This is a genomic window from Thalassotalea sp. PP2-459, assembly GCF_001913705.1.
Taxonomy (GTDB): domain Bacteria; phylum Pseudomonadota; class Gammaproteobacteria; order Enterobacterales; family Alteromonadaceae; genus Thalassotalea_C; species Thalassotalea_C hakodatensis.
The window spans coordinates 1-115,343 of record NZ_MKQD01000045.1; the positions used below are offsets into that span (position 1 = coordinate 1).

Annotated in this window: 109 protein-coding genes and 1 pseudogene (1 of these 110 running past the window's edge); 35 read left to right on the forward strand and 75 right to left on the reverse strand. The window is 38.1% G+C overall.

Annotation, left to right across the window (positions count from 1 at the left end; all coding sequences use genetic code 11):
* Window positions 1–95: 95 nt before the first annotated feature.
* The 6 genes and pseudogenes from BI291_RS18580 to BI291_RS10995 all read left to right on the forward strand — a co-directional run.
* Window positions 96–260: pseudogene (locus BI291_RS18580) on the forward strand (IS30 family transposase); the annotation flags it as partial.
* Between the two features lie 629 nt (window positions 261–889).
* Entirely contained in the window at window positions 890–1,303 is a 414-nt protein-coding gene (locus tag BI291_RS10975; RefSeq protein ID WP_074498812.1) for a LexA family transcriptional regulator, read from the forward strand.
* Window positions 1,291–2,547, forward strand: a complete 1,257-nt coding sequence (locus tag BI291_RS10980; protein WP_074498813.1) for a Y-family DNA polymerase — start codon at window positions 1,291–1,293, stop codon at window positions 2,545–2,547. The genes BI291_RS10975 and BI291_RS10980 overlap by 13 nt, the downstream gene beginning before the upstream one ends.
* Window positions 2,548–2,586: 39 nt before the next feature.
* Window positions 2,587–3,300, forward strand: coding sequence for an SOS response-associated peptidase family protein (locus BI291_RS10985; protein WP_074498814.1), 714 nt, complete (start codon window positions 2,587–2,589; stop codon window positions 3,298–3,300).
* A 119-nt stretch (window positions 3,301–3,419) separates the two neighbouring features.
* The gene (locus BI291_RS10990) at window positions 3,420–4,349 is read left to right on the forward strand and encodes a glutaminase (protein ID WP_074498815.1); all 930 of its coding nucleotides are present in this window, start codon (window positions 3,420–3,422) and stop codon (window positions 4,347–4,349) included.
* Window positions 4,350–4,892: 543 nt separating this feature from the next.
* Window positions 4,893–5,345: a hypothetical protein gene (locus tag BI291_RS10995; protein ID WP_074498816.1), complete on the forward strand. Its 453-nt coding sequence runs from the start codon at window positions 4,893–4,895 to the stop codon at window positions 5,343–5,345.
* Between the two features lie 143 nt (window positions 5,346–5,488).
* Here BI291_RS10995 and BI291_RS11000 read toward each other — a convergent pair whose 3' ends face one another.
* Together BI291_RS11000 and BI291_RS11005 are read right to left on the reverse strand one after the other, a co-directional pair.
* Entirely contained in the window at window positions 5,489–9,064 is a 3,576-nt protein-coding gene (locus tag BI291_RS11000) for a M1 family aminopeptidase (RefSeq protein ID WP_074498817.1), read from the reverse strand.
* A gap of 10 nt (window positions 9,065–9,074) precedes the next feature.
* The gene (locus BI291_RS11005; protein ID WP_074498818.1) at window positions 9,075–9,950 is read right to left on the reverse strand and encodes an ABC transporter ATP-binding protein; all 876 of its coding nucleotides are present in this window, start codon (window positions 9,948–9,950) and stop codon (window positions 9,075–9,077) included.
* A 510-nt stretch (window positions 9,951–10,460) separates the two neighbouring features.
* On the opposite strand from BI291_RS11005, the gene BI291_RS11010 reads away from it, so the two are divergent.
* The 6 genes from BI291_RS11010 (at window position 10,461) to BI291_RS11030 (ending at window position 14,519) form a co-directional block, all read left to right on the forward strand.
* Window positions 10,461–10,742 carry an autorepressor SdpR family transcription factor gene (locus BI291_RS11010; protein WP_074498819.1) on the forward strand — a complete coding sequence of 94 codons (282 nt, stop codon included), beginning with the start codon at window positions 10,461–10,463 and terminating at the stop codon, window positions 10,740–10,742.
* 2 nt (window positions 10,743–10,744) lie between these two features.
* The gene (locus BI291_RS11015) at window positions 10,745–11,398 is read left to right on the forward strand and encodes an SdpI family protein (RefSeq protein ID WP_074498820.1); all 654 of its coding nucleotides are present in this window, start codon (window positions 10,745–10,747) and stop codon (window positions 11,396–11,398) included.
* A 346-nt stretch (window positions 11,399–11,744) separates the two neighbouring features.
* The gene (locus BI291_RS11020; RefSeq protein WP_074498911.1) at window positions 11,745–12,623 is read left to right on the forward strand and encodes a LysR substrate-binding domain-containing protein; all 879 of its coding nucleotides are present in this window, start codon (window positions 11,745–11,747) and stop codon (window positions 12,621–12,623) included.
* A 162-nt stretch (window positions 12,624–12,785) separates the two neighbouring features.
* Window positions 12,786–13,304, forward strand: coding sequence for a hypothetical protein (locus tag BI291_RS11025; RefSeq protein WP_139302605.1), 519 nt, complete (start codon window positions 12,786–12,788; stop codon window positions 13,302–13,304).
* A gap of 13 nt (window positions 13,305–13,317) precedes the next feature.
* A complete protein-coding gene (locus tag BI291_RS18425; RefSeq protein ID WP_175573111.1) occupies window positions 13,318–13,470 on the forward strand; it encodes a hypothetical protein in 153 nt (50 codons plus the stop codon).
* A gap of 317 nt (window positions 13,471–13,787) precedes the next feature.
* Entirely contained in the window at window positions 13,788–14,519 is a 732-nt protein-coding gene (locus BI291_RS11030) for a YebC/PmpR family DNA-binding transcriptional regulator (protein WP_074498822.1), read from the forward strand.
* 78 nt (window positions 14,520–14,597) lie between these two features.
* On the opposite strand, the gene BI291_RS11035 is transcribed toward BI291_RS11030, so the two are convergent.
* The 4 genes from BI291_RS11035 to relA are packed head-to-tail and all read right to left on the reverse strand — an operon-like array spanning window position 14,598 to window position 19,619.
* The gene (locus tag BI291_RS11035; RefSeq protein ID WP_074498823.1) at window positions 14,598–15,806 is read right to left on the reverse strand and encodes an iron-containing alcohol dehydrogenase; all 1,209 of its coding nucleotides are present in this window, start codon (window positions 15,804–15,806) and stop codon (window positions 14,598–14,600) included.
* Complete coding sequence (locus BI291_RS11040; RefSeq protein ID WP_074498824.1) at window positions 15,803–16,606, reverse strand: enoyl-CoA hydratase-related protein; 804 nt, start codon at window positions 16,604–16,606, stop codon at window positions 15,803–15,805. Before BI291_RS11040 ends, BI291_RS11035 begins: the two co-directional genes overlap by 4 nt.
* Window positions 16,607–16,608: 2 nt before the next feature.
* On the reverse strand, window positions 16,609–17,421 hold the full coding sequence (mazG, locus tag BI291_RS11045) for a nucleoside triphosphate pyrophosphohydrolase (RefSeq protein WP_074498825.1): 813 nt from the start codon (window positions 17,419–17,421) through the stop codon (window positions 16,609–16,611).
* A 2-nt stretch (window positions 17,422–17,423) separates the two neighbouring features.
* Window positions 17,424–19,619, reverse strand: a complete 2,196-nt coding sequence (relA, locus tag BI291_RS11050; RefSeq protein WP_074498826.1) for a GTP diphosphokinase — start codon at window positions 19,617–19,619, stop codon at window positions 17,424–17,426.
* Between the two features lie 236 nt (window positions 19,620–19,855).
* On the opposite strand from relA, the gene barA reads away from it, so the two are divergent.
* On the forward strand, window positions 19,856–22,723 hold the full coding sequence (gene barA / locus BI291_RS11055) for a two-component sensor histidine kinase BarA (RefSeq protein ID WP_074498827.1): 2,868 nt from the start codon (window positions 19,856–19,858) through the stop codon (window positions 22,721–22,723).
* Window positions 22,724–22,735: 12 nt separating this feature from the next.
* Here barA and BI291_RS11060 read toward each other — a convergent pair whose 3' ends face one another.
* The 12 genes from BI291_RS11060 to rpoE all read right to left on the reverse strand — a co-directional run bounded on the left by BI291_RS11060 (window position 22,736) and on the right by rpoE (window position 32,344).
* Window positions 22,736–22,984 (reverse strand): hypothetical protein, encoded by a 249-nt coding sequence (locus BI291_RS11060; RefSeq protein ID WP_074498828.1) that lies wholly within the window; start codon window positions 22,982–22,984, stop codon window positions 22,736–22,738.
* A gap of 430 nt (window positions 22,985–23,414) precedes the next feature.
* Window positions 23,415–23,795, reverse strand: coding sequence for a holo-ACP synthase (acpS, locus tag BI291_RS11070; protein ID WP_074498829.1), 381 nt, complete (start codon window positions 23,793–23,795; stop codon window positions 23,415–23,417).
* 4 nt (window positions 23,796–23,799) lie between these two features.
* A complete protein-coding gene (gene pdxJ / locus BI291_RS11075) occupies window positions 23,800–24,531 on the reverse strand; it encodes a pyridoxine 5'-phosphate synthase (RefSeq protein ID WP_074498830.1) in 732 nt (243 codons plus the stop codon).
* Window positions 24,532–24,533: 2 nt separating this feature from the next.
* Window positions 24,534–25,220: a DNA repair protein RecO gene (recO, locus tag BI291_RS11080; RefSeq protein ID WP_074498831.1), complete on the reverse strand. Its 687-nt coding sequence runs from the start codon at window positions 25,218–25,220 to the stop codon at window positions 24,534–24,536.
* A 12-nt stretch (window positions 25,221–25,232) separates the two neighbouring features.
* The gene (gene era / locus BI291_RS11085) at window positions 25,233–26,138 is read right to left on the reverse strand and encodes a GTPase Era (protein ID WP_074498832.1); all 906 of its coding nucleotides are present in this window, start codon (window positions 26,136–26,138) and stop codon (window positions 25,233–25,235) included.
* A gap of 1 nt (window position 26,139) precedes the next feature.
* Window positions 26,140–26,856 (reverse strand): ribonuclease III, encoded by a 717-nt coding sequence (gene rnc, locus BI291_RS11090; RefSeq protein WP_074498833.1) that lies wholly within the window; start codon window positions 26,854–26,856, stop codon window positions 26,140–26,142.
* Window positions 26,856–27,776: a signal peptidase I gene (gene lepB / locus BI291_RS11095; RefSeq protein ID WP_074498834.1), complete on the reverse strand. Its 921-nt coding sequence runs from the start codon at window positions 27,774–27,776 to the stop codon at window positions 26,856–26,858. The genes rnc and lepB overlap by 1 nt, the downstream gene beginning before the upstream one ends.
* Window positions 27,777–27,785: 9 nt before the next feature.
* On the reverse strand, window positions 27,786–29,576 hold the full coding sequence (gene lepA, locus BI291_RS11100) for a translation elongation factor 4 (RefSeq protein WP_074498835.1): 1,791 nt from the start codon (window positions 29,574–29,576) through the stop codon (window positions 27,786–27,788).
* A 118-nt stretch (window positions 29,577–29,694) separates the two neighbouring features.
* Entirely contained in the window at window positions 29,695–30,177 is a 483-nt protein-coding gene (locus tag BI291_RS11105; protein ID WP_074498836.1) for a SoxR reducing system RseC family protein, read from the reverse strand.
* Complete coding sequence (locus BI291_RS11110; RefSeq protein ID WP_074498837.1) at window positions 30,174–31,145, reverse strand: MucB/RseB C-terminal domain-containing protein; 972 nt, start codon at window positions 31,143–31,145, stop codon at window positions 30,174–30,176. Before BI291_RS11110 ends, BI291_RS11105 begins: the two co-directional genes overlap by 4 nt.
* A 29-nt stretch (window positions 31,146–31,174) precedes the next feature.
* Window positions 31,175–31,741, reverse strand: a complete 567-nt coding sequence (locus tag BI291_RS11115; protein ID WP_074498838.1) for a sigma-E factor negative regulatory protein — start codon at window positions 31,739–31,741, stop codon at window positions 31,175–31,177.
* A gap of 24 nt (window positions 31,742–31,765) precedes the next feature.
* Complete coding sequence (rpoE, locus tag BI291_RS11120) at window positions 31,766–32,344, reverse strand: RNA polymerase sigma factor RpoE (RefSeq protein WP_074498839.1); 579 nt, start codon at window positions 32,342–32,344, stop codon at window positions 31,766–31,768.
* Window positions 32,345–32,552: 208 nt separating this feature from the next.
* On the opposite strand from rpoE, the gene nadB reads away from it, so the two are divergent.
* On the forward strand, window positions 32,553–34,160 hold the full coding sequence (gene nadB, locus BI291_RS11125) for an L-aspartate oxidase (protein ID WP_074498840.1): 1,608 nt from the start codon (window positions 32,553–32,555) through the stop codon (window positions 34,158–34,160).
* On the opposite strand, the gene BI291_RS18320 is transcribed toward nadB, so the two are convergent.
* Window positions 34,120–34,422: a hypothetical protein gene (locus BI291_RS18320; RefSeq protein WP_139302606.1), complete on the reverse strand. Its 303-nt coding sequence runs from the start codon at window positions 34,420–34,422 to the stop codon at window positions 34,120–34,122. The two genes, nadB and BI291_RS18320, sit on opposite strands and share 41 nt — an antisense overlap.
* A gap of 124 nt (window positions 34,423–34,546) precedes the next feature.
* Window positions 34,547–34,798: a succinate dehydrogenase assembly factor 2 gene (locus tag BI291_RS11130; RefSeq protein WP_074498841.1), complete on the reverse strand. Its 252-nt coding sequence runs from the start codon at window positions 34,796–34,798 to the stop codon at window positions 34,547–34,549.
* Between the two features lie 214 nt (window positions 34,799–35,012).
* On the opposite strand from BI291_RS11130, the gene ygfZ reads away from it, so the two are divergent.
* Window positions 35,013–36,014: a tRNA-modifying protein YgfZ gene (gene ygfZ / locus BI291_RS11135; protein ID WP_175573112.1), complete on the forward strand. Its 1,002-nt coding sequence runs from the start codon at window positions 35,013–35,015 to the stop codon at window positions 36,012–36,014.
* 20 nt (window positions 36,015–36,034) lie between these two features.
* The gene (locus BI291_RS11140) at window positions 36,035–36,523 is read left to right on the forward strand and encodes a peptidylprolyl isomerase (protein ID WP_074498842.1); all 489 of its coding nucleotides are present in this window, start codon (window positions 36,035–36,037) and stop codon (window positions 36,521–36,523) included.
* A 91-nt stretch (window positions 36,524–36,614) separates the two neighbouring features.
* Here BI291_RS11140 and BI291_RS11145 read toward each other — a convergent pair whose 3' ends face one another.
* From BI291_RS11145 to guaB, 17 genes are all read right to left on the reverse strand, one after another.
* The gene (locus BI291_RS11145) at window positions 36,615–36,815 is read right to left on the reverse strand and encodes a DUF4177 domain-containing protein (protein ID WP_074498843.1); all 201 of its coding nucleotides are present in this window, start codon (window positions 36,813–36,815) and stop codon (window positions 36,615–36,617) included.
* A 10-nt stretch (window positions 36,816–36,825) separates the two neighbouring features.
* A complete protein-coding gene (locus BI291_RS11150; protein ID WP_074498913.1) occupies window positions 36,826–37,176 on the reverse strand; it encodes a RidA family protein in 351 nt (116 codons plus the stop codon).
* A gap of 288 nt (window positions 37,177–37,464) precedes the next feature.
* Window positions 37,465–37,638 carry a hypothetical protein gene (locus tag BI291_RS18430; RefSeq protein ID WP_175573113.1) on the reverse strand — a complete coding sequence of 58 codons (174 nt, stop codon included), beginning with the start codon at window positions 37,636–37,638 and terminating at the stop codon, window positions 37,465–37,467.
* Between the two features lie 130 nt (window positions 37,639–37,768).
* Window positions 37,769–38,272, reverse strand: coding sequence for a GNAT family N-acetyltransferase (locus BI291_RS11155; protein ID WP_074498844.1), 504 nt, complete (start codon window positions 38,270–38,272; stop codon window positions 37,769–37,771).
* 14 nt (window positions 38,273–38,286) lie between these two features.
* Window positions 38,287–39,006, reverse strand: coding sequence for an SIMPL domain-containing protein (locus tag BI291_RS11160; RefSeq protein WP_074498914.1), 720 nt, complete (start codon window positions 39,004–39,006; stop codon window positions 38,287–38,289).
* 19 nt (window positions 39,007–39,025) lie between these two features.
* Window positions 39,026–39,316 (reverse strand): hypothetical protein, encoded by a 291-nt coding sequence (locus BI291_RS11165; RefSeq protein WP_074498845.1) that lies wholly within the window; start codon window positions 39,314–39,316, stop codon window positions 39,026–39,028.
* A gap of 13 nt (window positions 39,317–39,329) precedes the next feature.
* The gene (locus BI291_RS11170) at window positions 39,330–39,794 is read right to left on the reverse strand and encodes an OsmC family protein (protein WP_074498846.1); all 465 of its coding nucleotides are present in this window, start codon (window positions 39,792–39,794) and stop codon (window positions 39,330–39,332) included.
* A 57-nt stretch (window positions 39,795–39,851) separates the two neighbouring features.
* Window positions 39,852–40,718, reverse strand: a complete 867-nt coding sequence (locus BI291_RS11175) for a tetratricopeptide repeat protein (protein WP_074498847.1) — start codon at window positions 40,716–40,718, stop codon at window positions 39,852–39,854.
* A gap of 151 nt (window positions 40,719–40,869) precedes the next feature.
* Window positions 40,870–41,463 (reverse strand): glutathione S-transferase family protein, encoded by a 594-nt coding sequence (locus tag BI291_RS11180; RefSeq protein WP_074498848.1) that lies wholly within the window; start codon window positions 41,461–41,463, stop codon window positions 40,870–40,872.
* 29 nt (window positions 41,464–41,492) lie between these two features.
* Window positions 41,493–43,001, reverse strand: a complete 1,509-nt coding sequence (locus tag BI291_RS11185; protein ID WP_083602010.1) for a serine hydrolase — start codon at window positions 42,999–43,001, stop codon at window positions 41,493–41,495.
* 242 nt (window positions 43,002–43,243) lie between these two features.
* Window positions 43,244–43,678 carry a hypothetical protein gene (locus BI291_RS11190; RefSeq protein WP_074498849.1) on the reverse strand — a complete coding sequence of 145 codons (435 nt, stop codon included), beginning with the start codon at window positions 43,676–43,678 and terminating at the stop codon, window positions 43,244–43,246.
* A 248-nt stretch (window positions 43,679–43,926) separates the two neighbouring features.
* Window positions 43,927–44,433, reverse strand: coding sequence for a prepilin-type N-terminal cleavage/methylation domain-containing protein (locus tag BI291_RS18690; RefSeq protein WP_286269807.1), 507 nt, complete (start codon window positions 44,431–44,433; stop codon window positions 43,927–43,929).
* Window positions 44,434–44,821: 388 nt separating this feature from the next.
* On the reverse strand, window positions 44,822–46,873 hold the full coding sequence (locus BI291_RS11200; RefSeq protein ID WP_074498850.1) for a TonB-dependent receptor: 2,052 nt from the start codon (window positions 46,871–46,873) through the stop codon (window positions 44,822–44,824).
* 127 nt (window positions 46,874–47,000) lie between these two features.
* Complete coding sequence (locus tag BI291_RS11205; RefSeq protein ID WP_074498851.1) at window positions 47,001–47,507, reverse strand: arsinothricin resistance N-acetyltransferase ArsN1 family B; 507 nt, start codon at window positions 47,505–47,507, stop codon at window positions 47,001–47,003.
* Window positions 47,508–47,534: 27 nt separating this feature from the next.
* Complete coding sequence (locus tag BI291_RS11210) at window positions 47,535–47,921, reverse strand: energy transducer TonB (protein ID WP_074498852.1); 387 nt, start codon at window positions 47,919–47,921, stop codon at window positions 47,535–47,537.
* 112 nt (window positions 47,922–48,033) lie between these two features.
* The gene (gene guaA / locus BI291_RS11215) at window positions 48,034–49,611 is read right to left on the reverse strand and encodes a glutamine-hydrolyzing GMP synthase (protein WP_074498917.1); all 1,578 of its coding nucleotides are present in this window, start codon (window positions 49,609–49,611) and stop codon (window positions 48,034–48,036) included.
* Window positions 49,612–49,734: 123 nt separating this feature from the next.
* A complete protein-coding gene (guaB, locus tag BI291_RS11220; RefSeq protein WP_074498853.1) occupies window positions 49,735–51,207 on the reverse strand; it encodes an IMP dehydrogenase in 1,473 nt (490 codons plus the stop codon).
* Between the two features lie 152 nt (window positions 51,208–51,359).
* Here guaB and xseA point away from each other — a divergent pair, with 152 nt between their 5' ends.
* Window positions 51,360–52,694 carry an exodeoxyribonuclease VII large subunit gene (gene xseA / locus BI291_RS11225; RefSeq protein WP_074498854.1) on the forward strand — a complete coding sequence of 445 codons (1,335 nt, stop codon included), beginning with the start codon at window positions 51,360–51,362 and terminating at the stop codon, window positions 52,692–52,694.
* Here xseA and BI291_RS11230 read toward each other — a convergent pair.
* From BI291_RS11230 to iscX, 12 genes are all read right to left on the reverse strand, one after another.
* Window positions 52,691–53,374, reverse strand: a complete 684-nt coding sequence (locus tag BI291_RS11230; RefSeq protein ID WP_074498855.1) for a PilZ domain-containing protein — start codon at window positions 53,372–53,374, stop codon at window positions 52,691–52,693. The genes xseA and BI291_RS11230 overlap by 4 nt on opposite strands.
* 104 nt (window positions 53,375–53,478) lie before the next feature.
* Complete coding sequence (gene der / locus BI291_RS11235; protein WP_074498856.1) at window positions 53,479–54,921, reverse strand: ribosome biogenesis GTPase Der; 1,443 nt, start codon at window positions 54,919–54,921, stop codon at window positions 53,479–53,481.
* A gap of 86 nt (window positions 54,922–55,007) precedes the next feature.
* Complete coding sequence (bamB, locus tag BI291_RS11240; RefSeq protein WP_074498857.1) at window positions 55,008–56,210, reverse strand: outer membrane protein assembly factor BamB; 1,203 nt, start codon at window positions 56,208–56,210, stop codon at window positions 55,008–55,010.
* Between the two features lie 39 nt (window positions 56,211–56,249).
* Complete coding sequence (locus BI291_RS11245) at window positions 56,250–56,888, reverse strand: tetratricopeptide repeat protein (RefSeq protein WP_074498858.1); 639 nt, start codon at window positions 56,886–56,888, stop codon at window positions 56,250–56,252.
* Between the two features lie 10 nt (window positions 56,889–56,898).
* A complete protein-coding gene (hisS, locus tag BI291_RS11250; RefSeq protein WP_074498859.1) occupies window positions 56,899–58,173 on the reverse strand; it encodes a histidine--tRNA ligase in 1,275 nt (424 codons plus the stop codon).
* 84 nt (window positions 58,174–58,257) lie between these two features.
* Window positions 58,258–59,379 carry a flavodoxin-dependent (E)-4-hydroxy-3-methylbut-2-enyl-diphosphate synthase gene (ispG, locus tag BI291_RS11255; protein ID WP_074498860.1) on the reverse strand — a complete coding sequence of 374 codons (1,122 nt, stop codon included), beginning with the start codon at window positions 59,377–59,379 and terminating at the stop codon, window positions 58,258–58,260.
* An 11-nt stretch (window positions 59,380–59,390) separates the two neighbouring features.
* Window positions 59,391–60,431 carry a cytoskeleton protein RodZ gene (rodZ, locus tag BI291_RS11260; RefSeq protein ID WP_175573114.1) on the reverse strand — a complete coding sequence of 347 codons (1,041 nt, stop codon included), beginning with the start codon at window positions 60,429–60,431 and terminating at the stop codon, window positions 59,391–59,393.
* Window positions 60,432–60,450: 19 nt separating this feature from the next.
* Complete coding sequence (gene pilW / locus BI291_RS11265) at window positions 60,451–61,677, reverse strand: type IV pilus biogenesis/stability protein PilW (RefSeq protein ID WP_139302608.1); 1,227 nt, start codon at window positions 61,675–61,677, stop codon at window positions 60,451–60,453.
* A gap of 26 nt (window positions 61,678–61,703) precedes the next feature.
* Window positions 61,704–62,873 carry a bifunctional tRNA (adenosine(37)-C2)-methyltransferase TrmG/ribosomal RNA large subunit methyltransferase RlmN gene (locus tag BI291_RS11270; RefSeq protein ID WP_303046031.1) on the reverse strand — a complete coding sequence of 390 codons (1,170 nt, stop codon included), beginning with the start codon at window positions 62,871–62,873 and terminating at the stop codon, window positions 61,704–61,706.
* 289 nt (window positions 62,874–63,162) lie between these two features.
* Entirely contained in the window at window positions 63,163–63,594 is a 432-nt protein-coding gene (gene ndk, locus BI291_RS11275) for a nucleoside-diphosphate kinase (RefSeq protein WP_074498863.1), read from the reverse strand.
* Between the two features lie 269 nt (window positions 63,595–63,863).
* Window positions 63,864–65,555 carry an NAD-dependent malic enzyme gene (locus BI291_RS11280; RefSeq protein WP_074498864.1) on the reverse strand — a complete coding sequence of 564 codons (1,692 nt, stop codon included), beginning with the start codon at window positions 65,553–65,555 and terminating at the stop codon, window positions 63,864–63,866.
* A gap of 233 nt (window positions 65,556–65,788) precedes the next feature.
* Window positions 65,789–65,986, reverse strand: coding sequence for a Fe-S cluster assembly protein IscX (gene iscX / locus BI291_RS11285; protein WP_074498865.1), 198 nt, complete (start codon window positions 65,984–65,986; stop codon window positions 65,789–65,791).
* A gap of 304 nt (window positions 65,987–66,290) precedes the next feature.
* Between iscX and BI291_RS11290 the strand changes: the two genes are divergently transcribed.
* From BI291_RS11290 to BI291_RS11300, 3 genes are all read left to right on the forward strand, one after another.
* On the forward strand, window positions 66,291–66,536 hold the full coding sequence (locus BI291_RS11290; RefSeq protein WP_074498866.1) for a DUF2164 domain-containing protein: 246 nt from the start codon (window positions 66,291–66,293) through the stop codon (window positions 66,534–66,536).
* An 86-nt stretch (window positions 66,537–66,622) separates the two neighbouring features.
* Window positions 66,623–67,828 carry an NnrS family protein gene (locus BI291_RS11295; protein WP_083602013.1) on the forward strand — a complete coding sequence of 402 codons (1,206 nt, stop codon included), beginning with the start codon at window positions 66,623–66,625 and terminating at the stop codon, window positions 67,826–67,828.
* Between the two features lie 5 nt (window positions 67,829–67,833).
* Window positions 67,834–68,790, forward strand: coding sequence for a D-2-hydroxyacid dehydrogenase (locus BI291_RS11300; RefSeq protein ID WP_074498867.1), 957 nt, complete (start codon window positions 67,834–67,836; stop codon window positions 68,788–68,790).
* Window positions 68,791–68,810: 20 nt separating this feature from the next.
* Here the strand turns inward: BI291_RS11300 and BI291_RS11305 are convergent, their stop codons facing one another.
* On the reverse strand, window positions 68,811–70,148 hold the full coding sequence (locus BI291_RS11305; RefSeq protein WP_074498868.1) for an FAD-binding oxidoreductase: 1,338 nt from the start codon (window positions 70,146–70,148) through the stop codon (window positions 68,811–68,813).
* A gap of 81 nt (window positions 70,149–70,229) precedes the next feature.
* On the opposite strand from BI291_RS11305, the gene BI291_RS11310 reads away from it, so the two are divergent.
* Window positions 70,230–70,808 carry a GNAT family N-acetyltransferase gene (locus tag BI291_RS11310; protein WP_074498869.1) on the forward strand — a complete coding sequence of 193 codons (579 nt, stop codon included), beginning with the start codon at window positions 70,230–70,232 and terminating at the stop codon, window positions 70,806–70,808.
* Here BI291_RS11310 and BI291_RS11315 read toward each other — a convergent pair.
* From BI291_RS11315 to BI291_RS11355, 9 genes are all read right to left on the reverse strand, one after another.
* Window positions 70,796–72,319, reverse strand: coding sequence for an aminotransferase class V-fold PLP-dependent enzyme (locus tag BI291_RS11315; protein WP_074498870.1), 1,524 nt, complete (start codon window positions 72,317–72,319; stop codon window positions 70,796–70,798). The two genes, BI291_RS11310 and BI291_RS11315, sit on opposite strands and share 13 nt — an antisense overlap.
* Before the next feature lie 259 nt (window positions 72,320–72,578).
* Window positions 72,579–73,871 (reverse strand): threonine synthase, encoded by a 1,293-nt coding sequence (gene thrC, locus BI291_RS11320; protein ID WP_074498871.1) that lies wholly within the window; start codon window positions 73,869–73,871, stop codon window positions 72,579–72,581.
* Between the two features lie 38 nt (window positions 73,872–73,909).
* The gene (gene thrB, locus BI291_RS11325) at window positions 73,910–74,884 is read right to left on the reverse strand and encodes a homoserine kinase (protein WP_074498872.1); all 975 of its coding nucleotides are present in this window, start codon (window positions 74,882–74,884) and stop codon (window positions 73,910–73,912) included.
* Window positions 74,884–77,340 carry a bifunctional aspartate kinase/homoserine dehydrogenase I gene (gene thrA / locus BI291_RS11330; RefSeq protein ID WP_074498873.1) on the reverse strand — a complete coding sequence of 819 codons (2,457 nt, stop codon included), beginning with the start codon at window positions 77,338–77,340 and terminating at the stop codon, window positions 74,884–74,886. Before thrA ends, thrB begins: the two co-directional genes overlap by 1 nt.
* Before the next feature lie 263 nt (window positions 77,341–77,603).
* On the reverse strand, window positions 77,604–78,560 hold the full coding sequence (locus BI291_RS11335) for a diguanylate cyclase (protein WP_074498874.1): 957 nt from the start codon (window positions 78,558–78,560) through the stop codon (window positions 77,604–77,606).
* Window positions 78,560–79,168 carry a chemotaxis protein gene (locus tag BI291_RS11340; protein ID WP_074498875.1) on the reverse strand — a complete coding sequence of 203 codons (609 nt, stop codon included), beginning with the start codon at window positions 79,166–79,168 and terminating at the stop codon, window positions 78,560–78,562. Before BI291_RS11340 ends, BI291_RS11335 begins: the two co-directional genes overlap by 1 nt.
* Window positions 79,165–79,530: a response regulator gene (locus tag BI291_RS11345; RefSeq protein WP_074498876.1), complete on the reverse strand. Its 366-nt coding sequence runs from the start codon at window positions 79,528–79,530 to the stop codon at window positions 79,165–79,167. The genes BI291_RS11340 and BI291_RS11345 overlap by 4 nt, the downstream gene beginning before the upstream one ends.
* Before the next feature lie 682 nt (window positions 79,531–80,212).
* Window positions 80,213–80,926 (reverse strand): M48 family metallopeptidase, encoded by a 714-nt coding sequence (locus BI291_RS11350; RefSeq protein ID WP_074498877.1) that lies wholly within the window; start codon window positions 80,924–80,926, stop codon window positions 80,213–80,215.
* Between the two features lie 44 nt (window positions 80,927–80,970).
* The gene (locus tag BI291_RS11355) at window positions 80,971–81,297 is read right to left on the reverse strand and encodes a YebG family protein (RefSeq protein ID WP_074498878.1); all 327 of its coding nucleotides are present in this window, start codon (window positions 81,295–81,297) and stop codon (window positions 80,971–80,973) included.
* A 502-nt stretch (window positions 81,298–81,799) separates the two neighbouring features.
* On the opposite strand from BI291_RS11355, the gene BI291_RS11360 reads away from it, so the two are divergent.
* Complete coding sequence (locus tag BI291_RS11360; RefSeq protein ID WP_074498879.1) at window positions 81,800–82,072, forward strand: DUF3718 domain-containing protein; 273 nt, start codon at window positions 81,800–81,802, stop codon at window positions 82,070–82,072.
* Between the two features lie 82 nt (window positions 82,073–82,154).
* Here BI291_RS11360 and BI291_RS11365 read toward each other — a convergent pair whose 3' ends face one another.
* Window positions 82,155–83,756: an isocitrate lyase gene (locus BI291_RS11365; RefSeq protein WP_074498880.1), complete on the reverse strand. Its 1,602-nt coding sequence runs from the start codon at window positions 83,754–83,756 to the stop codon at window positions 82,155–82,157.
* Between the two features lie 323 nt (window positions 83,757–84,079).
* Here BI291_RS11365 and BI291_RS11370 point away from each other — a divergent pair, with 323 nt between their 5' ends.
* From BI291_RS11370 to BI291_RS11395, 6 genes are all read left to right on the forward strand, one after another.
* Window positions 84,080–85,027: a LysR family transcriptional regulator gene (locus tag BI291_RS11370; RefSeq protein WP_074498881.1), complete on the forward strand. Its 948-nt coding sequence runs from the start codon at window positions 84,080–84,082 to the stop codon at window positions 85,025–85,027.
* Between the two features lie 5 nt (window positions 85,028–85,032).
* Entirely contained in the window at window positions 85,033–85,383 is a 351-nt protein-coding gene (locus BI291_RS11375) for a CidA/LrgA family protein (protein ID WP_074498882.1), read from the forward strand.
* A gap of 1 nt (window position 85,384) precedes the next feature.
* Complete coding sequence (locus BI291_RS11380) at window positions 85,385–86,086, forward strand: LrgB family protein (RefSeq protein ID WP_074498883.1); 702 nt, start codon at window positions 85,385–85,387, stop codon at window positions 86,084–86,086.
* Between the two features lie 352 nt (window positions 86,087–86,438).
* Window positions 86,439–88,640: a malate synthase G gene (locus BI291_RS11385; RefSeq protein ID WP_074498884.1), complete on the forward strand. Its 2,202-nt coding sequence runs from the start codon at window positions 86,439–86,441 to the stop codon at window positions 88,638–88,640.
* 169 nt (window positions 88,641–88,809) lie between these two features.
* Window positions 88,810–89,205 (forward strand): hypothetical protein, encoded by a 396-nt coding sequence (locus tag BI291_RS11390; protein ID WP_074498885.1) that lies wholly within the window; start codon window positions 88,810–88,812, stop codon window positions 89,203–89,205.
* A 350-nt stretch (window positions 89,206–89,555) separates the two neighbouring features.
* On the forward strand, window positions 89,556–90,650 hold the full coding sequence (locus BI291_RS11395) for a serine hydrolase (protein WP_074498886.1): 1,095 nt from the start codon (window positions 89,556–89,558) through the stop codon (window positions 90,648–90,650).
* A 46-nt stretch (window positions 90,651–90,696) separates the two neighbouring features.
* On the opposite strand, the gene BI291_RS11400 is transcribed toward BI291_RS11395, so the two are convergent.
* From BI291_RS11400 to BI291_RS11410, 3 genes are read right to left on the reverse strand one after another with little or no spacing between them, the layout of a single operon-like run.
* Entirely contained in the window at window positions 90,697–91,644 is a 948-nt protein-coding gene (locus BI291_RS11400) for a hypothetical protein (RefSeq protein WP_074498887.1), read from the reverse strand.
* A 3-nt stretch (window positions 91,645–91,647) separates the two neighbouring features.
* Window positions 91,648–92,358 carry a hypothetical protein gene (locus BI291_RS11405; RefSeq protein WP_074498888.1) on the reverse strand — a complete coding sequence of 237 codons (711 nt, stop codon included), beginning with the start codon at window positions 92,356–92,358 and terminating at the stop codon, window positions 91,648–91,650.
* Window positions 92,351–92,899 (reverse strand): RNA polymerase sigma factor, encoded by a 549-nt coding sequence (locus BI291_RS11410; protein WP_074498889.1) that lies wholly within the window; start codon window positions 92,897–92,899, stop codon window positions 92,351–92,353. The genes BI291_RS11405 and BI291_RS11410 overlap by 8 nt, the downstream gene beginning before the upstream one ends.
* Before the next feature lie 265 nt (window positions 92,900–93,164).
* Here BI291_RS11410 and BI291_RS11415 point away from each other — a divergent pair, with 265 nt between their 5' ends.
* Entirely contained in the window at window positions 93,165–93,449 is a 285-nt protein-coding gene (locus BI291_RS11415) for a peptidylprolyl isomerase (RefSeq protein WP_074498890.1), read from the forward strand.
* A 63-nt stretch (window positions 93,450–93,512) separates the two neighbouring features.
* On the opposite strand, the gene BI291_RS11420 is transcribed toward BI291_RS11415, so the two are convergent.
* The 6 genes from BI291_RS11420 to BI291_RS11445 form a co-directional block, all read right to left on the reverse strand.
* Window positions 93,513–94,808 carry an inorganic phosphate transporter gene (locus BI291_RS11420; RefSeq protein WP_074498891.1) on the reverse strand — a complete coding sequence of 432 codons (1,296 nt, stop codon included), beginning with the start codon at window positions 94,806–94,808 and terminating at the stop codon, window positions 93,513–93,515.
* A gap of 8 nt (window positions 94,809–94,816) precedes the next feature.
* On the reverse strand, window positions 94,817–95,497 hold the full coding sequence (locus tag BI291_RS11425) for a TIGR00153 family protein (protein ID WP_074498892.1): 681 nt from the start codon (window positions 95,495–95,497) through the stop codon (window positions 94,817–94,819).
* A 220-nt stretch (window positions 95,498–95,717) separates the two neighbouring features.
* Window positions 95,718–96,419, reverse strand: a complete 702-nt coding sequence (gene phoU / locus BI291_RS11430; protein ID WP_074498893.1) for a phosphate signaling complex protein PhoU — start codon at window positions 96,417–96,419, stop codon at window positions 95,718–95,720.
* A 26-nt stretch (window positions 96,420–96,445) separates the two neighbouring features.
* Window positions 96,446–97,270 carry a phosphate ABC transporter ATP-binding protein PstB gene (gene pstB, locus BI291_RS11435; RefSeq protein WP_074498894.1) on the reverse strand — a complete coding sequence of 275 codons (825 nt, stop codon included), beginning with the start codon at window positions 97,268–97,270 and terminating at the stop codon, window positions 96,446–96,448.
* A 73-nt stretch (window positions 97,271–97,343) separates the two neighbouring features.
* Complete coding sequence (pstA, locus tag BI291_RS11440) at window positions 97,344–98,978, reverse strand: phosphate ABC transporter permease PstA (RefSeq protein WP_074498895.1); 1,635 nt, start codon at window positions 98,976–98,978, stop codon at window positions 97,344–97,346.
* 14 nt (window positions 98,979–98,992) lie between these two features.
* Window positions 98,993–101,227: an ABC transporter permease subunit gene (locus BI291_RS11445; protein WP_083602015.1), complete on the reverse strand. Its 2,235-nt coding sequence runs from the start codon at window positions 101,225–101,227 to the stop codon at window positions 98,993–98,995.
* 192 nt (window positions 101,228–101,419) lie between these two features.
* On the opposite strand from BI291_RS11445, the gene BI291_RS11450 reads away from it, so the two are divergent.
* Entirely contained in the window at window positions 101,420–101,860 is a 441-nt protein-coding gene (locus BI291_RS11450) for a CBS domain-containing protein (protein ID WP_074498921.1), read from the forward strand.
* Between the two features lie 9 nt (window positions 101,861–101,869).
* Here the strand turns inward: BI291_RS11450 and BI291_RS11455 are convergent, their stop codons facing one another.
* Together BI291_RS11455 and BI291_RS11460 are read right to left on the reverse strand one after the other, a co-directional pair.
* The gene (locus BI291_RS11455) at window positions 101,870–103,432 is read right to left on the reverse strand and encodes a YdiU family protein (RefSeq protein ID WP_074498896.1); all 1,563 of its coding nucleotides are present in this window, start codon (window positions 103,430–103,432) and stop codon (window positions 101,870–101,872) included.
* A gap of 83 nt (window positions 103,433–103,515) precedes the next feature.
* A complete protein-coding gene (locus BI291_RS11460; protein ID WP_083602017.1) occupies window positions 103,516–104,607 on the reverse strand; it encodes a GGDEF domain-containing protein in 1,092 nt (363 codons plus the stop codon).
* A 184-nt stretch (window positions 104,608–104,791) separates the two neighbouring features.
* Between BI291_RS11460 and ettA the strand changes: the two genes are divergently transcribed.
* From ettA to BI291_RS11485, 5 genes are all read left to right on the forward strand, one after another.
* Window positions 104,792–106,474, forward strand: a complete 1,683-nt coding sequence (gene ettA, locus BI291_RS11465) for an energy-dependent translational throttle protein EttA (RefSeq protein ID WP_074498897.1) — start codon at window positions 104,792–104,794, stop codon at window positions 106,472–106,474.
* Window positions 106,475–106,551: 77 nt separating this feature from the next.
* Complete coding sequence (locus BI291_RS11470) at window positions 106,552–106,944, forward strand: PilZ domain-containing protein (protein ID WP_254849569.1); 393 nt, start codon at window positions 106,552–106,554, stop codon at window positions 106,942–106,944.
* Between the two features lie 26 nt (window positions 106,945–106,970).
* The gene (locus BI291_RS11475) at window positions 106,971–107,468 is read left to right on the forward strand and encodes a glycine cleavage system protein R (protein ID WP_254849570.1); all 498 of its coding nucleotides are present in this window, start codon (window positions 106,971–106,973) and stop codon (window positions 107,466–107,468) included.
* 133 nt (window positions 107,469–107,601) lie between these two features.
* Window positions 107,602–109,734 carry a polyphosphate kinase 1 gene (ppk1, locus tag BI291_RS11480; protein ID WP_074498899.1) on the forward strand — a complete coding sequence of 711 codons (2,133 nt, stop codon included), beginning with the start codon at window positions 107,602–107,604 and terminating at the stop codon, window positions 109,732–109,734.
* A 7-nt stretch (window positions 109,735–109,741) separates the two neighbouring features.
* The gene (locus BI291_RS11485; protein ID WP_074498900.1) at window positions 109,742–111,259 is read left to right on the forward strand and encodes a Ppx/GppA phosphatase family protein; all 1,518 of its coding nucleotides are present in this window, start codon (window positions 109,742–109,744) and stop codon (window positions 111,257–111,259) included.
* A gap of 178 nt (window positions 111,260–111,437) precedes the next feature.
* On the opposite strand, the gene BI291_RS11490 is transcribed toward BI291_RS11485, so the two are convergent.
* The 4 genes from BI291_RS11490 to BI291_RS11505 form a co-directional block, all read right to left on the reverse strand.
* On the reverse strand, window positions 111,438–112,400 hold the full coding sequence (locus BI291_RS11490; protein ID WP_074498901.1) for a PstS family phosphate ABC transporter substrate-binding protein: 963 nt from the start codon (window positions 112,398–112,400) through the stop codon (window positions 111,438–111,440).
* 203 nt (window positions 112,401–112,603) lie between these two features.
* Window positions 112,604–113,908 carry a phosphate regulon sensor histidine kinase PhoR gene (gene phoR, locus BI291_RS11495; RefSeq protein WP_074498902.1) on the reverse strand — a complete coding sequence of 435 codons (1,305 nt, stop codon included), beginning with the start codon at window positions 113,906–113,908 and terminating at the stop codon, window positions 112,604–112,606.
* A gap of 9 nt (window positions 113,909–113,917) precedes the next feature.
* Window positions 113,918–114,619, reverse strand: coding sequence for a phosphate regulon transcriptional regulator PhoB (gene phoB / locus BI291_RS11500; RefSeq protein WP_074498903.1), 702 nt, complete (start codon window positions 114,617–114,619; stop codon window positions 113,918–113,920).
* A 273-nt stretch (window positions 114,620–114,892) separates the two neighbouring features.
* Window positions 114,893–115,343: the 3' end of a porin gene (locus BI291_RS11505; protein ID WP_074498904.1), read on the reverse strand. 476 nt of this gene lie beyond the right edge of the window; 451 of the gene's 927 nt are visible here — the last part of the coding sequence; its start codon lies beyond the right edge, outside the window; the stop codon is at window positions 114,893–114,895.

Here is a 115,343-nt window from a genome sequence, read left to right on the forward strand (position 1 = left end):
CACATGAGAGTCTGGGTAAGCTGCCGCCGGCAGCTTACCGAGAAAAACTGGAAAATTCTAATTTAGAACTGTGTCATTAATGGGGAAGTGGACATAACAGCCTAATACGCCAATACTTTCCACGAAAAACAGACTTGTCACCTCACTCACAAGGCAAGCTTAATATAGTTGCAACACAATTAAATGAACGCCCAAGGAAAACATTGAAATTTAAGACGCCATCACACATGATTGAAAAGGGTGTTGCGATGATCACTTGAATCTACAAGGGCTATTTTTATATTTCTCTATATTGAACATGTAGTTATAGCGCATAGACAGTGACTTTAGCTTTCTAGCGTCAGTACCTTGTAATCAGTAGGTCGCCAGTTCGACTCCGGCAGTCGGCACCATTTATAAGAAAAGCTTCAACTTCGGTTGAGGCTTTTTTTTCGTCTGCAAATTATTGAACTGGCCTACTGATGAATCAGCAGCTAAGCAGGGTTGGCAGTTCAACTCCGGCAGTCGGCACCATTTATAAGAAAAGCTTCAACTTCGGTTGAGGCTTTTTTTCGTCTGCAAATTATGGAACTGACCTACTGATGAATCAGCAGCTAAGCAGGGTTGGCAGTTCAACCCCGGCAGTCGGCACTATTGATAAGAAAAGCTTCTACTTCGGTTAGGATTTTTTGATCTTTTATCATTAGGCACTTGGTTGAGTTCTTCAATCAATTTTACTGTCTCCGCAATATTAATAAACTTGTAGTCATTACCGGCACTACTAAGCAAGGCTTTATATACAGAATCAGTAAAGGTTCAAATGCCGCTAAAAACAATTCGCTCATAATGTCTTTATTTATGATAACTAAAAAACTATACTGTATATAATTACAGTTATTTTTTGGTTTGTATGAAAGTTATTCCTATCTATATTGAAGCGGGTATTTCAGGATTTGAATCGCCGGCGGCAGAATACAAGGAGTTAGGCTTATCGCTTGATCAACTATTGATACGACACCCTAATGCAACATTTATTGGTCAAGCATCCGGCGAATCTATGCAAGGTGTTGGTATATTTGACGGTGATTTACTGATTGTTGATCGCTCACTAACGGCACGCAATGGCGACGTTATTGTTGCCAATTATAATGGTTGCTTCGTTTGTAAACTCATTGATAAAGCACAAGCGCGATTAATATCTGCATCAAAGCATCATCAACCTGTCGCTATTTCAGCGCAAGATGAATTTCAAGTTGAAGGTGTGGTCACTCGTTCTATTCGACTACATCATAAAGCGCCTGAGTTAATGGCATGTATTGCTTAGTTGATGCTACTTCTTTTTATGCGTCTGCAGAAAAAGTATTTGATCCAAGTATTCGTAATAAGCCTGTCGTTGTTTTAACGAATAATGATGGCTGTATTTGTGCGGCTTGCCCCATAGCCAAACAGTTAGGTATTCCGAAATTTACACCCTTTTTTCAAATTAAAGATTTGCTTTATAAACATAAGGTGGTGATCCGCTCATCCAACTATGAACTATATGCTGATTTATCTGAACGAATGATGACAGTGATAGCTAGATATTGTGATAACCAACACATATACTCGATTGATGAAGCATTTTTGCATTTTGATCATTTTCATCGAGCCATTAAAAATTGGTATCAGTACGGCCATCAAATAAAACAAGCGGTATGGCAAGAAACACGTTTGCCTGTTGGGGTAGGTTTTGGCTCAACGGCTACGCTAGCAAAAGCTGCCAATCATGCAGCAAAAAAGCTCTCTGGATTTGATGGTGTTGCTGTTATTAATAATACCTACGATGCCATACCCATTTTAGCAAAAATGAAAACCAGTGATGTATGGGGTATTGGTAGCCGTATTACTAAAAAGCTTAACTTACAAGGCATTACAACGGCTCATCACTTAGCAAAGCAAGATCCAAAAATGATAAGAAAGCAATTCAGTGTAGTAACAGAGCGTACGGTTAATGAATTAAACGGTATTTCATGTTTGTCATGGGATGAAGTAAAAGAACCTAAAAAAGAAGTATTTTCTACCCGTAGTTTTGGACAACGTATAACTGACTACCACACATTAAAAGCAGCACTTTCTAGTCACGCTACAATTGTCGCGAGAAAACTTAGGAAGCAATCATCTAAAACCCATAAACTCATGGTATTTGCTTCTAGCTCTCCACATGATGACTACTACTACAAACAAGCCCTTGTTTATCCTTTTGCCATACCAACTGACAACACGAGCCAACTAGCCAGCGCAGTATCGTTAGTATTACCCAATATTTACCAATCAGGTGTAAACTTTTATCGCTGCGGCGTTGGTGCTATTGAGTTAACAAGCAATACGTTTTATCAAGCTGATTTATTTACATTAGATAATACTAATCCCAAGCTAATGCAGTGCTTTGATAAGATTAATAAACGCTATGGTTCTGGTAGTATTAACGTTGCCAGTGCAGGTCAAACGCAAAAGTGGAATATGAAACGACAGTTTCTTAGCCCACAATACACTTCGAATTGGCAACATATACCTAAGATAAGATGCTAAACTCTATAAAAATTATTTACTAAAAAATACATTCCAGTTATGTGCGGCAGATTCAACGCGACATTTGATAGCGGTGTAAAAAAGCTTTATACCAGTTTAAAGATTAACAAAGTAATTGATAAACCCATTGATAAACGCTTTGTTAAAGCGGCTGACACTGTTTCTATTGTAAGAGAAAAGAATAATAGCCGCGTTGTAGAAAATGCTATCTGGTGGTTATTGCTAGATAACACTGAAAATGGTTTTAAACCATCAAAATACACATCATTTAATACCCGATTTGATAAATTAAATACGCCAAGAAGTGCGGGTTATCATGCATATCGTCATTCACGTTGTGTTATTGCGGTAAAAGGTTTTGGTGAAACTGAATTTAACGATAAAAAACCTGTACATTATTTTGATATGGCAGCAGACAGTGGTGGAATATTATTGGGTGGTTTAGCAAGAGATTGGGTTAATAAACAAACAGGAGAAGTTACCACTTCATGCTCAGTAATTACCCTACCACCACACGAAAAACTAAAACATATTCACAGTAAAGCCATGCCGCTAATACTACCACAGAATGAAAGCCTCATTAATCGTTGGCTTAATACAACATTCATCAATACTGAACATTTTAAGCCACTTTTGCATCCGCATATCCCACAAAGATTAATCGCTCAGCAAATAGATAAACCAAAAACACACAACGCAATTAACCCTCCAGAATTAATCACACCTGACAACAGCTATTTGATAGAACATTAAAAGTAAAAGGCCATGAACACTGGCGACCAAAAAATCAAAGTGTTTTTTTACTAGGGTATCTATCAATACTCATTTATGTAAAATAGCCCCTTCTGTAAAGTTCAACGAAAGCTCACTGAATGAATAAAGATTTATCGAATTTACGTGAAAAATTACAAGCTCTTCTATTAGCACAACATGATAGTAGTCCTCGTGGTAATGTCGCTGATTATATCCCTGCTTTAGCAGAGGTAGATCCGAACTTAATGGGTGCAGCTATTGCGACAATTGATGGCGATTTTGTCGGTGTAGGTGATTACCAACATGCCTTTTCAATTCAAAGCATTTCAAAGGTGTTTGGTTTAGTCATGGCGATGAACCGCGTAGGCGATTCATTATGGCAACGTGTAAATATGGAGCCTTCTGGGCAACCGTTTAATTCGATTATTCAACTTGAATGGGAAAAAGGCATACCTCGAAATCCGGTTATTAATGCTGGCGCTATTTTAATTTCAGATGTTTTAGTGAGCCATTATTCAGCAAGTAAACTCGCTTTTGTCAGTTTTTTACGCACCATAGCCAACGACGAAGATATTCATATTGATCATGATGTGTTTCAATCAGAGCTCACTCACGGTAATCGCAATGCGGCGTTAGCATATTTGATGAAAAGTTTTAATAATATTGAAGCTGAAGTGCCTGATGTATTAGAACATTATTTTACACAATGTTCAGTTACAATGAATTGCCAACAATTAGCACAAAGCTTATTATTTTTAGCCAATAAAGGTATAAACCCATTAACCAATACTCCTGTATGCACACGAAAAGAAGCGCATAGAGTTAATGCTATTTTATCAACGAGTGGAATGTACGATCAATCTGGTGAATTTGCTTTTTCAGTTGGTTTACCGGCGAAAAGCGGCGTAGGAGGTGGAATTGTCGCAATTGTGCCTAATTTCGGTGTTATTTGTGCATGGAGCCCACCATTAAATAGTTTTGGCAATTCCGTTGTCGGTATGAATTTTATCGCAGGGCTTGCAGAAGAATTAGGGCTCTCTATTTATTGACGTAAATAGCAGAAATAAGTTCAGGTATATTTATCGCGTGGGCTATTACCTAGTTCATGCGTTTTGCCTAATTTTATAGGAATGTTAGTTGTATATTACTTATTCATGCTTTATACTGCGCCAGCAGATTAGTATTCCCTCTCACATATAATCTGACTATTCCTATTGTAATGTCTTTCCTAGCTCCAGATAGCCATCTTTAGAAAACTAAGTAATTGCTTATCGAATTTTTCGATTGATTTCACGCTATTGTTTCGATGCAGCAATATTTTATATATTGGCAATATTGCCTTCTATTTTCGAGATTTTATATGTCTTATAATTATAACGGACAACAGATCCGGATAATGCAACCTGTGCATTCAATTTCTGTTAACAAAAACCGAGCAGTGGTAAACCACAAGAGTGGCTCAAGTGTCATTAGCTTTGCAAACTCTATTGATTTTAAAGCTTTTCTTATTTGGCTTGCTCAATAGTAATTTTCGAAAGCTAAATTTTCCATTCTCGCTCAACTTAACACTAAACCTATATTGAGATTTTATCATGTACACCCTCAACGATCTTGAACGCATTAAGCAAGTGCTTGTTCCGCTAAAAGAAACAGCAGACAGAGAGCGTCAAGCTATTTGGGGGTTAACCGGCTATATCGATACGCCACACATAGACGCCTACAATAAAGTTTGTGTTGAAAAAGCACGAATACTAAAAACATTAAAAGAACAAAACTTATTGCCTTATTCAAATGTTGAAGTGATCAGTAAGGTGCTAATGGTTAAATTTAAAACAGCCAAAAGTGCTCAAGTATGTGAATATAACGATGAACAATATCAGTGCCGTTTTGCCCCATTAAAACTAAGTAAGTCAGGAAAAATAGTACGAAAGTGGGCAAAATACTGGTTGAAACTATTACCCAACGGCAGTGTTGATGTGCCATGGCAAAATGAAGTCAAAGAAATTTGGCCTGAATATTTCATTATTAGGACTGTAGAGGGTTAAAACCAAGCCTATCCGCTCACGAAGACGAATCAAGCCCGAACTAATATTCACATCTATTATGATATGAAATAGCGCCTTGTTATGATCAACATAACGAAAAAAAACCACCGCATTAGCGGTGGTTTTTCCAATACTAACCCGTTTTATAGTCGATAAATGTTATCTGCACTATCACGATCAATTAACCGTACAAAGGGGTCTACCCCTACATATTTAGGCTTTTCATCAACGATGATTTCAATCTTGTTTTCACCTGATTTAATTTCATGTTTTTCTAAATATTGCACAAGATTTTCTGCAGAAAGATCTTCAGGATCAGCGCTAAACAAACCGATATCAATCATGTCAGTAAAGTCTTTTTCTGTCTCTGCGCCTTGACCATCAGCGGTAAGCATTGCAGCATCAATTGTCACGATAACTGTAAATTTACCATCTTCTCGCTCAGTCACATCAACATTGGTTGTTTTAAGATCATATAGCGTTATATGTTCAAACAAACTAGTAACAAACGTTTTTTCCTGTTCGTTAGCATCTTGTTTAATATACGCCATTAAATCTAACGTTGTTGGATAAGGTGTGCTTTGATATTTAAACTCAGCTAGAAAATCAGCTAATGCTTTATTTAATTGCTGCTCGCCTAATCTATTTTTAAGTGCCATCATCACCACAGAGCCTTTACGGTAATGAATATACTGTTGATTTTCACTACGGAACAATGGCATTTCTTCAATGATTTCAACACTACGACCTCTTAAGTAGCGATCAAGTTCGTACTTTAAAAACTTGCGAATTTTTTCAGGACCATACTTTTTCTCCATCACCATTAAAGCAGAGTATTGCGATAATGATTCAGAAATAATTGCACTACCTTGTACGTTAGCTGCCCCTACTTGATGTCCCCACCATTGATGAGCAACTTCATGAGCCGTAACGTAATAAACAGGGTCAATATCTTCAGGGTCGCGTAAATCAGTAATAAAACCTATTTGCTCTGAATAAGGTACTGTATTGGCAAAGCTCTGCGCAAAACTTCTATAACCAGGAAATTCAATAATACGCATTTGTTTATGCTGGTAAGGACCAAACTCTTGCGTAAAGTAATCAATAGAGTCACGTACTGATTCAATCATACGATCTACATTCATATGGTGATCTTTATGATAATAAATCTCAATATCAATGCCTTTATATTGCTCTTTCTTCGCTTCTAGTTTAGCCGACATTATCGAATAAAAGTTCACCATTGGTGCATTCATTTTATAATGATACGTACGTCGGCCATTTTCAACAGTTTCACTTTGCACATAACCAGGCGCAATGGCAAATTGATCTTCACTGGTTGAAATTGTTGCTTCAAAATCAATAAAGCCAACACCTTTACCAAAGAAGCTTTCATTGTAGTAACGATTGTCTTCTAATTTATTCGCGCGTTGAATTGGTTTTAGGTCACGTTTTCTACGTTCGTGTCGATCAACTATCTGCCAATCAGAACGGTAACCAAAGGCTGGGAACAAATCATAGTTGTTAATGAAAGTACCGTTTTCAATAAGGGAAAAATCATTACTACCATCAGTAAAACCTTGATGTGTTCGATGGGCAATTAATTGTCCTGTTGTTGTTTCTCCTGGCGCTAATGGTTGGTCAAAAACGAACCATGCTGAATTAAACTTGTCATCAAATTCAGTAAGCTTTCCGCCTGCTAAAACCACGTCCCACTTTTCGGTAAAACGCGGTTTGGACACTAAGAAACGTTCAATCGCTGTGTCGCTGGTATTTTTAACGGTAATTTCCGCAACCGCGTCAATACGACGTTCAGACGGGTAAATATCAACTTTTGCATGCGTTTTAGTGATCGTTGGTATTTCATCATCTTTATGCGCAACGTATTTTTTTTCATATTCCGCTTGTAGATCTTGTGCATCTTCTTGAATGACATATTCATTTAACACGCGCGTGTTGTAATGAATATAACTACCTGTTGCAATAAATATTGCTAGACCAAGTGCAATAGCAGCTTTACCTTTATTTCCTAGGTAGTAACCCACTTTGTTAAACCTTGATTTTAATGGTTGAGCTGGGCCTCTATGCCATAACGCATAAGTAAGAGCGGCCAAAATTATTGACGCGCCTAGCCAATACAACATATACCAAGAATGTGCTGTTAAAAAGTGGCCATAGGTATTAATGTCAGAATAAAAAACGATAGGGGCGCCAGAAAATTGGAACATATTATGGCTAAAGCCGAAGCTACTTATCACTAACGTTGAAATGATATATAGCACGAACAATAGCATGCCAATATATTTATTCGGGCTAAGCACTTGTAAGAAGAATGCAAGTACAGCTGTCATGATTAACGGTACTAGGTTTACATAGCCTAAGCGAATAAAATATTGTGAGAATTCAAAATTATCATACCCTCTGATAATTTGGTTTAGTACAGTGACTGACATACCAAATACGTATAACAGTGCAAGTACTAAGCTAATAGCAATAATTTTTGATAACCAAAAAGTGATGTTATTGACAGGCATTGAATCAACTATATCACCCATACCAGAATTACGTTCACGCCACACAATTTCAGCACTGTAGTACGTTAATACAATCAGCATTAATAACCCTGTTGAGCCTGCAATTAATTGAATCATTGATTGCGTGATCGGCCAATTTGGAGTGCCAAACATAGCTCTAGGGTCAATTAGGGGAGCAACTAAAGCAAAGATAGTAAAAGCACCAAGCACTAAAAATGGTGCACTAAATATCACTTGTTTTACTTCAAATTTAATACGCAACCATAAATGCGCACTTGTAGTGATACCGTGACTTTTATAGTCAACACGATTGGCTAGCGCTGAATCAGAACTTTCTTCAACTTTTTGTTTTTCTTTTTTATTAGCTTTCGGCTGTGTTAATGATATTTTACGAGTAAAACCACCGAATAATGCCATAATAATAATACTAGCAATTAACCAGATCACCCGGTTTTCAAGTAATACACCGGTTAATTCAACAGCAGTGTTATTTTTGTCGTGCATGGTCCAGTAACGAGTTACTTCACCAAAGGTATTAACACCAAAAGGGTCTGCAAGTGCAACAATTGTACGATATTCAGGATCTGAGAAAAGCTGCCCAGCAACGGTATATGCAATAAAAAACCCGACTGCAATCAAGTAAACAGCCATCATGCTACGAAAACGAATAGCAACCGCGTAAAACATACACGATAAGACCAGTAATGTTGGTAAGGCTAAATAAAAATACGCCGTGAAATAATAGCTAAGATTAGTTGCTCCTAACCGCTCTGCATCTACCCAGCCAGCTAAACCACCAAGAACCGTTCCTAAAAAGATCCCAAAAGGCACGAAAGCAAACACGGTTGCTACCATCGCGAAAGCACCAAAGAAACGCCCAAGCTGATAACTTATTGGGTTAATTGGTTTGCTATAAAGGATCTCAGCCATTTTGGTTGTATCATTTCTTGTTGCAGTACTGGCAACATAGTTAACCACCAAAAACATGGAGAAAATCCCCATGATTACTAAGGTTTGAGCAATAGAGTAAGGACCATTGTATAAGACATTGCCCCCACCACCTATTTGTACGTTATCACTGACTGTTGCAAAGAAAGTCAAAAAGAAAAAAATCGCACTCGTGACAATGAAAGATGGCTGACGGGTATAATACCGCCACTCAAATAAAAACATTTTTGCAAACATAACTTACCCCTTAAGCCGCATTACGATGAGAATGTAATGTAGAAAAATAGACATCTTCTAAGTTTGCGGGGGCTGCTTCAAAGCCTTCAGGTGCTTGTTCAGCCATCACATGAATAATAGTTTTACCGGCAAATAATCGTTTTGAAATAACAGGCATGTTCTGCTCTATTTCTACGGCTTCTTGTTGTGTCACTGTTTTACGCCAGATTTGGCCACCGAGTTTATCGGTCAATAAAATGGGGTTACCTTCAAGTAATATTTGGCCTGAAGCTAGCACTGCCATGTTAGGGCAAAGTTCAGATACATCTTCAACAATGTGTGTTGATAAAATAATAACTTTTTCTTCGCCTAAACTAACCAATAGATTATGAAAGCGATTTCGTTCTTCAGGATCTAAACCAGCGGTTGGTTCATCCACCACTAATAAATCAGGATCTCCTAATAACGCTTGTGCAATACCAAAACGCTGACGCATACCGCCCGAAAAGCCACTAACGGCTTTTTTACGATGCTGAAATAAGTTCGTTTGTGCAAGCAAACCCTCAACGGCTTCTTTGCGTTCTGCTTTATTACGAATACCTTTTAAAATGGCCATATGATCTAATAAGTCATAGGCACTAATTCTTGGATAAACACCAAAGTCTTGTGGCAAATATCCTAATCGTTGACGTAACGCCTGCGGATCTGTAAATACATCAATACCATCAAAAGTGATTGACCCTTCATCTGCATCCTGCAACGTAGAAATTGTACGCATTAACGATGATTTACCAGCACCATTTGGTCCAAGTAGACCAAACATTCCTTTTGGAATGGTCAAATTGACATTATTAAGTGCATGAACACCATTGTCATAAGTCTTAGACAAACCCTTGATTTCTAGCATCTTTTATTTCCTATATTTGTTTTTATCTTTTAACATTTATTTTATGTAACGAGTGCTTAGTCTGCTCGTTAACAATTTTATTACACATGAATTAATAAAATAAAAATTTCTTTAATTATTAGGAGGGTCCATTGAGCTTTCGCGTGGTATTTTTCAGCAGTTTATTGGTATTTAGACAAGGCATTGCGATTAATATGTGGTTATACCACAGGAAAAAGCAATAACGACGTATAAATGACAAAAAACGCTACCCTTTGGGTTCAACTAAACGCCTCCTGCTCTTTGTTACTTGAATTAACCATAGAATGACTATGCAATAATCCAAGTGCCGCAATCAGAAGGCGTTTAATTTGAATAAAACTTAAACAGCAAAGATCAACACGCTCTAGTAACATTATAGAATTAGAAACTTCTATTTATTCACCATTATTTCGCTATATAACGAAATAATGATTGCACCTAATTCGCTATTTCGCTAAATTACAAAATAGATACCGATACGGAGCACCTATGTCAGACGCTTTTCAAGCATTATCAAGCCCAGTTAGAAGAAAAATACTATCTTTGTTAAAAGAGAAAAACCTAACAGCTGGTGAAATTGCACAAGAAATAGACGTTGCTAAGTCAACTCTTTCTGGACACTTTAATGTTTTAAAGGCCGCTGATTTAGTAACAACACATCGACATGGAACAACCATTTATTACTCGCTCAATACTAGTGTTGTTGAAGATCTTATGGCGGGAATGTTTGCCATATTTGGGAAAGATACTTTTAAAGAGCAGGAGAAGTAAGCATGAACATTTTTAAAATTAACCTCTTAATTACCACTATCACTATGCTAGTAGCATTATTTATGATTACACAGGTCCCTACAGATATGATGTTACCCATTCACTGGAATAGTGCAGGTGAAATAGATAGATATGCAGACGCTGCCACAGCACTTTTGTTTCCGCCTGGAGTAATGGTAGGCTTAATACTGTTATTAAGCATCTTACGCTATTTAGAACCGAGAAAAGAAAATTTAGTACAATCAAAAAAAGCAACTCATGCAATTGCATTCGCCATAATATTATTACTGGCTGTATTGGAAGGTGGTTATGTTGCTTTAATTTATGGTTTCACACTCAAAATGCATTTACTCGTGGTCTTTATGGTTGGTATTTGTTTAATGATTGTGGGCAATTATTTAAGTAAAACACGAAGTAATTACTTTATTGGTATTCGTACTCCATGGACACTTCAAAATGACGAAAATTGGCGCAAAACACATCGATTAGCGGGTCGCCTGTTTATGGTTTCAGGGTTAGCCGTCAGTGTGACTTGTTGGCTAATTCACGATGACTATTTAACTTACTTAATCATTGGCCTCGTTTTACCATCGGCAATTACACCACAAATTTATTCGTGGTGGCTATGGAAACGAGAAGAGAACAATGCTCAATAATTAAGAACAAATGAATTAAATTCACCCGTCATGATAATTTATTTCAATTGTCATAGCATGCTCATCTCGATATGCTGCACTTGCTTTTGAAGTCTCCCCAGATTTCTTGCATTTGACGCTTTATGTTTAAGTCCTAGCGCTGCATTTGCAGCGCTTTTTTTTACGAAAAACGCATCATCAAGAATATCTTTACTACAGCTATGCACCACCTTAGTGCAACCCATGTCACAATGCGAAGCAGGAATTTAATAGAAATTTAATTTATCCTTATAAATCAGTCAACTAATTTATGGTTTAACACTTGCACTGCATCGTTTAGATTAATAAAGACAAGGTATATATGGCTATTCAAACCCCTATTCGCGGCTTAAGATCATTTTGTATCGCCGCTAAATGTTTAAGCTTCAAACATGCTGCTTCACAACTATTTTTAACGCCATCAGCAGTGAGCCATCAAATAAAACAGCTTGAAGAACAATTAGGTTTTGAGCTATTTCAACGACAAACGCGTGCTATCGCATTAACAAGTGCGGGAAAACAATTTTATAGTGCAGTACAACCGCTTATTTCTGAGCTTGAAAACACTATTTCAAGTTTCACTCATAATCAACAAAATCAAACTATTACTATCTCAATGCCCGAGTTTTTTGCCAGTGAATTGTTTGTTCCTAAATTAAGTGACTGGACGGAGAAATACCCAAATATCAATTTACAACTCGAAACCGTTAAAGCAAGCTCTCCTTCATCTAATAATGCTGATTTATCCATTGTATTAGCTAACGGCGTACCAAACGCCAGCATCGTACAAGAGTTATTCCCAATACGTTATGCACCAGCTTGTAATAAAAAACTTTATAAACAGTGGGTAAATCATGGAATTGATGCCCTTAAACATGTACCGCTGATTTTACATCAGTCAAGACCATGGTCTTGGCATCAATGGGCTGAAAAAATGAATATTGATGACTTTGATCCAAAACAAATTATCCAATTTGATAGCATGTTTGGCGTTGCAAGAGCAGCTCAGCAAGGCATGGGAATTGCGTTAGTACCTTTGCCAATGAGCAAAACATGGTTTAGTGAAAAACTACTGATTAAACTGTTCGATCAAGAATTAGTCACAAAAGATAAATATTACTTGATTCAGCATGAAAACATTGAAGTTGGCAGCGCAATGGATACCTTCGCTAAGTGGGTAGAAAGAAACTTCAATGCTGATCATTAATTATCAGCCTTCCTAATTTACCACATCACTGACAGATGAATAAAATTCACCTAACGACTGTATTTTTATCGTTTGTCAGTAAAGTCGGTTCCTCTTATTGTGTACCCATCAATTGCATTTAACTTGTAATTGACAAAACACATGAATCAAACAAGAGGATAAATGATGAAATTAACACACCCAACACTACTATCGCTTTCAATGGCAAGTATGCTTGCAATTGCCAGCCCAAGCGAAACAACCTTAGAAAAATTTAAAATTGCTGTCATTAAAGACACCACTGGCTCATCTGAGTTAATGCAAGGTGATTACACATCAGGCATGCATAAACTAACTTCGGCTAAAGAGTCATCTACCGGTTTCGATATCGATATGGGGTTATGTGCTGCAAACTTAAAACACCTTAAATTTGAGCAAGCAGAAGAAGCTTGTTCTGACGCAATAGAAGGAATTGACGCTCATGCAGCAAGAAGCCGTGAAGGTAAATTTATTAAAGCATTAGCGTTAAGTAACCGCGGTATTGTTCGCTATTTACAAGACGATAGCTATGGTGCTCTTGAAGACTTTAGCAGTGCACTTTTACTTTCTGATAGCAAAGTGATTAAAGATAACTTAGCGTATCTAAAAGTAAGCATGAGCAAAAGAACCTTAGGTACAGACACTGTTGAATTAACAGAATAATAAGGAGCACATAATGAAACGCAATATGCTAACAGACTACTTATTAAAACAATCGCTATTGTTGCATCAATTAGCGCATTTAAACCTCGCACAATGGGACATTAATGTATTACAGCAAGCACAAATAATTAATCAACGACAGAGTGATATAAACGAATGCAACTAATAACCTAATTCGGCGAGAATGAAGCTAAGTTCTCGCCTCTTCTTAATGAATTACACACTACCGTATAGATAGGAGCCGTCGGTTAACAAGCGGAAATTATCAGTTTTTATTTGAATGCCTACCACAGAACGTTGATGCTTCTTTATACTAATTTATGTAACCTATAACGAATTATTCATAGTAAACCTAATAATTATTTCACTTAATTTGTGATTTTAACAAGTATTGCTTACCTCCAGTTCAGTTTAGCTACTAGAAAGCATTAGCATAGCTTGCTAGAATCTACGCATTTTAAAATCTTAAGAGAACGATACAAGATGGGTAGAGCGTTTCAAAACCGTAAAGAATCTATGGCGAAAACCGCCGGACAAAAAACCAAAGTGTATTCTAAATATGGTAAAGCCATTTACGCTACAGCTAAAAGTGGTGGCAGCGACCCAGACGGAAATTTAGCCTTACGCAGCTTGATAGAAAAGGCCAAAAAAGATCAAGTGCCTACACATGTTATTGAGAAAGCAATTGATAAAGCAAGTGGCGCGGGTGGTGAAGATTATTCAGAAGCACGATACGAAGGTTTCGGCCCAGGTAACTGTATGGTGATCATTGATTGTTTAACTGATAATGGCAACCGCACTATTAAAGATGTGCGTCAATGCTTTACAAAAACACATTCAAAAATTGGCTCTACCGGAACTGTGTCTCACATGTTTGATCACCAAGCCGTTTTTGCTTTTAAAGGTGAAGATGACGAAGTGGTGTTAGAAAACTTAATGATGGCTGACATTGACGTTACAGACGTTGAGCTAGAAGACGGTGTGATCACTGTTTATGCTCCACACACTGAGTTTTATAAAATTAAAACCGCGTTTGCTGACACAATGCCAGAATTTACGTTAGAAGTAGAAGAAATTTCGTGGGTACCACAAACCTACGTTGATATTACTGAAGAAGAAGATATCACCAATTTTCAGAAATTTATGGCAATGTTAGAAGATTGTGATGATGTTCAGCAGGTATATCACAATGCAGACTTACCTAACGATGCATAAAAAGTAGCATTCAAGCAAAGAAGCGCCATATTTGGCGCTTTTTCTTTTTTATAGTCCTAAATAAGTGTGCTCACTTATTTATACGGGGTGGCTATTACAAAGCTTATGCAATATAGCTTGGCACTCCATTACACTCATTAATTTTGGCACCGGGTAATCGCAATAAGCTTCTTTTATTGCTCGGTTTGCTAATAAGGGAATGTCTTTTGTCTGTAGCTGTTCAAAGTAAATAGGAATATTTAAATGCCTAATAAGTGAATTTACTCGCGTTAAAAAGGCTTGTACTTGAAGCTTTTTGTCTTCGCTTTTATCACAAAACCCTAAACTAACCGCAAGTTCAGCATATTTTTCAACAGACTTGTGCTTTGAAAATTCAAGTACATGCGACAACAAGACTGCATTCGCCCTGCCATGGGGAATGTGGTACACCACTCCTAGCTGATGTGCAATAGCATGTACATAACCAATAGAAGCCCGCGTAAAAGCGGCCCCCGCATAATAACTGGCTAGCAGCATTTCATGTCGTGCCTTTTCATTACTCCCATCATCATAAGCAAGTGGTAAAGAAGTAAAAATACCTTTCATTGCCTGTAAACTATATTGTTTAGTTAACCTCGTAGCATGCTTACTTAGATATGATTCAATGGCATGCGTAAGTGCATCGATACCTGTTTCCGCGGTAATTTGTTTGGGTAAGCCAATCGTCAGAACAGGATCCAATAGCGCAACGGCAGGCACCAAGCATGGATCAATTACAGTAAATTTTTGCTGTTTAGTAACATCCGTTATCACCGCAACCAGTGTTGTTTCTGAGCCCGTTCCTGCCGTAGTTGGAATAGCAATAAAATAAGGTAACTTTTTACGAACTCGAAATAAACCGCTAAGAGCTGCAATAGATTTATTCTTAACAACGCTTGCCGCAACACCTTTTGCACAGTCGATGACAGAGCCACCACCAAAGGCAATAATGGCGTCACATTGATGCTCGATAAAACATTTTTTCCCCAGCTCTACTAACTCAATGGTCGGATCTGGCGTGATCTGGTCAAAAAGATGATAATTGATACCTTTATCTTCTAACAGGGTCAACAATGGTTTGATCAACCCTAACTGCATTAAACCATTGTCGGTGGCAATAAAAACGCATGATTTCCCCTGTCGTTGTAATAATTCAGGAACATCATCTAAGTGATTTGACCCTGTCACTAAAGTTGGTAAAGGGATGCGTATCAGTTTATTCGCATATTTTCGAATATAGATAATAAAATGGTGTAACCAAGGGTTCACGATGACTTGGCCAATTTATTCATTAATCCTTTAACAGCCTCGATATGCTCAGGGTTGTTATGACAAATCCCTTGAAAGGCCGCGCATATACCTAAAAAGTCATCCAGTTCAGTTCTCTGCGCCATCTGCATTAATCGTTTACTCATACGAAGCGCATGGGTCGGTTTATCAGCCATTTCTTTTGCTAATTTTTGTGCTTCGTTTTGTAATGCATTATCAGGCACTACAGACAAAACAATACCCAGCTCTTTAGCTTCTTCGGCATTAATAACTTTCCCAGTAAAGGTTAAGTGTGCAGCTTGTTGATAGCCAATAAGTCGTTGCATAAACCAAGCTCCACCATCCCCTGGGATAATACCTAAATTAATAAAGGTTTCGCCAAATTTAGCTTTTTCACTGGCGATCCGAATATCACACATATTAGCGACATCAAATCCCGCACCTATTGCAGGACCATTAACGGCGGCTATCACTGGCACTTCACAACGATAAAGCGCCTTAGGAATACGTTGAATTCCTTGACGATATCGTTGTTCAAGTGTTTCAACATCGCCGGCAAAATCACCCGCGCGATCAGCCATATCTTTAATATTGCCTCCCGCAGAAAAGGCAGAACCTTCTCCTGTGAGAATCAATACCGCAATACTTGATTGACAGTTAACCCAATTGACCACTGCAACAATATCATCAGCTATAGCAGTACCTGTGAGTGCATTACGCACATCATGTCGGGCAAACATTAAGGTCGCAATGTTATCTGCTACCATTAATTGACAATCGACAAGTTCTGGTTGTTGCATGGCTATTCCTTATTTTGTACTTTTTCTTGAGCTTTTGCGTGTTGCCAATATTGCTCAAGCATCGCTAGATCATGCTCCGAAAATGATTTATTAGCATCACTCACTTGCTTTTCTACATGCTGAAATCGTCGAGTGAACTTAGCGTTTGCTTGTCGAAGTAACGCTTCGGGATCTTGCTTAGCATGTCGGCACACATTCACCACAGCAAACAGTAAGTCGCCAAGCTCCTCAGCAAGCCCTGCTTTGTTAACCGCAAGTTCATCTTTGACTTCTTGAATTTCTTCTTCAACTTTTTCAATTACTTGGTTTATATCTGACCAATCGAAACCCACATGCGAACAACGCTTCTGAATTTTAGCTGCTTGAGACAAAGCAGGTAATGCGTTTGGAATATCAGCAAGAATGCTCAAATTATTTGACTTGTTTTTTTCAGCTCGTTCTTTGGCTTTTTCTTGTTCCCAGTTTCGTTTAATTTCATCATCTGATGTTAGGTCAGAATCTGAAAAGACATGAGGATGGCGCCTTATCAATTTCTCACATACTGCTGCGAGCACTGAATCAAAATCAAATCGTTTTTCTTCTTCACCAAGTTGTGCGTAAAAAACCACTTGAAACAATAAATCGCCAAGCTCTTTTTCAAGCTCCGTATAATCATGTTGTGCTATGGCATCTGCTACTTCATAAGCTTCTTCAATGGTATGAGGTACGACAGAAGCGTAAGTTTGTTTGATATCCCACGGGCAGCCTGTATCTGGGTCACGCAACTCTGCCATGATCCAACGTAACTTTTCAATCGACGGTTTTTCATTAAGCATGATTATTTTCTTTTAACCTCTATTACATCATCTAGTTGCGAGAATTTTGCGATAAGCTTTTGTAACCTTTCTTGATGAGAAACTTCTAATTGTATTGTCATCGTAGTGGTATGTTCGTTTCTATCAGATTTTGATTCAAAACCAATAATTAATAATCGTTCATTTGCCACAATGGTTGAAATATCTCTAAGTAAACCTTGTCTATCATAAGCCGTAACTAATAAAGAAACCTGATAAGATGTTGAGCCCTGCTCTCCCCATTGAACTTCTACTTCACGTTCAGGGTGCTGTGTTAATAAATGACTAAATTGCTCGCAATCGCTTCTATGTATAGAAATACCTCGACCTTGAGTGATAAACCCTACGATGTCATCACCAGGAACTGGTTGGCAACATTTTGCCATATGAGTCAATAAGTTACCAACGCCTGATACCGTAATACCATTCTTATCAGTGTTAAGTTGTTGTTGAGTAGGGCTATGCTTTACCAGCGATTGTGGATCAATTTCAGATACAGGCTTATGTTTTTCTTCTTGAGCGACGATAAAATTAACCACTTGCTGTAGTCTAGCATTTCCTGAGCCTATTGAAGCGTAAAGATCTTCATTATTATTTACATTAAACCGTTGACAAACTGCTGATAAATCAGCTTTTTCACAATTAAATTTTATTAATTCAACTTCAAGTTGCTCTTTACCTAAGCTGATATGTTTATCTCTATCTTGCAGCTTAAAAAAATGTTGCACTTTTGCACGAGCTCTAGGCGTATGTAGATAATTAAGCGAAGGGTTTAACCAGTCTCTGCTCGGATTTGGGGTTTTACTGGTGAGTATTTCTACTTGGTCGCCAGTATGTAACTGATGGGTAAAGGGCACAATCCTGCCAAATACCTTAGCACCAATACAACAATGCCCAACGTTTGAATGAATATAGTAAGCAAAATCTAACGGGGTAGCGCCTGTAGGTAAATCAATAACATCGCCATTAGGTGTAAACACATAAATTCTATCTTCAAACACTTGGCTACGTAATTCGTCAAGAAGTTCGCCGCTTTCGGTAACATCTTCTTGCCATTGTAAAATTTTTCTTAACCAACTAACCTTTTCGTCAAAGCCTGTAGATTTACCTGACGCCGTACCTTCTTTATAACGCCAATGCGCAGCAACGCCAAGTTCGGCGTCATCATGCATTTGTTTGGTACGTATCTGAATTTCGACCGTTTTGCCTTCTGGGCCATAAACAACAGTGTGAATAGATTGGTAACCATTGGTTTTTGGTGTGGCGACATAGTCATCAAATTCGTTAGGTAAATGTTTCCAGTTTGTATGTACGATACCAAGAGCGCCATAACAATCTTGCAGCTTGTCCACAACAACCCTTACAGCTCTTACATCGAAAAGTTGATCAAAGTCTAACGACTTTTTCTGCATTTTCTTCCAAATACTATAAATGTGTTTAGGTCTCCCATAGACTTCGCCCACAATGCCAGTTTCCGCTATTTTATGAGTTAAGCTTGCAACAAAATCCATCATGTATTGCTCGCGATCTAAACGTTTTTCATCAAGTAATTTAGCAATTTTCATGTAGGTATTAGGATGCAAATAACGGAAAGAAATATCTTCCAGCTCCCACTTTAATTGTCCAATACCTAAGCGATTTGCTAACGGTGCATAAATATTGGCAGTTTCTTTAGCAGCAAGTACTCGGTTTTCTTCATCAGCATTTTTAACCAAACGTAAATGCACTAAACGTTCGGCAAGTTTAATAACAACTGCTCGTACATCTTCAACCATGGCAAGTAGCATGCGGCGAATATTATCCACTTGATTAACAGAGACATTACTCGATTGCGTTTGCTGCAACGTTTTAATAGCATCCATTTGAGACACCCCTTTGCAAAGTAGGTAAATGTCTTTGCTATACGTTTCTTGCACTGTTGATAATGTAATCAATTGATATTCGATTAACGGGATAATAATAGCGGCACAAAGTGAGTCTTTATCTAAATTAAGACTTGCTAAAATTTCAACCATTTCAAGCGCTTTAGTTTCACATTCATTATGCTGTGAAAATAACGTAAAGTGCTGTTGCCACAATAACGCTAGCGCATTTTTTTTCTCAAATGATAACGACAATGTATCTAACCATTGCGTAAAGCTCGTGAGCGTCATTTGATGTGATTTACGTACCGAAACCATGTTACTTCCATACCTTTAGGTGTTTTATCATGTACATAAGAGCTAAGGACAATTGATTTAGCTAATGAAATTGTTTGTTGACTATGCCATGATACAAAAAATCACACGGAATGTGTGAAAGATTACAGACAAATTATTAGGGTGTGTTGATCAGAATCTTTTGAATGTGAATAAATATCATACAACAAAATATAACACCCCCTACCTTAGCTAATCGATTAAACCGTGAATAACTTATGCAGAAATTAAGTCTAAAAGACTGGGTTATCTTACTCACCATCGTGCCAACAACCTTAATAGGGCTGTTTATTGCAAGTTATTTTTCGTATTCTAGTTACACAAACCTCAATGAATATTTAGAAAATCGTTCACGCAGCATTATTGAGCCTATTGCAATATCGGCAACTAAAAGCTTACAGGAGAAAGAACGCAGTAGTCTAAGAGAATTAGTAAACTTTGCCCATCGTAGCCAGTCATCATTGGTAAAAAGCATTACAATTTTCACTAAAGATAACCAAGTCTTTGTGACTAGTGCTTATCATGGTGATACTGAACTAATGCGCATTTCAGTTGGTGAACAAATTCCCTTAAATACACAATTTATTCATTACGATGATCATCTCATTTTACGTACCCCGATTATCGATGAGAAAAGTAATACACAAGTAATTGCTAACAATAACTTACAACAAGTTACTGTGGGTTACGTTGCCATGCAAATAGATAAGAACAGTGTTCAATTTGCACAACAAAATCAATTTTTAATTGCTTTTTCTATTGCTTTGGTCGGGGCATTTCTTAGTGCTCTTTTATCCATCACGTTAATTAAAAATGTAACACGCCCTATTACTTCTATGGTGCAAGCAGTTGATAGAATAAGAGAAGGTAAATTAGAAAGCCGAGTTACCGGTCAGTTAATTGGCGAATTAAATTTCCTTAAAAATGGTGTTAATGCCATGGCGCAATCACTTGGTGATTATCAAGATGAAATGCAACGAAGCATTGACCAAGCCACGCTTGATTTGCGAGAAAGTTTAGAGCAATTTGAAATTCAAAACGTTGAATTAGACATAGCTAAACGAAAAGCACAAGAAGCCAATAAAGTTAAATCAGAATTTTTGGCAAATATGAGCCATGAATTAAGAACACCATTAAATGGTGTTATCGGCTTCACCCGCCAAGTATTAAAAACACCACTGTCAGATACACAACGTGATTATTTACAAACGATAGAACGTTCAGCAGCCAATTTATTAGCCATTATTAATGACATTTTAGATTTTTCTAAGCTAGATGCCGGTAAAATGGTCATTGAAAAAATTCCTTTTTCAATGCGTGAAACTGTTGAAGAATCTACGATATTATTAGCGCCTAGCGCACACAGTAAAAATATTGAGCTGTCGTTACGTGTTGTGCCTAACGTACCTGACTCGTTAATTGGCGATGCTATGCGCATTAAACAAGTACTGATAAACCTAGCTAATAATGCAATAAAATTCACAGACAAAGGCTCTGTGAATATTGATATTGACTGTGAACGCCAAAGCGAGAATATTGCACAACTTAAAATCACTGTACACGATACAGGCATTGGTATTAATACCGCGCAACAAGCTTCAATTTTTGAGGCTTTTGGCCAAGGCGATCAAAGCGTTACGAGACTATATGGCGGCACCGGGTTAGGTCTCGTGATTTCACAACGTTTAGTGAAAGAAATGAACGGTGATATTGGTTTTATCAGTAATGAGAAAAATGGGTCAACCTTTTGGTTTACCTTTCAATGTGAAATCAACCCGATTCCAGACGATGCACTATTAAGTCCACCAGCATTAAGCAACAAACGTATTTTATACCTAGAGTCACACACGCACAGTAGAATTGCGAACAGTGAAATTCTAGAAAGTTGGCAGATGCATGTCACACCAGTTGAAAATTTAGAGCAAGTTACGGCAGCATTAACCAGTAAGAAACAATTCGATTATGCGCTTATTGGTCATGAAGTGACGCCAACAGCAATTAATGAACTAAAGCAACTCATCGTTTCTTTAAAAGTGCATATCCCTTCAATTCATCTTGCAATCAATAGTAACTCGCCTAACTTACAAGAAGCATTACTCGTATTAGGTGCAAAAAGTTGCTTAAGTAAACCATTAACTCCCGAAAAGCTATGTAAGTCTCTTGTGCCACAACACTTTGATTTTGCCAACTCCTTAACAGAAGTGCTCGAACATAAAGTACCTATAAAAGTATTAGCCGTAGACGATAACGACGCCAACTTAAAGTTAATCAATGCGTTATTGATGGAGCAAGTCAGCGAAGTACTAACTGCTGTTAATGGTCAAGAAGCGGTAGATATTTGTAAAAATGAAAAATTCGCACTGATATTTATGGATATTCAAATGCCGATAATGGATGGTATCAGTGCGCTTAACCATATAAAAACAAACTCACTAAATGAACAAACACCAATTATCGCGGTTACAGCCCATGCATTAAGTAGTGAAAAAGACAAATTACTAAAAGAGGGGTTTGACTCATACATGACCAAACCTATTGATGAAACTATGTTACGGCACACTATCTATGAGTATTGTGATTTAGATTTACTCGGTACCCAAGCATCACGAGCGAAAATACTCAATGCTGATTTTTCTGCCACCGAACAAGAAGAATATCAAACTGATAAGCTTTTAGAAAATACAGGCGACAACGGTACATTATCTATTGCTACATCATCAGTAATCAATTGGCCACTAGCGTTAAAACGTGCAGGACGAAAACAAAAGCTTGCACAAGATATGTTAACAGGGTTAATTGAAAGCCTACCTGAGGTGAAGCAAGACGTTACCGAGTCACTCGCTTCACAGGATCTAGAACGATTAAAAATATTAATCCATAAGCTAAATGGAGCTTGTTGTTATTCGGGGGTACCTGATCTTGGAAAAATGGTTCACCAGATTGAAACAGAGCTAAAAAGAGGGGCTGGAATAGACGAATTAGAACCAGAATTTTATGAATTTTTTGAACACGTAGATAGAATAATAGCTTACTCTACTCAAGCTTTAGCAGAAATAGAAACTATCTCCAATCAACAAGAGGACTGATTGATAGATTATTTAGTCACGTAATTGAATATCTGGAGACGTATTGATATCACCTTCTTCGTTAACGACTGCCAACCCACCATTGCAGGTTAAGACGGCAAGACTATGACCATTTTCATTACGAATAAAAGCAAGCTCATAACCGAACTTTCCAAGGCTACTAGCAGAAAATTTTTGCGCTAATGATAACTTAGTCCACCACACTGACTTTTCAGGGGGTTCTCGTCGCCTGTCTACCATGGGTTGTTTTAGTGACTGCATAACACACCTACTGAGCAAATTTTAAACACAACTATTAACAAGTATAGACTAAAAAAGAGCTGCTTGGCCACTTTATCTACGTGATCATTTAAACATAAACGGTAATACCAATTCGCATAAATATTCGGTCATTCAGCGAGAATTAAACGCTTTAGAGGCACGGCGTTGATTGCAGAGAATGGTTATTAAGGAGAACGTGCTCCTGCGTTCTCTAATAAGCTACATCCTTGTAGCGTCCTTTTCAAAATCAACAACACAGACTATGAAGCGTTTAAACTCGCCCTTTGGGAGCGTGTTAGAGACGCGATAATTGCGCAAAACGTGTTTGATGTAGAACAACTCTACCTGCACACGCTTCGCTTATTCTCCCACCTCTGACATCGCTCTGAATTGACTTAATCTTTATGCGAATTGGTATAACATGTTCATATCAACGCGATAAAACAACAAATGCTGTTGCATAATGGGTTTCATCAGATAAAGAAATATGCCAAGACTTAGCAGTCAATTCTTTTGCTTTCATTAATGCTATGTCTGTTAATTTTAAGCTAGGCTGTCCACTTGCTAACGTGATAATTTCCATCTGTTGAAAGGATACTCCTGCGGCAATCCCTGTACCTAATGCTTTGGCAGCAGCTTCTTTCCCTGCCCAACGTTTAGCTAAAAAAGGCAAAGGAAACTTAAGTGAATTATATTTATTCAACTCAGTTGGTGTTAATACTCTATGTGCAAGCTTTTCTAACACTTTGTCTGACATTGCAACAAGTCGATCAATCTCTACAATGTCAGTACCAATACCAATCACTGACATATAATTAAACTCTTGCTTCTAACATTAACCTTTTCATATCTCGTACTGCCTTATCTAGGCCATCTATCGCTGCTCGAGCAATGATCGCATGACCAATATTTAACTCAATAATTTCAGGGATTGCAGCAATGGGTTTTACGTTAAAATAAGTTAAACCGTGACCTGCATTCACTTTTAATCCACCTTGATGAGCGTATTGAATACCGTCAATTAACCGTTCAAGTTCAATCGCTTGCTCTGCTTCATTGCTAGCATCAGCATACTGACCAGTATGAATCTCAATATATGGCGCTTTACTGGCAATCGCAGCATCAATTTGCGCTTTATCTGCATCAATAAATAGACTGGTTTGGATCCCTTGATCAGCTAGTCGAGCAACAGCCCCTGTCATTTTATCTAATTGACCAGCAACATCTAAGCCGCCCTCAGTGGTTAGCTCTTCACGCTTTTCAGGCACTAAACAAACAAACGTAGGTTTAACTTCGCAAGCAATCGTTAACATTTCTTCTGTTACGGCCATTTCTAAATTCATTCGCGTATGAAGTGTTTGCTTCATTAGTCTTACATCGCGATCGAGGATATGACGGCGGTCTTCGCGCAAGTGAATGGTAATACCGTCCGCTCCCGCATGTTCAGCAACAGAGGCTGCATGCACAGGATCAGGATAATTTGTGCCACGTGCTTGTCGTAACGTCGCAATATGGTCCACATTCACGCCAAGTAAAATATCTTTCATTTTCAATCTCTTTTAATAAATAGTTTTCTACTGTTCAGTGGTTTACCATCAAGTAAATGATGGAATACTTCTCGCATTAATCTTTTGTAAGTCTGCATCACTTGTTTGTCAGCTAATTCATTTTGTGCGATCGCTTGTAAATGCTCAACAGGATATCGTGGCAATTGTGTATTTAATTGTTCAACAACTAACCCTTGCTCTGGCACATAATGACAATTAGGTGTTGAACACGCAAATGCTAATGAAAAGTCTATACTATAACCGAGTTCATCTAATAGATGTCGTTCAAAATTGCGTAATACTGGCTCTATAGGTTGCTGTTCAGCCAACTGCGTTAATGATTGCTGATATTGCTGAAAAATGTTGGGCATTGGCAATAACTCATCAAGCAATTTATTTTGCAATTCATTTAGATAAAACCCACTAAATAAGTAATTTCCGGTCAAATTCCAAGATTTAGCTGTGGCTTCTAACAACGTGATAGTTTTAAGATTTCGTTGGCCTTTAAAAGCCACTTTTAATGGGATGAAAGGCTGTAACAATGCTTTTTTACTCGATTTTACAGAATTTCCCGAATAGGTAATTGCTGATACTTTCCCGTGTTGCTCTGTGATAAATTCAGCGATTATTTGATGCTCTTTGTAAGGCCTAGCATGCAACAAAAAAGCATTTTGTTCTAACTCTTGCATGCGGTTGTACCCTTAACCCGAGTAATCATCACCATAACCTAAACTACGTAGAGCACGCTCATCATCAGCCCATCCTGACTTTACTTTTACCCATGACTCAAGAAATATTTGACGTTCAAATAACGCTTCCATGTCAATGCGCGCCTCTCTACCAATGGTTTTAAGGCGTTCACCCTTATTACCAATAACCATTCTCTTTTGACTGTTACGCTCTACTAAGATCAATGCATTAATATGTAGTACGCCTTTATCGTCCATTTTAAACTGCTCAATTTCAACCGTGGTTGAATATGGCAGTTCATCACCAGTAAAGCGCATTAATTTTTCACGAATAATTTCTGACGCCATAAAACGGCTTGAACGATCAGTGATATAATCTTCAGGAAACCAAAATTCGCCAGCCGGTAACGAAGATAAACACAATTGTTTAATTTTCTCTACGTTATCGCCTTTAGTTGCAGATATTGGCATGATCTCTTGAAACGTATGCAGCTGCCCTAACTTTTGCAAATGCGGTAATAACAATTCTTTGTCTTGAACATTATCCACTTTATTTATCACTAAAACACAAGGTACTTTGGCATTTTTTACTTTGTTTAATACCAGTTCATCGTCAGAGGTCCAATGCGTGCCTTCAACAAGAAAAAGTACTAATTCTACCTCAGCAATAGAACTGCTTGCTGCACGATTCATAAAGCGGTTTATTGCACGTTTTTCATCCGCATGCAAACCTGGTGTGTCCACTAAAACTGCTTGTTTATCTTCGTCAGTAAGAATACCTAAAATACGATGCCTTGTCGTTTGAGGTTTACGTGACGTAATACTTACCTTTTGCCCTAGTAATGCATTAAGTAAGGTAGATTTTCCTACATTTGGTCTACCAACAATAGCAACTAAGCCACAATGCTGTTCAGTCATCTTATTTCCTCGATTGCTTAGAATTTTCTTTGGCAGATAAGATCAAGCCAAGCACTTTTTCAGCGGCTGCTTGCTCCGCTTTGCGTCTACTTGTACCCTTGGTGATCACAGGTTCAGAAATTTCTCGTGTTGAACAGCGTACTGTAAATTCTTGGTTATGAGATTGGCCTGTTGTATTAATAACCTCATATTGTGGCAAGGCAATTTTTCGACCTTGTAAGTACTCTTGTAAGCGCGTTTTAGGATCTTTTTGTGAATGGCCCGGCTGTATATCATTGAGTCTTTGTTCAAACCAAGAAAGCACTAATTGCTTACAAATATCAATATTTGAATCTAAAAAGACCGCTCCTATGATGGCCTCAACTGCATCTTCTAAAATAGATTCACGTCGATGGCCGCCACTTTTCAATTCTCCAGGGCCTAAAATGAGATGTTGGCCAAGTTCAAAGTTTCGGCCAATTTCCGCTAAGGTTACACCACGTACTAAACTTGAACGCATGCGTGTTAAGTCACCTTCATTTTCTTTTGGAAACTTTTCATATAACGCTTGCGCGATAGTAAAACCCAAGATTGAATCACCTAAAAACTCTAAGCGTTCATTATGCTGCCCTTTAGCACTACGATGTGTTAACGCACGTAATAACAAGCCTGGATCATTAAAATGATAGCCTAAGCGTTTTTCTAACCGCGCCATTGCTTGTGGCGTATTTTTTACCATTAATTAATGCTACCTAAACGAGAAAAGCGAATACCTGTAGGTATCCAAGTGGGTAAAATATCATCTACCGTGCGCTCGAAGTCAAAGCTCATCCATATAAAGACCGCTTCACCCACTAAGTTTTCTTCTGGCACAAACCCCCAAAAACGACCGTCAAGGCTATTATCTCTGTTATCACCCATCACAAAATAATGCCCTTCGGGTACCACAAACTCATCGCGCTGCGTACCGTTTTGTTTATGGTAATGCTCTGTTCTAGGTGCAATTAAATTATTGACTAAAATATCGTGTTTTTTCGTGGGTAATTCAGCAGTATATCGCGTCAATTCAATGTCGCCATCACTATAGTCACCATTACTAACAAATGTGTGTGGGATCTGGGTAAACTCTTCACATGCAGAGTTTTCATCGGTACATGCTGTTTTAATATATAACGACTTATTTCGATAAATAATGCGATCACCCGGTAAGCCAATAACTCGCTTAATGTAATCTATACGTGTATCAACAGGATATTTAAACACAACAACATCACCACGTTCAGGTTCGCTGATTTCAATAAATTTATTGCGTAATACCGGATCACGTAACCCGTAAGTATGCTTGTTAACTAAAATAAAATCGCCGTCGAGTAAGGTTGGCATCATAGAGCCTGACGGAATTTGAAAGGGCTCATATAAAAAAGAGCGCAACACTAAGACAAAAGCAATGACCGGAAATATTTGTACTGGCGTATCAATAAAAAATGGTGCTTCTAGTATTTTTTCTGCTATGTCTGAATCTAGTTCACCATCACATTGCTTTTGAGCTATGGCTAACTGTACACGTCGTTGTGGTGCCCAGTAAAATTTATCGGCTAGCCATACAACACCTGTAATTACTGTCAATATGACCAATAAAATCGAAAAATATACCGCCATAATTTACCTTTAGTTTTCCAGTTTTAGGACTGCTAAGAACGCTTCTTGAGGTACTTCTACATTACCTACTTGTTTCATGCGTTTCTTACCTTCTTTTTGCTTCTGTAATAATTTTTTCTTACGAGAAATATCGCCACCGTAACATTTTGCCGTTACGTTTTTACGCAATTGCTTTACGGTAGTACGCGCAATAATGTTATTGCCGATTGCCGCTTGAATAGCAATATCAAACATTTGACGATGAATGAGTTCACGCAATTTATCAACAAGCATTCGACCTCGAGCTACTGAATTTGAACGGTGAGTAATCATCGCTAATGCGTCAACACGATCACCATTGATCATTACGTCAGCTCTTACCATATCAGACGCTTGAAAATGGATAAAATGATAATCTAGTGATGCATAGCCTCGACTTGTTGATTTTAACTTATCAAAAAAATCCATAACCACTTCAGCCATCGGTAACTCATAAGTAACCGCAACTTGCTTACCGTGATAAATAATATCTTTTTGTACACCACGTTTTTCAATACATAACGTAATCACATTACCCAAGTGCTCTTGTGGTACTAAAATATTGGCTACAACAATAGGCTCACGAATTTCAGCAATATCGTTTACCGGAGGTAAATCACTCGGGTTATCGATAGACAACACTTCGCCTTTAGTCGTTTCAACTTCATAATTTACTGTAGGTGCGGTCGTTATTAAGTCTAAATCATATTCACGTGCTAAGCGTTCTTGAATAATTTCCATGTGCAGCATACCAAGAAAACCGACACGAAAACCAAAACCTAATGCAGAAGAATTCTCTGGTTCGAAAAACAATGATGCATCATTTAAGCTCAGTTTATTTAATGCATCTCTGAAGCTTTCATAGTCATCAGAGCTTATTGGAAAAATGCCCGCGTATACTTGCGGTTGAGCTTTTTTAAAGCCGGCAAGCGGTGCTTCAGCTTCTTTCTTAGCAATAGTAATAGTATCGCCAACCGGTGCACCGTGAATTTCTTTAATACCGGCAATGATAAAACCTACTTCACCGGTTCTTAATATGCCTGTCTCTGTTTGTTTCGGCGTAAAAATACCCACTTTATCGATAATGTGTGTTTGTCCGGTAGACATCACTAACATTTTATCGCCTTTTTTCACTTCTCCATTCATTACACGAACAAGTGATACAACACCTTGGTAATTATCAAACCATGAATCAATAATAAGTGCTTGTAAATTCGCGTCTGGTTCACCTTTAGGTGCTGGAATATTTGCGACAATACATTCAAGTACATCTTCAATACCAATACCGGTTTTAGCCGAACAAGCTACTGCTCCTGTCGCATCAATACCAATAATGTCTTCTATTTCTTCACTAACCCGATCTGGATCCGCTTGAGGTAAATCAATTTTATTAAGAATTGGCAATACTTCAAGATCCATTTCTATCGCGGTATAACAATTTGCAACAGTTTGTGCTTCAACACCTTGGCCAGCATCTACAACAAGTAATGCGCCTTCACAAGACGCTAACGAGCGTGAAACTTCATAAGAAAAGTCAACATGTCCTGGCGTATCAATAAAGTTTAGCTGATACGTTTCACCATCTTTCGCTTTATAATCTAATGTCACACTCTGTGCTTTGATTGTGATACCACGCTCACGCTCAAGATCCATTGAATCTAGCACTTGTGATTCCATCTCGCGCGCAGTCAAACCTCCACAATGTTGGATTAAACGATCAGACAACGTAGATTTACCGTGGTCAATATGAGCAATAATGGAAAAATTTCGGATATGTTTCATAGAAGAAAATTAATATACAGCTTTCACAAAATAATAGTGGCGAGATTTTATCTAATTTAGCGCGTGGGGGCTATCTTTTGTTGGGATATTGAAGAAAAAATCGTATTTTAATGAATTATTAACTGAGATTAATACGTTGAGAAGAACTTTCGTTGCGTTGAATTACTCTTAATAATTTTGCATGCCAGCGCTCATCTGATGCAGTACGTTGTTGCTTAATTTGCGCACATTTAAAACCAATGTATCCGCCTAAAAAACCGGTAAATAGCGCAAATAGCTCATGCGTTAGATTCATTAAAGCAAAAAAATATTGCCCTATTATACTGCCGATAAACAAGCCAATTAATGGCCACAAATACACCTGCCAAGCGGCCGACAATAATACTTTTTCTGATAGGCCGATGAGTACATTATCACCAATACTTACAGGGGTGGTTGCATTTATTTGATAGCTTACTTGCTTTTGACCAAAAGCCTTCGCTACTTGGCCACTGCCACATGATTCAAGTTGTTGGCAGCCGCTACACGTAGACTTAACCGTTGTTTTCACAATAGCTTTTTCACCATTTACTTCAATAACTTGTGCATGTTCTTCTATCAAGGAGCTACTCCAGATATGAGTCTGACAGAATCAGCAATACGTTTCGCGGTTTGCGTTGGCACTTTACCGACAACGCTCACTTCAAGGCCTTTCACTACTTGGCTTAATACAACTGTTGCTCCGTCCATTACGTAATCAGTAGCACGTTGCTGCTCTTTGCTCGGGGTTACATAGATCGACACTTCAGCCAAACCATCACTAAATAATTGAAATTCAACAGGTTCTTTTGTTGAAACAATGCGATGTCTATTAGCATTGATACGCTCAAAACCTTGCGGTAACCAGTCAACTTTCCAAGCAAGTTTTTGTTGCTGGTAGCCTTCTGGAATATCAACCACATCAGGTAGTTCAGTACTATTTAATTGTATTAAGCTCTCTGCAGGCTGTTCAGTAATATCTAGGTGGGTAAACTGCACCTGTTCAAGCTGTTGGCCTTTTCGAGTGATCACAGCCAACTTTAATAATAAACTTGTATGTTGATCTAGCCATAACCAATAAGCGTATTTACTGTTGTCTTTCGGTACAATACGAATAACCTGAGCACCACGCCCTAGCACCCTACTTTTACCTACAGAAACAAAATTATAATGTGCTTGAAGCGCGGCTAAATCATTACTTAACACATTAGGAATTGGCCCAGTAATTTGTCTGGTTTTAACTGAATACGGTGGTAGTTCTGGTTCAATATAACTGACAATATCGCCTTTTCTCAAAACGTCGCGTCTAGGGCCATTAAGTAAAGATAAAATCTCTAGTTCAATACCTTGTTCACTTATGCCATGAAACCAATGGTACGGTTCTGCGTGATTATTTTTTACCACAACAAAAGAGGTACCAAAATTTAATGTTTTTAGTGAATGTGATAATTGTTTAAGCCATGATTCGGCGGAGGTAGGTTCTTGCGTCTCTTGCGCTTTCACTGGTGATATCATCAACACCAGTGAAATAAGGAAAGTCGTTAATTTCATTTAACCGATTTATCAGCCTCTTGCGGTTGCTACTTATCTTTAGAAGAAGGAATAACTGCGCTAAATTTCATTTGTTGTTTATGGTCTTGTAAAAGCGCATGAAAACGTCGTTGTTGTTCAACAATCGCTTGTTGTTGATCAGCACGAGTATTTTGTTGAAAGTTTAAACTTACTGGCTGTGCCACACCACCAACCGCTAAACCAGTTTGAACTACTTGGTAAGGCGTGGCGGTATCATTGTCAGCCACATTAGTTTGCACTCCAAACACCATCAAACCTGCGGCTGACGCTGCAATTGCAACTTGTCCGAATGGTTTCACCATGCTCACAACTTTTGCTTTAACGACACTTGGCAAGCTAGGTTTTTTCAACGGAGCTAACACTGTTGGCTCTTCTGCAATGGCATTTGATATAGCATCAGAAAGATCGATATCTATAGATTGTGCTACATCGTCACGCAACACATCACCAATTAAATGATAACGCTGCCACGTTTCAGACATATCATTGTCTTTTAGCACATCGTCTAAAAGCGCATCTTCATGATGAAAATTATCGACTAGCGAAGATACTGTTTCAAATTTGCTTTCACTCATAGAAAAACCTTAACCTTTTCGTTATTAGCGCTGAAGTAATGGACGAATTTTTTTATCTACAGCCTCTCGAGCTCTAAATATTCTAGAACGTACTGTACCAACAGGACACTCCATAATTGTCGCAATTTCTTCGTAACTTAACCCTTCTAATTCACGTAAATTAATTGCTGTACGCAAATCATCTGGTAATTGTTCAATGGTACTAAACACCATCTTTTTAATTTCTTTGGTTAGCAGTAATTTTTCGGGTGATGCATTTTCACGTAATGCATCACCTGAATCATATATCTCTGCATCTTCAATTTCAACATCTGTGCCTGGTGGCTTACGACCACTCGACACCATATGGTTTTTTGCACAATTTACAGCAATTCGATATAGCCAAGTATAAAATGCACTGTCACCCCTAAAATTAGGCAATGCACGATACGCTTTAATAAACGCTTCTTGAACAATATCGGGGACGTCACTATGATTTCTTACATAGCGTGACACCAAGTTTGCTACTTTGTTCTGATACTTCGTTACTAGCAGGTTGTAGGCATTTTTGTCGCCACGTTGTACCCGCTCAACCAATTCTTGGTCGACGTTCAGTTCGCTCATTCGAGCCAATTCTCCTACAAACAACTTAATTAAAAAAACATTTGGCTCATAACAAACGCATAAAGTGAGACTAAGGAAACATTAAAAAGTTCTAAAAAGTTTTAATTTATTTAAAAAAAGATAAAGATCTCTATTTAATATGCTGTTATCAACGCCTATTACAAGATAAAATCCCTGTCATTATACAACACCTTAGTTCACCACGTATATGAATCATCAACATAACTGTGACGTTTTAATTATTGGTAGTGGCGCTGCCGGACTTACCCTTGCCTTACATTTAGCTCAAAATGCTGACGTGGTTATTTTAAGTAAAGGTAAAATGTATGAAGGTTCAACCTTTTATGCCCAAGGCGGCATTGCAGCCGTATTCGATGAAAATGACAGCATTGAGTCACATGTCGCAGACACATTAATTGCAGGTGCAGGGTTATGTGATGGACGCACCGTACAGTATACCGCTGAAAATGCTAGAGCGTGTTTAGAGTGGTTAATTGAACAAGGCGTCGCGTTTGATCAGGAAGACAATGCAGACGGTGATGTGAAATATCACTTAACGCGAGAAGGCGGACACAGCCATCGCCGTATACTTCATGCAGCTGATGCAACGGGTCAAGCGGTACAAACTACGCTAATTGAACGTGTAAAGCGACATAATCGTATTCGTATTTTTGAACGCTATAACGCAATTGATTTAGTACGAGACCACAAACAATCAAATAAGCCATGCATAGGCGCCTATGTTTGGAATCGTAATGCCGAAAAAGTAGAAGGTATTTATGCAAAAAAAGTCATTTTAGCGACCGGTGGTGCATCAAAAGTATACCAATATACTTCTAACCCTGATATTGCCAGTGGCGATGGTATCGCTATGGCATGGCGAGCAGGATGCCGAGTGGCTAATATGGAATTTAATCAATTTCATCCTACCTGTTTATTCCACCCTGAAGCAGGTAATTTTTTGATCACTGAAGCGTTACGCGGTGAAGGGGCAATATTAAGACGCCCTGATGGTAGCAGATTTATGCCTAGTTTTGACGAACGTGCAGAATTAGCGCCGCGTGACATTGTGGCGCGTGCTATCGATTTTGAAATGAAACGCTTAGGTGCTGATTGTATGTATCTAGATATCAGCCATAAATCACCTGAATTTATTAAGCAGCATTTTCCAACCATATACGAAAAAACCATGTCATTGGGTATCGACATGACAAATAGCCCAATCCCAATAGTACCTGCGGCACATTACACCTGTGGTGGTGTGATGATAAATCAACAAGGGCAAACAGATGTTAACAACCTTTATGCGATTGGCGAAGTAGCCTATACCGGTTTACATGGTGCTAATAGAATGGCGAGTAACTCGTTACTTGAATGTTTAGTGTTTGCGCGAGCGGCTGCAAAAGAGATAGAGCAAACATTAGATCACAAACAGGGTTATCATGCTTTACCCCCTTGGGATGAAAGTCGCGTTATCGACTCAGATGAAGAAGTCGTTATACAGCATAACTGGCATGAATTAAGGTTATTTATGTGGGATTACGTAGGTATAGTGCGCACCACAAAACGCCTCGAACGCGCATTACATCGTGTTGAGTTATTACAAAAAGAAATTGACGAATATTATCGTCACTTTCGCGTGAGTAATAATTTACTTGAATTACGAAATTTAGTTCAAGTTGCGGAACTCATCATTAAATGTGCAATGACGAGAAAAGAAAGTAGAGGGTTACATTACACCCTTGATTACCCAGAAATGTTACCAAAAGCACAGGTTACCGAGTTACGTCCTGTAAATTATTCTTTTGAAACCTAAGGATGTGTCGGCAAAGGCGCGCATAATCTTGCTTGCTGACACTGTCTTTGAAAATAAATAATTTCGTTGGTTGTTTTCGAACATCATCTACGGGTGCTAAATACAACCAACAGCCTAACCAGCCAATTCGACTTCCTTGAACGATTGGCTGAGCCCTTTGCTGGTTAACGGCAGCAAACCCTAAACTATCCAAGTTAACGACATAATTTGTTGAGATGTTTTTACGTACACTCAAACTGCCGAAATACAATAAACCACTCATTAGTAAAGCATATTGACAGCTTATTGAATAAGGTATCAATATTACAAAGACCAACAATAGAAAAAATAAGCTAATAGCTACATTGCTCAGACGGCTGAGTATTAAAGAGTGTTTAATTCGTATTCTATACTTTGACTCTATTAAGTATAAATTGCACCATTTCGTTGAATTGTGGGTCTTCACATTCCTCGTGTCCCATAAACCACGCAAACAACTCTGGATCTTGGCAAGTTAATAAGCGTTCAAAAATCCGTTTTTTATCTTCTGTAAGTGCATCATAGGCTTCATCTACAAAAGGCATAAACAATACATCTAACTCTAGCATACCTCTACGACATGCCCATTTAAGTCTAGCTTTATTTACAGGTTCTGACATTTTTTTTACCTTAATACGACATTAGCCACATTATAGCAAATTCACTTTACCAACTTCTACTTATGTTAAGCGAATTATATCGTTAGTTTTCTTTCATTTGATGAGTTGGGCTTACTCTTAAACAACACCTAATGTTCAGATAAAATACCTAACGTAAAAAAGATAGATTTACCGTGAATTTATTGGCTTGTCTCTTATACAAATGCCCTTATTTATGTCATCATTAGACTATCAAATTCATTACATCATGACAGATCACATAACGCATATGAAACCAAGTTTATCTGCTTTACCTGACGTTTTTACTTTACCGTTACGTAGCGTTGCCGCCATCAGCATATCAGGCGAAGAACAAATTAAATATTTACAAGGCCAAGTTACCTGCGATGTAGAATCATTAGTGGAAAATAAGTTGTTACATGGCGCTCACTGTACCGCGAAAGGTAAAGTACTCTCATGTTTTCGCTTATTTTCACACCAACAAGCGTTATTATTGCTACAACCAATCAGTACGTTAACGCAATCGTTAACCGAGCTACAAAAATTTGGTGTATTCGCTAAAGTAGATATTGAACAAGCGCATGTCAGTTTTGCGGCAGTTTGTGGCACACAAGCAGCTAATCACTTAAATAAATCATTCTCTCAGGTGCCTGACATTAATTGTCCTGCAATAACGGAGCACAATATTACCCTGCTTTATCTTGATGGGGATATTCCACGTTACGTGCTTGTTGGTGAAAAAGAAACTGTTAACAACAGCATTGACTCTCTTTCGATACCAACGCTTTCACAAGATGTATGGTCTTTATTAGAAATCAGCCAAGGCGTACCTAACTTGGTTGAATCTGAACAAGAATATGTGCCACAAATGCTGAACATGCAAGCCATTCATGGTATTAGTTTTACCAAAGGTTGTTATTTAGGCCAGGAAACTGTTGCTCGAATGCAATATCTAGGTAGGAATAAAAAAGCAATGTTCGCGTTAACCGGTAATTGTGATGAACTTTCAACGCCATTGGTTGTTGAAAAGCAATTAGGCGAAAACTGGCGTAAAGCTGGAGACGTTATCAGTTATTATCTTGCTGATAACGGTGAACTATACGTCCAAGCAGTTCTAGCAAGTGATACTGAAGACTCTACTAATCACAGACTTAAATCTCCTCAATCGTGCCAACTCTCAATAATGGCTCTGCCATACACGCTTGAAAATCAATAACCTCAAATCTAGGAATTATTATGAAAATAGCCCCTAACAAAGTCGTCATGTTGCATTACGCCGTTTCTGACAGCGAAGATACGCTTATTGACAGCTCTTACGATCACCAACCTTTAGCGGTTATCCACGGCACAGGTTATTTGATCCCAGGCCTGGAAGAAGCACTGACAGATCATCAAGCCGGTGATAAATTTGAAGTAGAGGTTACAGCAGAAAATGCCTACGGCGAACGTCACGATGGCTTTGTACAAACGGTGCCTAAATCGCTTTTCCAAGGAATTGAAGATTTAGATGTTGGTAGCCAATTGCGTGCCACTACAGACGAAGGCGAACAAACAGTTATTGTTGTTGATGTACAAGATGAAGAAATTACTGTGGATGGTAATCACCCACTTGCAGGTATTGATTTAAAATTTGATGTTGAAATTATCGAAGTACGAGATGCTACAGCTGAAGAACTTGAACATGGTCATGTTCATGCAGAAGGCAGTTGTGATCATGAGCATTAAGCCATGCACTATCGCATAATTAACATTTAAATTATGCGTGATTAAAATAACAAGCCCAATTAATTATTGGGCTTAATCAATTACTTATCACTTATGTAGTTAATCGTTTAAAAACAGCAACTGCGGCGATATCAGTGCCAAATACTGATGAGTTCGTATCAAGGCTAACCAGTTCCCAACCCATTTCACCGTAAGCATTTAACTTATCGTCAAGCAATGACAAATCTAATCTGCCAGAAATAAATTGTTTCTTATCGAATCTCAACGTTTTATATTGCCATGTTGCTGCCATTTATCACTCCTTAATTACATTCCGCTGCAATCACCGATATTTCAACTAATAAAACATCTCGTGCCATTGGTGCTTGCACACATGCTCTAGCGGGCGCATGACCTGCTGGTACCCAAGCATCCCAAACCTCATTCATTGCAGCAAAATCGTCCATCGTTTTTAAATATATTGTTGCCGAAAGCATATGCTCTTTTGAGCTGCCAGCTTGTGCTAATAACGCTTCTACTTTTTCCAGCATCGTCGTTGTTTGACCGGCAATATTATCACTTGCATCTTTACATACTTGGCCGCACAGATAAATAGTACCGTTATGCTTAACTATCCGGCTCATACGGGCGCCCGTTTCCATTCTTTCAATCATATTTATGTAGTTTGTTAACGAAAAGTGCATGCATCATAATCGTTGTTAGGTTTTGAGCAAATAAAAAAATGCGATGACATATAATTGATCTTCCCTTAGTAATGGGATGGACGTTGTTTACATTTTCGATAAAATGACTCAATGGTAGCGGAAGATGACACGAGGATTACTAATCATGCCAAGTACCTAAGTTTAAAGCCACTCACATCAAAGTAATGCTGGTGTAAAACTTAGCGAGCGCCTGAACATTTACTCGATTGAAAGTAAAACCACTCCCAATTGAAAAGGTTATTCTTGTTGAGAATCAACGGATGGCTTATTTTTAGCGATAGTCACAGCCCCTAAAATAGCAAACATTATGGCAACACCATAGAAAGACAACTGATCGCCTAATAACCCTGCAAATAAAAATAAAACGCCACTTAAGATAAATAAATAACCACTTTTACTTTTTTTAGACATGTCCTATCCCTCTGTAGTTTTGATGTGCTTTTGTTATTATTTATTTCTATAACTACAACATAGCACTATAACCAGCCAACACTCAATAAAATGTAGATTATTTGCACACAAATGTAGTCTTACAAGCAGCTTAACGTTCTTTGCCACTTTTTAATAATGACCATAACTCTTCATCAAAGAACTGACCCTTTTTATAAGAAACATGTTTACGCATTCCTTCACAAGTAAAGTTATTCTTAGCTAACACTCGACTAGATGCTTTGTTCAATGACACCACAGAAACCTGTAGTCGTTGAATATCGGTTGTCGTAAATAGCCATTGGTTAAAATCTTGAACGGCAGTTGTTGCAATGCCCTTTCCCCAGAATTTTTGAGCAACCCAGTAACCTAACTCTGCACTGCGGTAATATTCAAAGTCTCCTCGTTGTGCTGAAATACAACCGACAAACTCACCTTGATATTCAATAGCTTTAATAAGATTTGACTGTTGACTGTGGGAAATCCACCACTGTGCATCTTGCTCAGTATAGGGTTGTGGAATTGCACTGGTAATAAATTGTGTAACATGTGAATTATTTAAATAGTTAACCAATAAGTCACTATCATTTTGTCTAAAAGATCGTAAGGTGATCATTAATTATTAAACCATTAATCCGATAAGTAATATTCAAGAGTAGATACAACGCGTATTCTTTTAATATGAGGGTTGTTTGTATCTCTACTGCTAATACTAAACTGCCCTTGTGAAGCGCGTTTAATTTTTCCTAATTGACTGTTAGAGTCTAACGCGAACTTTTCTGCCACTTCCCGTGCATTTCTAGTTGCTTCTTCAATCATGTCTGGCTTTATGTCATTTAAACGCGTAAATAAGTATTCTGTACGAGATTGGTAATTCCCCCCCGTGAACACAATTCCTTGTTTACCGAGCTCTGACAAGGCGCTTTGTAACTGCCGTACTGATTCTATATTAGTTGAGTAAACCGTCACCGTTTGTATCGCAGTATAGCGAAAAGTCGCCACAGAATTATTTCCATATTGTTGTGCTGATTTATCTGTAATAGCAGGTGCTGATAAACTCATTTCATTGGCATCGATACCACGTTTAGTTATGAACGTTTTTATTTTTTCGGCATTTTGCTCTATGTCACGATATAAATGTTCAAGGTTATTATTAGCAACGGCAAATTGAATTGGCCAAATAACAACATCTGCACTCAACTCACGTTCTGCTAAACCTTTTACCTTTACGCTGCGTTCATATTGCTTATACGTAATTGCAGCAGATGAAAGAAAGTAACCTAAAGTAATTAATCCTATACAAATAAAAACGCCAAGTATAAATGCACCGTTACTATTTTTTTGCAAAATAAATTCCTTATTAACTATCTTAATCACTGAGCTTTACATCACCAGCAATAAACTGCAAACCTTGAATATCAGGTGCTTTACATCGTTGGGCATTCGGTAACTTAGCTATTTTTTGAAAACTGGCCGTTAAATAAAGCATGGTATGACAGTGTAGGTCTGTCGATTCATATCGATAAAATGCGGCCATTGGTATGATACTATTAGCTAATTGATATGTTTTTTCTAATTGATTTTTAAAACGTTCAAGTAGCAAGTCTGCAATATTTGCATCACCTAAATCAACAACATACCAGCTATCAATACTTGTCATTATATTTCCGATATTAACGAGGAATTTCAACAACTATTTCAGTTTTCACGGAGTTTGCGATAAAACACTGTTCATGAGCCAAGTGATGTAACTTTTCGATAACCTCAGATGAAGGCATGCGTGCACCAGTAAAAACAACATCAGGTACTAACGTAACTCGAGTCATCATCATTTTACCGTCACTTTCTGCCATTTCACCATGTGCATTATCTTGATAACTAGCAACCACATAGCGTTTTTTCGCTGCCATCGCGAGAAAAAATAACATATGGCAGCTCGACAATGACGCAACGAAAGCTTCCTCTGGATCAACATTCTCAGCGACAGAATACGGAAGCGGCACAATATGTGGCGAGGAAGAAGCAGGTACACTCACCCCTCCTTCAAATGACCAAGTATGGCCACGACTATATTTATTATCGATATAAACTTCATCTGCCTGTTTTTGCCAACTCACCACAGCGCGATATTTCGCCATTTACTTCTCCTAAACATCACAGCTCTTCGCTATTTATAGCGAACTAGCACATAACTACTATAGCTCTGCTAAAGCGATAAACGCTTCGTCATCTTTTAAACTTTCAAAGTACATTTCCCCCATTAATTCTTCTCTTAAAGGTGGAGATAAATCAATGGCTTGTTTAATGTCTTCTATTGCTTCATTTTTTTGTTCTAGTTTCGCTTTTGCACAGGCTCGCTGCCAATAGGCAAAGGCATATTCACTGTCAATCTCTAACGCTTGATTCACCAACGATATAGCCCAAGAGTCATCGTTCATATCAAGTAATATGTCAGCTTTGTAGGTTAATGCTTCTACGTCGTGGGGGCTTAGCTCAAGTATTTGATCATAAATATTCATCTTCTCTTGATCACTTTTCTCTAAACCCGCTCGCATCCAAAGTGAATGCACTAAGTTACTATCTGATAACTCTTTTTGTGCAGTAACAATTTGATTAGAACGTTCTTTAATCGTATCTTCCAAAGCGTTGAGACGTTTCTCATATTCTAAAGTCAACTTTTCTATTCTTTTCGTTGTACTTGACTCCATGTGTACTTTGATATCGTTAATCGACTTCCACCCTAATAACACTAAGATAGATGCGGCCGCAGTAATGATATAAAAAATGTTGTTTGTAGTATCAGCGGTATAACGCAGTGCTCGATCAGATGACTCTAGCTTTGCATTGGCAACTTTATCGATCATTTCAGCTTTTAATGCTTGTTGTTCTTGGCGCAATGATTTGAGTTCATCAAGCATGTACCGCTCAATAAACGGGCTATAAAGGGGTTGTTCTAGCTCATTGACTTTTTTATCAATGGTCTCAGCTTGTTGAGCGAACACTGTGCTAGTCAGTAGAAAGCTCAAGATGAATAACTGAACTAAAATAGGGTGTAAGCGCATTGGTATTTATTAGCTCCGTTCAGGTAAATATCAAGATAACAAGGTTTAAACAGTCATATCTTTCAGTTTAACAACGTTTATTCGCGACTAAACATGGTTTGATAGCCAACATATCAAGGTAATAAATACGTTATTTAACCGTTGGTTTTAATTACATCGCAATATAATTAGGTAAAGACTGAATTCGTTTAAGCCACTGTATGATAGCGGGATATCTGTAGAGATCAAACCCTCCTTCATCAGCAACGTGCGTATAGCCATATAGTGCGATGTCAGCAGTGGTGATTTTATCCCCCGTTATAAATGAGCTTTGCAATAATTGTTGTTCCATTACGGCAAGTGCTTTATGTCCACCTTCTTGTTTAGCAAGATACTCTGCTTTACGGTCTGCTGGTAAACCTAGGTATTTTGCAATAAACCTTGCGACTGCAATATAAGGCTCATGACTGTATTGTTCAAAGAACTGCCATTGTTGGATTTTCGCATATTGATAAGGATCTGATGAAAGTAGTTCACTTCCCGCCGCTAGAAAATTGATGATTGCATTTGATTCAGCAATAAAGCGCCCATCGTCGAGCGCTAATAGTGGTATTTTACCCGTAGGGTTTTTATTGAGAAAAGCGGTGGTGTGAGATTCGCCGCTAAGAATATCAACATGAACCCATTGATGCTCAATCGCAAGCAGTGATAACAGCAACTTCACTTTATAGCAATTACCTGATTGACTGTCTCCGTATACTTTCACTGCTGGCTCCTTTGTGCTTTTAATATTTATTACAAAACTGATATTTTTTCGATCATCTGTTTAGCATTGTCATTACTTGCATCAAATGACAGTGAGGTTTGATAAAATTCAATAGCTTTGTCGTGTTGTTCATTAAGGTAGTACGCCTCAGCAAGGCTGTCATAGGCGTTTGCAGATGTTGGGTGTATACGGGTATTAAAGGTAAATATGTTAATAGCATCACCTAATCGTTTCGAGCTAATTAATAAGTAACCTAATGAATTCAGATGACGTTCACTGATGCTTTCACCCTGCTGCTTACGTAACTCTTGCTGCTGTTCTAGCGCCTTAATACCACCTTTTTTATATTGTTGAAAAAGTGCATACATTGGGTGTTGCTGTGCAGGTGCAACCGGTTTATCGTAGAGAATATTTAGGATACCTTCCGTCATTGCTGTCATCGGGGCGCCACCGGCATTATTTAATATGATCACTAAATATTTATCTTCAATCACCCGCGTAATAAAAGCATTAAACCCATTAATACCACCGCCGTGTTTTACAATAGACTTTGCTTTGCCGAATTTTTCTGCTGGCAGGTGCTCAATCATCCAACCATAGCCATAATTCCGATCACTTGTATCTTCATACATCTTCTTTTGTATCGGTGTACTTACTACCGTTCCCTCATTAAGGGCATTATCCCACTTTAATAAATCACGCGTTGTTGAATACATTGAACCGGCAGCATAAGGGATCGACATATCAAGATAATCGGCATGCTGATAACCTTCTAATAGCTTTTCATAACCTTGCGCTTTATTGGTTAAAATTTCTTGTCCATTATCGTAGCCAGTATCATGCATTTTTAATGGCAGTAAAATGTGCTTATCTAACGACTCTGCAAAAGTCTCTCCTGTTACGGCTTCTATGATGGCGCCTAAAATAAAGTAGCCTGAATTACTATATTGAAACTTACTGCCTGGTTCGAATGCTAAATCATCACTGCAATGCTGCTGAATAAAACTTTCAACCTGATAAGGGTTTCTACTGACTTTATTTCTAAAGTTCTCTTTACTGGTATAGCTTGGAATACCAGAAGTATGATTAAGTAATTGATGTATCGTAACTTTGTCAGCAATATCTTTTCGGTAATACGTTAAGTATTGGCTGATAGGCGCGTGTAAATCAACGGAACCTTTTTCAACTAACTGCATAATCAGTGTTGCAGTAAACTGCTTTGTTAAAGAGCCAATACGAAATTTTGTGTTGGGATCGTTTTTTATCCCCCATTCAAAATTTGCTTTACCAAAACCTTTTTCAAAAATAATCTTGCCATTTTTGGCGACTAGCACACTGCCATTTAGTTCACGCAATGCATGATAATCACTCATTAAAGCGTTTATTCTCACCGCTTTTTTCTTTAAAGAATCAACGGCTGTTGGCTGAGAAGAGCTTTCATTTAACAACGCAGATGTTTTAACCGGTTGAGCGTTGATAATACTTAATGGTAGAAAAGAAAACAGTACGACTAAGCGCACAAACGTTAATTTTTTCATCGTTCACATGATCCTTGTTCAATTATTGTTATCGTTATTTATCACAGTATATTCCGTGGCTATTAATCGTTACAGAAACGAGAAATACGAACAATATCGTAATATTAAACCATATCTTTTGAGCAAGTAACTGTCAAACATTAACCCATTTAACATTAAGCTTAAAAGCAATGTATACAACTCATGAACATTCGCAAAAAACTGTGCGACGAACTGAAAATGACTTTCGCCATCAACTCACCCTAGGCGGTACAAAATGCACTATCAACAACGTTTATCGTTGCAATATCTGCAACTCTCACTTTGACACATCTCGCATCGATAAGATGTTCTTTTTGAATAAGGGTAAAACTTCCGCGTTCGGCGTTAAATAGAGAGTACTCAAAGGCTTCATCACTTCCTTCAGTAATAGCGGTAAACAAACCACCAATTAATGCGCCAGCAATTCCGGCAGCAATCATGTCTTCGCTATTACCATCTGATTCATCCAGTATCCCTACACCAGCACCAACTAATACACCTGTTCCAACATTAGAAGATAATGTTACCGGTGTAACATCAACCACTGAGGCATAAAATTCTTGAATGAGTTTTTGTTGCTCCGCTCGATCAACACCTGGTGTTGCACAACCAGACATCATCACAAAAAGCATGCTTAAAAATATATATTTATACATAAATAATCTTCATCATAGTTAAAAGAAATTCAATTATAAGCACGGCTTTATGATGAGTCTGTGTTAAGAAAGTACACGTTTAGTAAAAAAGTGTAAGTAACATTGCCTTTGTTGTAAAATAGCAAAGGATTAGATCTGTTGATCTTTCGTGATTAAACATTTTGTACAATACGTGAGCAATGTCGCATGGTTATTTTATGTAAATTGCGAACAACAATTATAAAACAAACGCTAAAGTTCAACAGATCCTAATTATTAATCACAATATCACCGGTATTTGAATTGTAATTTACGGTAAAATTGGGCATTTTAGTGTAAATATACGTACAGGAATTACCACCATTATACGTTGCTTCAAAATCACTAGAGTCGTTTCCTGCAACTAGTGCATCTTGAGAATCTAATACTGCTCTCCACACATCCAAACAATCATTTTCACTGTTTAATGTTAAACTTACGCCCCGCGTATCAGCGGGGTAACCGGCACTGTTGACACTTAAGTCGCCACCAGCTAATGGATCAGAAATAGTGATAAAATCTTGCACTGCTTGGTTATTACCACGGATCAACCAAGCTATATGTACTTGGTTCACACCACTTTTGAAAGAAGCAGCCATACTGGTAAAAACTGCTTCATCAGCATCTTTTGACAAATCAACAAATTTTGGTGCAGCAGTCGCTGCTAACACACCTAAAATAACGATTACCACCACTAACTCTATTAAAGTAAAGCCTTTATTATTTTTATTAATCACTGCTATTCACTATTTATTATTATTGTTAACGCCATTACATTAAGTGATAACTAAAAAGTCCGCAATATTAAGCGCTCTTATTTCTCTATTTATTTGTAAAGACATCTATAAAGAACTGTAAATAGGGGGTGATAACCATTAATTCTTATCTTCCTGTTAAATTCAAGATTATCAATTAATCGATGTATTTAATTTACTAATAGCATTACTGTAATTCATAGCACTTCATGTTTATAAGAGAACCAATCTATTATGGTGCATCGAATGACATGCTTTCACATCTGTATTATCCTGAAAAGTCATTTTGTATCTTTCAGGATAATCCTATTAATTTTAATAATGAGCCTGTATAGATATAATTCAACTTACCAAACACTACCTCTTGTCGCTAGAACGTCATTTTCAGACCTATAGAAGGAAACATCCCCATACCTTCTTCACCTTCAATGTTGTAATCCGTTAGTGTTTCGTTGCCATCGGGCGCATAATAGTAACCAGAGAAGTTATCACTATTTGTCGCATTAAGCAGTGCAAATGTCCATTGTGCTTCGTGTCCCCAATAACGTGTTTTATAATTCGCTTGTAAATCTAAGCGATGATAAGTCGGTAGTGTTTCACTGTTTAAATCACCGTAAGTAGGTAAAAAATGTGTGGGATAGTCTGGGTTTTCTCTAAGCCCAATAATTGGCGTATATTTTTGGCCACTACGAACCGTTAACCTGACACCAAAATCCCAACGCTCATTGTATTGATAGTTGGCGACAACGTTAGCTAGCAAAGGGGTGTCTAAATAATATTCGGTTGTGCGATTGGTAAAGTCATCCGTTCTATCACTTTTAGACCAACTGATTGAAGCCCAACCATACCAATCATCGGCTAACTCTCTTTTTAGTACCCATTCAATCCCCTTAGCACTACCCGACATGTCATTGCTATAGTGTAACTCAACATTGGCATCATCTTCATCGAGAGATCTGGGTAAGTCTTTAAGATCCTTATAATAGAGTTCGATCGAGCTTTGCCAAAGATCATTCACTTGATATTCAACGCTGAGGGCATAATGTTGAGCTTTAGGCGAATCTAAAGCAGGATTACCTATCTTTTTTAATACTGTTTCAATATCAGGAAAACGACTATACGAACCTTGCTTTAATCCAATCGTTATTGCATCGGACGCAAACCAGTTAAGCGCTAAGCGATGATGTAAAAATGATTGCTCTGTGTAATCATTCCGTTCAGCTCTAAGCCCTACCTCCAATTGCCAAGCATGATTGATATACCACTTATCATTAACGTAAAACGCAGTAGTATTATTAGTCAGTTTATCTTCATCTTGAATTCTCTCTCCTTTTTTACTCTCACAGTCTTGATCATGATCAGTGCAGTAATAGGGGATCGCATCAAAACGATAATTAAACACCTTGTGTTGTAGGTCACTGCCAAGTATTAACGTATGATTTTTAAACCATTCAAGTTGATACTGAAACCTTAAATCATACTGTTCTTTATCAATATCAATAAACTGGCCTTCGCCATAAAATTCTTCAATTTTTTCCTGATTATGACCAAAAACTAATTGCATAATTTTACCGCCATCACCAAAGTACTGCCAAGAGATGCCTTGGCTATCAAAACGCGTTTTCAGCTTTAAATCACCAATAGAATCTGGATCAACCCGACCTTGTTCAGATGCAGCAGAAATATTAATGCCACCAACGTCACTGGCACCATTGACAGTAAAAGTCACCTTGTGGTCACTGCCAACTAACCATTGATATTTACCTTGATAATCGTCACTGACTGGTGCTTTAAAGATAGTATAGCCATCTTCTTCGTCACCCTCGGGTAAGAATAAATGCATTAAACTGCGGCGATAAGAAAAATAAAAGGCTTGATCTTCCGTTACGCCACCTTCAACCATGACCCCTGTTTTTAAAAAACTTAGATCAACAATCGTTTCAATATCTTGCTGTTTAGGATCACGTAATTGCACATCAAAAACACCACCCGTCGCATTACCGTATTGGCTATTAAATGCTGCGGGGTGCAGTGTAAAGTCGCGAACGACATTTTCATTAAAAATGCTATCGCCAAATAAATGAAAAATATACCCCGCAGGTAAGTCATCAATATAAAATGCATTATCATCGGGCGAAGACCCTCTAACGGCAGGCTCACCACCGTCGTCACCGCCCGCATAGACAACCCCTGGTAAGCTATACACTGAATTAAGCGGGTCATGCGCTATTCCTGCTATCGCTAATAGTTTTTCAGTCTCCGCACTGAGTTGTGTATTAGGTTGATTTCTTCTACCTTTGACTTCTATTTTTTCGATAGCGTCATTAGTGACTTGCTGACTTAGTTCCTCAGCAATGGATAACAAGGGTAATTGCAAGCAAATACCTACGGTGAAAAGGTTAATAGGTAATTTTTTGTCCATGGTAGTTTGGTCATAAAGTGAAATATGCCAAGAAGTTTACGCAGTGTGAGTGTTTTATTCTTGCGGTGAACTGTTGTTGCTTTGTCAATAAATGTGAGTTTTTGTTATGCCCTATTTTTAACCTGACTTAATGCATCTCATCTTCATGATTTAGTAGTCGTTGCCAATAACCTACGTCTATCCATTGATCAAACTTACGGCCAACCTGTTTAAAATGCGCTACTTTTTCCATCCCTAATTTTTCATGCAAAGCAACACTCGCTTTATTAGGTAATGCAATACCGCAGATAACTGCATGCAAATTTTTACCCGCTAATTGCGACAATAAACTTTGATATAATTTTGTTCCCCATCCTTTACTAACAACAGAAGGAGATAGATAGACAGTTGCTTCCACTGAGTACTGGTATGCACAACGCCCCTTCCATTTGCTCGCGTACGCATACCCAATCACTTGCTCATTCTCAATAGCAACGAACCAAGGAAGCTCCGCTTTAGCGCAATCTCGCATGCGGCAAGTCATATCCTCAGCACTTACCGGCTCAGTTTCAAAGGTAACCATAGTATGTTTTATATAATGATTATAAATAGATGCTATTGCATCTGCATGCTTAGGAAGCGCTTGAATAATCATAAATAAATAGCATACTCAGCTTAACATTTACTCGGATTTATGAACAACGCCATCACGAAATGAGAACTGATATTGTACATTTTCTTGTACTTGCGGTTCGCCATTTTTAACTAAAGGCTTATATTTGGTACGTGACATTGCTTTTTTAGCCTGTTCGGCAAAACCTTTTCCTTTAGGGAATTCATGAACAACTGATACATCCTTTACACTGCCATAAGTAGTAACAGCAAATGTTAATAATACACAACCTTCAACACCTGATTTCAATGCCTTTTCTGGGTATTTGGGCATTATTGGGGACCCCAAAGGTGCTACTTTTGGCGTGAACGTTTTGCACTCTTTAGGGTAACTAGAAGATGCAATAGCAGGTAAGCTAAATAGTGTTAATGTTAAGCAAGCTATTAGATTTTTCATGACTAAATTTCCTTTTTACAAAATGATGTTAAACATACCGCTGAACACTATTTAAACAAAAAACCAGTGAACTATCACTGGTTTTTTTCTACAACTTAAGCGTTACTAAGTGTTATTCCCACTCAATCGTGGCTGGTGGTTTTCCTGAAATATCGTAAACGACACGTGATATACCATCAATTTCATTAATAATGCGGTTAGACACTAATCCTAAGAAGTCGTATGGTAAATGTGCCCAGTGTGCAGTCATAAAATCAATTGTTTCAACGGCGCGCAAACTTACCACCCAATCATATTTACGACCATCGCCCATAACACCAACTGAACGAACCGGTAAGAATACCGTAAATGCTTGGCTTACCTTGTTGTATAAATCATGTTTATGTAATTCTTCGATGAAAATGGCATCCGCACGACGAAGTAAATCAGCATATTCTTTTTTCACTTCACCAAGTATACGCACACCTAAACCTGGGCCAGGGAACGGATGACGATAAAGCATGTCGTAAGGTAGTCCTAATTCTAAACCAATTTTACGCACTTCATCTTTAAAAAGTTCTCGTAATGGCTCAACTAACCCTAATTCCATGTCTTCTGGTAAGCCCCCCACATTGTGGTGAGACTTGATCACATGCGCTTTACCGGTTTTTGACGCTGCAGATTCAATGACATCAGGATAAATAGTGCCTTGTGCTAACCACTTAGCATTAGCAAGTTTACTTGCTTCTTCATCGAAAACATCAATAAATACATTGCCAATAATTTTACGTTTAGCTTCAGGGTCTGCTTCACCTTTTAATCGGTTTAAAAATCGATCTTCAGCATTAATATGTAAAATGTTTAGCCCAAAGTGATCACCAAACATATCCATCACTTGTTGCCCTTCGTTCAGACGAAGCAAGCCATTATCTACAAAAACACACGTTAGTTTATCACCAATAGCCCGGTGAATTAGCATCGCAACCACTGATGAATCAACGCCACCAGAAAGGCCGAGAATCACCTCGTCATCACCCACTTGTTCTTTAATTTTGTCTATTGCATCTTCAATAATTGAACTTGGCGTCCAAAGTTTTTCACAGCCACAAATATCAACAATGAAATGTTCTAAAATACGCATACCTTGCTTGGTATGGGTAACTTCAGGGTGAAATTGTACGCCATAGAATTGCTTTTCTTCGTTAGCCATCGCTGCAAATTTACAACTTGGTGTTTGCGCAAGCGTTTTAAAACCTGGTGGAATCGCCGAAACTTTATCTCCGTGACTCATCCACACATCTAATAATGCTTTGCCGTTATCTGCAATACGATCTTCAATATTGGTAAACAAGCGAGACTCTGCAATAACTTCCACTGCTGCATAGCCAAATTCTTTATGCTCTGAACCATGAACGCCACCACCTAACTGTTCAGCCATGGTTTGCATGCCATAACAGATACCAAATAGTGGCACTCCTGCGTTAAATACATATTTAGGTGCTCTTGGTGAGTCTAGTTCAGTAACAGATTCAGGGCCACCAGCTAAAATGATACCACTTGGATTAAACTCTTTGATTTGTTCTTCAGTTACATCCCACGCCCATAACTCACAATACACACCGATTTCACGTACACGTCGTGCGATTAATTGAGTATATTGCGAGCCAAAATCTAGAATAAGTATTCGTGAATCATGGATATCTTTGGTCATATCAAAACCTTTTATAAGTTTAAAAGTAACAGGCTGATTTAAAAAATCAGCCTGTAAAATAACTAACAACATTTAATGCATTAATGTTTTACTAAAACACTAAAGCGATTAAACGTATGCACATTAGCCCATTCTATAATTAGGCGCTTCTTTAGTGATGGCAACATCATGCACATGAGATTCACCCATGCCTGCAGCTGTTATTTTCATAAATTGAGGTTTAGTACGCATTTCTTCTATTGTAGCTGAACCTGTAAGCCCCATTGAAGAGCGTAAGCCCCCCATTTGCTGATGAATAATCGCTGAAACTGGGCCTTTATAAGCAACCCGCCCTTCAATACCTTCTGGTACTAATTTATCAGCTTCTCCATCAGATTTTTGAAAATAACGGTCACTTGATCCTTCTTTTTGCGACATAGCGCCTAAAGATCCCATACCGCGATAAGATTTGTAATAACGCCCTTGGTAAAGTTCTACCTCGCCTGGTGACTCTTCAGTACCAGCGAACATACTACCAACCATGACACAATGCGCACCTGCAACTAATGCTTTTGCAATATCACCCGAAAAGCGAATTCCGCCATCAGCAATCACAGGTACACCAGTTCCTTTAATAGCATCTACAGCATTGGATATTGCTGTTAATTGCGGTACACCTACACCGGTAACAATGCGTGTTGTACAAATTGAACCTGGGCCAATCCCTACTTTGACGGCATCAACTCCAGCATCAACTAACGCTTTTGCACCTTCGCCTGTTGCCACGTTACCAGCAACAATTTGTAAATCAGGGTATTTATCACGGGTTTCTTTTACGCGATCAAGTACGCCTTGAGAATGTCCATGTGAAGTATCAATCAATAACACATCAACACCCGCAGCAACTAATGCATCAATACGTTCATCAGTACCTGCACCAACGCCTACTGCAGCGCCAACACGCAAACGACCTAATGCGTCTTTACATGCATTCGGCTTACTTTCAGCTTTTTGATAATCTTTAACAGTAATAAGACCTGTTAATTTAAATGCATCATCAACCATTAAGGTTTTTTCAATGCGATGCTCATGCATTAAGCCTAAAATCTCTTCTCGCTTAGCACCTTCTTTTACCGTTACTAGCCGTTCTTTTTCAGTCATTAACGCCGATACTGGCTTTGATAGGTCCGTTTCAAAACGTAAGTCACGACCGGTTACAATACCAACAAGGTTATTAGCGTCATCCACAACAGGAAAACCAGAAAAGCCAAGTTCATCAGCTAACATCATCACAGATTCAATAGAAGCAGTTGGGCTAACTGTAACAGGATCAGTTACTATCCCGCTTTCAAACTTTTTCACAGTAGAAACGTTTTTAGCTTGCTCAGCGATGGTCATATTTTTATGAATAAAACCTAGCCCCCCTTCTTGCGCTAACGTAATCGCTAGACGCGCTTCGGTCACTGTATCCATCGATGCAGAAACCATAGGTACATTTAATTCAATTTTTCGGGTTAATTTGGTTTTCAATTCGGCCGTATGAGGCAGTACCGTTGAGTGGGCAGGTACAAGTAGAACATCATCAAAAGTTAGTGCTTCTTGAGCAATTCGTAGCATCGCAACATCTCTCTAATTAAAGTGGCTAGGGAGGAAATATTGCGGCAGAATTTTAACCGTTTTCGCCTGTCAGGTAAACTTAATTTTTACTATTTTACAGAAAAACTTATAATGGCTGGCATAAATGATCCTTATCCTAATTTTGTTTCCTTATGAGCCAACAGTATATTTTAAAAATTAGCGAACTGACGAAGAAAGTAAAGTACCTTTTAGAAAGTGAAATGAGTACCGTATGGCTGACAGGCGAAATATCAAATTTTGTTGCTGCTGCCTCTGGCCACTGGTATTTATCGTTAAAAGACAGTAAAGCACAAGTAAGATGTGCCATGTTTAAAGGCAACAATAATAAAGTACGTATGAAGCCGATAAATGGCCAACAAGTTCTTGTACGTGCTCGTGTTTCACTATATGAACCTCGCGGTGACTTTCAATTAATCATCGATCAAATGGATGATGCTGGTGACGGTTTACTCCAACAGCAATTTGAAAAATTAAAAGTGACGTTAAATGCTCAAGGCTATTTTTCAACGCACAACAAACAAGCATTACCAGATCATATTAATACGATTGGTGTAGTAACATCACCAACAGGTGCAGCGATTAAAGATATTCTATCGGTATTACAACGCAGAAGCCCGCAAACCCACGTTATTATTTACCCTGCATTGGTACAAGGTAAAGACGCAAAGCATGATATTGCAGCTGCTATTGAACAAGCGAATCTTCGAAGAGAATGCGATGCACTCATTGTTGGTCGCGGTGGCGGCTCTCTGGAAGATTTATGGTCGTTTAACGAAGAAATCGTCGTAGAAGCCATTTACCAAAGCAAAATACCAATCATTAGTGCTGTAGGCCATGAAATTGACACTACATTAGCTGACTATGTCGCCGATGTTAGAGCGGCTACTCCTTCTGCAGCTGCAGAAATAGCGTCAAAGAATACCGCTGATACGCTCGATAAAGCCCTACAATTGAAGCAACGATTAATTCGACAATTATCAATCACCACTGAAAAATGGTATCAGCAACTAACAAACCTAACACACAGGCTAAATCGTGTTCACCCTGAACAACACATTGTCACGCAACAACAACGAGCAGATGAACTCGCAAACAGATTAACTACCGCACAACTTAACCAGTTAGCACGGCTTTCTTTACCGAGTAAATTGGTTAATCAGCGATTTGCACAGTTGCCTATTCAACAAAATATCATCAGACAACAGCAGCATTCAGAATCATTGCAAACACGTTTAATTAAGGCGATAAACTTTAGTCATCAACGTAAACAGCAAAAATTTGTTAAATGCATTGAACAATTACAATTAGTAAGCCCATTAGCAACCATAGCAAGAGGCTACAGCGTGACACGAACGACAATGGGGATTGTTAAGTCTGTAAAGCAAGTTGATATTGGTAAGAGTGTTGAAGTACAACTGTCTGACGGTACCTTTGCTGCGACAGTCACTTCCGTTGAAGACAACTAAACTTCTAGCGTGATGACATGATGAAGTAACTTTATCACTAACTCACGCGCATTTTCATTAAATTTTACGCCAATGGAAACGCCATTAAGTACAGGTTTAATGGTGCACATAGTACCTGGTAGTTTTAAATTATTAAGATCTTGAAAGTTTTCTATGATCACACTGATAGATTTATCTTTGGTCATATTAAGCTTTTCACCATTTTTAATCAGTATTTGGCAACCTGATAGCGAAAGATCAGTGATCAACCCTTGCCAATATTGACCTTCGACGAACACTTTAGAAACAATATCGGTGTCAATTCGAATAGATTTACGTAAACTTTGAACACTTAATGAACGCGGAAAATCTAACACCATAATTTTAGAGGGTATTTGTAATGTTTGTTTCACCGTACTCACAAATGCAGCAACTGAGCCTTCGTGCCCTTCAATCAATCCTCGCACAGTAACTGCAACACCTTGCGTTAAAAACTGGCTAAAACTGCCGAGTTTATTTTTATCAGGAAATTGAACGAGCACGTATTTTTTAGGTAAATAGCCGATGAACGTTGTTCTAAATTTACCTTTTTGACCGGCCGGCGTGGCAATATCAATCGTAACTAAAGAGCCGGCAAGTAGTAAGCCTAAATTGCGATTAAGCCGATCTACCGTTTCTATTTTGGTTGGCGACGAAGGCATGTTTTTATAGTCGTGATAAATAATAGTTATAAAATTAGCTAAAAATACGTTGTAATGCAACGTATTAGCACACAGAAATATTATTAATTTATCACGCTATATTGTTACTCTGACGTTTTGTAGCCTTGTGTTTTACGCGCTAACTTCTTTTGTTCACTGTAAGAAAGCTTTTTCTTACCAGCAAACGGGTTCGATGTTTCTCTAAACTCAATTTTTATCGGCGTTCCCATAATTTTTAATGATTTACGATAATAATTCATTAAATAACGTTTATAAGATTGCGGTAAAAATTTCGCCTGATTACCATGTATCACGATGATGGGTGGATTGTAACCACCGGCATGCGCATATTTTAATCGGATACGGCGACCATTATGCATAGGTGGTTGATGATCAAACACTGCCATATCTAATACTTTTGTCACCATTGACGTCGAAATACGTTTCGTTGCAGACACAAATGCTTCTTCAACTGATTCATATAAATGCCCAACACCGGTTCCATGCAGCGCAGAAATAAAATGAATACGTGCAAAATCAATAAAGCCGAGGCGACGATCTAATTCTTTATGAATACGATCTTTAACGCTCTCATCGAGTCCATCCCATTTGTTTACCGCCACCACTAATGAACGCCCAGCCTCAAGAATAAAACCAAGCAAACTTAAATCTTGATCAGAAATACCTTCTTGGGCATCAATCACGAGCAAACATACATTTGCATCTTCAATGGCTCGAAGTGTTTTGATCACGGAGTATTTTTCAACAACATCTGTCACATTTTTACGACGACGAATACCCGCTGTATCAATTAGGGTGTACTCTCTGCCGTTGCGTTCCATGGGAATATAAACGCTATCTCGGGTTGTGCCGGGCATATCATAAACCACCACCCGTTCTTCGCCTAAAATACGGTTCGTTAATGTTGATTTACCAACATTCGGTTTGCCAATAATCGCTAACTTTATCGTGTCGTTTTCATCGGGTGCTTGATCAATTAATGCTTCCTCAGATAACGGTTCATTGTCATCGTCATTTTGAGTTTCACCTAGCGCTTCAATATGAGGTGTTAATGCCAGCGTTAATAACTGTGTCACTCCACGACCATGAGCAGCGGCAATCTGATGCACCTCTCCTAGTGCTAATTGATAAAATTCAGCAACCGCTGAATCAGCGTCAATACCATCTATTTTATTGGCAACAAGAAAGACTTTTTTATTCTGTTTTCGCAGGTAATCAGCAATACCTTGATCAGCTGATGTTAAACCAGCACGGGCATCTACCATAAATAACACCGCATCTGCTTCTTCAATAGCCATTAAAGATTGCTCAGCCATTAAAGCATCAATGCCTTCTTCATTGCCGTGAATACCACCCGTATCAATAACAATGAAAGGGTGCTCTTCAACCTCTGCTTGACCGTACTGTCTATCTCGCGTTAAGCCTGGATAGTCAGCAACTAATGCATCACGACTACGCGTTAAGCGGTTAAACAAAGTTGATTTTCCAACATTAGGACGCCCTACAAGCGCAACAACAGGAAGCATGATTACCTCAAAATTTTCTATTTAATAAACAACAGCGGCCCTGCAAACATTGCAGAGCCGCTTTAATCTTAGCACTTTAAATGGGACTAAGGCTTTTTAATCGCCTGTAGATCACCATCTTTTGACAGGACAAAAAGTAAATTTCCATCTGTCGTCGGTGTTGCATATACACCACTGCCATCAACATGATGACGAGCAACAATATCGCCTGACTCTTTATCTAACCAATGTAAATAGCCTTCAAAGTCACCCACAACAATGTAGTTATCGAATTCTTTTGGCCCTGTAACATTACGGTTAGTGAGCGCAAGTTGACTCCATTTCTCTGTGCCGTTTACGCGATCAATCGCATAAACATGGCCTTTAACATCAGTTAAGTAAATCGTATTACCACTAATTTCAAGGTCACGGTAAGAAGAATATTGACGCTTCCATAGCACTCTTCCACTTCGTAAATCTACTGACGCCATATTACCACGAGCAGATATAGTATAAGCTTTATCACCATAAACAATAGGACTTGAATCAATATCAACAACACGGTCTAATTCTGTTGAGCCGGTTGCTTCGCCTATTTCTGATGTCCAACCTTGTTGACCATTTTCTAACAAGTACACAGTTAAACTACCGTTTGGGGCGCCAACAACTGCACCACCAGCAGCTAAGGCAGGAGAACTCGTGCCTCTAAGCGTTAATGGTGGCACATCTTGCTCTACTTGCCACAACGTTTCGCCATTAGTAGCGTTAAATGCTTTAACAACACCTGAGGCGGTATTTACGACAAGTACACCAGCATCAAAGCCTGGAGCAGCTAACACTTCACCTTTCACTTTGCTGTGCCAGCTAACTTCACCCGTTTCTGCATCTAACGCATACACATCGCCGTTTTCGCTGCCAATAAACACTTTATTCATGGCTGCTGTTGGGCCACCGTTTAGATATGCCGTCGCCTTACTAGAGAAGAAACCACCTTCGCCATCTTTACGTAGATCAGTACGCCATAGCTCTTTACCGGTAGCTGGATCCATTGCATAAACTTCACCTTCACGGCTTGCACTATAAAGTTTGCCATAGGCCACAAATGGCGTAATACGTGAAAAGTATTTACCAACACCACCAATGCTTTCTTCCCAAGCTACGTTAACTTCGAATCGTTCAGTAATCTCTGTTAGCTCTACCGGCTCATTTGGATCAATTTCATCGTCAGTAGAAGAACACGCCATTAAACCTGTTAATAAACAGCCAACAAGCAATGTTTTATGTCGTAATACGTTTGTTATTTTTAGCACTAATGGCTCCGTTTATTCACGCGTTATTAAAAAACAAGGTTATTTAGGTAGAACAATTTGCTCTGCTAAGTTATCAAACTTCATTTGCAAAACAGGATTTGTCCCTGCTGTACTTGCATCTAATGCCGCCTGATAAGCCGTGCGAGCTTTTGCCTTATCACCATTTAAAACAAAGGCATCACCTTTAATTTCTTCACGTTCAGCATTAAACGCTTCTGGAAATTCACCGTTTAGCGTTTTCAAAGCCAATTCAATTTTTTTAGTTTCAAGTTGAACACGTGCTAAGCGTAATTTAGCTAATGCTTGCATTGCTTTGTTGGTAGTATTTTCAATCGCTTGATTTAAATACGTTTCAACTTGTGCCCAGTCTTTGTGTTCAGCAGAATCTTTTGCTAAAGCAAGTGCGGTTAAGCTAGCGTAACTTGTTCCACTGTTATTTTTGATAAAGTCCTGACCACGTGTTTGAAACGCCTCATCATCTTGTTCTAATAAAGTGATCACTTGCTGGTAATTTTCAGAAACTTCTATCTCTTGGCTTAACTTATTATCTTTGTAATAGCCATAACCTATGAAGCCAGAAAAACCCAACACTAAGCCAGCAATGATGGCATTACCATATTCATTCCAAATTCTTTTAAGTTGTTCAACTTGTTGTTCTTCTGTTTGATGTATATCCACAACGATTCCTTTAAAGTAAACTTTTTAATAACGCTGGCACTTGATCAAATGCCATTTGTTGTTGTTCTTGTTGACCACGTAAATATTTTACCGTGACTTGCTGATTAACCAGCTCATCTTCACCTAAAATAAGCGCAACCTGAGCGCCTGACTTATCAGCACGCTTAATTTGTTTTTTCATATTACCGCCACCACAATGTGTTTGTATACGCGTTTGTGGCACTTCATCTCGCCATTGTTCGGCAAGTGCTGTAGCTTTAATGTCTATACCTTCGCCTAAGCTGATCACATAGGCTTCAACTTGTGGCCTTACATTTTGCACTTTATCTAAACTCGTTAACATTAACACTAATCGTTCAATACCTAACGCGAATCCAAAACCAGGTGTTGCCTTGCCGCCTAATTGTTCAACTAAGCCATCGTAGCGACCACCAGCGCAGATTGTTCCTTGTGCGCCCAAGCTATCTGTTGTCCATTCAAATACAGTACGATTGTAATAATCTAAACCACGTACCAGTTTATCATTAAGTACATAGTTAATGCCTGCGGCGTCTAAACGTTGGCATACACCCTCAAAGTGTTTAGTTGACTCTTCACCGAAATAGTCAGCTAATTTAGGTGCTCCTTCTAACGCTTTTTGTACGTCAGGATTTTTACTGTCTAATACTCGCAACGGGTTAGTATGCATACGCCTTTTTGAGTCATCATCCAATAAATCTTCTTTTTCAGATAAAAAGGTCACTAATGCATCGCGATACGCAGCGCGCTCTTCGTTAGATCCTAACGAATTCAATTCTAGTGTGACAAACTCATCGATGCCAAGTTCCTTCCAAAGTCGATAAGTTAATGAAATAACTTCAGCATCAATATCAGGTGTTGCTATACCAAAGGCTTCTAAGCCAAATTGATGGAATTGACGATAGCGACCTTTTTGCGGACGCTCATGACGAAACATCGGCCCCATATACCATAAGCGTTGCTCTTGGTTATACAGTAAACCATGTTGATTACCCGCTCGTACACAACAAGCAGTCCCCTCAGGACGCAGCGTTAAACTGTCACCATTACGATCATCAAAAGTGTACATTTCTTTTTCAACGATATCGGTGACTTCGCCGATTGAGCGTTTGAAAAGTGCGGTAGATTCGACAATTGGCATACGAATTTCGGCGAAACCATAGTTACTGGCAACACGGCGTAAGACTGATTCAACCATCTGCCAAATATTCGTTTCTGAAGGAAGGCAGTCGTTCATACCACGAACAGCCTGAATTGTTTTACTCACCTAGAAGGCTCTCTTTTTGCTATTGGAAATGTAAAATGCAGCGCGCATTATAGGCAGTTTAGCGATAAACGTAAACTACCGAACTTAATTGTCGATCTCTTTGACCGCAATTTTATTGGCTTGATCCATTAACTTTGCTTTTGCGCGTATGCGTTGTTCAAGCTGATCAACCAATTGGTTGTTATCAAAGCGCTCTTTTTGCCTGATACCATCTAAATAAAAGCCACTCTTTTTACTGCTACCGGTTAAGCCTAAATCTGACACTGTTGCTTCGCCAGGGCCATTAACGATACAACCAATAATCGAAACATCCATCGGTGTCATAATATCTTCAACACGTTGCTCTAACTCATTAACAGTACTGATCACATCAAATTCTTGACGAGAGCAACTTGGACAAGCAATAAAATTGATACCACGGCTACGTAGTTTTAACGATTTTAGAATATCAAAACCTACTTTCACTTCTTCAACTGGGTCTGCTGCTAAAGACACTCGTAGGGTGTCGCCAATTCCTTCAGATAATAACAAGCCAAGTCCAACAGATGATTTAACAGCTCCCGCTCTTAAACCGCCGGCCTCAGTAATACCAAGGTGTAATGGGTTATCAATTTGCTTTGCTAGTAACCGATACGAACCAACAGCCAAAAAAACATCCGATGCTTTGACACTGACTTTAAAATCATGGAAGTTTAATCGATCAAGAATATCAACATGACGCATCGCTGATTCAAGTAATGCTTCAGCGGTAGGTTCTGTATATTTTTCTTGAATATCTTTTTCTAACGAGCCCCCGTTAACTCCAATACGAATTGAAATACCTTTATCGCGTGCAGATTCTACTACTGCTCTAACACGATCTTCACGGCCGATATTTCCAGGGTTAATACGTAAACAATCTGCGCCATATTCCGCCACTTTGAGTGCAATACGATAGTCAAAATGAATATCAGTCACTAACGGCACAGATACTTGTTGTTTAATTTCTCTAAAAGCTTCTGCTGCATCCATAGTAGGTACACTTACCCTTACGATGTCAGCGCCAACAGCTTCTAACGCTTTTATTTGTTTTACCGTAGCAGCAACATCAGTGGTTAATGTATTAGTCATAGACTGAACGGCTATAGGTGCATCACCACCAACAGGTACATTACCAACCATAATCTGGCGTGATTTTCGACGAATAATAGGGGATTCTTTAAACATAATAAATTCGTTTACTCTGCTTGATTTTCTGCATCGAGTGGCAAGGTAAATTTCGCAATGTTGCCACGGGAAAATTGCGACATATCAATATTGTCACCTTGAAAAGCAATCGTCACCAATTCTGGCTTTCCTAAAGTAACTTTAAACGGTGCCTGCCCTGATATATTCATAACATAGCCCGTTTTTTTAATACCCCATGCCACACGTTCGCCTGTTGCGTCATAGATATTGACCCAGCAATCGCCTGAAAAAGTAAATTGGGCAGACGTTAGTGGTTCATTTGAAGATGTTAGAGATAACTGTTCGTTAGGTTCTGCAACACCGGTACTGGCTATACTCTTTTCCGTTACGGAATCGTTAGTTAATGGTACATCATTAGAGATAGCATTATCAGCTTGTTGAAGTACTTCAGTTGATGATTGTTCTGAACTTGCCTGAGTTGTTATCTTGTTTTCAGTCGTCGCTTTTAAGGTTTCCGATAGAGGCGCTATGTTCGTTTCATCAATAATTTTATTTTCGGTTTGTTCGTCAACATCTACTGTTGTTAATATTGGTTGCTCAATGGAACTGGATTGCTCTTCTGTACTAGATGTTGTGTCAACAACTGCTGTTTTCTGGCTTTCTTTCGCATCTTGTATCCACCAAATCACACTTGAACCAACAAGTGCCGCAAGGATCAAATACGTTAGCCACATCAGTCTGCTATTTTCTGCTTGTTTTTCAGTTTCCTTCGAAAAACTTTGCATGAATGTGCCTTGCTTATCTTGCGTAGAACCAATATTAAGTGTTTCATAGCTTGCTAACACTTCTTTTTCAGGAAGATTAACAAGCTTAGCATAGCTTTTTAAATAGCCACGGTTGAAGGTGGCAGGCAATGACGCGTCAAAAATATCTTGTTCTATTTCACCAACTAAAGCTTTCCTGAAGTTCAATCGTTCCGCAACATCCAATTCACTTAACCCCATTTTTTTGCGTGCTTGAGCAAGCATTTCTCCTGGGCCTAAAGTTTTTGGTTCTTCAGTTTGTATTTCTAAATGTTCGTTTGTCGTCATGTTGGTCATTTAATGGTTGTTACTTCTTAGGATCAGCAAGTAAAATAACATCACCTATCTTAATTGATTGATTTCGAGAAAAGTTATTCCAGCGTTCTAACGCTTTCATGTGAATATTATATTTCACCGTAATGGAGAATAACGTGTCACCCTTTTTCACAATGTGTTGAGGGATTGACGATTTTTTTTCATTTGTCGTGATACTCTCATTCGACAGTGTCACCTTGTTTTCTGCTTTTTTACTATCTACATGGCTTACTGACTGAACAGTTTTTTCATCCGTTTTACTTCTATCACGCGCAAATTTTTTAGTATTATTACGTTTTTTCGCGTTTACATTTTTTGACTCAGCACTATACCCTTTAGGTGATAGCTTAACCACACGCTTTTTCTTTTTATTCAGAAGTAATGGCTTTGTTAATAATTGGTATTTTTCAGCTAACTCGTCAGCTTCTGTATGATCAAGCCCATTGAGTAAAAATTGCTTTGCTTGGAATGATTGCGGAAACATTTTCACTAACATACTCGCGTAATTTTTGGCAACACCCGCTTTATTTTGTTTCTGATAGGTTTTAAACGCTAATGCTAACGCTTCTGGCATAAAACGTCGGGTGGCTTTCTCATACCTTTTTAAGTACTGCTCAGCTAATTGATAATCGCCCTTTGCATATTGTAAGCGCATCATGTGTAAAATCGCAGAGGCATTACTTGGACTGTGCTGAATTGATTTATGTAAATAATGTTCGGCCTTGTCAAACGCATCAGCGTCAAGTTGACATAATGCCAAATTTTCATAACTTTTTGCCACTAATAAATACGTAGGAACGGCAATAGCCTTTAACATTTTCTGTTCAGCAAGTGCATATTTCTCTTGTTTACAAAGAAAGACACCGTAATTATTCAATGTATCTGGGTCATCACTATTAATTGATAACGCTTTCTCGTAAGCTTGAGTTGCTAGTTTTGGCTCACCAACAGTATCATAATAGTGAGCAAAGGCAGTATGTACTTGAACAAGTTTAGGCGCTGAACGTTTTGCTTTTTCTAAATTAAGTTTAGCCTGCGTGGTATTACCCATTTTTAAATAGCCAAGCCCTAATGATATTCTGGTCATCGCAATTTCATTGTTCGATGATTCATTTTGTATCACGGGCGTGTTTTTATCATTTTCATAAGTTTGGGTGACACAGCCCGTTAAACCTAAAAAGATGATCAAACAAGTCATTGTTCTCAGAAAATTATCCATATATACCGACACAAGCATTATTGTTATCAGACTATTTTCACTGAAATTTGTTCAGCTTTCACCTGTTTTTTTTCATTTGCGTGTTCTGCGATGGCTGCAGTACGTTTTGTACGGTCTAAAACCTCGCCGGCAAGCTGTCCACACGCGGCATCAATATCATCACCTCGCGTGCGCCTTGTGATCACGGTATAACCATAACTTTGTAACACTTTGTCAAATCTATCAATACGTGAATTACTTGAACGTTGATACGGCGAACCTGGGTAAGGATTAAAAGGAATTAAGTTGACCTTACTTGGAGTGTCTTTCAATGCATGAGCGAGTTCATGTGCATGTTCTGTAGAGTCATTCACTTCTTGTATCATCACATACTCAACGGTCACTGCTTTTTGTGCTTTTGAGCCATCGATATATTGACGAGATGCTGCTAGAAAGTCTTGTAGTGGATATTTTTTATTGATTGGCACTAGTTCGTTTCGTAATACATCATTTGGTGCGTGTATTGAAATAGCCAAGGCACAGTCAATTTTTTCTTTTAACATAGCAAGTGCAGGAACAACGCCTGATGTACTCACAGTTACACGACGTTTAGATAAACCATAACCTAGATCGTTTAACATGTTATCAAGCGCTGGCAGTAAGTTTTTCATGTTTAATAATGGTTCACCCATCCCCATCATCACTATGTTAGTGATTGGTCGCTTACCAGCAATACGAGTTGCACCAATATCATTCGCAACGCGCCAGACTTGGCCAATAATTTCAGCGACGGATAAATTACGATTAAAACCCTGCTGAGCTGTTGAACAAAAAGTACACTCTAAGGCACAACCTACTTGTGAAGAAACGCATAAGGTTGCACGATTATTTTCAGGGATCCAAACCGTTTCAACTTCTTGACCACCCTCTAACTTTAACGCGTACTTTATGGTGCCATCAGTTGATACTTGTTTTTGCGAGATTTCTGGCGCTTGAATTTCACAGTTACGCGATAATTTTTCACGCAATTTTTTATTCAAATTTGTCATTTGTTCAAAATCGTCGTACCCAAAATGGTACATCCATTTCATGACTTGATCAGCACGGAACGGTTTTTCGCCGATTGAAGCGAAATACTCACGCAACCCTTGATGGTCAAAGTTTAATAAATTAACTTTCGTCATAGTTGGTTGAACAATGGTTGCGGCTTCACTCATATTAAAAAACTCTCAATACTACAAAATTCAAGGGGCAAAATTGTACACTTTTTCAACAAAAGAGACAATTAAGATAACTAGCATAAATTTGCTATTCGTCTATGCGCAGCAAGAACTTATGCTAATCATCTAACAAAACAAAAGGATTTTACCGAATACCGATAAAACCCTTTTATTGTCTTTTATCAATTAAACTAAGCGCTTAACAATTTTTTAATAACGATATCACTGCTCGAATAGAACAAGGTTATCAACAATTAACTACCGTTAAGCCTGTGTTTAATGAAAATTAACGAGTGCGTGCGCAAATCTCGTCATCAGAGAAAAAATACGCGATTTCGCGAGCCGCTGATTCTACAGCGTCTGAGCCGTGAACAGCATTTTCGTCAATTGAGTTTGCATAATCTGCACGTAAAGTACCTGCTAATGCTTCAGCAGGATTAGTAGCGCCCATGATTTCACGATTTTTTAATACTGCACCTTCACCTTCAAGTACTTGAACCATCACTGGACCAGAAGTCATGAATTCAACTAAAGCACCAAAGAAAGGACGTTCGCTGTGCTCAGCATAGAAGCCTTCAGCTTGTTCTTTAGAAAGGTGAACCATTTTTGAAGCAATAATAGTTAAGCCAGCAGTTTCAAAGCGGTTGTAGATTTGACCAATAACATTTTTTGCTACTGCATCAGGTTTTACGATAGAAAAAGTACGTTCGATAGCCATGATAAGCCCTCAATTTTTGAACTAGAATATAAATTTTGGCGCGATTATAGACCAATTGTTAGCAAATGCCTACCTAGGAATAAAGATTGTTTTAAATAGGGGGAGTTTAGCTTTGTGGTATCAATTTTGGCCATATTCTAGTCTCAATTTAGACATATAGCCAAGACGAGAACCGAAGGAAGTTAAAACGTTTCGAACATAAAAACCCATTATCAATTTAAAGAAACAGCCCATTGTCATCAAAGAGCTGCTTCAAATTTGCTCAAGACTTACAGGCTACAACGACGATATTGTCGATAAGCCGGCTGCCAAAAATTACGTTCTATTTTGGCTGTTAACGCGTCATCATCAATACGTAATGCTAAATCTTGGTCAAATGCTACCTGCGCAACAGCAAAAGCTATTTCTTTACTCAAATTGGCGATCTCAGTTAATGGTGGCAACAATTCACCTTTACCAGTATTTGCCAAAGGTGAAGCTTTTGCTAGTGTCTTACTAGCAACCATTAACATTTCGTCTGTGATCCGATTAATATTTGCGGCTACAACAGCAAGACCTAACCCCGGAAAAATATAACTGTTATTGCATTGTGCAACAGGGAAAATATCCCCCTTATGCTCGACAGGCTCAAACGGGCTGCCAGTAGCCACAATTGCTTTCCCTTCTGTCCAATTAATGACCTGTTCAGGTGTTGCTTCTACTTGTCGAACGGGGTTACTTAGTGGAAAAATTATCGGTTTGTCATTATATACTGTCATGGCTTTTATCACGTGTTCAGTAAATAAGCCAGCAACACCAGATACACCAATTAAAATGTCAGGTTGTGCTTGTTCAACCGTTTCTTGTAGCGTTGCATATTCACCAGCGATTTTCCACGAAGCAATAGCTGACCTCTGCTGACCAAGCTTTTCTTGAAAGTCTCTAAGGCCCCCCATACCTTGGGTTACCAGACCGTGGCGATCAATCATATACACTTGACTGCGTGCTTGTGCAGGCGCTGCTCCTTCACTGATCATTTGTGCAATTATCTGTTCTGCAATACCACACCCGGCGGAACCCGCGCCAACGAATACCACTTTTTGCTTTGATAACTGCCCGCCTTTTATCCGGCAAGCCGCGAGTAAAGTACCAACGGTTACTGATGCTGTGCCTTGGATATCATCATTAAAACAACATATTTGATCTTTATAACGATTTAGCAGCGGCATAGCATTAGGCTGTGCAAAATCTTCAAACTGCAACATGACGTGTGGCCAGCGACGTTTTACTGCCTGAACAAACAGATCGACAAATTCATCATATGCTTGTTGATCAATGCGTGGCTTACGTGTCCCCATATACATTGGATCATTAAGTAATTTTTCATTGTTTGTGCCCACATCGAGCATCACAGGTAAACAATACGCAGGACTAATACCACCACAAGCGGTATATAAAGAAAGTTTACCAATAGGAATCCCCATACCTCCGATACCTTGATCACCAAGGCCAAGAATACGCTCACCGTCAGTGACTACAATTATTTTAACTTTATTTTTAGTCGCGTTGCGTAATATATCGTCAATGTCATGACGATCTTCATATGAAATAAACAAGCCACGATTGCTGCGATAAATGTCAGAGAACTTTTCACAGGCATCACCTACTGTCGGTGTATAGATTATCGGCATCATTTCCGCTAAATGTGCTTGCACTAGCTTAAAGAACAAGGTTTCATTTTTGTCATGTATTGCACGCAGGTATATATGCTTATTTAAATTAGTGCGGAAACTACTATATTGCATATAGCAACGTTCAACTTGTTCATCAATCGTTTCGTACGACGGAGGTAATAAACCAGTTAAATTGAATTGTTTACGTTCTTCACGAGAAAAAGCAGACCCCTTATTAAGTAAAGGGGTTTCTAATAAATTAGGGCCTGAATAGGGAATATATAGAGGGCGTTGTTTGTTTGTTGTCATAAGTGTGTATTATTTGCGCCAGTTGGTTGCGATAAGACTTAATTTAAGCATAAGCTATAGCGCCTGATTATAGTCGAACTAACGCGTTCAACAAACCCGAGCACTGGATAAATTGTTAAAAATAGAGAAAAAAAAGACCTTATATAGTTTCGTCGGTAAAGATCTTTTCACACTAAACAATCGCGACAATATAATTAGCATACATTGAGTACGCTAACCGCTTGAGCGTTTAATTACATTTCGTCCATCCATGCTAATTGAATCGCTTCTAATACCCTTTCACCGCAATGGTTTGGGTTATCATCAAAGTTTTCAAGCGCTAAAACCCATTCACGTAAGTCAGTAAAGTGTATTTTGTAAGGATCCACTTCTGGATGCTGCTCCATCAAATCAAGCGCAATATCGAGTGAATCTGTCCAGCGAAGTCCCATAATGCCCTCTCGTTGTTTGTACTAAAAAATCAAATGGAACCAATAAAAGTCGACCAATAACATGACAATTAACCAAATAAAGATCAATCGCGCACGACGACAAAATTGACAATCTGTGTGCCATAAATTGGTTAGTTTTCCAAAAAAGTGTTTTGACATACTTTTTCCGTTAAAGTTAAGTATAGATTAATACCATGATTTGCAATTAATGCCTTACCTATTAACGATAAAACGTTGCTAATAGAGCACTTATTAGTTGGGCTTGGTATCATATACAACAAACAACATAATCGCGAATGTAAAGATGGCTAACATTACCTTGTCTGAGGACGTAAAACACCAACTTATTAACAAGTTACAACATTATTTTGAACAAGAACTCTCTATTGAATTAGGCCAATTCGATGCTGATTTTTTACTTGATTTTATCGGCGACAATTTCGGTAGTTATTTTTATAATCAGGGTTTATATGACGCACAGCACATTATTAACGAGAAAATAGATCATATCAGCGAAACGTTATACGAATTAGAAAAGCCCACAACGTAAAGTAATTACCGCCGTATTGATTTAAAACAAAGTCTAACAAATAGCATGCGATATACTCACCTTCATCGCCCTCTAAGGTACCGAATATGATGCAAATTACCGATTTAGCACAAGAAGAAAAGTTACCGCCCATTTTAAGGTTAGGTTTTCGTCCTTTTTTTCTACTTGGCCCTGCTTTTGCCATTATAGCTCTGACACTATGGTTATTGATTTTTTACGGAAAAATTAACCTCCAACCTTTTGCAAGTGGTTATTGGTGGCATATTCATGAAATGATCTTTGGCTTCGCTGCTGCTATTATTGCTGGATTTTTGTTAACAGCAGTGCAAACCTGGACAGGCATTAGAAGCGTACATGGGAACGCGTTATTTTGGCTTATCATTTTATGGTTAGCTGGCCGCATTGCATTATTATTACCGACATACCTGCCGCATATAATGATCACCATTATTGATTTGAGTTTTTTACCTGTAGCGGCCTACATGTTGGCAAAACCAATTATTGCCGTAAAACAAAAACGAAATCTCTTCTTCGTTCCTTTGCTGTTAATGTTCACCTTGGTGAATGGACAAATGCATCTCGCTTTTTATCAAGGTGATAACACTAGTGTACAATTATCTGGCTACGCCGGTATTATGTTGATCACAATGCTAATTTCTATTATTGGCGGCAGAGTAACTCCGATGTTTACCGCAAATGGTAGTAAAACAGAAAAAGTAGCGAACTTACCTTGGCTTGAAATTAGCGCAAATATCACGTTATTCACTATTTTCATTTTGTATTTTATCAGCCCAATTTTAAACCTGAGTCAGCAAACATTTGGGATGCTTTTTGTTATTGCAGGCACACTTCAAGCTTATAGAATAACGAGATGGCGCCCTTGGGTTACTTTTAAAATTCCACTGTTGTGGTCACTACATTTAGCTTTATTCTGTATATGGATGGCCCTGCTATTACTGGGTTTATCTTACTTATTTAACCTATTCCCTACCAACCACCTTTGGCATTTATTAACAATTGGTGGAATAAGCGGTGTAATACTTGCGATGATTGCGCGTGTTTCACTTGGCCATACTGGTAGACCACTAGTAGTAGGAAAACTTATAAAATTCAGTTTTTTACTCATTTTTATCGCCGCTTTCACTCGTGCAATTTTACCCATTTTAGCGCCTGCGATGACCCCTACATTTTATTGGTTAGCAACAGGGTTTGCTTGCGCAAGTTTTTTACTTTTCTTATATCGCTACATACCTTACCTTATTCAACAACGCATAGACGGCAGACCAGGGTAACTGAAATGAATTGTGTATTTTTAGACAGAAAAACTTTTGTTAATCAAGTATCAACAATCAATATTGAACACCAAGTAGCAGATTTTAAAGCTTACGATTTAACACGAGAAGATCAAATTATTGAGCGTTGCAAAAATGCTAACGTAATCATTACTAATAAAGTATTACTGTCAGAAATGACGCTCGCTAAACTCCCCAAGTTACGCTTAATTTGTATCGCAGCAACAGGTGTTAATAATGTAGACCTTAACGCCGCTAAGCGGTTAGGCATTGCTGTCACGAATGTTAGCGGTTACTCAACACCTTCTGTTAGCCAATATGTATTTGCTCAATTATTAACGTACTTTAGTTGTCCAACGTTACACCAACAGATTGTTGAACAAGGAGAATGGCCCAAAAGCCCTAGCTTTTGTGTACATGGTCCTGGCAGTGAAGAATTGGCAAACAAATATATTGCGATTATTGGTTACGGTAACTTAGGTCAAGCGGTAGCTACTATTGCCAAAGCGTTTGGTATGAAAGTACTGATTGCTGAACGCCCTAACGCTTCAAAAATAAGAGATGGTCGTGTTGCATTTGAAGTAGCTTTACAACAAGCGGATATTGTTAGCCTTCACTGTCCGTTAACCAAAGACACTGATCAATTATTTGATCGTCACACTTTTTCGTTAATGAAAACAACAGCAGTGTTAGTGAATACAGCAAGAGGCGGTGTTATCAATGAGGTAGATCTTTTACAAGCGTTAACACAAAAAGAGATCGCCTACGCTATTTTAGATGTTTTACAACAAGAACCCCCAGCATCGTATCACCCATTATTACTACAGCAACCGACTAATTTAAAAATAACGGCACACATCGCTTGGGCAAGCAAAGAGTCTCAGCAACGACTATTAGATCTGATTGCATTAAATATTACTGATTTCACACAAGGTAAAAACACTAACCGAGTTGAAGGTTAGGCATTGTCATATTCGCTTATTTAAAACCATCTATCTTTGACCTTTCCATACTGAAAATAGCCCCACTGCCCCACCCTTCGTAATGGGGCAAATGGAAATTTCGGTAATGGCGAAGTGTAAAGTGGAATATTTGGCACTTGCGCTCCGGCCACTTTATCAGCTAGTCGTTTTCCAGCTTGTGAGGAAAACGAAACACCTGCTCCACAATAGCCCATGCTGTAGAACAAGTTTTGTTCATTGTTTTGATAAATATGTGGAATGTCATCTAACGACATGCAAATCCATCCTGACCACGCGTAAGCAGTACGCAAAGTTTCCAGCGCTGGAAAACTGCTTTTTAACACCTCAAGCAATCGATTTGCATAATACGGATCTTTGGCAGATTTTCCAGAAATAGCACCACGGCCACCAAATAAAATACGGTTATCTGGTAATTTGCGGTAATAGTATTTTAATGCTCTAGTATCCATGACTACTTGATTTGTTTTAATGCCACTATCTAAAAGCTGCTGCTCTGTCAGTGGTTCAGTAACGATAATTTGAGAAAGCACAGGCAAGTAGCGGTTATTCACCGTAGGCATAAAGCCTTGAGGAGTATAACCATTGGTGGCAAGCACCACTTTTTTAGCTTTTACCACCGCTGACGGTGTAGTCAGTTCAAAACCCTTTGCTGATTGCCTACTTTCTGTAACAGGCGTGCTGCAATACATATCAGTGCCAGCATCAACAGCAAGTTTTTGATAACCCCACGCTAATTTTAACGGGTTCAAACCAAATCCATCACGGTAACGAATAGCTCCAAATGCGTTTTGATCATTCATATATTGTTGACGTACTTCTTGTTTCGACAATATTTCCACTTGATAACCAAACATCTTTTTTTGCAATGCAGCTGCTGCTATTAAGTCTGTTAATTTATTGGCTTTATGGGCGACTTTTAAATAGCCTGCAGGTTGTACATCACAGTCAATACCTCGGGAAATCAGGTGTTGTACACGCTCAGCACCTTCGGCCATTTCTTGATAAATAGCTCGCATTACCTCTTCGCCCCATTGCTGTTGCATTTGAGCAAAAGGTTTTCTACCTGAAGTTTTTAAGATAAAACCGGCATTTCTACCGCTGCATCCCCAAGCACTTTGGTTTGCTTCTAATATAGTTGCTTTAATGCCATATTCTTCTGCCAAATGAAGCGCACAAGACATACCAGTATAGCCAGCACCAATAATGGCAACATCAACGTCAATATTGGCTTCTAAAGGACCTAAATTTTTTGGCGCTTGCCCTGAAATATTCGCCCAGTAGCTATCAGGATAGCGTTCGCCGCAACCAGGAGATTGGTGAAACAAAGGATCATACATAATATTAACTAATGTGAAGGTAGCTGATTGTGATAATTCTTTGGTAAACTTACCTTAACTCTGATGAATAATGAATATTTAATGCAAAAAAAGACCATAATTTACCGTGAAATGACACCTGATGACTTCACACAGGTGATCCGTTTGGCTACCCACGTACATGGTGAAGGTTACATGGATCAAACCAGTGCACTGAAATGGTTCAATCAAGGTATCAAAAATAACATCAATAGTCATTTTGTTGCCTATGATGAAGACATACTCGTGGGTTTTCGTATTACTTTTTCACCTCTACAATGGCAACTTGATCAATGGTGTACACCTGAAGATTGGCCAAGTGAACAAGCTAGCGTTTGTTATTTTAAATGTAATACGGTTGATGAGCACTATCGAGGTTACGGCATCGGTAGTAAGTTACTAACACTTTCTATTGATGCTGTTAAACAGCAAGGCGCTAAAGCGGGTGTCAGCCATCTATGGATGCAAAGCCCCGGAAATAGCGCGGTAAAATATTTTACTAAGTGCGGTGGCGTCTTAATAACAAAACACCCGGACAGATGGAACGAATTAAGCAAACAGGGTTATATGTGCCCTGTTTGTAATAACGATTGTCATTGTTCCGCCGCCGAAATGCTGATCTCTTTTGATCAAGACGCTTGAAAAATCCGTCTAAAAAATGAGGTTTTCTTTTCTGAACTTTCAGCGACTTGTTGAGCATTAAAGCTTGCTAGGGTTGGCATACTCACAGCTTGCTTTGTATGCTCAAAATCACCGGAAGCGGGATTAAATCGATAATTTTTACGCCAACTTTCAATATTTTCACTTACTTGTTTAATGGCATCAACGACAAAAGCAACTTCTTTATCTGTCATCGTTGGATGAAACGATGCTCTGATCCAACCTGGCTTTTCAGCATAATCACCAAGATCAATTTGTTCAGTAATTTTCGATGAAGTGTCGTGATCAACATTTAATAAAATATGCCCGTATGTACCAGCACAAGAACAACCACCTCGTGTTTGTACTCCAAACTTATCGTTTAGTAGTCTCACGACTAAATTATAATGGGCACCTTTAACATAGAATGACACAATCGATAGTCGGTCTCGAATGCTCGGTTCAAGCATAACCACTTGTTCAAGTTTTGCTAAATTATCCATCACATAATTGGTGATCCATTGTTCACGCGCAGTGATGTTATCAACGCCCATTTCGTCTTTCACTTTGATCGCTAACGCTGTTCTTATACACTGAAGAAAACCCGGTGTACCACCATCTTCGCGCATTTCAATATCCGTGAAAAAACTGTGCTCTCCCCACGGATTAGTCCACGTTACCGTACCGCCACCAGGATGATCTGGCACTTTATTTTTGTATAGCGCTTTATTAAACAGTAAAACACCTGAGCTACCAGGTCCCCCTAGAAACTTATGTGGAGAGAAATAAATAGCATCTAAGGTTTGTTTCGGGTTTGCAGGGTGCATATCAATATCAACATACGGCGCAGAGCAAGCAAAATCGACAAAACATACACCACCATGTTCATGCATAATTTCCGCCATTTGATGATAAGGGGTTTTAATACCAGTAACGTTGGAACACGCAGTAAATGAACCAATCTTATGTTTACGATCAGCATATTGTTCAAGCAACTCTTCAAGATGCGCTAACGAAGGTAAGCCCTTTTCGTTAGGTTGAACTATTTCTAAGGTTACATCGCATTCATACCAGGAAGTTTGGTTAGAGTGATGTTCCATATGCGTGATAAAAACAACAGGTCTGTCTTGATCATTGAACGATATTTGATCTTTCATTCGTTCAGGTATACGTAAATTTAAGATCCGTTGAAATTTATTAATAACACCAGTCATACCTGCTTCAGCTGTGATCAAAATATCATTTTTACATGCATTTACATGTTTTTTGATCACCGATTGTGCCTCATGGTAGGCATGTGTCATCACACCACCGGTTAAATTAGTTTCGGTATGAGTATTGGCGACATAAGGCCCAAGTATTTGCGTTATATAGGTTTCTATCGGCTGATATAACCTACCACTTGCCGTCCAATCTGCATAAATAATTGGCAATGATTGACCGTTGATTGAGTGGGTTAATTTGTGCCCAATAACGTGTTTACGAAAAGGGGAGAAATAGTGTTCTGTTGACATAAATGTTCCAAAGATCTTTCACTAAAAACATTCTACAAAACGACTGAAATTTAGCAATTAAAAACCAACAAATGCCACTAACTTGCAATATAAAACTAACATAGACCGATATTTTTGATTATTAATTCATATTACCTATCAAACATTGCTCTTAAAGAAAAAATGTTTATTTTATCAATGAATATCAAGAAAATTTTTCTAAAAAGCCAACAGAATGTTGGCTTTTTGTTTATGAAAGGCAAAAGAGGTATTCGCTATCTTATGCCTTATCGAGTAAATACTTACGTAATGCTGAAAATTCAGTACTTTGTTCGCTAGATAAAATGGTTTCGGTTGCGCAATCCGCTAACTCTTTCGGTAACCCAATGGGTTGACCTAACATGCTTTCAACCACATCCTTAAACTTAGCAGGATGCGCTGTACCTAAAAACACACCAAATTCTTCATCACTTGCACTATATTGCAACGCTTTATAAGCAACCGCTGCGTGTGGCTCACTAATGTAGCCAAGCTTAGAAAGTGATAACATCGTCATTTGTGTTTGCTCTTCATCTATTGCAAACGAGCTCACACTATCTTCTGGCACTATACCTGACTTGAGCATGTGCTCAACCCGTGGCCAGTTATTTGGGTTACTCACATCCATCGCATTAGACATAGTGGCAACTGTTTGATTTGGCGACCACTCACCGGTTTTTAAATAACGCGGTACTGTATCATTAGCATTGGTTGCAGCAATAAAACGTTTAATGGGTAATCCCATTGCTTTAGCAAATAACCCCGCGGTTAAATTACCAAAATTACCACTAGGTACAGAAAATACTAAATCTTGAAGCGCTGTTTTACCTTGTTGGCGATATAGTTGTGCAACCGCTTCAAAGTAATAACACACTTGTGCTAATAAACGACTGATGTTAATTGAATTTGCAGAGTTTAAGCCGATAGTCTCTTTCAACTCTTGATCATCAAAAGACTGTTTCACTAATGCCTGACAATCATCGAAATCACCTTCGATAGCAATCGTTTCTATATTACCACCTAACGTAGTAAACATTTTTTCTTGCAACAAGCTTATTTTGCCTTTCGGGTATAAAATAACCACGCGAATGTTTTCAATGCCATGAAAGGCATGTGCTACCGCAGCACCTGTATCACCTGATGTTGCGGTTAGAATAGTGAGTTTTTTATCGCCACTAAAGGTTTGAAGACAGCGCGCCATAAAACGGGCACCAAAATCTTTAAAGGCTAAAGTTGGGCCATGAAATAACTCTAAAATTGCGCGGTTTTCACTGATAGGCTGTATTTGTGCAGGAAAATTAAAGGCATCAGTCACTATTTCTGTTAATTGTGCTTTCGTTAAATCATCTTGTACAAAGGGATAGAGCACTTGCACGCTTCGCTCTACCATAGGTAATGCTAATAACTGTTCAATGTTATCTAATGCTGGAATATTTTCAGGGAAAAATAAGCCTTGGTTCTTCCCTAGGCCTTGTTTAACTGCACCGGCAAAACTTACCTGTTCATCATTTTCTTTAAGGTTATAAAAATTCAAAATTGTTATCCTACTAAAAACGTAATATTGCTGCTCGCCTACTTATTTATTGGGCAAGCACCTTGATTATCGACACGGCAAACATGAACGAATCCCTCACTTTGCCCTGTACTTAATGTTTGTAAATAATGTTCTGTTAGCCAATTAGCAAAGTCATTGGCTTTTTGTTCGTTGTCGGTCACACAAAATAATGTTGGGCCAGAACCTGAAATACCAACCGCTAGACAACCTTTCTCACGTAAGTGAGTGCACGCTTGTTCAAACCCCGGTAATAGATGCTGACGATATGGCTGTGCGATAACATCATTAACAACTGAAAATGCCATTGCTTTATTACCTCGGTGGCAAGCATCAACAAAGGTAGCTAAATTTTGTCCAAAAGTAATCACATCTTTACGTGAATATGATGTTGGTAATACTTCACGGGCCGCTTTCGTTGAAACCTCAATCCCGGGGTATGCCATAACATAATAGCAATCATCAAATTGTGGGAGTGTTTGGCAAATCACATCGTCATCTGGCACCATCAGTTGTATACCACCATAATAACATGGCGCTACATTATCATAATGCAAACTACCACTAATTTGTGCCTCCATACGCCCCATTAGTTTCAACATCACAGCTTTACTAAATTGAAACTCACTTGTTACCTTATAAAAGTAATTCAATGCTTCCAATGCTGCAACTACCGAGCAAGCACTTGAACCAAGCCCACTACCTACTGGCATTTTCTTTTCCAATATCATGTTGACGGTTACAGGTTTTTGTCCAGACTGTAGCAAGGTTTCATTGAAAAGCTGCAAGCAATCCCAAACAATATTCTCTTTTGGATCTTGTGGTAACTTGTTCGCAAACGCCCCTTCTACTGTTAAACTGTTCTCTGGGCTCGCCTCAACAGTCACTACGTCGCCAAGTAAAGTGCCATCAACAGGTTTTACAGCTACACCTAATACATCAAAACCAACACTCATATTCCCAATTGAAGCTGGCGCAAAAACTGAAACGCTCATTAGTGCTGTTGCTCCCATGCTAATGTTCTTAATAAGTCACCAAATACACCCGCAGCAGTAACTGCCGCACCAGCACCATAACCACGAAGTACGAACGGTAATGGCTGATAATAACGGCTATGAATAGCTAAGGCATTTTCACCATCTTTAATGCTATATAAAGGATGTTCTGCACCAACCGCTTCAATGGATACTTGGCACTTCCCGTCAATAATATTACCGATATAACGCAACACTTTCCCTTCCTGTTTAGCGTTATTTACACGTTCAGCAATCACACCGTCAAGTTGTGATAAATTCGTCATAAAGGTTGCAACATCGCCACTTGCATCAAATGTTTCACCGAGTACCGAATCCACTTTAATGTCTGATAGCTCTAATTGCATGCCAGCCTCTCGCGCCATAATAAGTAGCTTTCTTGCCACATCCATGCCACTTAAATCATCACGAGGATCAGGTTCTGTAAAGCCATTCTCTTTAGCAATAGCTGTTGCTTGCGACAACGTCATTCCTTCATCTAATTTACCAAAAATATAGGACAGAGAACCTGATAGAACACCTTCAAACTGCAATAATTCGTCACCTGCTTTGATTAGGCTTTGCAAAGTATCAATTACTGGTAAGCCCGCACCAACTGTTGTTTCATAAAGAAAACGACGATTAGTCTCTTGGGTTGCTTGTCTTATGGCTTGATAATATTCCCATGTGTCAGTATTCGCTTTTTTATTAGGTGTTACCACATGAAAGCCTTCTTTAATAAAGTCAACGTAACTCATAGCAAGCGCTTCATTAGACGTTGAATCAACCAGTACAGGATTTATTAAATGATTATCGCGAACAAAGCGCTTCACATTTTCTGCCGTAACTGCCACAGCATCTTTCCCTAAACAAGCCTGCCAGCTTTCAAGATTAATGCCTTCTTGATCAAACACCATGCCTTTACTATTTGCGATACCATAAACACGTAATGAAATATTTTGTGCTTTTAATTTAGGTTGTTGACGCGCGATTTGTGCAATTAATTCGCTACCAACCACACCACAGCCAACTAAAAATACATCAATAGTCGGTTTGTGTGAGAAAAAGTTCTGGTGACACACTTTTAATGCATCGGTGCATTTACGATTTTCAATGACCACAGAAATACTACGTTCAGAAGAATCTTGTGCAATGGCCACTACATTAACGCGTGCTTGAGCTAATGAAGAGAAAAACTTGGCTGCTACGCCTTGTTGGTGATGCATGCCATCACCCACTAAAGAAACAATGGACAGTTCATGCTGTAATGCAACGGGCTCTAATAAACCGTTAAGTAATTCTAATTCAAACTCTTGTTTCAAGCTTTGTTCCGCTTGCTTTGCATCTGCTGTATAAATACAAAAACTAATACAATATTCGCTCGATGATTGGCTGATCAATACGATAGATATCTTTTCACGACTCATGGTAGCAAAAACTCGACTAGCCATACCAACCATACCTTTCATGCCAGGGCCTGACACATTCACCATGGTTAAATCGTCTAAATTAGAAATTGCTTTAACTTGTTTTTTCTGATCATTTTCCTTCGCAATCAATGTTCCTGGCGCTTTTGGATTTCCGGTATTTTTGATCAAGCAAGGAATGTGAAATTGTGCAATTGGTCCAATCGTTTTAGGATGAAGTACACTTGCACCAAAATACGATAACTCCATCGCTTCCTGATAAGATAAATAATCAAGTAATCGCGCATCTTTAATCAGACGAGGGTCTGCATTATAAACACCATTAACGTCGGTCCAAATTTGACAACATTCAGCCTGTGCACATACAGCAAGCACAGCTGCCGAATAATCAGAACCATTGCGACCTAAAGTGGTGACTTGATTTTGGCTATTTACGCCAATAAACCCTGGCATTAAAGCAACACGATTGAGCGATGGATAGTATTGTTGAAATTTGTCTTTACACAAAACTAAATCTGCTAAGGCATTTAAATAAGCATCATTAGTATGTAGGAATTTTTCAGGCTCGATTAAACTAACGTCAAAATCTAGCGTTGCTAATACAGAGTCTAAAATCGCAACACTCATTCGTTCACCCACACTGATAATAATTGCGCGTATATGATCTGGACAATAAGACAACATTGTTGCCCCTTGCAAATAACGACTAAGCTGATGCTCCCAATTCGCTAACGCTTGTTCTGCATGTGTTTTATTAAATTGTGGTAACGTTGCACTTAGTCCTTCAACTATGGTTTCAATCGCTGCAGAAAAATGTTTTAAATCACTTTGTAATGTATTTTCATCGCTAATATTTTCAGCCATCGCCACTAAATGATTAGTAACACCTTGTGGTGCAGAAACAACAACTGCTACCGAAGATTCCTTGCTCTGGTTCTTGATAATATCAGCCACTTGAACAAAACGTTCTGCTGTTGCTAATGATGAACCGCCAAATTTTAACACGCGCATGTTTACTTCCCCTAAAAACGAAAAAAGCCCGGAACCTTTGTGGTCACGGGCTTTGATAAAATACTTTCTTTTACACGTTAGCCGTCGACCACCATCCCTAACAGGGTGGTAGTGGTAATAATGGTAATAGTGCGTGTAATAGATTTCATGCTAGGTAAAATGCCAAAAATGTCATTTTCTGTCAACTACTAAATTGAATAGAGCTAGACGATTTATGAATAAACTAAAACTAAAAATGTATATTTATTACATTTTTAGGTAGGTCAAACAGCGTTACTTAAATGGTTAACTTTATATTGATATGTTTGATTACGGCCCAATGCTTTAGCTTTATATAATGCAGCATCAGTATTTGCAATGAGATTTTCATAGCGTGTATCGCTTGGCTGAATACTCGCAACACCAACACTTGTGGTTACTGTTAACTCTTTATCTTGAAAAACAAACACTTGTTTTTCTAATTCAGCACGTATTCGCTCCGCAACATCTAACGCTCCACTTACTTCAGTTTCGGGTAAAATAACCGCAAATTCTTCACCGCCATAACGCCCAAAAAGATCACATGAGCGCAATAATGCTTTCACACGCTGTGCCGTTTCTATTAAAACTTTATCACCGCATTGATGACCAAAATTGTCATTCAAACGTTTAAAATGATCTAAATCAAACATGATTAACGCTAAATCATGATCATACCTGCGAGCACGTGAAAATTCTTTCTCAAGGCACTCTTCCCAATGCTTGCGATTAAATATTTGCGTCAAGCCATCAATACGATTAGCTTTTGCTAATTCTTCCAGTGCTTTGTTTAATTTTCCTTGATAATGCGCGACATCAGTAGCATCTTCAATAAGAATACAAACATACTCAACGCTATTATTGTCTTCGATAGGAATAAAGGTACAGTTTTGTGCCATAAAGTGGCTATCTGTTGTAATGGGACGATGATGAGGTAATTCAAATAAATGATGCCGTTGCTCCCAAGAGCAAAATCCCGGTGAATTTAATGAGCTAACACTACTAAGTTTTCGATTAAACCAGCGCGTTGGCAATTCAGGAAAAACATCAAAAATACTACAACCAATCACTTGCTCAAGTGATTTATTCGCATGTACTTGCATAAAGCGATTAAACTCAACAATATTACATTCAAGATCAACAACAATGACCCCAGTATTAATTTGCTCAGCGATTGTTCTTCCTATGTCAGGAATACGCATTAGTACTCTTCCAAAATACGGTCTATCACTTGTGCAATATTAATGATCGCCGATTCAGGGATCAGTAAAATCATGTCACAATTGAAAGAATAATCGGTTACTTGATACGATATTTTAACTTTAAGTGCAAGATCCCAATTAAAAGATTGTTGCTCGATATGTTCAGAAAACGCTGATTTACTTGACGGTAAGAAACGCGGAGCACTGTATGACATTTGATTATTAATCTGACTCGCAAAAACATTAAGAAACGTTGTTGTGAGTATTGAACTTAGATCAATAATTTGCTCTTCAAGCGTTAATTCGTCAGGATCATAACCAAGCAGATCTGCTAAACGATCAGAATCTTTTGGTTGATAAACCAGTAAAGCCTCACCGCGTATACCTTCATAACCAAAAAATCCTTGGCTAACTACCGCTGCGGCTTGATCTTCAACGTTAAGCGCATCAGAGATATGTTTAGAACTGACTTGTTCTATACTAGGCACTTTCAGGTATACAAAAGTATCCAAATAACGCGCAAGTTGATCACTTGCTTGCCCCATTGCAACATTTATAATTTCTTGTAGACAATCTTGTTGATCTTCAGTTAAATCGAAATGGGTCATACTAAACCATTTTCCTGGAGGTGCTGTAATAACACTTCAGATTTTACCGGTTTGCGGATAAAGGCTTTCGCACCTAACTCTAACACTTTGCTTTGCATTTCAGGCTGAATATCAGCGGAAATCACAAAAACGATTGGTGTGACTCCCATTTTTTGAATACCCTGCAATACGCCTACGCCGTCAATTTCAGGCATTGTCAGGTCAAGAAACAAAACGTCAATATTATTTGAGCGTAGAATTTTTAACGCTTCAACACCATTAGTAGCAATTTGAGCATTCGCAGCAAGTGTTTCAGGTAAGCTTCGTAACACTTGCTTTCGCGCTAGGTTAGAGTCGTCACAAATAAGTACAGACAGGCTCATGAAAAGAGAAACCTTATAAAATTATTATTTTTGTACCTTTAATTTACCTTAATTTTAACGTGCTGTTAATGAATAAACGGTTAAATTTTAATTTTTTTTTGCACAAATATAGTATTAATTGTTGTATTTAACGGCATATATGAGCTAACCAGTTAAAAATACTTAGTATTTTATGCCATGATCATGTGAGCTTTTATTTTTAATTGTGTATTATCAATAACAGTAAATGAGTAGATTTCCTACATATCAAAGGTATTGTGCCCTGCCGTATTAATTTTGCAATTCAGTTAAAAAATACGCTAGTAAAGGTTTACCCCAGAGCGCCAATTTCTAATAATTATTTATTTTACTAGACTCATACTTTATATTTATTTTATCAGCGTTTACTAGCCCGTGATTAACATGATCACCCATAATGAAATACTCGCTGACACTAAATAAATTATCGCTGTTTTCCAAAGTTCATTAAATGCTTTCATCATCAACCTCCTTTAAGTTGTCAAAAAAATGTCACGTCAAATATGTATAAATTATCAACATTAATTAAACAATATTTATGCCAATCAGTAAGTTGACTTTTTTAAACGAAAATAATGAGGTGACTGTAATTCGCAAAAGCAGTGAAAGCAGCATGTTTTGGAGATAAATTTTCTATAAATTAGATAGAGTAAATGTAAGCTATTTAGTATGTCGTCCATGTTAAATAATGCTGATGTTCTTTAAGCCATCGCTTTTCTGCTCTGTAATCCGGCAAAAAGGATTCAACTAAATTCCAAAAATCAACACTATGGTTTAAGAATTTCAAATGACATAGCTCATGAATGATCACGTAATCAATCACTGACTCAGGTAACATCATCAATAAATAATTAAGTTTGATATGGCCTCGATTATCACAACATCCCCAGCGAGATTTATATTGCCTAATATGGAGATTTTTTGGTAATAAGTTTGTTTGCCGACTAACACATGTCACTTTATCGGTTAAAATCAGCTCAGCCTGTTCTTTAAACCAACCTTCTAATAACTTTTTAATTCGTAAACTCTCAGTGGTATCTGACAATGTTTTTCGGGTAGATAAGGTGACAACAATTTGATTATTTTCGACAGCAACAAGTGATCTTTTGCCCTCTTTAATAATAAGTGGCGTTAACTTTCCGAAAAACCACACTTGGCCATGACGTGAAAGTTGATTTTGATATCTTATTGCCAGCTGTTGCTTACTTTGAATATTTTCAATCCATTGTTTTTTGAGCACCACAAGGTTTTCGATATACTGCAAGGGAACATCATAAGGAGCTTTAACAATAATGTCTTTGTTCTTAACCTGTAAAGCAATACGTTTACGCCGATGACAACGTAACAGTTGAAAGTTCAATCCCGCTGAACTTGTCATCGTATTAGTATTGCTCAAAATACAGCCAAATAAAGATATTGTATTTATGCGGCTTCATCGGTACTTTGTGCTTTTTTATCAGCAGTTACTTTAGGCTCAGAGCTCTTTTCTTTTTTGGTCGCCACTTTTTGTGCAGCCTTTGGTTTTTTCGCTTGCAATGCAATTAACACATCTTCACGATGTTTTGCCAAATAAACGCTTAACTCTTCTTTATCGGCATCGGTTAACTTAACAGGTACTTGGTTCAACATTTCGGCAAGATTATCCGCCATGTCTAACATTTTGTCGTATTCATCAGCGGCTTTTTTATCCATGAATGTTTCAACCTCCACACCTTGTCTTATGACAACAAATCGACTTTCAACGGCCATTAGTTTCCCTTATTTAACAGGTAAAATTTAACAATACATTCACTAAATATTAGTGAAATAACAAAACTGTACATTTACACAGTAAAGATACGTTATTTATAAAAAAATGCAATCAGAAATATAAAAATTGAAAAATATATCGCAATTAAACGTGCAATAAAGTGCAATAAAGTGCAGAAAATAATAAAAAAATTTCACCGTTGAAAGAGGATGTAAAAGTCTATGAGTCAAGCTAGAATAAAAACGGTCAAATATAAATTAAAAACCATAAAAAACAAAACTCTACTTATAAAACCACGCTGAACTTTATTGCATAAACTTTTACAGTGCTAAATTATTTAATGTATACATTCTGTATTCATTTTTGCCATTATTAAGGAATACTCCTTTGTTTTAAACCTTGTGCATAATGGAAAAAATGATGAAAACATAATTAATCACACTTAGCATTACTTCTGTAGGACTTTTTACGCTGCTACTTAGTCAGGTGCAAGCTGCATCAATGGATAGTTATTTAGAAAAGTCATTAATTGCGCTTTGCAAATCAACAATGAAAGGTAATTTACTGAATTTTAACCGTACCTTGAAATACTATCACCTGGCTGACAAAACAATCGCGAACGGTTTAGTATGTAATGGCAGTGATGTGACAGAATTCGCTCGCAAACATGGCGCTTATAAAAGAGCTAACAGGCTAGATAAACACTTGCGTAATTCTACTTCCATCACTGATATTGCAGCAGTCAATAAAATGAGTATCACATTCAAAGAATAACTTTTTTAAGCACAAAAAATCCCGTTTTAAACGGGATTTTTAACGTCACATGAATAAAAACTCTATATGATTAAAAATGTGCTTATGCAATATTAGCAAACTGATTCATGGTATTGTCTTTACCGCCAGCTTTTAGCGCAGCATCCCCAGCAAAATATTCTTTATGATCATCACCCATATCTGAGCCTGCCATATTTTGATGTTTAACACAGGCAATGTCTTGACGAATTTCTTGACGCTGAACATTCAACACATAACCAAGCATTCCCTGCTCACCAAAGTATTCTTTCGCTAGGTTATCGGTTGATAAAGCAGCGGTATGATATGTTGGTAACGTAATTAAATGGTGAAATATTCCAGCTTCACGCGCAGCATCTTGTTGGAATGTTCTAATTTTTTCATCTGCAGTGATGGCTAACTCTGTGTTGTCATAATCAACACTCATTAAACGATCACGATCATAACTCGACACATCTTTACCAGCTTCTTTCATTGCGTCAAACACTTGTTGGCGAAAGTTTAATGTCCAGTTAAATGAAGGTGAATTGTTATAAACAAGTTTTGCATTAGGCACCGCTTTACGAATTTCGTCTACCATACTTCCAATCTGACCAATGTGCGGCTTTTCTGTTTCAATCCAAATTAAATCAGCACCATTTTGTAATGAGGTGATGCAATCTAAAATACATCGTTGCTCGCCAGTACCTGGTTTAAATTGGAATAAGTTACTCGCAAGACGTTTCGGGCGCATCAGCTTACCCTCTTGTTTTAATAACACATCACCGTTAGAAATATCTTCTTCGCCAATTTGTTCACAATCTAAAAAGCTGTTGTATTGGTCACCTAAATCACCTGGTTTTTCTGTTACGGCAATTTGTTTTGTTAAACCAGCACCTAATGAATCGGTACGAGCAACAATAACACCATCATCAACGCCTAGCTCCATAAAAGCGTATCTAACTGCATTTATTTTTGCTAAAAAATCTGCATGTGGCACAGTTACTTTTCCATCTTGATGTCCACATTGTTTTTCATCAGATACTTGGTTTTCAATTTGAATACAACATGCTCCCGCTTCAATCATTTGCTTTGCCAATAAATATGTTGCTTCAGCATTACCAAAGCCGGCATCTATATCAGCAATAATCGGTACGACATGCGTTTGATGTTGCTCAATTTGTTGTTGTACAGTATTCAATTTAACATCATCACCACTTTCTTTAGCTGCATCTAGTTCTCTAAATAAACCACCTAATTCTCTTGCATCTGCTTGACGAAGAAACGTATAAAGTTCTTCAATAAGCATAGGAACCGACGTTTTTTCATGCATTGATTGATCGGGTAACGGACCAAACTCTGAACGAAGTGCTGCAATCATCCAACCAGAAAGGTATAAATAACGACGCTCCGTCGATTGAAAGTGCTTTTTAATTGAAATCATTTTTTGTTGACCAATAAAGCCATGCCAGCAACCTAACGATTGTGTATATAAACTAGCATCTTTATCGTAGGCATCCATATCTTTACGCATAATTGCTGCTGTGTACTTAGCAATATCGAGCCCAGTTTTGAATCGATTCTGCAAACGCATACGCGCTACTGACTCAGCATCAATTGATTGCCAATTATGCTGCTGTTTAATTGATGACTTAGCGTTTTCAACTTGTTGACGATATGTGGTCATTACTCTCTCCTAGCGATTTAAAATAAGACAATCACAATATGTAACTCATGCTGTAACTTGTCATACTGAACAACAAAAAGAGTAAACCAACCACCAATCATAGATATAATATATAATTTTTATCATCACTATTCACATAAAAAATATCAAAAAATATTTAGACATTTTTACATTAAATAACAAATGGTTAGCTTATGTAGACTTTTCATATTCAAATACAATAAAACCTAAAAAAGAAGAAAGTTAGACTAAAATCTAGTTGATTTGCCATTCTATTAATGACATAAAGCTTATTTATTTAAATGATATAAGCTATTAATCAGATGAATATTTCAAAAATTGATCTTAACTTACTTATCTATCTAGACGTTTTGCTTCGAGAGAAAAATGTGACTAGGGCCGCAGGTCAACTAAACATTACTCAGCCTGCTATGAGCAATGGTTTGAAGCGTTTACGCACATTGTTTAATGATCCAATCTTAGTAAGAACATCTGATGGAATGGTACCAACTGAACGTGCTAGAGCACTTTCACCGATGATCAGAAAGATTCTACTTGAATTAGAAGAAGCATTACAAGGTGAGGAAGAGTTTAACGAGAAAACCAGTCAACGCGTGTTTCGATTAATGGCAAGCGATTACGCCGCTTCTACCCTCTTGCCAGTTTTACTTCGAAAAGTAAATCGCATAGCACCTAATGTGACAATCGATATTATGACCCCTAGCGACGTTAACTTTCATGATGTTGAAGCGGGCAAAATTGATATGGCAATCAACCGGTTTGATGAACTACCACAATCATTTCATCAAAAAACTATTTGGCGCGACGAATTTTCATGTTTATTAAGTGCAGATAATGAAGTTGTTACTAAATTCAACTTAAACAGCTACTTAGCTTCAAAGCATGTTTGGGTATCTAAAACCGGTTTTGGTGTAGGTGTTGGTATGGATCCAAAAGATGTGCAAAAACTAGGGTGGGTTGACGAGGCATTAGCGCGTTTAGGTAAAAAGCGAGATATAAAGGTTTTTACGCGTAGTTATCATGTGGCAATGCAACTCGCTTTTGAAGATGGCTTAGTTGCAACATTACCTACTAAGGCAGCCATGCTTCATAAAGATGATGCGAATTACACCATTTTAAAACCCCCTTTTGACATTCCAGATATTGAGCTAAAAATGATATGGAGCCCTTTACTGCATCATGATGCAAGTCATATATGGTTCAGGCAGCTAGTGATTGAAGCAGCAAATGAACACGGTAATGATCGTTAACCATTATGCCTGCGCCATTATATTCACTTATTGCCATCTTAGCCTGTTTATTTACAGGTTACGGAATTCATTTTGCCATTGGTGGCTTACCCCCTAGTCTTTACGGAATGATACTATTTACCATATCGTTACATTACAGGCTAATAGATGATAAAACGGTAGCAAATAGTATCAGTTGGACTTTAAAAAACATGGGCGTCTGTTTTGTACCTGCTGGTGTAGGCATTATTGAACACTATGACATAGTAAAGTCACATGGTATTACTTTGGTTATCATTACCTTTGTTAGCACCTGGTTACTGCTTACCTTTGTCGGATGGACAGTACAACAACAAGAAAATAAAAAAGCACGTTAACATGGTATTTTTTAGTTCTATATTGTTTTTTTGTCTGGTAACCATCTTGATTTATCAAGGCTTTGTGAAACTGCAACATCGGTTAAATCAGGTGTGGTTAAATCCTATGTTGTTTTCAGTAATTACGATTATTACACTGCTGATGTGGCTACAGATTGACTATCAAACCTATCAAACTAATAGTCAAGTAATAACGTGGTTATTGCAGCCTGCAGTAGTCGCTCTTGGTTATCCACTTTATCAGCAGTTGCACAGCATGAGAAGCCAATGGAAAAGTATCACTCTATTACTCACTATTTCCGCTTCACTCGTTGTTATTATTAGCTTTTCATCCACTTATCTTATCACCAAAGAGTACGGCATTTCTGTCTCCATAGCTTTAAAATCAATAACTACCCCGATTGCGCTAGCCATTACTGAACAATTAAATGGCAATCAGGCAATTACTGCATTTGCGATAATACTTGCAGGTTTATTTGGAGCAATAATGGGTGTGCCTTGGTTACAATTAATTGGTGTAAAATCTCATAAAGCACAAGGTATTGCTGTAGGAGCTGCGAGTCATGTTTTAGGCACTGCCACCATTAGTCAACTATCATTTCAACATGCTGCCTATGGTTCTTTAGCCCTGATTATATCGGCTACTATCACAGCCATTATTTCACCCGCGATCATCCATCAATTAATGATAATGCTCAACTAACGTATTGCTAATAACATAATATTTTACATCATACATTCATCAAATATTGCGATTTAAAAACATACATTCACATCATGAATATCTGTTATCACAAAAGACAATACTTGTGCTTTTTGATACTGAGCAAATAGTGCATAAAATAAATTTTTATTTAAAATCAACAAATTAAACAGAAACACAAACCTTAAATCTTATTGTATATTTTTACTAAAAACTTCGCATAGACTTTTATGCTATTGAATAACCCTTGTTAACTGATACATTCATGCTGACACTGGATTGACAACACCCCTGAAAACTTTCTTTTTGATGTTGTTACTTTGATCACAACGAATAATGACGAGGAATCATCATGTCTGAACGCACGCATATAGCAGGATTACAAGTATCAACATGTCTTTACGAATTTGTAGAGCACGAAGTACTAGTTGATTTGCCGATAAAATCAGCTGATTTTTGGCAACATTTTGCTGCTATTATTGAAGATTTAACACCTATCAATGCTGCGTTACTGCAAACTAGAAACGAATTACAACAAGCCATTACGACTTGGCACGAACAACCAAACAATGATGTAAATGATATCAAAAGTTATAAAAGCTTCCTTGAAAGCATCGGTTACATAGTGCCTAAAGTAGAAAATTTTCAAATTACGACTGAAAATGTAGATGATGAATTAGCACGGATGGCAGGACCACAACTCGTCGTACCTATTACCAACGCACGATTCGCACTCAATGCGGTAAATGCACGCTGGGGAAGCTTGTATGACGCGTTATATGGCACTGATGCTATCGCTGATCAAGAAGGTTTTAGAAGAACTCAGGAATATAACCCCGTAAGAGGGCAACAAGTGATCCGTTATGGTAGAGATTTTCTAGATAATGCATTGCCATTAACCTCTGGCTCTCACCAACAGGCAGTCAGTTATCAATATGTTGATGGTGAATTAATTATTACCCTTGCTGATCAAAAAACCGTTCGATTAAATAACCCGTCTCAATTGTTAGGATTTCAAGGTGAACTGACTGAGCCTAGTTGCTTGTTATTTGAACACAACGGTTTACGCTTTGAAATTAATTTTAACGCTAACAGTGAAATTGCCTCAAGAGATTTAGCTGGAATTAGCGACATTACTTTAGAGTCAGCTTTAACAACAATTATGGACTGTGAAGACTCGGTAGCAACCGTCGATGCTGAAGATAAAGTATCAGCGTATCGCAACTGGCTAGGACTTAATCAAGGAAAACTATCAACGAATGTTACCAAAAACAACCAGCATTTTGTTCGCAAAATGGCCAGCGATAAACGTTATAAAACACCAGAAGGAAACAGTTTCACTTTAAGTGGACGCAGTTTAATGTTTATTCGCAACGTTGGCCACTTAATGACGAACGACGCCATTATCACGGAACAAGGGAAGCCTGTTTATGAGGGAATTCTTGATGCAATGATCACGGCTACAATTGCCCTTTACGATATTCTAAGTAATAACCAATTAACCAACAGTGCTAAAAAATCTATCTATATTGTTAAACCCAAAATGCACGGGCCAGAAGAAGTTGCCTTTTCAGTTACCTTATTTGATCGTGTTGAACGTGCATTAGGTCTTGCTAAAAATACCATTAAAATGGGAATTATGGATGAAGAACGACGTACGAGTGTTAATTTAAAAGCATGCATTTTTGCGGCGAAAGAGCGCGTAGTATTTATTAATACAGGCTTTTTAGATCGCACCGGTGATGAAATACATACCTCTATGGCGTGCGGTGCAATCGAAAGGAAAAATGCCATTAAAGATACTCCTTGGATTAGTGCATACGAAAATAGCAATGTTGATATTGGCTTACAGTGTGGCTTATCTAAAAAAGCACAAATAGGAAAAGGCATGTGGCCGATCCCTGATAATATGGCTGATATGTTGAACAGCAAAATAGCTCATGTTAACGCTGGTGCGAACACCGCTTGGGTACCGTCCCCTACAGCAGCCACGTTACACGCCTTGCATTACCACCAAGTTGATGTATTCCAACTAAGAGAGCAACTTGCAAAGCGTGTACCTGCGAATTTAGACGACATGCTCGCGGTTCCTTTGGCTGAAAATACCAATTGGAGTAAGCAAGATATTGCTGATGAACTGGATAATAATATTCAAGGTATTCTTGGCTATGTAGTTAGATGGGTGGATCAAGGTATAGGATGTTCAAAAGTACCAGATATTAATAATGTTGGGTTAATGGAAGATCGGGCGACCCTTCGTATTTCAAGCCAACATGTGGCTAACTGGTTAAAGCATGGGATCTGCCATGCTGAAGATGTAGAAAATAGTTTCAAAAAAATGGCAAAAATAGTAGATCAACAAAACAGTAATGATCCTGCTTATCAGCCCATGTGCCAAGATCTTTCATCAAATGTGGCATTCAATGCCGCTAAAGCCCTTGTCTTTGAAGCTGAAGAACAACCAAATGGTTATACTGAACCATTATTACATGCTTACCGGTTAAAAGTTAAGCGTTTTAATAAGTCCGACAAAGCAGTCAGCTTAATCGCGTAATGAACAAATAATTCAATGGGAACAACGATTAATCTCAAAATTTCGACCGCTTATCCCAAAGCATTCGCATTTACTCGTTATTACAATTAAAGTAAAAATGTAATAACGAGTAAATGCAAAAGTTAGCAAAGTGTTAATTGCGCGATAAATTTGGTGAGAGGGTGAGACAATGAAATCATTGGCTAAACAAACACTAATCAAAAGTACCATCTGCATACTTTTATTAGGAACAGGAAGTATAAGCGCTGGACCAAGAACAAATATCGATTCTGAAAATTTAACAAAAACTCAAGCAAATTATATATTTTTTGCACCGCAAGTAATGTCACAAGGGACTAATTATTCTTCACTGTTTACATCTACCCAACATTACTCAACATTACTCACTAATAATACCAAACACTCCCAACTTGCACGTTGTGCCAAAAAGAAAAATGAGCTTTATGAGTTAACAACCATTATTAACGATAAGTTACATGTATTCCTTTCTTATTTCGACGATACACCTAAATATCAATTTGCTGATAAGCGCAAAAATAAAGAAGCCTTACCTATTGAAGGTTAATGATAAAGTCACGGTAAAATCCTTTACATTCCTAACTTTTCTATAGTACATTTTATTTCTCATCATGTTGAAAATAAAGAACATTGAATTCAACCCCTTTGTTTTAACATATAATCTCCCAAAACTGATAGGGCGGCTTACAAAGCACACAATTATGCTATTAAAAAAGCTTATGGCCACTAGATAACCTGAGCTCAGGTTAGACACTAACCCACACAGCAAAAACAACTCATCCATTATCACATTACCTTGTTATTAAAGTTGATTTAGTTAAACAACCAAAACACGATAAAGTCTTGTGCTAACTTATTAAATTTATTATGTTTAATACATAATAATAAAGGATATTTATGAATTTATATATCACCCTAACCTGTTTAGCATTAATCTCGACATTTAGTCATGCATACACTTATGCATTACAACCCTTGAATAACTCACTTGATATTAAAAAAGCGACTCCTGTACCAACACAAAATTTAGCAACGTTTACTCCGCAAAAGCTGCAAAAATTGAACGAGTTTCTCAAAACATCAAATACTTCCTCCTTAGTATTAATGAGCGAAGGTAAAGTGGTATTTGAATTTGGCGATATTCACAAAAAACATACCATTCACTCTATCAGGAAACCCATGTTGAATGCTTTATTCGGCATTTATGTCGATCGTGGCATAATCAAACTTGATACTACACTCGATTCGCTTGAAATAGACGATATTATTCCACTTACAAACTTAGAAAAAAGCGCAACAATCCAACAACTTTTAAAAAGTCGCTCAGGCATTTACCTTCCTTCCGCCGCAACATCAAACTCTATGCTAACGAATATGCCTAAACGAGGTGCTTTTTCACCTGGAGAAAAATTTATTTACAATAATTGGGATTTTAATGTTGCGGGTGCTATTTTTGAAAAATTAACTGGCGATAATATCTATTCTGCCTTTTATCGAGAAATTGCTAAACCCTTAAATATGCATGACTATAGGGGGCAATATATCACTATTAATGAAAATACGAATATTGCCGAGTTAACTGTCGATGGCTTTTATCAATATGAACACGAAAAATCAAAATTTCCTGCATATCATTTTCGAATGTCAGCATATGATATGGCACTTTTTGGGCAATTGTATGAAAGAAACGGTATTTGGAATAATGAACAAATTATTTCTAAAGAGTGGATTACGAAAAGCACAACATCTTATTCAGTGACAAACCCTTTTATGGACTTTGGCTACGGCCTGCTTTGGTATGTGATTAACGCAAATGATAAAAGACCAAACAAAGCGTTTTACCATACAGGTGTTGGCGTTCATATGTTAGCGGTTTACCCTGGTTCAGATTTTGTTTTAGTACATCGGGTAGATACCGAGTCGACTATTCAATTTGAACAAAAAAACCTATATAAAATTATTTCATTGGTATTTGATGCATTAGAGCAATAAGAAAGGGTCCATTGTCACTATCAATGGACCCTTTCTTTAACGAGCTTTAAAATTGATAGCGTTTAGACTTCGCCAATAATTGCTTGGTGTTAATATCGTCGCCAGCGCAGGCACTAATGTCTTTTTTACTAAACACAATTACCCTGTCTTTATAGCGATTCCCCTGTTTTTCACCGCCCGATTTAATCAGCAAATTGACATTTTCATTGTTTGGTACTGCTTTTAAGCCGTTACCATATAAACAAAACGTTTCTGCCAGTGAATAAGACAAAGACTGATAGTAGGCAATACGCTCTTTTTCACGTTCTGCTTGTTTAACAAGCTGTGCTTTTCTTACTTCCTTGTCTTGCTTTTCTAATGACTTCATTAAACTTTTTAGTTTGTCTTTTTGAGCCTGTAATGATTTTACGGCTGATTGCAATTCAGCTTTTGATTCCTTATCTGCTCTGCGTAATTGGAACTCATGATCTCTTAACTCTCGCTCTATCTCTCGAAGCTCATATGTAGTATCACGACGTCTTTCCCTTAAATCGCGGTAACTTTCGTGATTTTCATGCATTGCTTCCATAGCTTGCTCATAGTCACTGGCGGCGCTTTCCATCGCTTCTGCAACTTTTTGTTCTATCTCAACATCAATAAGTCCATTAAATTCAATATCTTCTACTGCTGGTAAAGGTGGTATTGGTGCTCGAGGAGGCATTGGTACGCCGTCAGGCAAATTGAAACTAAATCCTACATTCCCCCAATGGCTTCGAAATGTGCTTGAGCTAATGGAAAACAAAACGCCTTGTCCTTTAAGATAGGTAGTGTCAACCCCGTTAATTGCGATTGTTTTTCCGTTGTGTTCTTGTGTTGAGGCTGATTTAATAATCTTGCTCATTATCGCCAATTGCTTATGCATAGCAACAAACTCATCTGTAGATGACGCCAATACAGTCATTGACATAAAAGCTGGTAGTGCGGCACATAAAGCCGTAGTTGCAAACTTTTTCATGAATTACTCCTCTGTGATCCAGTTAGCTGTAGTTACATTATCTTTTGCAGATGGAGCACTCGCGCCCTGATAAAGCATCGTTTCAGCAAATCGTTTAAATGTTAATTGTTGGTGTAGTTGATCATCTTGTCGTTGATCATTGATATATTTGATAAAATCATTCATGTCCTCTTTACGCTCTTTACGTGAAACCCCCATGATATAACTTGCAAGTTGAATATTACTTTCTTGCTGTTTACCGTTAATATCAGCCGCATAATTCGCTAATACCACTTGCTGTTCATTTGCAAAGTTTTGTAATTTTTGTTCGAGTAATGCTTCAACATTTTTTGTCATTGCTGCTTGGTTACTACCTGCAAAACTAACTGTAATGCCCTGATCTTTCACGACCACTTCTGCATTCAAAAAAACCAACGATACTGCAAATAATGAGAATACAAATGACATTGCTGGTAACCCTTGCCATTGCCACCAAGGCTTTCTGTCTGTTTCAAAGCTTGTTGAACGATCCCAGTTTGGTACAGGTTCATCTGAGGTTATATCGGCATAATGTTCGATTTTCTCAGCGACCTGTACACGCTTTTCCCATACATCATCTTGTTTTAAATCGCTTCTATTACGCCTTGCTGTGCCTGAGCTTTTATCCATTAACCATTCGCTAAATTGAGTATCTAATGGCGCCTCATCAGGTTCGATGTCAGTATTTTTAGACATAATCTAACTCCACATAATCTTTCAATTTATCTAAACCACTATAAAGTCTAGATTTTGCTGTATTGATTGAAATCCCCAATTGATAGGCTATATCATCAAAAGTTGCATGTTGAAAAAACTTTAATTCAATCACTATTTTTTGATTAACAGGTAGTTTTTCCAATGCCTGCTTTATATCTAACTGTTGTTGATTCAATGTCATCTGTTTTTCAGGGCAAGCTTGTTCGTCAATATCTTCTTGTTCAGGCGCATCATCTAAAGATTGCGTTGGTTTTTTACGGCGATAAAACTCCATACAACGATAATGTGCAATTTTAAATATCCACCCTTTAAAGGGACTCTCTCCTCTAAAAGAAGATAAGTTCCGGAACACCGCAACAAAGACATCCTGCATCAAATCAAGCGCATCCTCACGATTGTTAACCATGCGTAGGGCATAGTTAAACAAGGCTTTTTCATAGCGCTTTACCAAGGTTATCCAGGCAGCTTTCTTCCCCTTTAGCGCTTGCTTTACTAGCGTTTCATCGCTTCGTTCGAACACGCAAATTCCTATTAATATTTGAATTTTTTCTTTTGTTATTTAGTAAGTCGTGATCAGAGATCAAATAGTTTAAATATCTACAATTTTTTTTATAACTTCTCATAACTACTATCAAAAAGTTAAAATAAAAATCTTTTTATTCAAAACCTTAACATGCTTTATAACACTATTAGATTAATACATTGTCTTAAATAAAAGTTATTTTACTCAACATAAAAATACGGTAGTGTTATTGCTAGTATGTTTCAAATATTAAGGGAATAACATGATCACAGCTTCAGCACGCCATATCTTGGTTAACGATGAGCAACATTGTCTGCAGTTAAAAACTGAATTAGCCTCAGGTGCTGATTTTGGCTTACTCGCAGAGCAACATTCCAACTGTCCTTCTAAGCTACAGGGTGGAGCGCTAGGTTCATTTAGCCGAGGGCAAATGGTGAAAGAGTTTGACGATGTGGTATTTACTGCCGAGTTACATACGGTTCAAGGACCCATAAAAACCCAATTTGGTTATCACTTAATAGAAGTGACCAACCGAACAGATAAATAAAAAAAACAGTCAAAAAAATGCCAGCAATGCTGGCATTTTTTATTTCTCACGTTATACGCTGAATTAGGTAAAAACGCTTTGTAACGTCCAGAAAATGATTATCGATAGACCCGCGCCTACTGGTAAAGTGATAACCCACGAGACCACAATATTACGTACTACATTTAAATTGATTGCAGCAATACCTCGAGCCATACCCACACCTAATACCGCACCTACAAGCGTTTGTGTCGTCGAAATAGGTAAACCAGCACCGGAAGCGATTACAACAGTACAAGCTGCCGCAAGTTCCGCAGCAAAACCACGACTTGGTGTTAAATGAGTGATCCCTTTACCAATGGTAGCGATAACACGATGACCAAATATTGCTAAACCTGCAACAATCCCTAAACCACCTAGAGGTAAAATCCACCATACCAATGGCGATTTTTTCACAATTTCACCGCCATTATCAATAATACTAACAACTGCGGCAAGTGGACCAATAGCATTTGCAACATCATTTGATCCATGAGCGAAAGCCATACAACATGCAGTCACGACCATTAAGGTTGCAAAAACTTTTTCTACATTGGCGTAATGGGCAGACTTATCAGCGTCTTGTTCAAATCGTAATCGAGTAATAAAATATTTACCGATAACAGCAACAATAACAGCAACTATTATTGCTAAATAATAACCACCTGCGCCATCTAATTCAAAATTAACAACGCCAAGATCAATATTATCTAAACCAATATGTTTTAAACCTTTCTTAATCGTGACTAATGACAATACAAAGCCGGCTAAGAACATATAAAAAGGTACATATCGTTTAGCGTTATCTAAGGGTTTGTCGGTATCAAAAATGAGTTTTTGTGCACTATTAAAAATAAGAAATGCAATAACACCGGAGATTAATGGTGTGATCACCCAGCTACCAACAATGCCAAGAACTTTACCCCAAGCAACGGTCTCAGGGCTTACGCCAATTGCTGCGAAACCAATAATAGCCCCTACAATAGAGTGTGTAGTAGAAACTGGCCAACCGAGGATAGAGGCAATTAGCAGCCAAGTCGCGGCGGCTAATAAGGCTGAAATCATCCCGAATACGAGTTGTTCTGGTATAGCAGCAAAATAACTTGGATCGATAATACCTTTACGAATCGTTGACGTTACCTCACCACCTGCTAAATATGCACCAGCGAATTCAAAAATCATCGCGATAATAATGGCTTGCTTAATCGTAAGCGCCTTTGAACCAACTGAAGTACCCATTGCATTGGCAACATCGTTAGCACCAATACCCCAGGCCATAAAGAAGCCAACAATGGCTGCGATCATTACAAGGATTGAACCATGTGAAGCTAAAATATCCATGATTAATCCTATTTTCTTGCGAGTAAAATTTCTAAACGAGCGCCAACTCGTTCTGCTAAGTCAGCTAAATCACCAACCCATTCAATAATTTGATATAAGAACATAACATCTACCGGTTTCAAATTGTCTTCAATTGCTAATAAATTTTTTCGAATAGAAATTTGTAATAAGTCCGTATCATCTTCTATTTCATCAAGTTGGAGGATCATTTTCTCAACTATATCTACTTCACGTCCTTTAAAGCCCGTTTCTAACAAGCTATCTAACTCATTAATTGCTTCGGCCGCTTTATCAATTGCATCAATACAACGTTCAACATACTGAGTAAACTCTTGTTGTAATTCAGCAGGTATTTCGAGTTTTCGGCCTATAATACGGCCTGCAATATCTTTCGCTTTATTAGCAATCTTATCTTGCTGGGTTAACAGCTCTAATAAGTCAGCACGATCAACAGGCATGAACAGCCCACCAGGTAACTCTAAACGCAATTGACGTTTAAGCTCATCGGCGTCGTGTTCAAGTTTTGAGATTTTTGTGCGGATTTTACCTGCTGTTGACCAATCATTTTCAACAACTGCGGCAAAAAAAGGAATTAAGTGATTTGAACATTTCGAAACTTTTCGAATGTGTTTTTCTAATGGTTTCAAAGGTGATTTTGCAAAAACACCCAAGATTGAATTACTGGCCATAAACTTTTCCAGAAGCAAATCTGCTCTTTATTATTCGACGGCGCGGATATTAACGCATTTGACGCTAAATACAATAGTCTTTAACGTCAAAGTTAATAGGTAATCCGCATATGATAGATGACTACGCTTTTTATTAGCTATAAGATAGTCGACAATTCAAACAGTTGCTATCAAAACACAAAAATTACTTGGTTGCTAGTGTGAATGCTTTCTTACGCTTTTATAACTTCTTCACATCTTCTATAGATGTATGACGCACCACTTTACCTTTAACAAAATAAATGATGTATTCACAAATATTCTGGCATCGATCCCCAATGCGCTCTAGTGCACGAGCAGACCAGATAACGGTCATGATTTGAGGAATTGAACGCGGTTCTTCCATCATGTAGGTCATCAACTGGCGCATTAGCGCCTCATATTCACGATCAATAGTATCATCGCTGCCATGCGTCTTAATTGCAGCTTCAACATCCATTCTGGTAAACGCATCTAAAGTTTTTTGCAGCACTTCCAATACCTTACGACCTAAATTATCGAGATTCATCAATAAACCACGATGTTCACTGCTTAAGCTTTGTAGTGTCACTTCCGCTATTTTTTCAGCCTCGTCACCGATACGTTCAAGATCAGCAATTGTTTTAACAATCGCCATAATTAATCGTAAATCACCAGCTGCTGGCTGCCTTTTTGCTATAATGCGTGTACATTCATCGTCAATACTGACTTCAAGATTATTAATTTTATAATCACTTTGATGTACAACTTTCGCAAGATCTTCATCTGACTCGTGTACCGAGGTCAACGCATCGCTAAGCTGTTTTTCAACTAAGCCACCCATTTGCATCACGTGATTAATCACACGCTCTAAATCTTCATTAAACTGGCCCGATATATGACGACCAATATTTAAATTATCCACAAGTATTCTCCTATCAATCCGTCAAATTATCCGTATCGTCCAGTAATATAATCTTCAGTTTTCTTTTTCACAGGCGTTGTAAATAGCGTATTTGTATCGCTATATTCAATTAGGTCGCCCATATACATAAACGCGGTTTGGTCTGAAACACGTGCAGCTTGTTGCATATTGTGAGTCACTATTACCACGGTAAATTGCTGTTTTAAGTCGTTTATAAGTTCTTCAATCGTTAACGTTGAAATCGGATCAAGCGCTGATGTAGGTTCATCCAATAATAATACTTCAGGCTGAATTGCAATGGCTCTTGCAATGACCAAACGTTGTTGTTGACCACCAGAAAGGCCAAGAGCACTGTCATGTAGGCGATCTTTAACTTCGTTCCAAAGTGCAGCGGCTTTTAATGACGTTTCAACCGCCTCATCTAATACTCTTCGGTTGTTTTCACCTGTGATGCGCAGGCCATATACAACATTTTCATAAATACTTTTTGGAAATGGATTAGGTCGTTGAAATACCATGCCTACTTTACGACGCAATGCAGCAACATCTACATGTTTATCATAAATATTTTGGCCATGAAGATTTATTTCACCTTCAATATGACAGCTATCGACCAAATCATTCATTCTATTAATGCAACGCAATAATGTAGATTTACCACAACCACTTGGTCCAATAAACGCAGTAACTTGCCCTTTTGGAATTGCCATGGTGATATTTTGCAAAGCCTGCTTCTCACCATAAAACAAATTTAAGTTATGAATATCGAGCGCTTTTTGCTCTGGAGACAAATTAGTTAAGTCTAACTTATTGTGACTATCTAAAATGTTCTGCGGGCTAACTGTAATCATAATATTCTCTTTAAATTCAATAATTTTGCAACTGGAAGCGTACTTCCTCTTAAAGCTATTTAGGAAGCTTTCCTTAATGCTCTAACATGCGATATTTTTCACGTAACCTATTACGAATTGAAACAGCGGTCATGTTCAACGCAACAATAATGGTGACCAACAATAACGCAGTGGCATAAACCAACGGTCTTGCTGCTTCAACATTCGGGCTTTGAAAACCAACATCATAAATGTGGAAGCCTAAATGCATAAACTTACGATCTAAGTGTAAGAATGGGAAGTTCCCATCAAGCGGCAGATTAGGCGCCATTTTAACTACCCCAACTAACATTAAAGGCGCAACTTCACCTGCAGCACGTGCTATAGCTAAAATAATACCGGTCATAATGGCAGGGCTGGCAATCGGTAAAATAATCCGCCAAAGGGTTTCTGCTTTTGTCGCGCCAAGGGCCAAACTACCATGACGCATGGCAGATGGAATACGTGCTAAACCTTCTTCAGTTGAAACAATCACCACAGGTAATGTTAAGATTGCTAAGGTAAGTGCTGACCATAATACACCAGGGGTTCCAAACGTTGGGCTAGGCAATGTTTCCGGATAAAATAATTGATCAAGTGAGCCACCAACCATATAAACAAAGAAGCCTAAACCAAATACCCCATACACGATTGAAGGCACCCCTGCTAAGTTGATCACCGCTATTCGTAATAACTTAGTCAACGCATTCTTTCCGGCATATTCATGCAAATAAATCGCTGCAACTACACCTAATGGCGAAACAATTACGGTCATTAACAATACCATGAGCACCGTACCAAAGATTGCGGGAAATACGCCACCCTCAGTATTAGCTTCTCGTGGATCGTCAACGATAAAGCTACCAATTTTACTAAAAAACGTCGCTAGCTTTTCTAAGAAACTATACTGGTTATTCGCTTCAACCTTTAAAATGTGTTCAAAATTTATGGTAACAACTTGACCATCCATTGCACGTACTTTGATATGATCACGAGCAACCTTTGCACGTAACGCCATTAACTCTTTCTCAAGCACGAGGTAATCATTTCGCAGAGAAGCAACTTTCGCTTTTATTTCTTGCTCTTTCTCTGGTGTTAATTTCTCTTGCAATCGGTATTTACGTTCTTGTAAACGTAAACGTTCAATTTGATAATTGATGGCACCAATATCGCTTTTTTGTAAATGTTCAATTTCAGATTGAAACACTGTAACCCGCGCTAACAATTCATCCATTTTGTCAAGTGATACTTCTTCACCGTCTAAATGTAGACTTTCGATAAAACCATAAAAATTACCGTTTGTTCTACGCTCAATTACCACTAGGTCTTTCGGTGTCGACGTTTTTTTAATTTCAGGCACTAAAATCCAGCGAAAATCCAAACTTACTAATTCACGGTTACCGGTTTTCACTAGGTAGCGCTCAAGATATTCTTGATCACCTAACGCCAAATCCATGTGTGCTAATTGCTTAACTGGAATTTTTTCTCGATCATAAATTTCACCAATAACCGTATGTGCTTTCCCTTGCTGATTAACCATATCAAACTGATACAACGTTGATGGCCAGAAATATGACAGACCATGCGAAGCAATTAAGTACAACAACCCAACAACGGAAATTAAACTAATACTAACACCACCCGCAGAAAGCCAAATCCAAGGAGAGCCTGATTTAAACCAATTATTCATCTTGATACCCTACCTTACAACGAGCTATATTTTTCACGCAATCGCTGACGAACGAACTCAGCTAACGTGTTAAAAATAAATGTAAATATAAACAAAACGAAAGCAGCTAAGAACAGAATACGATAATGAGAGCTGCCAACTTCAGATTCTGGCATTTCAACGGCAATATTTGCCGATAATGTACGCATCCCCTGAAAAATACTCCAATCAACAATCGGCGTATTGCCGGTGGCCATTAATACAATCATTGTTTCCCCTACGGCTCGTCCTAAGCCCATCATAACCGCTGAAAAAATGCCTGGGCTTGCAGTAAGTAGCACCACTTTTATTAAAGTTTGCCAAGGAGTTGCACCTAATGCTAGGGAACCACTTGTTAAATGTTTTGGCACACTGAAAATAGCGTCTTCAGCCATCGAGAAGATGGTAGGAATAACTGCAAAGCCCATTGCGATGCCAACAACCAATGCATTTCGTTGATCAAATGAGATGCCTAAATCATTGGTGATAAACTGTCTAACATCGCCACCAAAAAATACGTCTTCCATCCAAGGCGATAATGAAAAGGCAAAATAAGCCGCCAAACAAAGTACAGGTATAAGAATTAGGGGCGCTAGGGTATCCGGCAGCACATTTTTAATTTTCCGTGGTAACTTAAACCAAGAAAATGCCGTAAGAAAAACCGTGATAGGCAGCAGTAATAACATTAAACCAATCGCTGGCAAGTTATTTTCTACAATTGGTGCTAACCAGAGCCCTGCCAAAAAACCCAAAATTACTGTTGGTAATGCCTCCATAATTTCAATGGTAGGTTTTACTTTTTTACGCATTTCCGACGTCATAAAATAAGCAGTATAAATTGCTGCGGCTAACGCTACAGGTACTGCAAATAACATCGCATACATTGCAGCTTTAATGGTACCAAACGAGATAGGTACTAATGAGAACTTTGCTTCGAAATCATCTGAACCAGAGGTTGACTGCCAAATATATTCTGGTTCGGGATATCCCTCGTACCATACTTGTTGCCATAAGGCATGCCAGGTTACTTCAGGATGTTCGTTTTCAACTGAAAAAAGTAAAAATGTATTATCTTTTAACAATAATAAACCATCAGCACGAGGTGAAATGATGAATTCATCTGGCATGGTTTTACTTAATTGCCCGCGCCATAAATCGTTATCACTCGTCGTGTAAAAAGCGCCCACGTCGCCTGATGAGGTGAGTGAATAAAAACTTTTTCGATATTGCTCTGTGATTATTTGACTAACTGGCTCGTCAACACTCGCTGAAAATGTACGAATTTGTTTAAATTCACGACCGTCTTCACCAGCAACTTCAAACCATTGACTAACAGTACCTGCGCTATCACCCAGTAATACCGAGCTACCGCCAGATAGCAACGCCATTGAAGATAAATGTAATGGTTTACTTCTTGATTGTGCAAGTTGCGGAATAATGGTGGCTTTTAATGGTACGTCATCATCATAAGTAAGATCAAACACTAACACTTGGTCGCCACTACGCACAAACGCCATTGCTAAATCAGGCGTCACGAGTACTTGATCTACTTTTCGAGTATCAAGAGTAACGGTTTGATATTCAATCTCATGTGCTGGATCGTAGTTAAAATCATCTTCGGCAATGAGTGACGTTTTTATCAGACGGTTATCTTCTGTAAAACCAACAAAAACAGCACGTTCGTCATTCATCGCAAACGACAAATGAGTAAACGACGCTTGTTGTTCATCAACAGCAATAAAGTCTTCACCCAGCGGATAAGTTAGATTTGGAATAATGTCACGAGAGCCGTCACCAAACGTTGCTTGAAAGCCAGGTGAAACCAATTGCACGTTACCTTGTACATCAAGTATTAATTTATTTTCAGCGCCTACATCAATAACGTTCTTTATCGGATGTTCTGATACAGACAATGAATATACAGGTGAACGTGTTTTTTTCTCATTATCAGTTAACGCATAGTATTCAACCTGCCCTTGCTGATTAATGGTATAAGCAAGTTCTTGCAATTCATCAATACCAATGGCTAACGCTTTATCGCCTGATGCTATCGTAAACGTCTGAATTTGTTCTATTTTCGCTGATTCAAAAACAGGTTTAATTACGTATAATAAATACAGAAAAATGAGCACTAGGGTAAAAAGCACACTGATACCACCTAGGGTGATCAACCATCGCGCTAACGAGTTTTTCAGTTGTCGAGTGCCAACTGATTTCAATGCTATTGTCACTAAAGGTACCTTTTGGTCAATAGAAAATCTTAATTGCAGCGATTATAAGACACTTTTGTGACAAATTTGTGACAAGCAACAATATCGTTTAATGATTGGATAAATTTATGACAAAAACATCATGGCTATTGTTAAAATAATTTGCTTTGATATGTTACTAACAACAAGTATTTTATGATTTTAGGGGAAGTGATGAGTAGCATTGAAAAATTAATGTCAAAAAATATTATCAGCTTAGACATCGACGATGACTTAGCAAAAGCGAAGATCGCTTTTGATCAACACCCTATTCATCATATCTTAATCTTAAACGGTAAAGAGCTTGTTGGTGTATTCACCGATCGAGATTTATACAAACAATTAAGCCCACACATAAATACGCGAAAAGAAACACCACGCGATACTTCTTTATTACATCAAAAAGTGCATCTTTTTATGAGTAGAGAGTTGGTGACAGCGACAACAAACACGACACTTAACGAAGCCGTGTTACTTTTTTATGACAACAGAATTTCATGTTTACCTATTGTGGATGAGCATTTCCGACCTGTGGGCATCTTGTCATGGCGAGATATTGTAAAAATTATCGCTTTGCAATACCGCAATAAATTACAACAAGCACATCAATCATAATTTTGATACTTAAGAACTACATGACAACATAGAACAGCCTGCTTTATGCTTTGCCCAATCTGGGCGCTTTCCTGCAAAGTGAGCAGCTTCAGGTTGTTCTTGGTAAGGCCGTTTTAATACCTCATACAACTGATGAAGTGCGGTATAATCACCTTTTTCAGCTTGTTCAATCACTTGTTGTGCTAAATAGTTACGCAAAACATACTTCGGGTTAACTTGATTCATTCTAGACGCTTTCTCTTCACTAGATATCGTGTTGTGAGTGAGGCGTTGAACGTAAACTGTCAGCCACTGCTGCCACTGTTCTTGTTGTGTTTTCGATAACAAATCATAAAAGCAATCATCCAAATGTTCTAACCAAAGAGCAGGTTTATCTGGCAATATTGCCAATAAGCGATAGAAAATCGTCATATCTGCATTTGTATCAGTCATTAGTTTTTCTAACGCAATAAATAATGCGGGATCAGCGTCGTTATCCAGTTGTTCAAAACCTAGTTTATCCGCCATCATTTGCCGCCAACGCTGTTCATATTGCTTGGCAAACTTCGACAATACTGTATTAAGTGGCTCTGCATCGTCAATCAAAGGGTAAATTGCATTCGCTAGTTGAAACAAGTTCCATTGCGCTATTTCAGGTTGAGCACCAAAGCAATAACGCTTACCTTGTGCGTCTGTTGTGTTTGGAGTCCAGTTTAAATCAAAGTTATCAATCCAACCGTAAGGACCATAATCTATAGTTTCACTTAGCATTGACATATTATCAGTATTCATCACGCCATGAACAAAGCCAACACGCATCCAGTGCACCATTAGCTGACAAGTTTCATCAGCCACTTGCTCAAACCAAGCTAAATAGCTGGTTTTATTAGGTTCACCAAGATGAGGAAAATGTGTCGTAATTGTATAATCAAGCAGTTGTTTTAATAACGAAATATCACCACGCGAAGCTGGTAATTGAAAGCTGCCAAAGCGAAGAAAACTTGATGATACGCGGCAGACAATTGCACCAAGCTCTTCTTTCGGGTGACCATCATAGAACATATCACGAGTTACTAAGTCACCTGTTAGGCATAAACTCAACGCTCTTGTTGTGGGAACACCTAAATGATACATCGCTTCAGAGCACAAATATTCTCTTATTGACGATCGTAATACAGCCAAGCCATCGGCTCGACGAGAGTATGGCGTGCTACCGGCCCCTTTTAACTGAAGCGTTTTAAGACCAATGTCGGGTACGTCAAGTTGGCCTAAATTAATCGCTCTTCCGTCACCTAACTGCCCAGCCCAATGCCCAAACTGATGGCCGCCATAATTCATCGCATAAGGTGTTGTGCCTGCCAATAAAGAATTACCGGTTAATACCTCCGCAAGTTTTATTTCATCACTAACATTAAGCGTTAATTCGTCAGCTAATACCGAATTTAACGCAATTAATTTAGGGTTAGTGGTAGGTGTAGGTTCAACAAAAGAATATGCTGCTTGCGATACAGTTCGGCAGAAATTTTTCGTTTCAAGATCTGCTGGTAATTGCTGAACAAAACTATCATTAAAATCACACTGAAATAAACGCACAGATCACTACCATTGGTTACATAATTCGTTAATTAAGGCTAAGTGTACGCGATCAATCCATTTAGCTAAAGCACATCACAAAATTACTCGGGCTCTTGTGAAACAACTTGATTTCGCCCCCACTGTTTCGCCAAATACATACGTTTATCTGCAATTTTCAATGCATGATCTAGTGCTTCAAATCGATGGCACTCTGCTACGCCAAAGCTTGCTGTCACCGTAAATTCTTGCCCCCCCATATGTATTGAATTTCCGGCGATAAGTTCTCTTAATTTCTCCGCTAATGTAGCGCCTTGATCTTTTGTGGTATTCACAAAAAAAAGCAAAAATTCTTCGCCACCAGTACGAACAATCACATCATCTTTTCTAATATTTTCAGTGCATAAAGCAGCAAAGCTTTTTAACACGTCATCGCCAACCTGATGACCATACGTATCATTAATTGCTTTAAAATGATCGATGTCTATATTCACTAAAGACAAAGGGAAATACTCACTATTTTTCATAAAACGATCGGTCAACACAGAGGACAAAAATCGTCTATTAGGCAACTTTGTCAAACTGTCGGTATAGGCTTGTCTTAATTTAGCATGACTAATTTTAGCTAGCTTACTATGGCTTTGGTGACGAAAATAATCCGCAATAAAGCTGATAAAATTCATCAAAGCAAAAGAAGTAAAAAAACGAGAAGTTTCAGCAGGTTCGTAAGACGCAGGTATTGAAACTGACGGGTGCAATAATATAAGTAAAGCGATATAAAATAAAAAATTTATTACGCCCCCTATTTTCACCCCAAGTAAGACAAAAAAGATAAGCGGCATAGGATAAAGCCAATACAGCGCGGTATTTTTGTAGCCTCCTGTGTACACCACACCTAATAACATAATTAGCACACAAGCAACGGCTAAATAGTAATGAATATCATCCTTTTTCAGCAAAATAGCCAACACTGCATTTACTGAGATAAGCACAGCACCAAACAACAGAATGACAGATAAAGTAACATCGTAAGATTGATAACTTTTTGCAGAAAAATACAAAATAACTGCGGCACCAAAGAAACTAATAAAGTAAAAAATCGATTTTTTACGATAACGATCTATATCATCTATTGTTGCTCGCTCTGAGAACTTCTCCCACCAATCCATACGGTCGCCATCACTGTTATTTAGCATTTAGCCTTTAATAAGCAATAGCATAAATTAAAATCTTTGCGAGCTGCAACCTAAATAACAACCAAAAGTAACAAAGGTGTAATGAAAAAATTATTCAAGAATATATTTATAACAACCATTGATTGTTGATGATATTCACCTAAAATATCGACATCATTCTGTTTTCAAAACTAAAGGTTTTTTAATGGCACAACCATTACCCGACAAATTTATTATGTCGATGCACCGCGTAAGCAAAGTGGTGCCACCTAAACGTACAATTTTAAAAGATATTTCGCTTTCTTTCTTTCCTGGAGCAAAAATTGGCGTACTTGGCTTAAATGGCGCTGGTAAATCTACTTTACTACGCATTATGGCTGGTGTTGATACTGAGTTTGAAGGTGAAGCAACGGCTTTAGCAGGTACTAACATTGGTTATTTGCCGCAAGAACCCGCGTTAGACGAAGCAAAAACTGTGCGAGAGATTGTTGAGGAATCTGTTGCTGAAGTAAAAAACGCGATTGCCCGTCTTGACCAAGTATATGCTGAATACGCCGAACCAGATGCCGATTTTGACGCATTAGCCAAAGAACAAGGTGAATTAGAAAACATCATTAATGCACAAGATGGTCATAACATTGATAACGTTTTAGAACGTGCAGCAGATGCGCTTCGTTTACCCGATTGGGATCAAAAAATCAAGGTTCTTTCTGGTGGTGAGCGTCGTCGCGTTGCACTTTGTCGTTTATTACTTTCTAAGCCAGATATGTTATTACTTGATGAGCCCACTAACCATTTAGATGCTGAATCGGTCGCATGGTTGGAGCGCTTCTTACATGATTATGCCGGCACTGTGGTTGCCATTACCCATGACCGTTATTTCTTAGATAATGTGGCCGGTTGGATCTTAGAACTTGATCGTGGTCATGGTATTCCATGGGAAGGCAATTATTCTTCATGGCTTGAACAAAAAGACGCACGTTTAGAGCAAGAAAAACGTACAGAAAATGCCTTACAAAAAACCATTAAACATGAGCTTGAGTGGGTGCGTTCAAACCCTAAAGGCCGTCAAGCAAAAAGTAAAGCCCGGATGGCACGTTTTGAAGAGCTAAATAATCAAGAACATCAAAAACGCAATGAAACTAACGAACTATATATTCCACCAGGGCCTCGATTAGGTGATAAAGTATTAGACGTTAATAACTTAACTAAATCGTTTGGTGACCGCGTACTTATTGATAATTTAAGCTTTAGTATTCCAAAAGGAGCTATTGTTGGTATTATCGGAGCTAACGGTGCTGGTAAGTCAACGCTTTTCAAAATGTTATCAGAAACTGAGCTGCCAGATTCCGGTACGGTTGAATTAGGTGATACAGTAAAACTAGCCAGCGTTGATCAATTTCGTGATGACATGAACCCTAAAGCTACCGTGTACGAAGAAATATCAGAAGGTCATGATATTCTTACTGTTGGCAATTATGAAATCCCTAGCCGTGCTTATTGTTCACGCTTTAATTTTAAAGGTAACGATCAGCAAAAATTTGTTGGTGATTTATCAGGTGGTGAACGAAACCGCGTACACTTAGCTAAACTAGTGAAAACTGGTGGTAATTTATTATTACTTGATGAGCCTACCAACGACCTTGATGTTGAAACATTACGAGCACTTGAAGAAGCATTGCTTGAGTTTCCAGGTTGTGCAATGGTTATTTCTCATGACCGCTGGTTCCTTGATCGTATCGCAACGCATATTATCGACTACCGTGATGAAGGTCAGGTGAACTTTTTTGAAGGTAACTATACAGATTACGAAGAATGGTTGAAGAAAACCTTAGGAAAAGAAGCTGCTGAGCCACATCGTATTAAGTACAAACGAATCAGTAAGTAACTGGTGACTAGTCTTTAACTTAAAAAGCATCTTAATGAATATTTAAGGTGCTTTTTTTATAAATGACGCTATGCTAAATGTATCAGTTCATTCATTTTACTTGCTCAATGGAAAACAGACGTCAATTTACACGCATATTGTTCTCGATAGATGCTCAACTTGAAGTAGACGAAAAAACATACGCCGTTAACATTCATGATATCTCGTTAAACGGTGCCTTAGTCAGCGCACCAAAAACACAAGATGATATTTTGAATAAATTAGGCGTACTCCATTTTAACCTGAATGAAACCCCTGTGAGCATGCATGTTGCTATTGTTCACGTTGAGTCAGAGGAAGTCGGTTTGCGTTGTAATGCTATTGATATTGATAGTGTTACTCACCTTCGACGTTTAGTCGAACTCAACTTAGGAGATGATAGCCAACTAAATAAAGAACTTTCACAATTAACTCGTACATTTACCGATTAACGCTTTTATTCCACTCAGAAGGACGCATGATGAATCAACTTATTCTTTCCTTTATTTGCCCTGATCGCCCAGGATTAGTCGACACTTTATCTGACGTAGTAAAGCAACATGATGGCAACTGGCAAACGAGTAGCTTACATCACTTATCAGGCTTCTTTTCAGGTGTTGTTGAAATTGCAGTAACAGAAGCACAGACCACCGCACTTATAGATAAAATTCATAGCATTCCAAATATAAAATGTATTATCGAACAAACACACCTTCACTCTGCATCGCAAGCAAGTATTGTCTTAGAGTTAACGGCTAATGATCGCTCGGGTATCGTGCAAGATATAGCCTCTGTTGTTCATCAACAAGGTGGAAATTTATTAAAATTAGTGAGTGCACATGAAGCCGCGGCCCACACTGGTGTAGCTTTATTTAAAGCAAAAGTAAGCATTGATGTTGCCCCTCATAAGGTTGATGAACTTATTACCGCATTAGAAAGTACCGCTGATGATTTAATGGTGGATGTTTCTCGCTAAGACGATAATAAATTAACTTCGTTTCCATTATTATGATGACGCTTAATATTCTATGACAGAAATATGTCAACTTTCTCATTTCTGTCATAATTCCTAGCTATACTCTTAATAATATTCAATAAAATTTTAGTAAATGATTGATAAAGAGTTATTTTTCGACAAAGAACTAAGTTGGCTATCGTTTAACGAGCGTGTTTTACAAGAAGCAGGCGATGAACAAGTGCCCTTAATTGAGCGTATACGGTTTTTGGCCATTTACTCGGCTAATCTTGACGAGTTTTTCCGAGTTCGTGTAGCAAAATTAAGACGAAAACTTTTATTAGAGCGCGCAACAAATGAAGGTGATAAAGATTCCGCTCAATACCTGTATTTAAAACAGTTATTAAGTGAAATAAATCATTCTGTCAGTCAATTAACAGAAAAGTTTCGCCTTTATGCGCAACATGCATTTGCGCAATTAAAAGAACATAATATCGAGTTACTGTTCAACGAAGAAAACTCAACCGCCTTTAATATTCATTTAACTCCTGAAGAAAAACGTTTTATCACGACGTTTTATCATAATCATATAGTGCGCTTTATTACGCCTATCTTTATTAATTCAAACACTCAGTTAGTAAGTTGTCTTGACGATGACGGGATATATTTTCTTGTTGCTCTCAAGCAAACTGACGATGTGCAATATGCTTTAATCGAAATTCCTCGTTCAGAAGTTGATCGCTTCATTATTTTACCCAAAGAAAATCACAAAAATTTACAGCGTGTTGTGATGCTTGATGATGTCGTACATTTTTTTTTAGGTGATGTATTTGATGGGATCATCAACTACACATCAATCGAAGCATATTCACTTAAGCTTACCCGTGATGCCGAATATGATTTAAATGATGAACTTGACCAAAGCTTACTTGATAAAATGTCAAAAGGGTTAAAACAACGGTTAACCGCTGAGCCTGTTCGCTTAGGCTACGACAAGAATATGCCTGATTACATGCTAAAATACCTGAGAAAGGCGTTAAAAATAAAAGACATTAACGATTTAATTCCAGGCGTTAGATATCGTCATTATAAAGATTTTATTGCCTTTCCTAACCTTGGTGGCCCAGAATTAGAAAATCAAGAGCTACCTGCATTAGATGCCACAGGTTTAGTACATAAAAATTTATCTTTTGATGCTATTCGTGCTCAAGATATCTTAGTGTATTACCCTTATTACAAATTCAGACATTTCACCGAATTTGTCAGAAAAGCATCTTATGATCCACTGGTGAAAACCATTAAAATTAACATTTACCGAGTAGCAAAAAAGTCTGAAATTATTCACTCATTAATGGAGGCAGTAAAAAACGGAAAACAAGTGACGGTAGTTGTAGAGTTAAGAGCAAGGTTTGATGAACAAACTAATATTACCTGGGCCCACAGAATGAAAGACGCCGGCATTAATGTAGAGTTTGGCATTGATACGCTTAAAATTCATTCAAAGCTATGCCTTATTACGCGTATTGAAAATGATAAAATAGTACGGTATGCACATATCGGTACAGGTAATTTTCATGAAAAAAATGCGCGCATTTACACTGACTTTTCCTTATTTACTCACCATAAGGAAATCACACAAGAAGTTGATAACGTATTTTCATTTATCGCCCACAGCTATAAGCGTTTTCGTTTCAATCATTTAATTGTTTCCCCTTTAACGTCACGACGTCGTATTTATCAACTAATTGATAATGAAATTGAACACGCAAAACATAATAAAAAAGCAACTATCACTTTAAAGGTTAATAACTTAGTAGATATTGGTTTGATTAATAAACTCTATAATGCCAGCAATGCTGGCGTGATTATTAAGATTATTGTGCGTGGAATGTGCTCATTAATCCCTGGTAAAAAAGGCATGAGTAAGAATATTCATGTTATATCCATTGTCGATAGGTTTTTAGAACACCCTCGCATCATGTTATTTCATAATAACGGTGTTAAAAGCCTTTATATCAGTTCTGCTGATTGGATGGAACGTAATATCGATCAACGGGTAGAAGTTGCTTGTCCGATATATGACCCTGTTCTGAAAAAACGTATCATTGAAATTCTCGACATTCAGTTAAAAGATAATCAGAAAGCGAGACTGATTAACGAACATCAAGACAACACTTACGTACCGCAAGGCAACAAACAGCCGATTAGATCACAGATTCTTATCTATAATTACTTAGCAGAACAGGAAAGTAATGAACGAATAGCATTGCAGAACACTGATAAATAAGGCTCTAATGACTCACAATGTGCACACACAACACGAACAATACTTAGCGGCATTAGACATAGGCTCTAATAGTTTTCACTTTGTCTTAGCTCGACATGTAAACCAACAGATTCAAATTTTGCATGCTGAAAAGTACCGAGTACAACTCGCTCAAGGGCTTGATAATACTTTCACGTTATCTAGCAAAGCTATTGCTAGAGGCATAAACGCTTTAGAGAAACTTGCCACCAGTTCACAACATATCACTCCAGATAACTTTCGAGCGGTTGCCACCTATACCTTGCGGCAAGCAACCAATGCAGAACAGTTCTTAACCGCTGCAAAGCGCATTTTCCCATTTACCATTGAAATTATTTCAGGCCATGAAGAAGCACGGTTAATTTATCAGGGTGTAGCACATCACAGACAAACTAACGAACAGCAATTAGTGATTGATATTGGTGGTGGTAGTACAGAGTGTATAATCGGTCAAGCGTACCAGATAAAAACACTAGACAGTTTACAACTCGGTTGCGTGAGTTACCAACAAGCTTTTTTTTCCGATCATGTTATTTCACAACAGGCATTTGAGCGAGCAATAAGAAGCGCCTCTCATCAAGTTGATAGTATCATAAAACGCTTCGCGAATACGGGTTGGCAACACGCTATTGGTACATCAGGCACCATAAAAGCCATCGCTAAAATCATTAATGCTGAACAAGAGATTTCCCGTGAAATCACACTGGAAGATGTTGAAAACCTTAAGGCGACTTTACTCACCTTTCAGCACTTTGACGAAATAGACCTACCTACACTAAAAGAAACTCGACGCAATGTGCTCTGCTCCGGTGTAGCTATTTTACTCGCAATCATGCGTTGCTTTGACATAAAAACATTAGGCTATTGCCAATATGCCCTTCGCGAAGGTGTATTATTCGAACAACTAGAAAATTTAAAGCATAACAATGTTAGACAGCGCACTGTTGAAAGCTTTATTTCACGTTTTAATATTGATTTTCATCAGGCAGAAAACGTTAAGTCACAAGCTGTTGATATTTATCAACAGGTGGCCGAATCATGGCAATTAACCGCACCGATTTATTTAGAATTACTCACTTTTGCAGCACAACTTCATGAATTAGGGGTAGACATTAACGCTTCAAGTTATCAGAAACACGGTAAGTATATTATCGAACAAGCGGATATGGCCGGCTTCAATCAAGAGCAACAATACGCATTAGCTTGGTTAGTGGGTAACCAACGAAAAAAAATTTCACCTTATAACGTTACAGCCGAATACACTTTAACACATCAAACGCTTCATAAACTGTGTGTTATTTTACGCTTTAGCGTGTTACTTAACCAACAACGCTATACTCAAGCAGACCTTAACCTTAAGGTCAACGGAATCAATAATCGGTTTGAGGTATATTTAGATAAGCAATGGTTAATAGATCGTCCAATTATTAGCACTGAACTATTTTATGAACAACAAATTTTAGAGGCGATTAATGTTACGTTAATTGTCCAATCAAATAAATATTAAGTTTGTTTTCACTTTAATGCGAGAAACACCAACACTTTTTTTACCTGTGAACTGATATTATACCAATTCGCACAAATATTTTATTATACGATGTAGGATTTCTGAAAGTTACAAAGTAAAAAGGCTCTATCAAGAGCCTTTTCATATCATAATCAAACCTGAACAAATGAAACAATATTTACATTAAACCAAGCTTTTTAAATTCTTTTTCAACAACCGATGCTGGCAATGGAATGTAACCATCTTTTTCCACAATTTTTTGTCCTGATTTTGATAAAATCATTTTCAAAAATTCTGCATCCATTGGCGATAAAGGCTTATTAGGATGTTTGTTAACATAAACATATAAAAAGCGAGAAAGTGGGTATTTTTTGTTAATGGCATTTTCCATTGTTGCTTCAACAAAGTTATTCCCTTTTTTCGCTAATGGCAACGCACGAACACCAGATGTTTTATAACCGATACCTGAATAGCCAATACCATTTAATGAAGCAGAAACCGATTGAACAACAGATGCAGATCCAGGCTGTTCATTTACACTGTTCTTAAAATCACCTTTACATAATGCTTTTTTCTTAAAGTATCCGTATGTACCTGATACTGAGTTACGACCATAAAGCTGAATATCTTTACCAGACCATTCACCTGTTAAACCTAAATCACCCCAGCGATCAGCGTTTTCTTGCGCACCACATTTACGGTTATTGGAAAACACAGCATCAACTTGATCAATGCGTAAACCTTTTATCGGATTGTCTTTATGCACAAACACTGCTAAAGCATCAATAGCCACTCTCACCGCTACAGGTTTATAACTATATCGCTTTTCAAAGGCTTCAATTTCACGAGACTTCATTTTACGACTCATTGGGCCTAAATTTGAGGTACCTTCAGTTAATGCCGGTGGCGCAGTTGACGAACCAGCCGCTTGAATTTGTATATTTACATTTGGGTAAGTACGCTTAAATTCTTCCGCCCAAAAAGTCATCATGTTCGCTAATGTGTCTGAACCCACAGAAGATAAGTTACCTGAAATACCACTAACTTTTTTGTACTCTGGTAGGTCTTTGTCAATTGCTAATGCAGAAAAGCTCATAACACTTGCTAGACTAATCGCACTAAACGCTCGTTTAAAATTCATAATTTTCTCCAATGAGAGTATTTATATATCGAATAATTGTGAACACTATATAAAGCTAATATGACAATTATATTTAAAGTTTATGACACTTATATGACGCCTTTAATATTTTCGTCATATAAAGAGTTTCCATGATAATTTCTCAGCGTTCATAAAAAACGATCGTTAAGAGTGACTTGCGGATAGTTTACTTGATCAGTTCATCAAGATATTTTCCGAATAGCTTTTGGTTCGAAATATATGATAAATTCACTGCCCTTACCCCATTGGCTATTTATCGCCAACTCTGCATGGTGATGGTTAAGTACATGCTTAACAATTGCTAAACCTAGCCCTGAACCACCAGTATTTCTCGAACGAGATTTATCAACACGGAAAAAGCGTTCGGTAATTCGATTAACGTGTTCAGGTCGAATACCAGGGCCATTATCTTTGACAGCGAATTTAGCTTTATGACCGTCTTTAGCCCAGGTAATATGAATTTCACCACCAGTTGGCGTATATGCGATGGCATTAGAAATTAAATTAGAGCAAGCACTTTTAATTTCATTATCGATACCTTCAATTGCTAAGTTAGTATCAATATCACTGGTGATTTTGTGCGCTTTTTCTTGATTTAACCATTTAGCATCTTCGATCAATGCAAAAATTAGTTTTGGCATATCAACAAAATACTTCTCTTCTTCTTCGGTACTTACCTCAACGCGAGACAGAATCAATAATTGCTCTACTAATCTATCCATTCGAGATACTTGCGTTTCCATCGTGGTAAATACTTTCTGCCAGTATGGATCTAATGCGTTATCTGTAACTTGTACCATTTCAACATAACCGCGCATGACGGTTAATGGGGTTTTTAATTCGTGGGAGACATTAGCAACAAAATCACGACGCATTTCTTCTAAGCGATGAATTTTACTAATATCTCTAGCCAAAAAAAGTACCTGATCTGTACCATAAGCCATCAGACGTAATTCGATCATGAGTTCGGCATTCGCCGGAGATGGGATATGACACGGTACGTCGAAGTTTTCTTCATCAAGGTAGCGAGAAAATTCTGGAAAGCGTATGAGGTTATCAATGCGCTGCCCAACATCTCCTGGCCAGCGAACACCTAAAATACGTTGCGCTTTTTTATTGCCCCATAAAATAGTTAAGTCAGCTGACAGTACCAATGCTGCGTCAGGTAATGCTTCTGCGCCATCCCTAAATTGTCGGATTTTTTCATTTAGGCGCTTTTGCTTAGTTCTGTGTTTGCGAATAACACGGTATAAACCATCGTACACTTGCCCCCAAAGCCCTTGAGAAATAGGTGGAGATAAACTTTTACTAACCCAAAGCCAGCGCATAAGTTTAAATAAGTGATGATATTGCCACGTTAACAATGCAATAGCTAAAAACGCGACAAGTATAAAGGCGTAACCAAAAAGGTAGCCAATGAAAAAACTCAAAGCTAAAGCAAAGAAAAGGCGAGCGAAAATTGCTTTAGCTGAAAAACTAGAATACATAAGGCTTAATTAAACACTCGCTTTAATTTTACCTGAGAACCGATAACCTGAGCCGCGTACTGTTTGAATAAAATCTTCATGACCCGCACCAGTAATTGCTTTTCGTAAACGTCTAATATGAACATCAACAGTGCGATCTTCAACATAAACATTTGTACCCCATACATTATCCAATAATTGTTCACGGCTATATACACGCTCAGGATGAGTCATGAAAAAGTGTAACAACCTAAACTCTGTAGGGCCTAAATCAATATTACTGTCATTTATCGATACTCGATGAGCAACTGGGTCAAGCTTCATGCCATGAAATTCAATGGCTTCTTCAAGTGCCGTTGGCGCCACTCGGCGTATCACAGCCTTAATGCGAGCAATCAACTCTTTGGGTGAAAAAGGTTTTGTTACGTAATCATCCACGCCAACATCAAACCCTCTGACTTTGTCTTCCTCGTCGGCGCGTGCCGTTAGCATAATAATGGGAATTGAACGCGTATATTCATTCTGTTTCAACATTTTTGCTAATTTAACGCCTGAGCCGCCAGGTAACATCCAATCTAATAAAATTAAATCCGGGTATGGCTCTACCACTTTTTCTTTTGCTTGGTCAAAATCTTCAGCTTCTATAGCATTAAAACCATTTTGTTCTAACACGAAAGTGATCATTTCCCTGATTGGTGCTTCGTCTTCGACGACCAAAATTTGTCTGTTCATGTATTAAACTTCCCATTAGGCATGTGACAATATCTAATGAACATTGTGATAAGATTTTATGACAATTTTATGACATAAGTGAAATTTTATTTCATCATTGCCGATGTTACACGACAACACAAGAAAAAAGCGACTATTCAGCCGCTTATTTACAGAGAAACTCAATACATTTATTGCACAAAAAATTGTAAGGGCGTTGATCGAATACAAGTTTTGTATGAATAAAACGTTCCTTAAGAACAGCTTACTGCGAAAACAAACACGCCCTAATTTTTAAAAATTATATTCAAGCCCAATTCCCAAGTAGTCTTCATCTGCACCACTATCCATATCAAATGTTGTATAAAAACCAAATGCTTTAATATTTTTAGCAAATTTATAATCTGCACCTACTGTAATACCAGACTTGTCATCACCACCATCAAATTCTGCGGTTTGAAACTGTCCTTTTAACACCCAATTATCAATATTGTATTTCCCTGATAAAAGGAAGCCGTCCATCTCTTGTCCTGAACTAACGTTTTCTTGTGTTTGAGCAATTGCACCAAGGATAAAACCACCTAACTTCCCTGAAATGACAGCACGGGTAACATCGTAACCAGCCATCTCTGAATCAAAGGCTAACGCAGCATAAAATGTAGATTTTTTTAAAGCTTTATCACCATACATTAACGCAATTGAACTGGCATCTTCACCATCAACACTGTCTTCAACCACATACGTC

Coding starts and splice junctions, on each gene's coding strand:
- pstB (WP_074498894.1), bottom strand. CDS start 97,270: ATGATTACAGTTAGCCCGCAGAACATTTTAGATAGTCACAATAAGTTA.
- BI291_RS11385 (WP_074498884.1), top strand. CDS start 86,439: ATGTCTGAACGCACGCATATAGCAGGATTACAAGTATCAACATGTCTT.
- rodZ (WP_175573114.1), bottom strand. CDS start 60,431: ATGACGACAAACGAACATTTAGAAATACAAACTGAAGAACCAAAAACT.
- BI291_RS11360 (WP_074498879.1), top strand. CDS start 81,800: ATGGATAGTTATTTAGAAAAGTCATTAATTGCGCTTTGCAAATCAACA.
- BI291_RS11155 (WP_074498844.1), bottom strand. CDS start 38,272: ATGATCACCTTACGATCTTTTAGACAAAATGATAGTGACTTATTGGTT.
- BI291_RS11340 (WP_074498875.1), bottom strand. CDS start 79,168: ATGACCCATTTCGATTTAACTGAAGATCAACAAGATTGTCTACAAGAA.
- BI291_RS11175 (WP_074498847.1), bottom strand. CDS start 40,718: ATGCGCTTACACCCTATTTTAGTTCAGTTATTCATCTTGAGCTTTCTA.
- BI291_RS11040 (WP_074498824.1), bottom strand. CDS start 16,606: ATGCAACAACCAGAACTTGTCGATTGTCAATTAATGGTAGCAGATAAC.
- rpoE (WP_074498839.1), bottom strand. CDS start 32,344: ATGAGCGAACTGAACGTCGACCAAGAATTGGTTGAGCGGGTACAACGT.
- lepB (WP_074498834.1), bottom strand. CDS start 27,776: ATGGCGGTATATTTTTCGATTTTATTGGTCATATTGACAGTAATTACA.
- relA (WP_074498826.1), bottom strand. CDS start 19,619: ATGGTTTCGGTACGTAAATCACATCAAATGACGCTCACGAGCTTTACG.
- BI291_RS11470 (WP_254849569.1), top strand. CDS start 106,552: ATGTATCAGTTCATTCATTTTACTTGCTCAATGGAAAACAGACGTCAA.
- guaB (WP_074498853.1), bottom strand. CDS start 51,207: ATGCTACGAATTGCTCAAGAAGCACTAACTTTTGATGATGTTCTACTT.
- xseA (WP_074498854.1), top strand. CDS start 51,360: ATGAGCCAACAGTATATTTTAAAAATTAGCGAACTGACGAAGAAAGTA.
- BI291_RS11315 (WP_074498870.1), bottom strand. CDS start 72,319: ATGTCAACAGAACACTATTTCTCCCCTTTTCGTAAACACGTTATTGGG.
- BI291_RS11150 (WP_074498913.1), bottom strand. CDS start 37,176: ATGATTGAAAGAATGGAAACGGGCGCCCGTATGAGCCGGATAGTTAAG.
- BI291_RS11210 (WP_074498852.1), bottom strand. CDS start 47,921: ATGAAAAATCTAATAGCTTGCTTAACATTAACACTATTTAGCTTACCT.
- phoB (WP_074498903.1), bottom strand. CDS start 114,619: ATGAACAGACAAATTTTGGTCGTCGAAGACGAAGCACCAATCAGGGAA.
- BI291_RS18425 (WP_175573111.1), top strand. CDS start 13,318: ATGAAACGCAATATGCTAACAGACTACTTATTAAAACAATCGCTATTG.
- BI291_RS11230 (WP_074498855.1), bottom strand. CDS start 53,374: ATGCCTTCGTCGCCAACCAAAATAGAAACGGTAGATCGGCTTAATCGC.
- ettA (WP_074498897.1), top strand. CDS start 104,792: ATGGCACAACCATTACCCGACAAATTTATTATGTCGATGCACCGCGTA.
- recO (WP_074498831.1), bottom strand. CDS start 25,220: ATGCAAGAGTTAGAACAAAATGCTTTTTTGTTGCATGCTAGGCCTTAC.
- BI291_RS11295 (WP_083602013.1), top strand. CDS start 66,623: ATGATGCAAATTACCGATTTAGCACAAGAAGAAAAGTTACCGCCCATT.
- BI291_RS11170 (WP_074498846.1), bottom strand. CDS start 39,794: ATGGCGAAATATCGCGCTGTGGTGAGTTGGCAAAAACAGGCAGATGAA.
- BI291_RS11335 (WP_074498874.1), bottom strand. CDS start 78,560: ATGCGTATTCCTGACATAGGAAGAACAATCGCTGAGCAAATTAATACT.
- BI291_RS11200 (WP_074498850.1), bottom strand. CDS start 46,873: ATGGACAAAAAATTACCTATTAACCTTTTCACCGTAGGTATTTGCTTG.
- BI291_RS11280 (WP_074498864.1), bottom strand. CDS start 65,555: ATGACAACAAACAAACAACGCCCTCTATATATTCCCTATTCAGGCCCT.
- BI291_RS11345 (WP_074498876.1), bottom strand. CDS start 79,530: ATGAGCCTGTCTGTACTTATTTGTGACGACTCTAACCTAGCGCGAAAG.
- BI291_RS11490 (WP_074498901.1), bottom strand. CDS start 112,400: ATGAATTTTAAACGAGCGTTTAGTGCGATTAGTCTAGCAAGTGTTATG.
- mazG (WP_074498825.1), bottom strand. CDS start 17,421: ATGCTTAATGAAAAACCGTCGATTGAAAAGTTACGTTGGATCATGGCA.
- pdxJ (WP_074498830.1), bottom strand. CDS start 24,531: ATGAAAGATATTTTACTTGGCGTGAATGTGGACCATATTGCGACGTTA.
- BI291_RS11305 (WP_074498868.1), bottom strand. CDS start 70,148: ATGTATGATCCTTTGTTTCACCAATCTCCTGGTTGCGGCGAACGCTAT.
- BI291_RS11300 (WP_074498867.1), top strand. CDS start 67,834: ATGAATTGTGTATTTTTAGACAGAAAAACTTTTGTTAATCAAGTATCA.
- lepA (WP_074498835.1), bottom strand. CDS start 29,576: ATGAAACATATCCGAAATTTTTCCATTATTGCTCATATTGACCACGGT.
- BI291_RS11110 (WP_074498837.1), bottom strand. CDS start 31,145: ATGAAATTAACGACTTTCCTTATTTCACTGGTGTTGATGATATCACCA.
- BI291_RS11145 (WP_074498843.1), bottom strand. CDS start 36,815: ATGGCAGCAACATGGCAATATAAAACGTTGAGATTCGATAAGAAACAA.
- BI291_RS11415 (WP_074498890.1), top strand. CDS start 93,165: ATGATCACAGCTTCAGCACGCCATATCTTGGTTAACGATGAGCAACAT.
- BI291_RS11365 (WP_074498880.1), bottom strand. CDS start 83,756: ATGACCACATATCGTCAACAAGTTGAAAACGCTAAGTCATCAATTAAA.
- BI291_RS11310 (WP_074498869.1), top strand. CDS start 70,230: ATGCAAAAAAAGACCATAATTTACCGTGAAATGACACCTGATGACTTC.
- BI291_RS11425 (WP_074498892.1), bottom strand. CDS start 95,497: ATGGCCAGTAATTCAATCTTGGGTGTTTTTGCAAAATCACCTTTGAAA.
- BI291_RS11350 (WP_074498877.1), bottom strand. CDS start 80,926: ATGACAAGTTCAGCGGGATTGAACTTTCAACTGTTACGTTGTCATCGG.
- BI291_RS11405 (WP_074498888.1), bottom strand. CDS start 92,358: ATGTCTAAAAATACTGACATCGAACCTGATGAGGCGCCATTAGATACT.
- BI291_RS11185 (WP_083602010.1), bottom strand. CDS start 43,001: ATGAAAAAATTAACGTTTGTGCGCTTAGTCGTACTGTTTTCTTTTCTA.
- BI291_RS11025 (WP_139302605.1), top strand. CDS start 12,786: ATGATGAAATTAACACACCCAACACTACTATCGCTTTCAATGGCAAGT.
- rnc (WP_074498833.1), bottom strand. CDS start 26,856: ATGGTAAAAAATACGCCACAAGCAATGGCGCGGTTAGAAAAACGCTTA.
- barA (WP_074498827.1), top strand. CDS start 19,856: ATGCAGAAATTAAGTCTAAAAGACTGGGTTATCTTACTCACCATCGTG.
- BI291_RS11030 (WP_074498822.1), top strand. CDS start 13,788: ATGGGTAGAGCGTTTCAAAACCGTAAAGAATCTATGGCGAAAACCGCC.
- guaA (WP_074498917.1), bottom strand. CDS start 49,611: ATGACCAAAGATATCCATGATTCACGAATACTTATTCTAGATTTTGGC.
- BI291_RS10995 (WP_074498816.1), top strand. CDS start 4,893: ATGTACACCCTCAACGATCTTGAACGCATTAAGCAAGTGCTTGTTCCG.
- iscX (WP_074498865.1), bottom strand. CDS start 65,986: ATGGGACTTCGCTGGACAGATTCACTCGATATTGCGCTTGATTTGATG.
- BI291_RS18430 (WP_175573113.1), bottom strand. CDS start 37,638: ATGTCTAAAAAAAGTAAAAGTGGTTATTTATTTATCTTAAGTGGCGTT.
- ppk1 (WP_074498899.1), top strand. CDS start 107,602: ATGATTGATAAAGAGTTATTTTTCGACAAAGAACTAAGTTGGCTATCG.
- BI291_RS11375 (WP_074498882.1), top strand. CDS start 85,033: ATGCCTGCGCCATTATATTCACTTATTGCCATCTTAGCCTGTTTATTT.
- BI291_RS11010 (WP_074498819.1), top strand. CDS start 10,461: ATGTCAGACGCTTTTCAAGCATTATCAAGCCCAGTTAGAAGAAAAATA.
- BI291_RS11355 (WP_074498878.1), bottom strand. CDS start 81,297: ATGGCCGTTGAAAGTCGATTTGTTGTCATAAGACAAGGTGTGGAGGTT.
- BI291_RS11390 (WP_074498885.1), top strand. CDS start 88,810: ATGAAATCATTGGCTAAACAAACACTAATCAAAAGTACCATCTGCATA.
- pstA (WP_074498895.1), bottom strand. CDS start 98,978: ATGAATAATTGGTTTAAATCAGGCTCTCCTTGGATTTGGCTTTCTGCG.
- BI291_RS11015 (WP_074498820.1), top strand. CDS start 10,745: ATGAACATTTTTAAAATTAACCTCTTAATTACCACTATCACTATGCTA.
- phoR (WP_074498902.1), bottom strand. CDS start 113,908: ATGTATTCTAGTTTTTCAGCTAAAGCAATTTTCGCTCGCCTTTTCTTT.
- BI291_RS11115 (WP_074498838.1), bottom strand. CDS start 31,741: ATGAGTGAAAGCAAATTTGAAACAGTATCTTCGCTAGTCGATAATTTT.
- BI291_RS11290 (WP_074498866.1), top strand. CDS start 66,291: ATGGCTAACATTACCTTGTCTGAGGACGTAAAACACCAACTTATTAAC.
- der (WP_074498856.1), bottom strand. CDS start 54,921: ATGCTTCCTGTTGTTGCGCTTGTAGGGCGTCCTAATGTTGGAAAATCA.
- BI291_RS11400 (WP_074498887.1), bottom strand. CDS start 91,644: ATGAAAAAGTTTGCAACTACGGCTTTATGTGCCGCACTACCAGCTTTT.
- thrB (WP_074498872.1), bottom strand. CDS start 74,884: ATGAGCGTTTCAGTTTTTGCGCCAGCTTCAATTGGGAATATGAGTGTT.
- BI291_RS10990 (WP_074498815.1), top strand. CDS start 3,420: ATGAATAAAGATTTATCGAATTTACGTGAAAAATTACAAGCTCTTCTA.
- BI291_RS11190 (WP_074498849.1), bottom strand. CDS start 43,678: ATGTATAAATATATATTTTTAAGCATGCTTTTTGTGATGATGTCTGGT.
- BI291_RS11205 (WP_074498851.1), bottom strand. CDS start 47,507: ATGATTATTCAAGCGCTTCCTAAGCATGCAGATGCAATAGCATCTATT.
- acpS (WP_074498829.1), bottom strand. CDS start 23,795: ATGTCAGTGATTGGTATTGGTACTGACATTGTAGAGATTGATCGACTT.
- BI291_RS18320 (WP_139302606.1), bottom strand. CDS start 34,422: ATGAGTGGTTTATTGTATTTCGGCAGTTTGAGTGTACGTAAAAACATC.
- BI291_RS11000 (WP_074498817.1), bottom strand. CDS start 9,064: ATGTTTGCAAAAATGTTTTTATTTGAGTGGCGGTATTATACCCGTCAG.
- BI291_RS11450 (WP_074498921.1), top strand. CDS start 101,420: ATGAGTAGCATTGAAAAATTAATGTCAAAAAATATTATCAGCTTAGAC.
- BI291_RS11460 (WP_083602017.1), bottom strand. CDS start 104,607: ATGCTAAATAACAGTGATGGCGACCGTATGGATTGGTGGGAGAAGTTC.
- BI291_RS11395 (WP_074498886.1), top strand. CDS start 89,556: ATGAATTTATATATCACCCTAACCTGTTTAGCATTAATCTCGACATTT.
- BI291_RS11420 (WP_074498891.1), bottom strand. CDS start 94,808: ATGGATATTTTAGCTTCACATGGTTCAATCCTTGTAATGATCGCAGCC.
- pilW (WP_139302608.1), bottom strand. CDS start 61,677: ATGGATAATTTTCTGAGAACAATGACTTGTTTGATCATCTTTTTAGGT.
- BI291_RS11140 (WP_074498842.1), top strand. CDS start 36,035: ATGAAAATAGCCCCTAACAAAGTCGTCATGTTGCATTACGCCGTTTCT.
- BI291_RS11005 (WP_074498818.1), bottom strand. CDS start 9,950: ATGCTAGAAATCAAGGGTTTGTCTAAGACTTATGACAATGGTGTTCAT.
- thrA (WP_074498873.1), bottom strand. CDS start 77,340: ATGCGCGTGTTAAAATTTGGCGGTTCATCATTAGCAACAGCAGAACGT.
- BI291_RS11370 (WP_074498881.1), top strand. CDS start 84,080: ATGAATATTTCAAAAATTGATCTTAACTTACTTATCTATCTAGACGTT.
- BI291_RS11165 (WP_074498845.1), bottom strand. CDS start 39,316: ATGACAAGTATTGATAGCTGGTATGTTGTTGATTTAGGTGATGCAAAT.
- BI291_RS10975 (WP_074498812.1), top strand. CDS start 890: ATGAAAGTTATTCCTATCTATATTGAAGCGGGTATTTCAGGATTTGAA.
- BI291_RS11130 (WP_074498841.1), bottom strand. CDS start 34,798: ATGTCAGAACCTGTAAATAAAGCTAGACTTAAATGGGCATGTCGTAGA.
- BI291_RS11380 (WP_074498883.1), top strand. CDS start 85,385: ATGGTATTTTTTAGTTCTATATTGTTTTTTTGTCTGGTAACCATCTTG.
- BI291_RS10985 (WP_074498814.1), top strand. CDS start 2,587: ATGTGCGGCAGATTCAACGCGACATTTGATAGCGGTGTAAAAAAGCTT.
- BI291_RS11475 (WP_254849570.1), top strand. CDS start 106,971: ATGATGAATCAACTTATTCTTTCCTTTATTTGCCCTGATCGCCCAGGA.
- nadB (WP_074498840.1), top strand. CDS start 32,553: ATGAATCATCAACATAACTGTGACGTTTTAATTATTGGTAGTGGCGCT.
- BI291_RS11485 (WP_074498900.1), top strand. CDS start 109,742: ATGACTCACAATGTGCACACACAACACGAACAATACTTAGCGGCATTA.
- ndk (WP_074498863.1), bottom strand. CDS start 63,594: ATGGCTATCGAACGTACTTTTTCTATCGTAAAACCTGATGCAGTAGCA.
- BI291_RS11060 (WP_074498828.1), bottom strand. CDS start 22,984: ATGCAGTCACTAAAACAACCCATGGTAGACAGGCGACGAGAACCCCCT.
- BI291_RS11270 (WP_303046031.1), bottom strand. CDS start 62,873: ATGAGTGAAGCCGCAACCATTGTTCAACCAACTATGACGAAAGTTAAT.
- BI291_RS10980 (WP_074498813.1), top strand. CDS start 1,291: ATGTATTGCTTAGTTGATGCTACTTCTTTTTATGCGTCTGCAGAAAAA.
- era (WP_074498832.1), bottom strand. CDS start 26,138: ATGACTGAACAGCATTGTGGCTTAGTTGCTATTGTTGGTAGACCAAAT.
- ygfZ (WP_175573112.1), top strand. CDS start 35,013: ATGTCATCATTAGACTATCAAATTCATTACATCATGACAGATCACATA.
- ispG (WP_074498860.1), bottom strand. CDS start 59,379: ATGTTTAAAGAATCCCCTATTATTCGTCGAAAATCACGCCAGATTATG.